General features: G+C 69.9%; 101 protein-coding genes, 5 tRNA genes, 3 pseudogenes and 1 riboswitch (2 of these 110 only partly in view). Of the genes and pseudogenes, 55 read left to right on the top strand and 54 right to left on the bottom strand.

The window, feature by feature from the left end:
* From tadA to AB0I94_RS17890, 7 genes are all read left to right on the top strand, one after another.
* A protein-coding gene (gene tadA, locus AB0I94_RS17920) for a tRNA adenosine(34) deaminase TadA (protein WP_363310584.1) crosses the window boundary here: on the top strand, positions 1–267 show its 3' portion. Its footprint begins 165 nt before the window's first position; only the last 267 of its 432 coding nucleotides appear in the window; its start codon lies beyond the left edge, outside the window; the stop codon is at positions 265–267.
* A 79-nt stretch (positions 268–346) separates the two neighbouring features.
* Positions 347–431, top strand: a tRNA-Ser gene (locus AB0I94_RS17915).
* A 467-nt stretch (positions 432–898) separates the two neighbouring features.
* Positions 899–1078 carry a hypothetical protein gene (locus AB0I94_RS17910; protein WP_160505981.1) on the top strand — a complete coding sequence of 60 codons (180 nt, stop codon included), beginning with the start codon at positions 899–901 and terminating at the stop codon, positions 1076–1078.
* A gap of 52 nt (positions 1079–1130) precedes the next feature.
* Positions 1131–1424: a Dabb family protein gene (locus tag AB0I94_RS17905; protein WP_363310514.1), complete on the top strand. Its 294-nt coding sequence runs from the start codon at positions 1131–1133 to the stop codon at positions 1422–1424.
* Positions 1425–1660: 236 nt separating this feature from the next.
* Positions 1661–2539, top strand: coding sequence for a SigB/SigF/SigG family RNA polymerase sigma factor (locus AB0I94_RS17900; RefSeq protein ID WP_363310513.1), 879 nt, complete (start codon positions 1661–1663; stop codon positions 2537–2539).
* A gap of 244 nt (positions 2540–2783) precedes the next feature.
* Positions 2784–3644 carry an RNA polymerase sigma factor SigF gene (locus AB0I94_RS17895; protein ID WP_363310512.1) on the top strand — a complete coding sequence of 287 codons (861 nt, stop codon included), beginning with the start codon at positions 2784–2786 and terminating at the stop codon, positions 3642–3644.
* A 90-nt stretch (positions 3645–3734) separates the two neighbouring features.
* The gene (locus AB0I94_RS17890) at positions 3735–4550 is read left to right on the top strand and encodes a hypothetical protein (RefSeq protein ID WP_363310511.1); all 816 of its coding nucleotides are present in this window, start codon (positions 3735–3737) and stop codon (positions 4548–4550) included.
* Between the two features lie 108 nt (positions 4551–4658).
* Here AB0I94_RS17890 and AB0I94_RS17885 read toward each other — a convergent pair whose 3' ends face one another.
* On the bottom strand, positions 4659–4862 hold the full coding sequence (locus tag AB0I94_RS17885) for a hypothetical protein (RefSeq protein WP_363310509.1): 204 nt from the start codon (positions 4860–4862) through the stop codon (positions 4659–4661).
* A 172-nt stretch (positions 4863–5034) separates the two neighbouring features.
* Between AB0I94_RS17885 and AB0I94_RS17880 the strand changes: the two genes are divergently transcribed.
* The 4 genes from AB0I94_RS17880 (at position 5035) to AB0I94_RS17865 (ending at position 9796) form a co-directional block, all read left to right on the top strand.
* Complete coding sequence (locus AB0I94_RS17880) at positions 5035–5514, top strand: MarR family transcriptional regulator (protein WP_363310508.1); 480 nt, start codon at positions 5035–5037, stop codon at positions 5512–5514.
* Between the two features lie 14 nt (positions 5515–5528).
* The gene (locus AB0I94_RS17875; RefSeq protein ID WP_363310507.1) at positions 5529–8048 is read left to right on the top strand and encodes a DHA2 family efflux MFS transporter permease subunit; all 2520 of its coding nucleotides are present in this window, start codon (positions 5529–5531) and stop codon (positions 8046–8048) included.
* Positions 8049–8222: 174 nt separating this feature from the next.
* Positions 8223–9050, top strand: coding sequence for a YceI family protein (locus AB0I94_RS17870; protein ID WP_363310505.1), 828 nt, complete (start codon positions 8223–8225; stop codon positions 9048–9050).
* Positions 9051–9334: 284 nt separating this feature from the next.
* Entirely contained in the window at positions 9335–9796 is a 462-nt protein-coding gene (locus AB0I94_RS17865; RefSeq protein WP_363310503.1) for a PPOX class F420-dependent oxidoreductase, read from the top strand.
* Positions 9797–9817: 21 nt separating this feature from the next.
* On the opposite strand, the gene AB0I94_RS17860 is transcribed toward AB0I94_RS17865, so the two are convergent.
* The 12 genes from AB0I94_RS17860 to AB0I94_RS17805 all read right to left on the bottom strand — a co-directional run bounded on the left by AB0I94_RS17860 (position 9818) and on the right by AB0I94_RS17805 (position 23402).
* The gene (locus AB0I94_RS17860; RefSeq protein WP_363310502.1) at positions 9818–10588 is read right to left on the bottom strand and encodes a TetR/AcrR family transcriptional regulator; all 771 of its coding nucleotides are present in this window, start codon (positions 10586–10588) and stop codon (positions 9818–9820) included.
* Positions 10589–10684: 96 nt separating this feature from the next.
* Positions 10685–12202, bottom strand: coding sequence for an MFS transporter (locus AB0I94_RS17855; protein ID WP_363310501.1), 1518 nt, complete (start codon positions 12200–12202; stop codon positions 10685–10687).
* A gap of 147 nt (positions 12203–12349) precedes the next feature.
* Positions 12350–14563, bottom strand: a complete 2214-nt coding sequence (locus AB0I94_RS17850; RefSeq protein ID WP_363310500.1) for a glycosyltransferase family 39 protein — start codon at positions 14561–14563, stop codon at positions 12350–12352.
* The gene (locus tag AB0I94_RS17845) at positions 14560–15882 is read right to left on the bottom strand and encodes a bifunctional glycosyltransferase family 2/GtrA family protein (protein ID WP_363310499.1); all 1323 of its coding nucleotides are present in this window, start codon (positions 15880–15882) and stop codon (positions 14560–14562) included. Before AB0I94_RS17845 ends, AB0I94_RS17850 begins: the two co-directional genes overlap by 4 nt.
* A gap of 26 nt (positions 15883–15908) precedes the next feature.
* Positions 15909–17483 (bottom strand): HAMP domain-containing sensor histidine kinase, encoded by a 1575-nt coding sequence (locus AB0I94_RS17840; protein ID WP_363310498.1) that lies wholly within the window; start codon positions 17481–17483, stop codon positions 15909–15911.
* A 4-nt stretch (positions 17484–17487) separates the two neighbouring features.
* On the bottom strand, positions 17488–18249 hold the full coding sequence (locus AB0I94_RS17835) for a response regulator transcription factor (protein ID WP_363310497.1): 762 nt from the start codon (positions 18247–18249) through the stop codon (positions 17488–17490).
* A 237-nt stretch (positions 18250–18486) separates the two neighbouring features.
* Positions 18487–18846, bottom strand: a complete 360-nt coding sequence (locus AB0I94_RS17830) for an antibiotic biosynthesis monooxygenase (RefSeq protein WP_363310496.1) — start codon at positions 18844–18846, stop codon at positions 18487–18489.
* Between the two features lie 361 nt (positions 18847–19207).
* Entirely contained in the window at positions 19208–20083 is an 876-nt protein-coding gene (locus AB0I94_RS17825) for a DUF2797 domain-containing protein (RefSeq protein WP_363310495.1), read from the bottom strand.
* Positions 20084–20123: 40 nt separating this feature from the next.
* A complete protein-coding gene (locus AB0I94_RS17820; RefSeq protein ID WP_363310494.1) occupies positions 20124–20750 on the bottom strand; it encodes a hypothetical protein in 627 nt (208 codons plus the stop codon).
* Positions 20747–22138, bottom strand: coding sequence for a hypothetical protein (locus AB0I94_RS17815; protein WP_363310493.1), 1392 nt, complete (start codon positions 22136–22138; stop codon positions 20747–20749). Before AB0I94_RS17815 ends, AB0I94_RS17820 begins: the two co-directional genes overlap by 4 nt.
* Positions 22138–22947, bottom strand: a complete 810-nt coding sequence (locus AB0I94_RS17810; protein WP_363310492.1) for an ATP-binding cassette domain-containing protein — start codon at positions 22945–22947, stop codon at positions 22138–22140. Before AB0I94_RS17810 ends, AB0I94_RS17815 begins: the two co-directional genes overlap by 1 nt.
* Before the next feature lie 32 nt (positions 22948–22979).
* Complete coding sequence (locus tag AB0I94_RS17805; protein ID WP_363310491.1) at positions 22980–23402, bottom strand: hypothetical protein; 423 nt, start codon at positions 23400–23402, stop codon at positions 22980–22982.
* A gap of 149 nt (positions 23403–23551) precedes the next feature.
* On the opposite strand from AB0I94_RS17805, the gene sigJ reads away from it, so the two are divergent.
* Positions 23552–24496, top strand: a complete 945-nt coding sequence (gene sigJ, locus AB0I94_RS17800; RefSeq protein ID WP_363310490.1) for an RNA polymerase sigma factor SigJ — start codon at positions 23552–23554, stop codon at positions 24494–24496.
* Positions 24497–24688: 192 nt separating this feature from the next.
* On the top strand, positions 24689–25894 hold the full coding sequence (locus AB0I94_RS17795) for an FAD-dependent oxidoreductase (RefSeq protein WP_363310489.1): 1206 nt from the start codon (positions 24689–24691) through the stop codon (positions 25892–25894).
* Positions 25895–26215: 321 nt separating this feature from the next.
* Here the strand turns inward: AB0I94_RS17795 and AB0I94_RS17790 are convergent, their stop codons facing one another.
* Entirely contained in the window at positions 26216–26764 is a 549-nt protein-coding gene (locus AB0I94_RS17790) for a GNAT family N-acetyltransferase (RefSeq protein WP_363310488.1), read from the bottom strand.
* Positions 26765–26812: 48 nt separating this feature from the next.
* Positions 26813–28066 carry a helix-turn-helix domain-containing protein gene (locus AB0I94_RS17785; protein WP_363310487.1) on the bottom strand — a complete coding sequence of 418 codons (1254 nt, stop codon included), beginning with the start codon at positions 28064–28066 and terminating at the stop codon, positions 26813–26815.
* Between the two features lie 201 nt (positions 28067–28267).
* On the opposite strand from AB0I94_RS17785, the gene AB0I94_RS17780 reads away from it, so the two are divergent.
* The 3 genes from AB0I94_RS17780 to AB0I94_RS17770 all read left to right on the top strand — a co-directional run bounded on the left by AB0I94_RS17780 (position 28268) and on the right by AB0I94_RS17770 (position 29749).
* On the top strand, positions 28268–28639 hold the full coding sequence (locus AB0I94_RS17780) for a hypothetical protein (protein ID WP_363310486.1): 372 nt from the start codon (positions 28268–28270) through the stop codon (positions 28637–28639).
* On the top strand, positions 28636–28899 hold the full coding sequence (locus AB0I94_RS17775) for a hypothetical protein (protein WP_363310485.1): 264 nt from the start codon (positions 28636–28638) through the stop codon (positions 28897–28899). The genes AB0I94_RS17780 and AB0I94_RS17775 overlap by 4 nt, the downstream gene beginning before the upstream one ends.
* 283 nt (positions 28900–29182) lie before the next feature.
* Positions 29183–29749 (top strand): site-specific integrase, encoded by a 567-nt coding sequence (locus AB0I94_RS17770; RefSeq protein ID WP_363310484.1) that lies wholly within the window; start codon positions 29183–29185, stop codon positions 29747–29749.
* Positions 29750–31817: 2068 nt separating this feature from the next.
* Here AB0I94_RS17770 and AB0I94_RS17765 read toward each other — a convergent pair.
* A complete protein-coding gene (locus tag AB0I94_RS17765; RefSeq protein ID WP_363310587.1) occupies positions 31818–31964 on the bottom strand; it encodes a hypothetical protein in 147 nt (48 codons plus the stop codon).
* Here AB0I94_RS17765 and AB0I94_RS17760 point away from each other — a divergent pair.
* Complete coding sequence (locus AB0I94_RS17760) at positions 31950–32054, top strand: helix-turn-helix domain-containing protein (RefSeq protein WP_363310583.1); 105 nt, start codon at positions 31950–31952, stop codon at positions 32052–32054. The two genes, AB0I94_RS17765 and AB0I94_RS17760, sit on opposite strands and share 15 nt — an antisense overlap.
* Positions 32055–32124: 70 nt before the next feature.
* Complete coding sequence (locus AB0I94_RS17755; RefSeq protein WP_363310483.1) at positions 32125–32862, top strand: helix-turn-helix transcriptional regulator; 738 nt, start codon at positions 32125–32127, stop codon at positions 32860–32862.
* Positions 32863–32940: 78 nt separating this feature from the next.
* On the opposite strand, the gene AB0I94_RS17750 is transcribed toward AB0I94_RS17755, so the two are convergent.
* Positions 32941–33013: transfer RNA gene (locus AB0I94_RS17750), tRNA-Arg, on the bottom strand.
* A gap of 191 nt (positions 33014–33204) precedes the next feature.
* Positions 33205–33295: transfer RNA gene (locus tag AB0I94_RS17745), tRNA-Ser, on the bottom strand.
* Positions 33296–33468: 173 nt separating this feature from the next.
* Here AB0I94_RS17745 and AB0I94_RS17740 point away from each other — a divergent pair.
* Together AB0I94_RS17740 and AB0I94_RS17735 are read left to right on the top strand one after the other, a co-directional pair.
* The gene (locus tag AB0I94_RS17740; protein WP_363310482.1) at positions 33469–33960 is read left to right on the top strand and encodes an SSI family serine proteinase inhibitor; all 492 of its coding nucleotides are present in this window, start codon (positions 33469–33471) and stop codon (positions 33958–33960) included.
* 327 nt (positions 33961–34287) lie between these two features.
* On the top strand, positions 34288–38916 hold the full coding sequence (locus tag AB0I94_RS17735) for a PAS domain-containing protein (protein WP_363310481.1): 4629 nt from the start codon (positions 34288–34290) through the stop codon (positions 38914–38916).
* A gap of 75 nt (positions 38917–38991) precedes the next feature.
* Here the strand turns inward: AB0I94_RS17735 and AB0I94_RS17730 are convergent, their stop codons facing one another.
* The 9 genes and pseudogenes from AB0I94_RS17730 to AB0I94_RS17690 form a co-directional block, all read right to left on the bottom strand.
* A complete protein-coding gene (locus tag AB0I94_RS17730; RefSeq protein ID WP_363310480.1) occupies positions 38992–40641 on the bottom strand; it encodes a long-chain fatty acid--CoA ligase in 1650 nt (549 codons plus the stop codon).
* Between the two features lie 214 nt (positions 40642–40855).
* Positions 40856–41419, bottom strand: coding sequence for a SigE family RNA polymerase sigma factor (locus tag AB0I94_RS17725; protein WP_363310479.1), 564 nt, complete (start codon positions 41417–41419; stop codon positions 40856–40858).
* Between the two features lie 184 nt (positions 41420–41603).
* The gene (locus AB0I94_RS17720) at positions 41604–42470 is read right to left on the bottom strand and encodes a DUF1906 domain-containing protein (protein ID WP_363310478.1); all 867 of its coding nucleotides are present in this window, start codon (positions 42468–42470) and stop codon (positions 41604–41606) included.
* A gap of 52 nt (positions 42471–42522) precedes the next feature.
* A complete protein-coding gene (locus AB0I94_RS17715) occupies positions 42523–43689 on the bottom strand; it encodes a lipid-transfer protein (RefSeq protein WP_363310477.1) in 1167 nt (388 codons plus the stop codon).
* Complete coding sequence (locus AB0I94_RS17710) at positions 43686–44153, bottom strand: MaoC family dehydratase (protein WP_363310582.1); 468 nt, start codon at positions 44151–44153, stop codon at positions 43686–43688. Before AB0I94_RS17710 ends, AB0I94_RS17715 begins: the two co-directional genes overlap by 4 nt.
* Positions 44154–44303: 150 nt before the next feature.
* Positions 44304–45401, bottom strand: a pseudogene (locus AB0I94_RS17705) (acyl-CoA dehydrogenase family protein); the annotation flags it as partial.
* Position 45402: 1 nt separating this feature from the next.
* Positions 45403–46311: an OB-fold domain-containing protein gene (locus tag AB0I94_RS17700; protein ID WP_363310581.1), complete on the bottom strand. Its 909-nt coding sequence runs from the start codon at positions 46309–46311 to the stop codon at positions 45403–45405.
* A 41-nt stretch (positions 46312–46352) separates the two neighbouring features.
* Entirely contained in the window at positions 46353–47579 is a 1227-nt protein-coding gene (locus AB0I94_RS17695) for an acyl-CoA dehydrogenase family protein (RefSeq protein ID WP_363310476.1), read from the bottom strand.
* A 224-nt stretch (positions 47580–47803) separates the two neighbouring features.
* Complete coding sequence (locus AB0I94_RS17690; protein ID WP_363310475.1) at positions 47804–48115, bottom strand: hypothetical protein; 312 nt, start codon at positions 48113–48115, stop codon at positions 47804–47806.
* Between the two features lie 371 nt (positions 48116–48486).
* Between AB0I94_RS17690 and AB0I94_RS17685 the strand changes: the two genes are divergently transcribed.
* The gene (locus AB0I94_RS17685) at positions 48487–49359 is read left to right on the top strand and encodes a bifunctional DNA primase/polymerase (protein WP_363310474.1); all 873 of its coding nucleotides are present in this window, start codon (positions 48487–48489) and stop codon (positions 49357–49359) included.
* A gap of 87 nt (positions 49360–49446) precedes the next feature.
* Here AB0I94_RS17685 and AB0I94_RS17680 read toward each other — a convergent pair whose 3' ends face one another.
* The 3 genes from AB0I94_RS17680 to AB0I94_RS17670 form a co-directional block, all read right to left on the bottom strand.
* Positions 49447–50175, bottom strand: coding sequence for a sensor domain-containing protein (locus AB0I94_RS17680; protein WP_363310473.1), 729 nt, complete (start codon positions 50173–50175; stop codon positions 49447–49449).
* A gap of 215 nt (positions 50176–50390) precedes the next feature.
* Positions 50391–50475: transfer RNA gene (locus AB0I94_RS17675), tRNA-Ser, on the bottom strand.
* A gap of 42 nt (positions 50476–50517) precedes the next feature.
* The gene (locus AB0I94_RS17670) at positions 50518–51909 is read right to left on the bottom strand and encodes a trypsin-like peptidase domain-containing protein (RefSeq protein ID WP_363310472.1); all 1392 of its coding nucleotides are present in this window, start codon (positions 51907–51909) and stop codon (positions 50518–50520) included.
* 183 nt (positions 51910–52092) lie between these two features.
* On the opposite strand from AB0I94_RS17670, the gene AB0I94_RS17665 reads away from it, so the two are divergent.
* From AB0I94_RS17665 to AB0I94_RS17655, 3 genes are all read left to right on the top strand, one after another.
* Positions 52093–52905, top strand: coding sequence for a glycerophosphodiester phosphodiesterase (locus AB0I94_RS17665; protein ID WP_363310471.1), 813 nt, complete (start codon positions 52093–52095; stop codon positions 52903–52905).
* 62 nt (positions 52906–52967) lie between these two features.
* Positions 52968–53588, top strand: a complete 621-nt coding sequence (locus tag AB0I94_RS17660; protein ID WP_363310470.1) for an ATP-binding protein — start codon at positions 52968–52970, stop codon at positions 53586–53588.
* 170 nt (positions 53589–53758) lie between these two features.
* Complete coding sequence (locus tag AB0I94_RS17655; protein ID WP_363310469.1) at positions 53759–54724, top strand: DUF5926 family protein; 966 nt, start codon at positions 53759–53761, stop codon at positions 54722–54724.
* Between the two features lie 213 nt (positions 54725–54937).
* On the opposite strand, the gene AB0I94_RS17650 is transcribed toward AB0I94_RS17655, so the two are convergent.
* A complete protein-coding gene (locus tag AB0I94_RS17650; protein ID WP_363310468.1) occupies positions 54938–55585 on the bottom strand; it encodes a hypothetical protein in 648 nt (215 codons plus the stop codon).
* 57 nt (positions 55586–55642) lie between these two features.
* Positions 55643–56320 carry a bifunctional DNA primase/polymerase gene (locus AB0I94_RS17645; protein ID WP_363310467.1) on the bottom strand — a complete coding sequence of 226 codons (678 nt, stop codon included), beginning with the start codon at positions 56318–56320 and terminating at the stop codon, positions 55643–55645.
* Positions 56321–56912: 592 nt separating this feature from the next.
* On the opposite strand from AB0I94_RS17645, the gene AB0I94_RS17640 reads away from it, so the two are divergent.
* Together AB0I94_RS17640 and AB0I94_RS17635 are read left to right on the top strand one after the other, a co-directional pair.
* Complete coding sequence (locus AB0I94_RS17640) at positions 56913–58292, top strand: PP2C family protein-serine/threonine phosphatase (RefSeq protein WP_363310466.1); 1380 nt, start codon at positions 56913–56915, stop codon at positions 58290–58292.
* Positions 58293–58410: 118 nt separating this feature from the next.
* Entirely contained in the window at positions 58411–59907 is a 1497-nt protein-coding gene (locus AB0I94_RS17635) for an aminopeptidase P family protein (protein WP_363310465.1), read from the top strand.
* Between the two features lie 165 nt (positions 59908–60072).
* Here the strand turns inward: AB0I94_RS17635 and AB0I94_RS17630 are convergent, their stop codons facing one another.
* Entirely contained in the window at positions 60073–60519 is a 447-nt protein-coding gene (locus AB0I94_RS17630) for a carboxymuconolactone decarboxylase family protein (RefSeq protein ID WP_363310580.1), read from the bottom strand.
* 146 nt (positions 60520–60665) lie between these two features.
* Between AB0I94_RS17630 and AB0I94_RS17625 the strand changes: the two genes are divergently transcribed.
* Positions 60666–62177 carry a PLP-dependent aminotransferase family protein gene (locus AB0I94_RS17625; RefSeq protein WP_363310464.1) on the top strand — a complete coding sequence of 504 codons (1512 nt, stop codon included), beginning with the start codon at positions 60666–60668 and terminating at the stop codon, positions 62175–62177.
* A gap of 33 nt (positions 62178–62210) precedes the next feature.
* On the opposite strand, the gene AB0I94_RS17620 is transcribed toward AB0I94_RS17625, so the two are convergent.
* The gene (locus tag AB0I94_RS17620) at positions 62211–62657 is read right to left on the bottom strand and encodes an ATP-binding protein (protein WP_363310463.1); all 447 of its coding nucleotides are present in this window, start codon (positions 62655–62657) and stop codon (positions 62211–62213) included.
* A 268-nt stretch (positions 62658–62925) separates the two neighbouring features.
* Between AB0I94_RS17620 and AB0I94_RS17615 the strand changes: the two genes are divergently transcribed.
* The 9 genes from AB0I94_RS17615 to AB0I94_RS17575 all read left to right on the top strand — a co-directional run bounded on the left by AB0I94_RS17615 (position 62926) and on the right by AB0I94_RS17575 (position 72841).
* Complete coding sequence (locus AB0I94_RS17615) at positions 62926–63747, top strand: hypothetical protein (RefSeq protein WP_363310462.1); 822 nt, start codon at positions 62926–62928, stop codon at positions 63745–63747.
* 192 nt (positions 63748–63939) lie between these two features.
* The gene (locus tag AB0I94_RS17610; protein ID WP_363310579.1) at positions 63940–64668 is read left to right on the top strand and encodes a YcnI family protein; all 729 of its coding nucleotides are present in this window, start codon (positions 63940–63942) and stop codon (positions 64666–64668) included.
* Positions 64669–64748: 80 nt separating this feature from the next.
* Positions 64749–65408 carry an SCO family protein gene (locus AB0I94_RS17605; RefSeq protein WP_363310461.1) on the top strand — a complete coding sequence of 220 codons (660 nt, stop codon included), beginning with the start codon at positions 64749–64751 and terminating at the stop codon, positions 65406–65408.
* Positions 65405–65884: a copper chaperone PCu(A)C gene (locus AB0I94_RS17600; protein ID WP_363310460.1), complete on the top strand. Its 480-nt coding sequence runs from the start codon at positions 65405–65407 to the stop codon at positions 65882–65884. The genes AB0I94_RS17605 and AB0I94_RS17600 overlap by 4 nt, the downstream gene beginning before the upstream one ends.
* Positions 65885–65898: 14 nt before the next feature.
* Entirely contained in the window at positions 65899–67866 is a 1968-nt protein-coding gene (locus tag AB0I94_RS17595; protein ID WP_363310459.1) for a copper resistance protein CopC, read from the top strand.
* 11 nt (positions 67867–67877) lie between these two features.
* Complete coding sequence (gene efeB / locus AB0I94_RS17590) at positions 67878–69110, top strand: iron uptake transporter deferrochelatase/peroxidase subunit (RefSeq protein WP_363310458.1); 1233 nt, start codon at positions 67878–67880, stop codon at positions 69108–69110.
* A gap of 93 nt (positions 69111–69203) precedes the next feature.
* Complete coding sequence (gene pheA, locus AB0I94_RS17585; RefSeq protein WP_363310457.1) at positions 69204–70139, top strand: prephenate dehydratase; 936 nt, start codon at positions 69204–69206, stop codon at positions 70137–70139.
* 569 nt (positions 70140–70708) lie between these two features.
* On the top strand, positions 70709–71992 hold the full coding sequence (gene serS, locus AB0I94_RS17580; protein WP_363310456.1) for a serine--tRNA ligase: 1284 nt from the start codon (positions 70709–70711) through the stop codon (positions 71990–71992).
* 24 nt (positions 71993–72016) lie between these two features.
* Positions 72017–72841, top strand: a complete 825-nt coding sequence (locus AB0I94_RS17575; protein ID WP_363310455.1) for an HAD family hydrolase — start codon at positions 72017–72019, stop codon at positions 72839–72841.
* A 30-nt stretch (positions 72842–72871) separates the two neighbouring features.
* Here AB0I94_RS17575 and AB0I94_RS17570 read toward each other — a convergent pair.
* From AB0I94_RS17570 to AB0I94_RS17550, 5 genes are all read right to left on the bottom strand, one after another.
* Positions 72872–72958 (bottom strand) — tRNA-Ser (locus AB0I94_RS17570).
* Positions 72959–73197: 239 nt separating this feature from the next.
* Positions 73198–73917 (bottom strand): ABC transporter permease subunit, encoded by a 720-nt coding sequence (locus AB0I94_RS17565; RefSeq protein ID WP_363310454.1) that lies wholly within the window; start codon positions 73915–73917, stop codon positions 73198–73200.
* 11 nt (positions 73918–73928) lie between these two features.
* Positions 73929–74840, bottom strand: coding sequence for an ABC transporter ATP-binding protein (locus AB0I94_RS17560; protein ID WP_363310453.1), 912 nt, complete (start codon positions 74838–74840; stop codon positions 73929–73931).
* A complete protein-coding gene (locus AB0I94_RS17555; protein ID WP_363310452.1) occupies positions 74837–75742 on the bottom strand; it encodes an ABC transporter permease in 906 nt (301 codons plus the stop codon). The genes AB0I94_RS17560 and AB0I94_RS17555 overlap by 4 nt, the downstream gene beginning before the upstream one ends.
* Complete coding sequence (locus AB0I94_RS17550; protein WP_363310578.1) at positions 75732–76733, bottom strand: ABC transporter ATP-binding protein; 1002 nt, start codon at positions 76731–76733, stop codon at positions 75732–75734. Before AB0I94_RS17550 ends, AB0I94_RS17555 begins: the two co-directional genes overlap by 11 nt.
* Before the next feature lie 253 nt (positions 76734–76986).
* Between AB0I94_RS17550 and AB0I94_RS17545 the strand changes: the two genes are divergently transcribed.
* The 7 genes and pseudogenes from AB0I94_RS17545 (at position 76987) to AB0I94_RS17515 (ending at position 84364) form a co-directional block, all read left to right on the top strand.
* Positions 76987–77838 (top strand): M24 family metallopeptidase, encoded by an 852-nt coding sequence (locus AB0I94_RS17545; protein WP_363310451.1) that lies wholly within the window; start codon positions 76987–76989, stop codon positions 77836–77838.
* Positions 77835–79616, top strand: coding sequence for an SDR family oxidoreductase (locus AB0I94_RS17540; protein WP_363310450.1), 1782 nt, complete (start codon positions 77835–77837; stop codon positions 79614–79616). Before AB0I94_RS17545 ends, AB0I94_RS17540 begins: the two co-directional genes overlap by 4 nt.
* Positions 79613–80545, top strand: a complete 933-nt coding sequence (locus AB0I94_RS17535; RefSeq protein ID WP_363310449.1) for a metal-dependent hydrolase — start codon at positions 79613–79615, stop codon at positions 80543–80545. The genes AB0I94_RS17540 and AB0I94_RS17535 overlap by 4 nt, the downstream gene beginning before the upstream one ends.
* A gap of 89 nt (positions 80546–80634) precedes the next feature.
* Positions 80635–81591, top strand: a complete 957-nt coding sequence (locus tag AB0I94_RS17530) for a MerR family transcriptional regulator (protein ID WP_363310448.1) — start codon at positions 80635–80637, stop codon at positions 81589–81591.
* A 174-nt stretch (positions 81592–81765) separates the two neighbouring features.
* Positions 81766–82344: pseudogene (locus AB0I94_RS17525) on the top strand (RNA 2'-phosphotransferase).
* A gap of 147 nt (positions 82345–82491) precedes the next feature.
* The gene (locus AB0I94_RS17520) at positions 82492–83415 is read left to right on the top strand and encodes an LLM class flavin-dependent oxidoreductase (protein ID WP_363310447.1); all 924 of its coding nucleotides are present in this window, start codon (positions 82492–82494) and stop codon (positions 83413–83415) included.
* A 61-nt stretch (positions 83416–83476) separates the two neighbouring features.
* A complete protein-coding gene (locus AB0I94_RS17515) occupies positions 83477–84364 on the top strand; it encodes a Cof-type HAD-IIB family hydrolase (protein WP_363310446.1) in 888 nt (295 codons plus the stop codon).
* A 137-nt stretch (positions 84365–84501) separates the two neighbouring features.
* Here the strand turns inward: AB0I94_RS17515 and AB0I94_RS17510 are convergent, their stop codons facing one another.
* The 6 genes from AB0I94_RS17510 to hisC all read right to left on the bottom strand — a co-directional run bounded on the left by AB0I94_RS17510 (position 84502) and on the right by hisC (position 95203).
* Entirely contained in the window at positions 84502–85554 is a 1053-nt protein-coding gene (locus tag AB0I94_RS17510; RefSeq protein ID WP_363310445.1) for a peptidoglycan DD-metalloendopeptidase family protein, read from the bottom strand.
* 154 nt (positions 85555–85708) lie between these two features.
* Entirely contained in the window at positions 85709–87445 is a 1737-nt protein-coding gene (locus AB0I94_RS17505) for a GAF domain-containing protein (RefSeq protein ID WP_363310444.1), read from the bottom strand.
* Between the two features lie 169 nt (positions 87446–87614).
* The gene (gene cydD, locus AB0I94_RS17500; protein WP_363310443.1) at positions 87615–91244 is read right to left on the bottom strand and encodes a thiol reductant ABC exporter subunit CydD; all 3630 of its coding nucleotides are present in this window, start codon (positions 91242–91244) and stop codon (positions 87615–87617) included.
* A 75-nt stretch (positions 91245–91319) separates the two neighbouring features.
* The gene (cydB, locus tag AB0I94_RS17495) at positions 91320–92324 is read right to left on the bottom strand and encodes a cytochrome d ubiquinol oxidase subunit II (RefSeq protein WP_363310442.1); all 1005 of its coding nucleotides are present in this window, start codon (positions 92322–92324) and stop codon (positions 91320–91322) included.
* 14 nt (positions 92325–92338) lie between these two features.
* The gene (locus tag AB0I94_RS17490; protein WP_363310441.1) at positions 92339–93883 is read right to left on the bottom strand and encodes a cytochrome ubiquinol oxidase subunit I; all 1545 of its coding nucleotides are present in this window, start codon (positions 93881–93883) and stop codon (positions 92339–92341) included.
* Positions 93884–94105: 222 nt separating this feature from the next.
* Positions 94106–95203: a histidinol-phosphate transaminase gene (gene hisC, locus AB0I94_RS17485; protein WP_363310440.1), complete on the bottom strand. Its 1098-nt coding sequence runs from the start codon at positions 95201–95203 to the stop codon at positions 94106–94108.
* Positions 95204–95580: 377 nt separating this feature from the next.
* On the opposite strand from hisC, the gene AB0I94_RS17480 reads away from it, so the two are divergent.
* The 3 genes from AB0I94_RS17480 to AB0I94_RS17470 all read left to right on the top strand — a co-directional run bounded on the left by AB0I94_RS17480 (position 95581) and on the right by AB0I94_RS17470 (position 99139).
* Positions 95581–96702, top strand: coding sequence for a LacI family DNA-binding transcriptional regulator (locus AB0I94_RS17480; protein WP_249588937.1), 1122 nt, complete (start codon positions 95581–95583; stop codon positions 96700–96702).
* Between the two features lie 294 nt (positions 96703–96996).
* A complete protein-coding gene (locus AB0I94_RS17475; protein ID WP_363310439.1) occupies positions 96997–98082 on the top strand; it encodes a metallophosphoesterase in 1086 nt (361 codons plus the stop codon).
* A gap of 181 nt (positions 98083–98263) precedes the next feature.
* On the top strand, positions 98264–99139 hold the full coding sequence (locus AB0I94_RS17470) for a hypothetical protein (RefSeq protein WP_363310438.1): 876 nt from the start codon (positions 98264–98266) through the stop codon (positions 99137–99139).
* 62 nt (positions 99140–99201) lie between these two features.
* On the opposite strand, the gene thiC is transcribed toward AB0I94_RS17470, so the two are convergent.
* Entirely contained in the window at positions 99202–100992 is a 1791-nt protein-coding gene (thiC, locus tag AB0I94_RS17465) for a phosphomethylpyrimidine synthase ThiC (RefSeq protein ID WP_363310437.1), read from the bottom strand.
* A riboswitch (TPP riboswitch) is annotated at positions 100985–101140 on the bottom strand. It overlaps the preceding gene by 8 nt.
* 71 nt (positions 101141–101211) lie before the next feature.
* Here thiC and AB0I94_RS17460 point away from each other — a divergent pair.
* On the top strand, positions 101212–102636 hold the full coding sequence (locus AB0I94_RS17460) for a YibE/F family protein (RefSeq protein ID WP_363310436.1): 1425 nt from the start codon (positions 101212–101214) through the stop codon (positions 102634–102636).
* Positions 102637–102779: 143 nt separating this feature from the next.
* Here the strand turns inward: AB0I94_RS17460 and AB0I94_RS17455 are convergent, their stop codons facing one another.
* The 4 genes from AB0I94_RS17455 to AB0I94_RS17440 all read right to left on the bottom strand — a co-directional run bounded on the left by AB0I94_RS17455 (position 102780) and on the right by AB0I94_RS17440 (position 105066).
* Positions 102780–103217, bottom strand: a complete 438-nt coding sequence (locus AB0I94_RS17455; protein WP_363310435.1) for an SsgA family sporulation/cell division regulator — start codon at positions 103215–103217, stop codon at positions 102780–102782.
* A 103-nt stretch (positions 103218–103320) separates the two neighbouring features.
* Positions 103321–104046, bottom strand: a complete 726-nt coding sequence (locus tag AB0I94_RS17450; RefSeq protein WP_363310577.1) for an IclR family transcriptional regulator C-terminal domain-containing protein — start codon at positions 104044–104046, stop codon at positions 103321–103323.
* 289 nt (positions 104047–104335) lie between these two features.
* A complete protein-coding gene (locus AB0I94_RS17445) occupies positions 104336–104557 on the bottom strand; it encodes a DUF5326 family protein (RefSeq protein ID WP_160506068.1) in 222 nt (73 codons plus the stop codon).
* A gap of 191 nt (positions 104558–104748) precedes the next feature.
* Positions 104749–105066, bottom strand: coding sequence for a cupin domain-containing protein (locus AB0I94_RS17440; protein WP_160506069.1), 318 nt, complete (start codon positions 105064–105066; stop codon positions 104749–104751).
* Between the two features lie 71 nt (positions 105067–105137).
* Here AB0I94_RS17440 and AB0I94_RS17435 point away from each other — a divergent pair, with 71 nt between their 5' ends.
* The 5 genes and pseudogenes from AB0I94_RS17435 to AB0I94_RS17415 all read left to right on the top strand — a co-directional run bounded on the left by AB0I94_RS17435 (position 105138) and on the right by AB0I94_RS17415 (position 108664).
* Positions 105138–105518, top strand: a complete 381-nt coding sequence (locus tag AB0I94_RS17435) for a phage holin family protein (protein WP_363310434.1) — start codon at positions 105138–105140, stop codon at positions 105516–105518.
* Positions 105519–105545: 27 nt separating this feature from the next.
* Positions 105546–105800, top strand: a pseudogene (locus AB0I94_RS17430) (low molecular weight phosphotyrosine protein phosphatase); the annotation flags it as partial.
* A complete protein-coding gene (locus tag AB0I94_RS17425; RefSeq protein WP_363310433.1) occupies positions 105797–106990 on the top strand; it encodes a cystathionine gamma-lyase in 1194 nt (397 codons plus the stop codon). The pseudogene AB0I94_RS17430 and the gene AB0I94_RS17425, both read left to right, overlap by 4 nt.
* Positions 106991–107216: 226 nt before the next feature.
* A complete protein-coding gene (locus tag AB0I94_RS17420; protein WP_363310432.1) occupies positions 107217–108122 on the top strand; it encodes a LysR family transcriptional regulator in 906 nt (301 codons plus the stop codon).
* 59 nt (positions 108123–108181) lie between these two features.
* Positions 108182–108664, top strand: a complete 483-nt coding sequence (locus tag AB0I94_RS17415; RefSeq protein WP_363310431.1) for an NUDIX hydrolase — start codon at positions 108182–108184, stop codon at positions 108662–108664.
* Between the two features lie 66 nt (positions 108665–108730).
* Here the strand turns inward: AB0I94_RS17415 and AB0I94_RS17410 are convergent, their stop codons facing one another.
* A complete protein-coding gene (locus AB0I94_RS17410; RefSeq protein ID WP_363310430.1) occupies positions 108731–110338 on the bottom strand; it encodes a globin domain-containing protein in 1608 nt (535 codons plus the stop codon).
* Between the two features lie 391 nt (positions 110339–110729).
* Positions 110730–111362 (bottom strand): HAD-IB family phosphatase, encoded by a 633-nt coding sequence (locus AB0I94_RS17405; protein ID WP_363310429.1) that lies wholly within the window; start codon positions 111360–111362, stop codon positions 110730–110732.
* A 76-nt stretch (positions 111363–111438) separates the two neighbouring features.
* Here AB0I94_RS17405 and AB0I94_RS17400 point away from each other — a divergent pair, with 76 nt between their 5' ends.
* Together AB0I94_RS17400 and AB0I94_RS17395 are read left to right on the top strand one after the other, a co-directional pair.
* On the top strand, positions 111439–111990 hold the full coding sequence (locus tag AB0I94_RS17400; protein ID WP_363310576.1) for a DUF2269 domain-containing protein: 552 nt from the start codon (positions 111439–111441) through the stop codon (positions 111988–111990).
* A gap of 5 nt (positions 111991–111995) precedes the next feature.
* Positions 111996–112865, top strand: a complete 870-nt coding sequence (locus AB0I94_RS17395) for a GNAT family N-acetyltransferase (protein WP_363310428.1) — start codon at positions 111996–111998, stop codon at positions 112863–112865.
* A 110-nt stretch (positions 112866–112975) separates the two neighbouring features.
* Here the strand turns inward: AB0I94_RS17395 and AB0I94_RS17390 are convergent, their stop codons facing one another.
* Both AB0I94_RS17390 and AB0I94_RS17385 read right to left on the bottom strand, forming a co-directional pair.
* Complete coding sequence (locus AB0I94_RS17390) at positions 112976–113401, bottom strand: heme-binding protein (RefSeq protein ID WP_363310427.1); 426 nt, start codon at positions 113399–113401, stop codon at positions 112976–112978.
* A gap of 49 nt (positions 113402–113450) precedes the next feature.
* Positions 113451–114659 (bottom strand): MFS transporter, encoded by a 1209-nt coding sequence (locus tag AB0I94_RS17385; protein ID WP_363310426.1) that lies wholly within the window; start codon positions 114657–114659, stop codon positions 113451–113453.
* A gap of 140 nt (positions 114660–114799) precedes the next feature.
* Here AB0I94_RS17385 and AB0I94_RS17380 point away from each other — a divergent pair, with 140 nt between their 5' ends.
* A protein-coding gene (locus tag AB0I94_RS17380) for a MarR family transcriptional regulator (protein ID WP_363310425.1) crosses the window boundary here: on the top strand, positions 114800–114907 show its 5' end (the start). The gene runs 351 nt beyond the window's last position; 108 of the gene's 459 nt are visible here — the first part of the coding sequence; the start codon lies at positions 114800–114802; its stop codon lies off the right edge, out of view.

Raw genomic sequence — 114907 nt, 5'->3', positions numbered from 1 at the left:
CGGGCCGCGGCCGCGCTCGGGGAGTGGCGGCTCACCGGCTGCACGCTGGTGGTGACCCTGGAGCCGTGCACGATGTGCGCGGGGGCGCTCGTCCAGTCCCGGGTCGACCGGGTCGTCTACGGGGCGCGCGACGAGAAGGCGGGGGCCGCCGGTTCCGTCTGGGACGTCGTGCGGGACAGGAGGCTCAACCACCGCCCCGAGGTGATCGAGGGCGTACTCGCGGAAGAGACCGCGGGGGTGCTCACCCGCTTCTTCCGGGGGCGCTGAGCGGGTCTCCCACGGGCGGCGGGGGCCCTCGGACAAACCGATTTCTGACCACGGCCCACTTTGGGCTAGAGTTCCTCTCGGTAGCGTGTCCGAGCGGCCGAAGGAGCTCGCCTCGAAAGCGAGTGTGGGGAAACTCACCGTGGGTTCAAATCCCACCGCTACCGCTCTTGATACGAAGGCCCCGTCCGCGAGGACGGGGCCTTCGTCGTTTCCGGGGGGCGGGCCGAAAGGGCCGCGCACACACCGCCCGAGAAGACCTGCACGCGCGCGAGAGCCCCGGCACCACGAGGACACCGGGGCTCTCTGCTCTCTCCCGTCAGGACGGGGGGAACGGCATCGGGGGGACAAGCCGCTCCCCCCGATGAGGACTGGAACCCTCAAGCCGGCGCCGTCTTTCGGGGGGAAGCCGACGGCGCGCGGCCCCGCAGTGGGGCCAGTCCCTTGCCGGCGGATTCCTGCCAGATCCGCCGGGCACATCACCAATCCTGCGCTCGGCGCGTCTCGGAACGGCGCGGCAAAGGGCCTCCGCTGCGGGGCCGTTGGTCCTTAAAGACCTTGTGAGTACTGCCGGGTTAGACTCACCGCCGTCACAGGGGCCACAGAGCGCAGCGGGTAAGGGGAGGCCGAGAGCATGGCGGTGCAGTGGAAAAAGATCGGACTCTTCGCGCTCGTGGTCTTCATGCTCTACGTGATCATCACTGACCCCGCCAAGGCCGCGGACTACGTGCAGATAGGCTTCGAGGCGGTCTCGGACGCCGCTCAGAGCATCGGTGACTTCATGACGTGGGTCGCCAACGGAGGCAAGGACTGAGCGGGTCGGCCCGCCGTCCTCACCCTCCTCTCCCCGCTTCCCAGGAGTGCGCATGATCCGCCATCTGGTCCTCTTCAAGCTCAACGACGGTGTGGAGCGCGACGAGCCGCGCGTCGTCGCAGGCGTCAAGGCCTTCCGCGCGCTCGGCGAACAGATCCCGGAGCTGACGTTCTGGGAATGCGACTGGAACATCACCGACCGGCCCATCGCGTACGACTTCGCCATCAACTCGGCGGTCGAGGACACCGATGCGCTGAAGCGGTACATCGAGCACCCGGCCCACCAGGCGGGCGTCGCGCTGTGGCGCGAGTTCGCCACGTGGGTGATCGCCGACTACGAGTTCTGAGCCACCCGGCTCAGCCGCCCCGCCCCAAGCGGCCCCTCACCGGAACGGTGAGGGGCTTTTCTGCGCCTTATGGCCCAACTTGGCACCCAACACGTAGTTATCGGGTGCTTGCACACAGTGCACATGTCTTGTGATGCTATGACCGCTTTTGACGGATGAGTTGACCAAGGTCGACTGATCTTGACTGAGCTCGACAGGACTTGACTTGGCTTGACCGAGAAGGGGTGGCGTTGACCGTGCCGGCCAGTACTGCGCCTGAAGCACCACCCGTGACCCCGCAGACGAGCAACCCCGGACCACCGAGCGCGCCGGGCCCACAGGACGCGCAGACGGCCCCGAGCACCCCCAGCAGCAGAGGAGCCGACACCCGGGCCCTGACTCAGGTGCTCTTCGGCCAGCTCAAGGAGCTGGAGCCGGGCAGCCCCGAGCACGGCCGCGTCCGCGGCGCGCTCATCGAGGCCAATCTGCCCCTGGTGCGGTACGCCGCCGCACGCTTCCGCAGCCGTAACGAACCGATGGAGGACGTCGTCCAGGTCGGCACGATCGGTCTGATCAACGCCATCGACCGCTTCGATCCCGAGCGCGGCGTGCAGTTCCCGACCTTCGCGATGCCCACCGTGGTCGGCGAGATCAAGCGGTACTTCCGCGACAACGTACGAACGGTCCACGTGCCGCGCCGCCTTCACGAGCTGTGGGTGCAGGTGACCGGGGCGACCGAGGACCTCACCACGACCCACGGGCGCTCGCCCACGACCGCGGAGATCGCCGAGCGGCTGCGGATCACCGAGGAGGAGGTCCTGGCGTGCATCGAGGCCGGACGTTCCTACCACGCGACGTCGTTGGAGGCGGCCCAGGAGGGCGACGGTCTTCCCGGTCTGCTCGATCGGCTCGGCTATGAGGACCCGGCGCTCGACGGCGTCGAGCACCGCGATCTCGTCCGCCATCTTCTCGTCCAACTGCCCGAGCGCGAACAGCGCATCCTGCTGCTGCGCTACTACAGCAATCTGACGCAATCACAGATCAGCGCCGAATTGGGCGTTTCCCAGATGCATGTGTCAAGACTGTTGGCCAGAAGCTTCGCGCGACTTCGATCCGCAAACCGTATCGAGGCGTAACCGTAACGAGTGGTCTGTCTTCACGGCAGTTGCCGACGGTCTCGTGAGCAGAAAAGCCCCAGACCCCCTCTTTCCTGCATCGATGTCACCCTTCTTTGTCGACATGTAACTACAGCGTGTTGCCGACATGTGACATTCTGCTGGAACCGCGTTTGCCGCAGCCCCGCGTCCGGTATTCAGGTGGAGGCTGCGTTCCTCCGACGGGAGCGTCCGCCGTGACCGTCCGCGACCTCAAGGGGGTGGCATGTCCGCAGACCAGGGCAGCTCGAAGGTGCTCACGCTCACGAAGAGCGAATCGGCGCCCGACGCGCTTGTGAGTCCAGTAGTTTCCGGCGCTCCCGGAGCCATCGACACCCGCACCCTGTCCCGCTCCCTGTTCCTGCGGCTCGCCGCGCTCGACCAGGACAGCCCGGAACGTGTCTATGTGAGAGACACGCTGATCGAGCTCAACCTCCCCCTCGTCCGGTACGCGGCGGCGCGCTTCCGCAGTCGGAACGAACCGATGGAGGACATCGTCCAGGTCGGCACGATCGGCCTGATCAAGGCGATCGACCGATTCGACTGCGAACGAGGCGTGGAATTCCCGACGTTCGCGATGCCGACGGTCGTCGGTGAGATCAAGCGCTTCTTCCGCGACACCAGTTGGTCGGTGCGCGTTCCGCGACGCCTCCAGGAACTGCGGCTCGCGCTGACGAAGACGAGCGACGAGCTGGCGCAGAGGCTGGACCGCTCGCCGACCGTGCCCGAACTCGCCAAGGCGCTCGGGGTCTCCGAGGAGGACGTGGTCGACGGCCTGGCCGTCGGTAACGCGTACACCGCCTCCTCGCTCGACTCCCCGGCCCCCGAGGACGACGGCGGCGAGGGGTCCCTCGCGGACCGTCTGGGGTACGAGGACAGCGCGCTCGAAGGCGTCGAGTACCGCGAGTCGCTCAAGCCGCTGCTCGCCAAGCTCCCGCCGCGCGAGCGCCGCATCATCATGCTGCGCTTCTTCGCGAACATGACGCAGTCACAGATCGGCGAGGAGGTCGGCATCTCGCAGATGCACGTCTCGCGCCTGCTCACGCGGACGCTCTCGCAGCTCCGTGAAGGTCTCATCGCGGACTGACGGTGCTCCCCCTGTGGCCCAAGACGCCGCAGGGGGACAGGTGATGCTGACGGGGTTCCTAATTGACGACCCGTCAGCCACACTGACGCGATGCGACGTGGCATGCGGAACGTACTGAGTGCGTCCACGGCCGCCCTGTGCCTGGGTGGCCTCCTTGCTGCCTGCGGCAGCGCGGACGGTGACGGCTATGTGGCCTCGGGCCCAGCCGCCGCGGGGCCTCAGCGGGCCCCAGGTGCCGGCGTGGCCCCCACCGGGGACGTGCAGTTGGTGCCGCTGGACGGCGAGTCGTCTTCCGGAGCGGGCGGCGAGGGCGGCGAGGGCGGCAACGACAAGCCTGACGGCTCCGGGTCGCCGGAGCCCGGCTCCAGCGATTCCTCCGGCAAGTCAGCCGACGGCGAGGCTGGTTCGGACTCACCGGCCACCGCGGACAGCGGCGACTCCACGAGCAGCGGCGACTCCTCGACCGGTGACGTCAAGCCCGGTCGTACGGAGGGCAGTTCGGCAGGCGCCTCCGCAGGGAGCCCTGATGAGGGTGGCGCGAGCGGCAGCCCCTCCGCGCCCGACGGCGGCGCGAGCACCGGACCCAGCGATCCCAGCGGTCCCGCGAAGCTGAGCGTCAGCGCGCCGGAACGCAAGCCCGCCGACGACCGCTGGTGCGAGAAGGTGACCGTCACCTTCCGCAACTCCGGGGAATCACCGGTGCGTTCGGGCACGGTGACCTTCGCGACGCACATCATCGGTGCGCTCGGCGTCGACTGGGCGACGATCGAGTCGACCGAGAAGCTGCCCTCGCCCATCGGTGCGGGCAAGACGGTGAAGAAGACCTGGCCCGTGTGCGTCGAGGCTTGGCGGGTGCCGCTGGGGATGCATGTGGAGACGCAGGACGTCTCCGTGAAGTGGAAGTAGGGGAAAGGGAGTAGGCAGAGGGGCTTTCGCCTGCGGGTCCGCCGTGGCCGAGCACGCAGCCCCGCGCGCCCCTGCGGGCGCTCCCGGGAGCCCCTCGGCCCGGGAGGTCTACTTCAGCGCCAGCCAAGCCACCCCCGCGATCACCACGATCGCGAGTACGACGCCGATGATCAGGCCGACGCGCGGGCCCGCGGACGACGCCGCCGGCTGCTGCGCCCGGCCCTGCGGGGACTCGTCGACGAAGGCGCGGAACATCTGCGTGCTGCCGGCCGGGTCGGGGGTGTTCTGGGGGCCCTGGGGGTTGTGTGCCATAGCGCAGGACCCTAGCGAACCAACCGGGGTCGGCCCAACCCCCGCTGACCACGGACTTTACGAGCCGGGCCCCAGAGCTTTACCGACTCTTTAGGGCGTTGGTCCGGTTTTAATTTGCCTGCGGCAACCAACTGTCCTTATCGTTGCCCTAAGCAACAACACAGGAGGTGCCGTGGCCGCGCAGCGTCATTACGAGGAGCTGGCCCGACAGCTCAGCGCCATCGGCGCCGTGAAACGTGGTCTCGGAAGAGGTCTGCCGCACGACTGCCCGGCAGGGTCCGCCGCCGTACTCGTCCTGATCGACCGGCACGGAGAGATGCGGATGAGCAGGCTCGCCGAGCTGCTCGCCGTCGACATGTCGGTGACCAGCCGGCACGTGGCCCATGTCGCCGAGAAGGAGTGGATCCTGCGGGATCCCGACCCGGCCGACAAGCGTTCCCGGATCCTGCGCCTCACGCCCACGGGCAAGGCGAAGGTCAATGAGCTGTCCGACCTGTCCATCAGGACACTCACCCACTACTTGCATGACTGGTCAGACGACGAGGTCGTCCAGCTCAGCACGCTGCTCGCGCGACTGCGCGACAGCTTCGGGGACTGCCGTGCGGCTTCGGCCCGGCTCCCTTTCGAAGAGACCACCCGTACACCCGCGTAACGAAGAGGAAGCCCATGGCAACAACCACACCATCCGGTGTGCGGGGCAGCCACGCCAAGCACGGAGCGTCGCACGACGGAAACGCTCCGATGACTCACCGCCAGATCATGGAGGCCCTCTCCGGCCTGCTGCTCGGCATGTTCGTCGCGATCCTGTCGTCGACGATCGTCTCCAACGCCCTGCCTGAAATCATCGGCGACCTGGGCGGCGGCCAGTCCGCCTACACCTGGGTCGTCACCGCGTCGCTCCTGGCGATGACGGCGACCACGCCCCTGTGGGGCAAGCTGTCGGACCTCTTCAGCAAGAAGGCCCTGGTCCAGATAGCACTGATCATCTACGTCGGCGGTTCCGTCGTCGCCGGTCTCTCGCAGAGCGCCGAGATGCTGATCGCCTGCCGTGTCGTGCAGGGCATCGGCGTGGGCGGTCTCTCCGCCCTGGCGCAGATCGTGATGGCCGCGATGATCTCCCCGCGCGAGCGCGGCCGCTACTCCGGCTACCTCGGCGCGACCTTCGCCGTCGCCACCGTCGGCGGCCCGCTGCTCGGCGGCGTCATCACCGACACGTCGTGGCTCGGCTGGCGCTGGTGCTTCTACGTCGGCGTGCCCTTCGCGATCATCGCCCTGATCGTCCTGCAGAAGACCCTGAAGCTGCCCGTCGTGAAGCGGGACGTCAAGGTCGACTGGGGCGGCGCCTTCTTCATCACGGCGGCCGTCTGCCTGCTCCTGGTCTGGGTGACCTTCGCGGGTGACAAGTACGACTGGATGTCCTGGCAGACCGGCGTCATGGTCGGCGGTTCGATCGTCCTCGGCCTGCTCTTCCTGCTCGTCGAGTCCAAGGCGAGTGAGCCGATCATCCCGCTGCGGCTCTTCCGCAACCGCACCATCACCCTCGCCTCCCTCGCCTCGCTCTTCGTGGGCGTCGGCATGTTCGCGGGCACGGTGTTCTTCAGCCAGTACTTCCAGCTGGCGCGCGACAAGTCGCCGACGATGTCCGGTGTCATGACGATCCCGATGATCGGGGGTCTGTTCATCTCCTCGACGGTGTCGGGCCAGATCATCACCAAGACCGGCAAGTGGAAGGCCTGGCTGGTCTCCGGCGGTGCGCTCCTGACCGCGGGTCTGGGCCTGCTCGGCACGATGCGGTACGACACCGAGTACTGGCACATCGCGATCTACATGGCGCTGATGGGTCTCGGCATCGGCATGATGATGCAGAACCTGGTGCTCGCCACGCAGAACCAGGTCCCGCCCGAGGACCTCGGCTCCGCGAGCTCCGTCGTCACCTTCTTCCGTTCCCTCGGTGGCGCCATCGGCGTCTCGGCGCTCGGCGCCGTGATGTCGACCCGCATCACCCACTACGTGGAGGACGGCCTGGCCGACCTCGGCCCGAAGGCCCAGCAGATGGGCCACGGCGGCACCGGCGGCGGCGCCATCCCGGACCTGGACAAGCTCCCCGTTCCGTTCCGCACCGTCATGGAGAGCGCCTACGGGCACGGCATCGCCGACGTCTTCCTGATCGCCGCCCCGCTGGCCTTCCTCGCTTTCCTGATCACGATCTTCATCAAGGAGGTTCCGTTGCGTACGTCGGGTGCGCTGTCGCAGGCCAACGAGGCGTCGAAGACTCCGGATGCCTCTCCCGCCGAGACCACGGCTGCCGACGAGCAGCCGGTCCTCGCCTCCGTCGCGGCCCACGCCGAGACGGGCCCCGAGGGCACGCAGCGGCTGGCCGCGGTGGCGTCGTCCGCCACCGGGGAGGCCCTCCCGCCGACCGTCGGCGGCACTCCGGTCCACGGCTTCGTCCGTGGCGCGGAGAGCACTCCGGTCCCGCGGGCCGCGGTCACGCTGATCTCCCTCGGGGGTCGGCAGCTGGGCCGTGCGGTCGCGCAGGGCGACGGGTCCTACTCGGTCGACGCCCCCGGCGCGGGCTCCTACGTACTGATCGCGTCGGCCGACGGCTTCCAGCCGCAGGCCTCCACGATCGTCGTCTCCGACGAGGCCCTGGCGTACGACATCCTGCTGAGCGGCACGAGCGGCCTCAGCGGTGTGGTGCGGGCCTCCGACGGCAAGCTGCCGGTCGCCGGCGCGATGGTCATCGTGACCGACGTACGCGGCGACGTGCTGGCCACCGGGCTCACCGGTGAGCAGGGCGAGTTCACCTTCGCCGAGCTGGTGCCCGGCCAGGTCACCATCGCGGTGAACGCCGCGGGGCACCGTCCGATGGCGCTGCCCGTCGAGGTCGGCGCGGTCGGTGTCACCCGGGTCGAGGTCGAGCTCAACTCCGGTGCGCAGGTGCTCGGCACGGTGCGTGCGGCGGGCGGTCCGCTGAACGACGCGCGGGTCACGCTGGTGGACGCGGCGGGCAACGTCGTCGCCACCGCGACCACCGGGTCGGACGGCGCATACGCCTTCACCGACCTGGACAGCGGCGAGTACACGGTCATCGCGACCGGTTACCCGCCGGTGGCGACCGGCCTGACCGTCTCCGGTGAAGGTGTCGGCGACCACGACATCGAACTCGCCCACCCCGGCGAGTAATCGACCCCGGCCCGTGCGCGCGCTCTGAGCGGATGCGTGCTCACGGGCCGGTTGTGGGAAGGGCCCCCGGGCTGGTGGTGACGTACACGGCAGGGGACGGCCGTGTCACCACCGCCGGGGGCCGCACTCTTTTTGAGCTTTTGAGCTTTCTGGCTTTGGCAAGGAGAAAACGGGATGGGACTCAGCGCTCGGATTCGGACGCGCGACGGGTGGGCGGTGTCGCACGCCGTCGTCACCCTGACGGACATGACCGGTACGCAGGTTCTGCGGGCGGCGGCGGACGGAGAGGGTGCCGTGCGCGACGCGACGGAGCTCCCTCCGGGTCCGTACACCGTCATCGTCACCGCGGTCGGCTACGCGCCCGTGGCCTCGACCGCGCTCGTCACGGCGAGCGGCCGTGCCGAGGTGGGCAACATCGTGCTGGCCCGGCAGGGCGGCACGGAGCTGCCGCCGCCCGGCCCGTGGACCATCGACCCGGCGCACTCGACCGTGGGCGCGGTCGCCCAGCACCTGGGGATCACCAGTGTGCACGGCCGGTTCACCGAGTTCGGGGGCCGCGTGGAGATCGCCGGGGCCGACGGGGGCATCGAGAAGTCGCGCGTCGAGGCGGTCATCAGGTCCGCGTCCATCGACACCGGCAACGGCATGCGGGACGGGCACCTGAAGTCTCCCGACTTCCTGGACGTCGAGCGGTACCCGGAGCTGGTCTACCGCTCGACGGGCCTCACGCCCGCCGGTGCGGACCGCTGGACGGTGCAGGGTGATCTCCAGATGCACGGTGTCGTACGTCCGGTCGAACTGGACCTCAGCTATCTCGGCACGGGCGCCGACCCCTGGGGCGGGACCCGGGCTGCCTTCCGGGCCACGGCTGAGCTGCGGCGTGAGGACTTCGCCATGAACTACAACCAGGTGGTGCAGGCGGGCATCTCCGCCATCGGGACCACCTTGCGGGTGGAGCTGGACATCCAGGCTGTGCAGGGGGATGCGTTGCCGCAGGTCTAGGCGGGGGCCGGGTGCCTGCCGGGCGCCGGACGCCGGGTGTCGGGTGCGGTTCTGCTCCGGTTGTGGGGCGGGGCCGCGCCGGTATGTCCGTCCTCGCTATCGTCCGGTGGCCGCGCCGCTGCTTCGGCACCGGAGCGCCGCGAACCGTGCTCCGGGCAGACATACCGGCACGTTCCCTCCCGTGCGCTGCCGACTGCGGCGAATAGCTCGTCGCTGCGGGCCGATGGGGTGGGTCGGCGGGCGAGGCACGTCCCCCGCGCCGCCCCCGGCGTAAGGTGCGCGGCATGGCTCCGAACATTGCTACCAACACCACCGTCTCCCTTGCGGAGTTGCTGGACTTCGTTCGCCCGCGGCACCGTGCCATCCTGCTCACCGCCCGCAACGACGGCTCCCCACAGGGCTCCCCCCTGACCTGCGGGGTCGATGACGGCGGGCGGATCGTGGTGTCCACCTACCCGGAGCGGGCCAAGACGCGCAACGCCAAGCGGAATCCGCGGGTCAGCATCATCGTGCTGAGCGACGAGTGGAACGGGCCGTGGGTGCAGATCGACGGCACGGCCGAGGTCATCGACTCCCCGGAGTCGGTGGTGCCCCTCGTCGAGTACTTCCGGAACATCTCCGGCGAGCACCCGGACTGGGACGAGTACCGCGAGGCCATGGTCAAGCAGGGCAAGTCCATCATCCGGATCACCCCGGAGCGCTGGGGCCCGGTGGCCACCGGGGGTTTCCCGGCGGCCAAGGCCTAGCGAGCATGGCCCGGGAGTCCGCTACAGGGTCGCCTCGATGCCCGCGACAAGGAGGTCGAGCGCGACCTTGAAGTCCAGCTCCCACATCTCCTCGACCGTGGACCCGCCCCGCGCCTTCATCATGTCGGCGGAGCTGTGCAGGGTCTCCTCAAGCGCCGGATGGGCCTTGACCGCGCCCATGGCCTCCTCGAAGTACTCCTCCGGGGTGAGCCCCGCGGCAGTGCACCGCGCGATGTAGTGACCCTGCACGGTGCCGAATCCGTACACGAACTGGAAGACCGCGGCGATCGCGCCGGCCTGCTTCTCCGTCGGCAGGCCGGTCTTGCGCACCACTTCCTGCACGGCGAGGGCGAACTTGATCCAGTTCGGCCCGATGTTCAGGAAGCTGCCGACCAGCGGCGACACCCAGGCGTGCCTGACCAGCAGACGCCGGTACTCCTCGGCCAGTTCCCGCAGCGCCTCGCGCCACCGCTCGGGCGTGGCCGACTCCGGGTCCGGCAGGACCATCTCCCCGGCGGCCGAGTCCAGGGCCAACTCGAGGAGGTCGTCCTTGGTGTCGACGTACCAGTACACGGACATCGCCGTGACGTTCAGGTCCGCCGCCAGGCGGCGCATGGAGAACTTGGCAAGGCCCTCCTCGTCCAGAAGGCGGACCGTGGCCTCGGTGATGCGCTCCCGGTCCAGGCCCGACGGCTGATCACTCCTGCGGCCCGCGCCGTTCCGGAGGGCCTTGCCCTCCAGCCAGACGCTGGTACGCGCGGGGCGCTTCGCGCGGTCGGCTGCCTTCGCCATGGCGCACCTTCCTGGTCCTGAGCTCTTGTACTGGTACCGGTGGTCGGAGGCGGGCGACAGACCGGAATCAGCCAGTCCGTCGCCCGTTCATCGATGCTATGCGGACGCCGCAGCCGGGTCCGTCTTCGCAGAGTCTGCCCTCTCCGCACGCTTCAGCAACGCGGCTGCCAGCATGCCGCCGAGGAACACGGCTACCGCGCCCACCAGCTGACTGGTCTCCAGGCCGGAGGAGAACGCGTCGGCGATTTCCGCGCGTTCGGCGTCCGACCCCGCGGCGGCAAGCGCGGCGGGCAGCGAGACCGCGGAGACGGTGACGAGCGAGGCGAAGCGAGAGTTCAGGACAGCGCCGAGCACGGCCACGCCGAGACCGTTGCCGAACTCCGCGAGCGTGCCGTTGACGCCCGCGCCCACACCCGCCTTCTCCGGCGGTATGGCGCTCATGATCGCGTTGGCCATGGCGGGCATGGCAAGGGCGATGCCCGCGCCCATCACGATCAGACCGGTCAGCATCCCGGCGTAGTTGTCGCCGCCGAGCACGGCGATCGCGGCGAGACCCGCGGAGAGCAGGCTCATGCCGATGGCGATCGTCGCGGGGGTGCTCGTCCGCTTCAGGAGCCGCGCGCCGAGGCCGGTGAGGTTGAGTGCGACGACGGTCACCGCGAGCGGCGCCGTACGCAGGCCCGCCTCCAACGGCTCGTAACCGAGCACGAACTGGAGGTGCTGGGTGAGCAGGAAGAGCGAGCCGCCCATGCCGAAGGCGACCAGGATGGCGCCCGCGACGGCCCCGATGAAGCGCTGGTTGCGGAAGAAGTGCATGTCCAGCATCGGGTACGGGATGCGCAGCTCCCAGACGACGAAGACGCCGAGGACCACGACGCCCACCGCGGCCGCCAGCAGGACCTGCGCGGACGTCCAGCCGTGCTCGGGGCCGGAGATGATCGCGTACACGACCGAGGTCATGCCGATGGTGGAGAGCAGCGCGCCGAGCAGGTCGGGGCGGTCGCCCCGCGGGTTCTTGGACTCGGGGACCAGCTTCACGACGGCGGCGAGCGCGACGATCACGACGGGGATGTTGATCAGGAAGATCGCGCCCCACCAGAAGTGGTTGAGCATGACCCCGCCCATCAGCGGACCGACGGCGAAGCCGAGGGAGTTGACGGTCGACCAGAGGCCGATCGCCTTCATCCGCTCGGTGTCGTCGAAGATCTGCACGATCACGGCGAGCGTGGTGGTGATCAGGAGCGCGCCGCCGATGCCCATCCCGGCCCGCGCGGCGATGAGCTGCGTCGAGGACTGGGCGAGCCCCGCGACCAGCGAGCCGATACCGAAGAGGGCGAGGCCCGCGGTGAGCATCTTCTTGCGGCCGTAGCGATCGGCCGCGCTGCCCGCGGTGAGGAGGAGGCCGGACTGGACGAGCGAGTAGGCGTTGATCATCCACTGGATGTCGGCCGTGGACGCGTCCAGCTCCTCGGTGAGGGAGGGGATGGCGACGTTCAGGACGGTGTTGTCCAGGAGGACGGTGAGCTGGGCGAGGCAGATGACGCCGAGGATCAGCCAGCGTTGGGGGTGGCCCTGGGGGGCGGTGGGGGTCTCGGCGGTCGTCGTTGCCGTCATGCCCTCTCCTTCTGCTTATACGGTGTACGTGTGGGGTGCGGTGTACACCGTAAGGCATCTCCCGTACGGCGTACAAGACGGTTTCCGGCGGACATGACGGCGGGGCCGGCCGCGGTGTGCGGTCGGCCCCGGTCCAGGCGGGTGTCGTCAGCTCTTCGGCTGCGTCAGGTCGTAGAAGGTCGCGCTGCCGACCGTGACCTTCTCGAAGGTGTCCGCCACCCAGGAGCTGATCTTGGAGGAGGTGCCGCTGTCGCCGGCCATGCCGCCGCCCATGCCACCGCCCGAGATGAAGTAGTGGACCTTGCCGTCCTCGACGTACTGCTTGAACTGGGCCAGGGTCGGCGACGGATCGCTGCCGTTGAAGCCGCCGATGGCCATCACCGGATCACCGGTGGCCAGTTGGTAGCTCGCGGCGTTCTGCGAGCCGATGGCCGCCGCCGCCCAGGTGTACTCCTCGGCGTCCGTCTCCAGGAGCTTCTTCGCCTTGGCGCTGACCTGGGCGCCGTCGAGCAGGCCTCCCATGCCGCCGCCTCCGCCGCCCATGCCGCCGCGCTCGGCGGTGCGGCCGCCGGGCAGGGCGCCCTGCTGGCCCTGCTGGCCCTGCTGGCCCTGCTGGCTGCCCTGGCCCGGGGGCCGGCCCGTGCCGCCGCCGTTCTGGCCGCCGGTGGGGGGCTGCTGACCGTTCTGTGCCTGCCCGTTCTGTGCCTGTCCGTTCTGGCCGGGCGGCTGCACCCCACCAGGGCCGCCCCCACCAGGGCCGCCGCCCATCCCACCCGCCGAGGCCGGGCCCGCGGTCACGATCGACCCGGTGTGCGCGCTGTTGACGGTGGAGAGGGTGTACGCCACCGGGCCCGCCATCGAGGCGGCGAGGCTCAGCACGACCGCGGCGAGGGCGAGTTGACGCCCGAGCCTGGCCACGAGCAGCAGGCCCAGCGCGCCCACGAGGCCGCCGACGAGCACCGCCCAGCGCAGCCACGGCAGGTAGTCGGGGGTGCGGCCGAGCAGGACGTACCCCCACCACGCCGTTCCCGCGACGGCCACGCCGAGCAGCGCGCTCGCCCACCACTTGGCGCGCTCCTCCCACAGGACCGTGGCGCCCATGCCGATCAGCGCCGCGATGTAGGGGGCGAGGGCGACCGTGTAGTACTGGTGGAAGATCCCCGCCATGAAGCTGAAGACGGCCGCCGTCATCAGCAGGGCGCTGCCCCACGCCACGAACGCCGAGCGCACGGTGTCGGTCCTACGGCCCTTCCAGGTGTGGAGGGTGCCGCCGACGAGCAGGATCAGCGCGGCGGGGAGCAGCCAGGAGATCTGGCTGCCGACCTCGGAGTTGAACATCCGCCCGAGCCCGGTCTCGCCCCACTGCATGCCACCACCACCGCCGCCGCCACCACCACCACCGACGCTGCCGGTCTCCTCGCCGTTGATGCGGCCGAGGCCGTTGTAGCCGAAGGTCAGCTCAAGGAAGGAGTTGTTCTGCGAGCCGCCGATGTACGGGCGTGAGGACGCGGGCCACAGCTCCACGATCGCGACCCACCAGCCGCCCGCGACGATCACCGCGAGCCCGGAGAGGGCGAGCTGGCCGAAGCGCTTGCGCAGCCGTACGGGCGCGCACACCGCGTACAGGACGGCCAGCGGCGGCAGGATGAGGAAGGCCTGCAGCGTCTTGGCCAGGAAGGCGAGACCGACCGCGACGCCCGCCCACACCAGCCACTTGGTGCGGCCGTGCTCAAGGGCGCGCAGGACGCAGTACACGGTGACGGTCATCAGGAGCGCGAGCAGCGCGTCCGGGTTGTTGAACCGGAACATCAGCGCGGCGACGGGTGTCAGCGCGAGCACCGCGCCCGCGATCAGCCCGGCCGCCGGGCTGAAGCGGCGGCGCACCGCGGCGTGCAGGACACCGACCGTCGCGACGCCCATCAGCACCTGGGGGGCGAGCACCGCCCAGGAGTTGAGCCCGAAGAGGCGTACGGACAGGGCCATCGGCCAGAGCGCGGCCGGGGGCTTGTCGACGGTGATGGCGTTGCCCGCGTCGAGCGAGCCGAAGAACATCGCCTTCCAGCTCTGGCTGCCCGCCTGGACGGCCGCGGAGTAGAAGGAGTTGGCGTAGCCGGACGCGCTGAGGTTCCACAGGTAGAGGACCGCGGTCGCGAGCAGCAGCCCCAGGAAGGCGGGGCGCGCCCAGCGCGGGTCGTCCGGGCGCCCGCGCCAGAGCCGCGCGGGCAGGGTGCGCGTGCCCCGGTGGGCTCGCTCACCCGGAGCCGTGTGCGACGGCGCGGGCGGTGGTGCGGGCGTCGGCCCGGGCGGTGGTGCGGACGGTAGCGCGGGTGATGGCACGGGCGCGTGGGGATTCGTCGTCATCGTGCGTTCCTCGGGTCGTGTGCGTAGGTGAGCTCGTACGAGGTGTCCGGCGGCGCCGCGGCGTCCCTTCGCTCCGGGAAGACCCAGGCCCGCAGCAGCAGGAACCGCAGGACGGTCGCCGCGAGGTTGGCGGCTATCAGGACGGCGAGTTCCGTGGAGTGGGACGGGTTGCCCGACGCCGCGCCGAGTGCGGCCAGCGAGCCGCTGGTCAGGGCGAGGCCGATCGCGAACACCACCAGGCCCTGCGCCTGGTGGCGCATCGCCCGGTCACGACCGCGCACCCCGAAGGTCAGCCGCCGGTTGGCCGCCGTGTTGGCGACGGCCGACACCAGCAGGGCGAGCGCGTTGGCCACCTGCGAGCCCGAGAACGTACGGAAGCCGGAGTACAGGAGCAGGTAGAAGAGCGTGGAGAGCGCGCCGACCACGCAGAAGCCGACCAACTGGCGGGCGAGGCCCCCCGGCACACCGGACAGTCTCCGGTCGCGCGGATCGTCCCCGAAGGGGCGCGCGAGGCGGTCGAGTGGGAGCGCGCCGACCGCGAGGGCGCGCCCGACCCGCCACACTCCCTTGAGGTCGTCCGTGGCGGTCTTCACCAGATGGACAGTCGAGTTCGGGTCGTCGACCCAGTCGACCGGCACCTCGTGGATGCGAAGCCCCGCGCGCTCGGCGAGCACCAGCATCTCCGTGTCGAAGAACCACCCGGTGTCCTCGACCAGCGGAAGCAGCACCCCCGCCACATCACCCCTGATCGCCTTGAACCCGCACTGGGCGTCCGAGAACCGGGCGTGCAGGGAGCCGCGCAGGATGAGGTTGTACGTACGCGAGATGAACTCCCGCTTGGGGCCGCGCACGACCCGCGAGCTGCGCGCGAGCCGGGAGCCGATCGCCAGGTCGGAGTGCCCGGAGATCAGCGGCGCCACCAGCGGGAGCAGCGCGTTGAGGTCGGTGGACAGATCCACGTCCATGTAGGCGAGGACGGGGGCGTCCGAGGCGGACCACACGGCGCGCAGGGCCCGCCCACGCCCCTTCTGCTCGAGGCGCGTGTAGCGGACCTCTCCGCTGGACGCCGCGAGCCGCGCCGCCACCTCGGGGGTGCGGTCCGTGGACGCGTTGTCCGCGATGGTGATGCGGAAGGGGTAGGGGAAGGTGCGGACGAGGTGGTCGTGCAGGCGCAGCACACACGGCCCCAGATCCTTCTCCTCGTTGTAGACGGGGATCACGATGTCCAGGACGGCCGCATCGCGCCGTCCGGCGGGGAGGTGGGCCCGTGCCGGCAGAGGGGCCGAGCAAGCGCCGCCCGGGGAAGAGTCGGTTTGCATGGCACCGACGTTCGCCAAGTGGTCTGTCAGGGCTGTGTGGTGAGGCTGTGGCCCGCCTGTGAGTCCCATGACACGCCGCTGACCTGCACGGATTCCGTAGGCAGCGTCACCGTGAACACCGTCCGCCCCGGCACGCTGTCCACCGTCACGCTGCCGCCGTGCGCCGCGACGATGGCCTGCACGAGGGCGAGGCCGAGCCCGGTGGACCCGGCGTTGCGGGAGCGCGAGGCGTCGCCGCGGGCGAAGCGTTCGAAGACGTGGGGGAGGAGGACGGGGGCGATGCCGGGGCCGTTGTCCTCGATCTCCAGGCGGACACCGGGGCCTGCCCGCCGCACGCGTGCGGTGACCTTGGTGCCCGGTGGCGTGTGCGTACGCGCGTTGGCCAGGAGATTGACGACGACCTGCTGGAGGCGGGCCGCGTCGGCGAGGACGAGCGCGGGCTCGTCCGGCAGCTCCAGGGACCAGATGTGGTCAGGTCCGGCGGCGCGCGCGTCGCTCACGGTGTCGACGACGAGCGGTGAGAGATCAGTGCTCTGATACGAGAGCGGCAGTCGGTCACCCGGGCCGTCGGTGTCCCCACCACCGCACCCCTCGTCGAGGCGGGCGAGCAGCAGCAGGTCCTCCACGAGCCCCGTCATCCGCTGCGCCTCGGACTCGATCCGCCCGAGCGCGTGCCGCGTATCCGGCCCGGTCGACTCCCCGCCCCTGCGCGTCAGTTCGGCATAGCCGCGGATCGAGGCCAGCGGCGTACGCAGCTCATGACTGGCGTCCGCGACGAACTGGCGTACCCGCGTCTCGCTCTCCTGGCGCGCGTGCAGCGCGGAGTGCACATGGTCCAGCATGCGGTTGAGCGCGGCGCCCACCTGCCCGACCTCGGTGTTCGGCGCCGCGTCGGGGACGCGTTCGTACAGCGTCACCTCGCCGCTGTGCAGCGGGAGTTCGGAGACCCGGGTCGCGGTCGCGGCGACGCGGCGCAGCGGGCGCAGCGCGACACCGACCATGGCGGCGCCGGCCAGCGAGGCGGCGACGAGGCCCGCGGCGGTGACGCTGACCTCGACGATGATCAAGGTGTTGAGGGTGTTCTCCACCTTGGTGGTGGGGACGCCGACGAGGAAGTCGCCGTGCGGGCCCGTCGTGTACTCCACGCGGTACTCGCCGAGACGGGGGATGTCGACGTTGTGGGCGTGCCCGTCACGCGGGACCGAGCCGAGCGCGGTCGACTGCCCCGCGTCGAGCCGCTCGGCCCGCGGGGCCACGTCGCCACTCTCGCTGTCCTTGCTGACCAGGGCCTGACCGACAGATCCGTCGTCCTCGACGACGGCTCCGATGGTGCCGATCTCCTGTGGCCCCTTGGAGACGAACCGCAGCGGATCGCCCGAATCCTCGGACAGGCCGCCGGGGATGTCCTCACCCGGCTTCGGAATCGGCCCCGACGCGCGCATCGCCACCGCGCCGAGCGAGCCGTCCAGTTGCTCGTACAGGTGCGAGCGCAGCGCGATGGTGGTCACCGTGCCGATCACCGCGCAGACGACGGCGATCAGCGCCACCGCCGAGACGACGAGCCGCGTCCGCAGCGACCGCGGCTGCCGCCGCCGCGTCATCGCTTCATGAGGCGGCGGCCACCTCGATCGAGGGCGCGGCCTTGATCAGGTATCCGGCACCGCGCCGCGTGTGGATCATCGGCTCACGTCCGGCGTCGATCTTCCTCCGGAGATACGAGATGTAGAGCTCGACGACGTTGGCCTGGCCCCCGAAGTCGTAGTTCCACACGCGGTCCAGGATCTGCGCCTTACTGAGAACGCGCCGCGGGTTGCGCATCAGGAAGCGAAGCAGCTCGAACTCGGTGGCGGTGAGATGGATGGAGTCCCCGCCCCGCGTCACCTCGTGGCTGTCCTCGTCGAGGGTCAGGTCCCCCACGGCGAGGACGGACTCACTGCGCCGGTCGGAGGCCCCCGCCCGGCGGATGAGCCCGCGCAACCGCGCGACGACCTCCTCCAGGCTGAAGGGCTTGGTCACGTAGTCGTCACCCCCGGCGGTGAGCCCGGCGATCCGGTCCTCGACGGCGTCCTTGGCCGTCAGGAACAGCACCGGTACCTCGGGCAGCTCACGCCGCAGCCGCCCGAGTACGGCGAGGCCGTCCATGTCGGGCAGCATCATGTCGAGCACGACGGCGTCGGGCCGGAAAGAACGGGCGACCCGCACCGCACCGGCTCCGTCACCCGCGCTGCGGATCTGCCAGCCCTCGTAACGCAGGGCCATGGAGAGCAGCTCGGTCAACGACACCTCGTCGTCGACGACGAGCACGCGGACGGGACTCCCATCCGCCCTGAGCAGTTCGGTACGCCCCTGGGGCGAGGTCGTAGTCATGGCAGACAGCCTGCGGCGCGGCCCTGAGAGAGCTCTTGCCGCAACCTGTGAATTCCCTGAGAAACGGCAGGCGTCAAGCCTCCGGGGACCCCTCGGACCGCTCGGCCACGAACGAGCCGAGGCCTCAGGTTGCGCTGAGACGGCGCCGTTACGGGGATTGCAGGAAAGTCCCGCTCGGCAGGCGCAAATGGGGCGCGCTGGCGGGACTTTCTTGCACTGGGCGTGACTACACGCCCACTACAGGCCCCGCTCGAAGCCGTAGCTCCGCTCCACCTTGGCGACGTGGACGGAGTACGTCTCGTACCACTCGCCGCGCCCCCGCTTCTGCGCCGTGCGGTGCTCGGCGTCGGCGCGCCACTGCTGGATCGCGTCCGCGTCGCGGAAGTACCCCACCGTGATGCCGAGCCCGCCGGGCGTACGCGCGGATTCCATGCCCAGGAAGCCGGGCACGGCGGCGACGAGCTCGTCCATGCGGGCGGCGGTCTCGTCGTAACCGTCGTCCTGGCCGTCCGCGGCTGCGGTCCTCACCGAGGTGAACACGACGGTGTAGTAGGGCGGTTCGAAAGGGGGGACAGGCGTGGCGGGCTGATCACTCATGTCCTCAGACTCGGCCGGGGCTCACTCGCCTGTCCAGCCTCTCCCCGCTCTCATTGCCGTACGGGCAGGAAGACTTGACCGTCCGGTCAGCTTCGACGGCAACCGGCGCAGGGGGCTCACCCCGGCTCATTGCCGTAGGTCAGCCGGGCTTGACGCGGCGCCAGCGTGAGCGGCGCCCAGCGTCACGCGAAAACCGAGACGGCACCCGGCGCCCCGCCACCCCGGCTGCCCCCAGCGCGCCCTGTCAGCCCGGCAGTCCCGCCACCCCCGGAAACCCCGCGCCCCCAGCAACCCCAGCGGTCGACGACCCCGGCCGCGCCCGCCACCCCCCAGCAAACCCACCACCCCGACAGCACAAACCTCAGAAAAGCCCACCCTGCACGACAGGCACCTCCCGCACAGGAGCAGTCGTACGCGCCGCCCCCTGCGCCGCACCGCCGCCCCCTGCCCCTTCAAGCCGCCACCCCCGCAGCAGGCGGCTGTCGAGCACGGTCAGGCGGCCGGCGTCATCGAGATAGACGTCGGGCCCGGCCACGGCGACGAGATCCCCCAGCACCACCCCGCCCTCGACCAGCTCGGTCACGGCGAAACCGCCGACACCCGCGAGCCGCTCCACCCCGAACGCCTCCCCGTGATCCACGATCCCCCCAGGCATCCGCTCAAGCGACTCGGGCCACCCGTCGAGCGCGAGGGCGAAGGCATGCAGACGTTCCAGTTCGTGCCGCCGCTCCTCCGCCCCCGGCAAGCTCGCCCTGACGGCCCGCTTCCTGGCGTACGAGATCCGGTCCGGCACCCCGAGGGCGACCCGCAGCAGTTCCTCCGTCCGGCGCGCGGCCATCAAGGGCCCCCGGCCCAGCCAGGCGAAGGCCACGGCTCCCTGTTCGAGCAGCCGGGCCGGGCCCCGCTCCTCGCGGGTGATCCCCACCTTCACCAGCCCCGCGCCGAACCACGCGAGGTAGACGCGGTAGGTACGGGGATCGTCGGCGATGGTGTCGGCGGCCACCGAGTGCGCCCGGTCGAGGCGTGCGCACTCGGCGCACCGGGCCTGAGTCCCGCGCGCCGGGACGGCGGCGGCCACCGGGCAGGGGTTACCCCGTGCCCCCACGCACTCCCGCCGGCCCAGCGCGCGGAAGCCCACGCGCCTCCCCACCACCAGCGGACTGATCTCCCCCCGCTCCCACACGAGCACGGGCCGCCCACTGTCCGCCCAGCTCAACCCCGCACTACGCCACTCCATGGGGCCAGTCTCGCGCAGCCTTCTCCTTCTCCTTTGCCTTCTACTGCTCCGCCCGCTCCGTCTGCCTGGGCCGCCCCGTCGCGGCCGCCACCGCGCCCGCCACCCACAGCGCCACGGCCACCACGGCGGCCGACGTGCTGGACGAGGCGTGCAGCGACCACGCCCACGGCTCCGGAGTGTTGTCGGCGGCCACGCCCAGCAGCAACGTGGGGCCGAACATGCCGAGCGGCAGCAGCCAGGCGAGCCCGCTGCCGAAGAGGCGGGCACTGATCATGGCGAGGCCGAGATACCCGACGACATTGCGGGCCGCGGAGCCGAACACCTCCGCGGTCGCGCCGGTGAGCAGCGGCAGCGCGGTCAGCCCGAGCGCCAGGGCGAGCAGCACCACCAGATAGCCGCCCCGCAGTCGGCTCATCGGCTGGGCCGCGGTCTGCTCCAGGTCCGCCATCGGCGAGAACAGCGTGGTGGCGAGGACCACCGCGTGGGCCACCGGCACGACTTCGGCCACCGGCACGCTGAAGTCGACCAGGTAGCGGAACTCGGGCACCGCGACGCGCTGCCCGGCGAACGCGGTCGCCACCAGGGCGATCAGCAGCGCGACGCCGGCGGCCCGGGGCAGGCCACGGCAGCGTACGAAGGCGAAGGCGACGACGGCGGCGACGCTCACCGCTGCGGCTCCCGCTCCGGCTTCGGCTCCCGCTCCCTCTTCGGCTCCGAACCCTTCGCGGGCCCAGCGGGCCCAGCGGGCCCAGCGGGCCCAGCGGTCTCCGGAACGGGGCGGCAGGCGCGGATGTTGTCGGCCGCCGCCTCGATCCACGCGTCCTGCTTCGCTGCCGGGGCCCCGGTGACCCGGGCGAGCACGCGGCCGAACTTCTCGCCGTAGTACTCGCTGGGCGCCCCGGCACGGGCACGGATGACGGCCTCGAAGAGGAACGTGTCGGGGTAACCGCCGGTCGCCTTGAGCAAGTGGGGCTCGCAGTCGGAGGACTTGGGCTGGGGAAGCGCCGCCGCGAACAGCGCGTCGGTCAGGTCCGCCTCGGTCTCCGCGGGCGTCATCAGGGACAGCTCGGCGACGGCGCCCGATGGCCGCTTCAGGCCGCTCGCGTAGAAGGCGTGGTTGAGCCCCTTCAGGCCGCCGAGTGAGGCATCGACCGTCTTCACCGCGGCGCGGGCCTTCGGCAGCAGATGGCGGTCCTCCGGCCACAGGCACACCTTCGTGCGGCCACTGGTGGCACAGAGCGGCTGCGCCGGCTGGGCCTTGCGCACCGCCCAGTACGAGTCGGGCGTCGGCGTACGGAACGCCACAAGCGCCCCGCCCGCGACGACGGCCGCCACGACGAGCGCCCCGAGGGCGAGGGGCCGCGGGGCGAGCGCCGCACGGCGCCGCAGCGTGGGCAGCGCGGTGAGGAGCAGGCCGAGGGCCAGACACCAGGCGAAGGCGATCAGCATGCGCCCGGTGTTGGGCTCGAACTCCGAGCTCCAGAACTCGTCTATCGCCGGGAACAGCTTGTCCAGCGGGGTGCCGGGGACGAACGCGACGAAGACGAAGAGCCCGTACCAGAAGATCCCCGCGAAGGGCGCGACCACCCGGGACGGCAGCGCCGAACCGATCGCGACCCCCACGGCGATCTCCAGGCCCATCATCCCGGCCCCGAGCAGCAGTGGCGTCCAGGCGGGCTCGCTGACGTCGCTGACCCCCGCGGTCCGCGAGAACGCGACGGCCACGAGCACGGCGTACGCGAGCAGGGCCCACAGCCACACCGCGAGCCACAGCAGCAGGGCCTGCGCCCAGCCGCCCCGCGCCGCGGTGTCCGCCCAGACCCTGGTCCGGTGCCGGAAGGCGCGGCCCGCTCCCCAGGCGGCCGCGGCGCTCATCACCGAGCCCATCACGATCACCGAGTAGAGCTGGACCTGGAGGCTGGTCTGGGTCCACCAGCCGATCCAGTCGCTCTCGTCCGGGCTTTCGGCGGTGAAGTAGTACACGCCGATCGCGCCCATGAGCGCGGCGGCCCACTTGGCCTCGCCGCGCCGCATCTCGGTAAGGAGCACACGCATCAGGTCGCCACCGCTTCCGTCCCGGCCAGATGCAGATAACCGGCTTCCACGGCTCCCCCGTCGACTTCCTTGCCGTCCGAGCCGGGTCCGTCCCCGTCCGGCAGCGCGCACAGCTCGGCGACCGTCCCGGTGAAGCGGACCGAACCTTCGAGGAGGACGGCGACCCGGTCGCACACGTGGGCGACGTCCTCGGCGAGGTGGGTACTCATCACCACGGCGGACCGCTCGCCCAACTCCTGGATCAGAGCCCGGAATCCGACGCGCTGGGCCGGGTCGAGGCCCACGGTCGGTTCGTCGAGGAGCACCAGGGCCGGTTCGTTGACCATGGCCTGGGCGATTCCGACGCGGCGCAGCATGCCGCCGGACAGGGCACCCATCTTCCGGTCCGCGTGCTTCTCCATCTGTACGAGGCGCAGCGCGTCGCGGGCCCGCTCGCGCCGCTGGGCCGCGGGCACCTTGCGCAGCCAGGCCGCGTACTCGGTGAACTCCAGGACGGTGAAACGGGGATAGAACCCGAAGGACTGCGGGAGCACCCCGATCCGCTGCCGGATCCGCTGCACCCGCGCACGCCCGGGCGCCTCGTCACCGAGGAGGGTGACCGCCCCGGACTTGGGTCTGCGCGCCGTGCTCAGGAGCGACAACAGGGTGCTCTTCCCCGCCCCGTTGGGGCCGAGGAGGCCGGTGACGCCGGAGGGGAATTCGAGGGATACGTCGTCGAGGGCGACCGTGGAGCCGTACTGGACGGTCACGGCCGCGACCGCCGCGACCGGCTGGGAGCCGGTCGCGGCGGTGCTGTTGCTGGTGGTCACGTGATTCCTGATCAGTTCTGGGCGTTCACGAATCAGTTCTGGGCGTTCACGTAACCGTAGGCCCGGCTGCCGGGGATCCCGGCCCAGGTGGCCTTGGTGTAGTACTTGCTGGTCGTGCTGGTGCCCTTGTACGCACCGCAGCCGTACGCCTGCCGGTAACTGCGGGACGTGCTGGCTATCTTCGGGTCGGGGCGGAGGCTCCTGTCCTGGTAGATGTACGCGCTGAACGTCCTGGTGTCGCTCACCGGCACATCGCCACAGGCCTTGGCGTGACCGCTGCTCTTGCCCTTCCAGCGGTCACCGTCCTCCTTGCTCCCCGCGGTGGCTATGGAGAAGGGAAGTCTGCTTCCACTGATCTCCGCCGCGACCGCCCCCACGGCCGGTACGCCGACGGCGATCGCCGTCAGCGTCCCGACGACAGCGAGCTTGCGCTTCCCCGTGTACAACTTGCGCATCAATCCTCCAATAAAGCAGGACTTGCTTGGTCGTTGATCACGCTATGTGCGGAATCCGTGACTCCGGTGAAAATCGGCCAAGCTGTGCCCGTGATCACATCGGTGATCACATCGGCGTCCGTCTCGGGGCGCGGGCTAGGATCCGGAGCATGGCGCTGACCGTGAACGACGTGGACCGGTTCGAGGCCGCGAGGCCACGCCTGGAGGCCATCGCCTACCGCCTCCTCGGCTCCGCGAGCGACGCCGAGGACGCCGTGCAGGACACCTTCCTGCGCTGGCAGGCGGCCGACGTCGAGCACGTCGAAGTGCCCGAGGCCTGGCTGACGAAGGTCCTCACCAACCTGTGCCTCAACCAGCTCACCTCGGCGCGCGCCCGCCGCGAGACCTACGTGGGCCAGTGGCTGCCCGAGCCCCTGCTCGCCGGTGACCCGATGCTCGGCCCGGCCGACACCGCCGAGCAGCGCGAGTCCGTCTCGTACGCGGTCCTCGCCCTCATGGAGCGCCTCTCACCCAACGAGCGGGTGGTGTACGTGCTGCGCGAGGCCTTCGGCTACTCGCACCGGGAGATCGCGGAGATCCTCGACATCACCGAGTCCGCGGGCCAGCAGATCTTCCACCGCGCCAAGAAGCACGTCGCGGCCGGCAAGGCCCGCACCGAGATCGACGAGGCCACCGCCCAGCGCATCGTCGAAGAGTTCCTCGCGGCCGCCACCAGTGGTCGGACCGAGCCGCTCGTGCGGCTGCTCACGCAGGACGCCATCTCCATCGGCGACGGCGGCGGCAAGGTCCCCGCCCGCGCCAAGGCGTTCGAGGGCGCCATCGCCGTCGCGAAGTTCATGCGGGGCCTGTTCAAGCCCAGCGAGGCCAAGCGCGCCTACGTCGGCGGCTCGCCCGACATCTGGACGGCGACCGCGAACGGCGGCCCCGCCCTGGTGGCGACCGTCGACGGCCGGGTCGTCGGCGTCATGTGCCTGGAGATCACCGCCGAGGGCATCGTGGCGTTCCGCAACCAGGTCAACCCCGACAAGCTCGAACGTGCGACGCGCCAATGGGCGGCGACGGAACACGGGGACCCCTTGCTCAAGGCCTTCTGACGCCCCGGACGCTTCTGACTCCTGCCTCGTCCGAGCCCTCCTGCCACCCCCGATCCCACCTCTGCCCCCGCCCCTGCCCCCTGCCCCCGCCTCCGATGTGAGCTGCTTCACATCAAGCGCCTGTCAGGAAACGCGGGGCTGTCCGGTTCAAGTGGCGAAACCCGCTGAAGAGCTGATGACAGGAGCAGGAAAATGCAGCAGCACCGCATCGTCGTCATCGGAGCCGGATACGCCGGAGCCACCGCCGCCGGACGTGTCGCCAGGCGGCTGCGCCGCGAGGACGTCGCCGTCACTCTCGTGAACCCGGAGCCCGACTTCGTCGAGCGCGTCCGGATGCACCAGCTGACGGCCGGCCAGGACCTCAGGCCCCGGCCCTTCAGCGAGATGTTCGCGGACACCGGCGTCGAGCTGAGGCTCGCCAAGGTCACCGCCGTCGACGTCGACCGCAAGACCGTCACCATCAGCGACGCGCAGGGCGCCACGGAAGAGGAACTGGAGTACGACACCCTCGTCTACGCCATCGGCAGCGGCTGGAACGCCCAGGGCGTCCCCGGCGCCGCCGAACACGCCCACCAGATCGCGAGCCGTCCCGGAGCGCTCCGGCTGCGCGAGCGCCTGGCCGAACTGAAGGCCGGAGAGAGCGTGGTCGTCGTCGGCGGTGGACTCACCGGCCTGGAGGCCGCGACCGAGATCGCGGAGGCCCGCCCGGACCTCGACGTCGCCCTCGCCGCCCGCGCCGGTCTCGGCGACTGGCTCTCGCCCAAGGGACGCGCACACGTACGGAAGGTCTTCGCCGAACTCGGCATCACCGCGCACGAGCAGGCCGCCGTCACCGGCGTACAGGCCGACCACGTCACCACCGCCGACGGCGGGGCCATCCCGGCCGCGGTCACCGTGTGGACCACCGGCTTCGCGGTTCACCCGATCGCGGCGGCCACGGCCCTGGAGGTCACCGACACCGGCCAGATCGTGGTCGACCGGACCATGCGCTCGGTCTCGCACCCGGACGTGTACGCGGTCGGCGACGCGGCCATGGCGATGGGCCCCGGCGACAAGCCGCTGCGGATGTCGTGCGCCACGGGCACCCCCATGGCCTGGCAGGCCGCCGACGCCATCGCGGCCCGCCTGACCGGCGGAAAGATCCCGAAGACGCCGATGCGCTACTTCAACCAGTGCGTCTCGCTGGGCCGCAAGGAAGGTCTGATCCAGTACGTCACCGCCGACGACCGCTCGGTCAACGCGGCCCTGACGGGACGCCTCGCCGCCCTCTACAAGGAACTGATCTGCAAGGGCGCGGCCTGGGGCGTCGCCCACCCCCTGCTCGGAATGCCGGCCCGCCGCCGCCCCATGCTCCAGCAGCCCACCCGCCCGAACGCCCCCGCCAAGGCCACGCCCTGACCCGCCGCTGCCCCCGCGAACCACGGGGGCAGCTCGGCGCACGACGGGGCCACCCCAGGACAACACGGAGGCCGGCCGGACAACGCGAAAGGCCCCCGGATCATCCGGGGGCCTTTCGACTCTGTGCACTCGGCAGGATTCGAACCTGCAACCTTCTGATCCGTAGGTTGGGGCGGTGGCCTGGGAGAAGACCCGATTGCCTCCTGGGCTGGGCGCCTACGTTCGCGCTCACGAGCCTGTGGGTGCTGTCGTTGCCGTCAGGGTTGCCGTCAATCCCCGTCATCATTTGGTCAGCGTCATGCCCCGAGGAAACGGCCTAGCTCAACCGGACGGCATGACCGAGGACCACTCGCCGAACCACTGCTCGGCGCCGAACTCCTCGAACCGCTCCACCTCGATGAACCCCAGCTTCTCTGCGAGGCGCATCGAGCGATCGTTGGCGGTCTGCGTGCAGAGCACCACCGTCTCGCCGGGGAGTGCGTCGGCGAACCAGTCGAGTGCTGCTACGCATGCCTCGGCGGCGTACCCGCGTCCCCACACTTCCGGCAGGAACATGTAACCGAGCTCGGCCTCCCCGGCTTCCGGACGGAGGTGGCCCGGACGCTCTGCATCGCGCCGATCGAGCGTGATCGTGCCGATCATCGCTCCGTTGAGATCGATCACGAAGAGGCCAGGGCGCCGCCCGGGTATCTCAGGCACGACGCGTTCGAGCTCATCGCGCGGTCGAGGGCCACCGAGGTGGGTTCGCACTTCTGGCGATGCGAACAGTTCGATGAACGCCTCACGGTCTCGGGCCTCGGACTCGCGGAGCACGAGCCTCTCGGTCCTGATCGGGGCCGGTGGCCAGGCGACTGGTCCGAGTTCAGCCATGGCGGGCAACCTATCTCACGCCCGTGAGAGTGATCCGAAAGAGGAGGCCTAGTCGTACTCGCGTAGGGCAGCAACCAACTCTGAGCCTTCCTTCACTCCCCGTCGCTTCAGCACGGCGGCCGTGGTGTGCAGCTCGTTCCACGAATGCGGACGCCCGATGGCGGCAGCGTCTGGGACGCTCGCCACAGCCACTGACACGGCTTGCGCAGACTCACCGGCCCCGGCGAGTGCGTGCGCGAGGCACACGCGGTACCAGGTCTTGTCGCGTCGATACTCGTCCGGGAGCGAGGCGAGCCCGACCGTGATCTGATCCACGGCTTCCCGCCAGTCGCGCAAGTGCAGTGCCGCCATGCCGCGTTGCAGGGTGAACCACGTCTCGTCGTAGAAGTACATCCAGACCGGCTCGTCCTCGGGGTGCTCGGAGGCCCGGTGGATAAGTCCTTGTGCTTCATCGAGCAGACGGTGCGCTTCGTCGGCCTCGCCTTCGAGTGCGTGCCCCCTGGCTGCCATCTGTGCGGCCATGCCCTGCACTCCGAGCGACGTGCCCGGTGCGGACCAGCGGGCGGCCTCTGCGAGGTGGACACACCTCGTTCCGCGGCCACCGGACCACGCCATGTGTGCCTTCATGCTGAGCGTCGTGGCCGCCATGTTGGCGTCCCCCGCCTCCAACGCCCACTCGTGCGAACGGTCGTACCAGGCCAAGGCTGCAGCGGTCTGCGCCTGGTCCTGGGACATCCACGCGAGGAACTGCGCGTGTTCGGAGGCGAGTCGTACGACCCGGTCTGCGAGCGGACCGCGAGCGCCCGCGTACAGGTCGACGACGGTACGGAGTTGCTGGCGCATCACGTCGACGAGCGGTCGTGACCCGATGTGGTCCTCTGCACGGCGGTGCTCGGCGAGCAGTCGGTCAAGCCAATCGAGAGTGGCTGCGTCGACTCGGTGGGATGAGTCGACCACGCTCGTCACGCGGGTCAACAGATCCTCGTCCGGCGTTGCCCCCGGAAGCGAAAGCCTCGGAACCGGATTCTCTGCCGGGTCTGCCGCTGCCGTTCCGGCCTGGAGGGCGGCCGGAATACCGAGCCCTGCCACGATCCGTTGCCGCACCTCGACAGAGGTGATTCGGCGGCGCTCCCGCTCGATGTCGGACACGTCGGGCTGGGCGAGACCGACTCGTTCCCCGAGCTTCGTCTGGCTCAAGCCGGTGAGCTTGCGATACGTGCGAAAGACGGCGCCCCAGTCCTCGCTGGTGACCGCCGTTGCTAGCTGCGGGTGAGACCACAGGTTCTCGGGAGTGTCTCCCATATCTCCAATATAGGACGGGTCTATAGGGCCGTGGGATGGGATCAACAGGTGTTCAGCGCAAGGGTCTTGCTGAAGAAGGACCCCCGCGGCCGTGGTGGACGGCCCGGGGGCGTGGCCATCAACCCAGGAGGTTGACGACATGACTCAAGCTACCGCCAGACTCCGAGCGCCGATTCTGCCGCAAGGTACGGAGGTGATGGCGTGACGATCACGACGCACTCGGCACGGCTGCTTCCTTGGTCGACTCCCGAAGGCAAGCCGTGTTACCTGTCCAGCGACGGCAACGGCTACTTGGCCCGCGTGGCGGACAACATCGAGTCCGTGCAGCTCGGCATGGCGGGTGACCTGCTCGACCACGTTGCCGAGTTGCTCAACGACGGTAAGGCCACTGCCGATCAGCTCCGGTTCGCGCTGGCCTGCATGAGCCAGGCACTGCGCGACACGAAGCGGATCGCAGATAGCAGGGGCACACGCCTGCCCGGACCGGATGAAGGTCCCGGCCCGGACGACGCGGAGGAGGACGATCCCGACGACGGGGGTGGTCCACAGCTTCCGGCTGAGGCATTCGGATGAGAGCGGGGCGACCCTCGCGCGGCGTCTATCGCTTTGCCGAGTGGACGCTGAAAGCCGACCAGGGCACGACCATGCGCTACGTCGGCAAGTGCCTCACCTGCTCAGAGCGATACGTCGACACGGCCACCGCAGAGCACGCCCAACTGTGGTGTCTCAAGCACGCCGGGATCACCGGGCACGACAGCTACGAACTGTCGGCGTTCCAGTACTTCACCGCAAGCATGGCCGACCCCGCGGCAACTCCCATTCCGAACTCTTGACCTGCTCGTTTCTCTGCGCCTCGGCCTGAGTGGAGGCGCGCCGACCCACGTGGCCGGCACTCGCGGCTTTGGCCGGTGTCCTGCCTGGATTGGGGTCGGGCATGGTCAGGGGGCCGTACGCTTCCCGGCAACTCGGGCAGGCTTTGCACCTGCCCGGAATTTGACCGAGTGGCCCCCTGGCCTTGCCCGACGCGGGCCCCGATCCGGGGAGGTGGCTAAAGCCGTGAGGGCCTGCCACCCCCAGCCACAGGGAGCGGCGGGACGCTGAGACTCAGGTCCGCCGTTGCTTACAAGGCAAGGCGTCTCGGTACACGGGCGGTTCTCCGACCGGGCGGGACCGGCCGAAGGCCGCACGCCCGGCCGAGGCTGCGAGCTGTCGCTGTCCGCCACGAAGACTCGCCGCTCCGCCCGTCGGCTCGCGCTGCCAGAGGAGTGCAGGACGGCATTACGAGCTCGGCGCGCTCAGCAGAGGGCCGACCGGCTGGCGGCCGGTGATAAGTGGACGGCATCGGGTCTCGTGTTCACCACGCGCAACGGGACCCCGATCGAGCCCCGGAACCTGAACCGCGCCTTCGAGGCGCTAAGCAACCGGGCGGGCATCCGTCAGGTCCGCTTCCACGATCTTCGGCACACCTGCGCCTCGCTCCTGCACGAGCAGGGCGCCGATGCCCGGACGATCATGGAAATCCTCGGGCACAGCTCCATCCGCGTGACCATGGACATCTACACCTTCGTGCGGCTCGACACCCAGCGGGCGGCCTTCGATCGCGTGGGCGACGCCCTGGCGGCGGATGACGGCAACGGGCCGGATGGCGATGACGGCCTAGCCGGGTCACCTGTCGCGATCTAGGACGGTTGCCGTCAACGACTGCCGTCAACGCAAAAGCCAGAGGCCCTAGCGGTTACCCGCTAGGGCCTCTGGTCTGCTGTGCACTCGGCAGGATTCGAACCTGCAACCTTCTGATCCGTAGCTCTATGTGGAGCGGTCAGAGAGGTGCGGACTGGCCCTCGCGCGGCTGCCCTTGGGTACTGTCGGACGGGTTCGGTTGGTGCGGTTGCGGTACTTCACTGCTGTACCGCGGGCTGTCGACGCAGGACGATCCGTTCGTAGAACCGGCCTGCTCACTGCCGATGACCATCCCTCCCAGGAGGGCGAGGGCGCCCACGGTGAACAGAGCCGTACTCACGGTCATGTTCACACTCAGCAGCCTGGGCCGCTGTTCCTTCTTGGTTCGCTGTCCCATAATGGGGGCGGCTCCCATCTTTACGGTGTCGGGGCCTCGGCCACCCGCGGTAGGCGACAACCACGCGGGTGGCCTCAGGAATTAGTGGTCACGCGACAACTCGTGTCGCGCAGCTACAATTACACCTCTCCGGCTCGGTGGCCTATGCACCGACCTCGCCCCTTACCCTCAAGGGGATCACGGTGATCATTCAGTTAGCGGAGCATGGCGGAAGTCGCGTCGCCGAAAGCAACTGGCGCTTGATGGCTCTCGATCACAACCACTCTTGAAGCTGAGCCGGCAGCCCCTCTTCGGTTACCCGGGTCGCATCCATCTCAATGGCTCGATGGCTTGATGGATCAAGAGCTGGATGGCTCGATGGCTTGATGGCTTGATGGCCAGCTTGCTCGCGAGCTAGAGCTTGCTTGCAGGCCAGCTAGCTCGCAGACCGGTGGCACGGATACAGGACTCAAGTTTCCACTACGAACCGTCATTCAAAGTGGGACTCAAGTTTCCACTACGAATCATCATTCAAAGTGGGACTCAAAGTTCGGGGAACCATCATTCAAAGTGGGACTCAAAGCTCCACTACGAACCGTCATTCAAAGTGGGACTCAAGTTTCCACTACGAATCATCATTCAAAGTGGGACTCAAAGTTCGGGGAACCATCTTTCACAGTGGGACTCAAAGCTCCAGTACGAATCATCATTCAAAGTGGGACTCAAAATTCGGGTACCAACTCAACCGTTCTTTACAAATCTGGTTTCTCTGTAGATGAGTGCGGGAGACTACGGACGGGGCATCACGCGGTCGGTGGAGCGGCTTTGGGCGGGAGCTGCCATGGGGCGAGTGATCATGGCCCCGTAAGCTCATGGCGAGTCGGGCAGTCTGTGGACCTGCCCGTTAAAGCACGACGTTGGGGCCATGATCTTCGAGGCTCGCCCCATGGTGGCTGCCTAAAGCCGTGGAGCCGACCGCCCCAGCCACGGGGCAACGGCCCAGGTAGAGGGTTTGCCCGCCGGGTACCGCCGCCGCGATCCGGCCTTATCGGTAACACAAAGCTCTCTGTGGCCTGCTGTGCGGCAATCCCCTGTGCCCTATGGCTCCGTGCTTGGTTTTGGCCGCTGCCGGGGCGACGGACGGACGGCGCGCGCAGCTGGTGGCGGAGACATGGAAGCGGCGGGCGGCGGCCGGCCGGCGCCCCCGCGCTGTGCGCGGCCCCTCGGTCCTTGGATCGATCCCGACTTTCGTTGGGTGGCGCGTGCCTGGTGGTCTTGATGGGGGTGTTCTTCGGCGTGCGCTTCTCGGGCCTACGGATGCTGCTGGTTCTTCTTCCCTCCCTAGGTCGGATCGCGGCGGCGGTACCCGGCGGGCTTCTCCCGCCTCACCAGGGACGGAAGACCCAGGCAAGGGGTGGTTGAAGCTCGCGGCTGACTCTGGCGGCCGCGAGCGCAGCGAGCCTTGATTAAGTAGGGAAACTCTGTCCGCGCAGCTTCCCTTGCAGCGTGCTACCTGGCCTATGCCCCCATGACCTGCTGGTTTGGCTCCGTCCCGAACTGGCATATGCGAGTCCTGCAAGACAGGTTGTCTCATGCGAGACGAATCGGGACTATGGAGCCATGTCCACTCGGCGAACTCGCAGTCGCAGCAAGGGTGTTCAGCAGCGCCAACCTCGTGTAGTCACCGCGCCCTCTTCAGATGTTCCGGAAGGGACCCCTGAAGATGCTCGCGCCAAGGCCGTGCGGGAACTGATGACTCCTGGCGAGCAGCGTCTGCGGCTCGTAGCTGAGCTGGACCGCCTGGACACTGCTCTGCGCCCCCTCGTCGTGCAGGCCGTCCATGCTGGCGTCCCTTACCGACGCATTGCTGAGCTCACGAACATCTCCCGCGCGACTGTCGCCCGCTGGGGCAAGCACGACCCTGAGGCCTGACGGGCGGGAAACAAGAGGGCCGCGCCCGATTTGAGCGGACGCGGCCTGACCGATTCGAAGGAGTCGAGCCATGTCGAATCGATCCCCTTCAACCCTGGCACAAGATCAAGGGCTCGCGAACGAGCGTCTGCGAGCGGCGATGGTCGCTGCCAACGTCACTACGGAAGGACTGGCAGACCACTTGGGGATAGACCCGAAGAGCGTGGATCGATGGATCACAACAACGCGCATCCCTCACGCACGAAATGCGCACGCGGTGGCCAAGGTGCTCCGCATCGACCCGTACTACTTGTGGCCCATGCTCGACGAGCGGCATCGTTCCAGTGTGAGCCCTCGTGACGAGCTGATGGCCTGCTACCCGAGCCGCGGCGCCGTTCCACACGGCCTGTGGCGTGGAACGCTGCTCGAAGCAACCAGCGTGATCGACCTCGCGATCTCCAACCCGATCTTCTTGACCAACGCAGTCTTCGACCTGCACGCGATGCTCGTTGCGAAGACCGAGGCCGGGGTACGGGTTCGCATCGCCGCTCCCGCCGCCGGCCAAGACGTGACCTTGATGGAAGTCTTCCCCTCGCTGGCAGACGTCCCTGGGATCAAGCTCGTAACCCACCCTGGGCTTCGGGCAGACCTCTACCGCGCCGATGACGAACTCCTGGTCACCACTCCCGTGGACGGCCTCACCCCTGCCCTGTCTCCGGTGCTCCACCTACGCCGCGTCGGCCCGGCGCCTCTGACGGCGGGATATCTGACCGCGCTGGATCACATCTTCGAGACGGCCACCCCCGTGGAGTCGGCAGGCACTCGCTGACCCAGTGTTGCTGTACTTCGCTGCTGTACGGGCAACGCAAGAGGCCCCCGGATGATCTCCGGGGGCCTCTTACCTGTGTGCACTCGGCAGGATTCGAACCTGCAACCTTCTGATCCGTAGTCAGATGCTCTATCCGTTAAGCTACGAGTGCTTGTTTTTTCCTTTTTCTGTCTTCGCTCCCCGGCCTTTCGGCCCGTTCGCGGCGACAGGAAGAACATTACATGACCGCCGCCGCCATGTGAAATCCGTTTGCCGCACCCCTTGCGACCTGCGGAAACGTCCCCTGCGAGGGGGAAGCGCCGAAGCCCCGGTCCATCAGGACCGGGGCTTCGGATCTTGCAGCGGAGGCGGAGGGATTTGAACCCTCGATGGGATTTAAGTCCCAAACCGCATTAGCAGTGCGGCGCCATAGACCGGACTAGGCGACGCCTCCAGCTTGCACTCCGAGCGCGAGCGCGAGGGGTGCGTGCAGATGATGACACAGCCTGGCGGCGTGTCACCAATCGCGGCTTCCACGGTACTAGTCGGGCGGCCCGCAGGGCAAAGCGTCTTTCCGTGCCCGCAACGTCACGGCGTCAACGGCGTTAGACGCGGTAGAGCCCGTACGTGTTCGCGTACCCGGTACCCCGCACCCAGTGGAGCCCCGTCATGCTGCGCCGTCTCGTCCTCACCGCCGCCGCGTCCGTCGCCGCGCTGTCCGTCGCCCCCGTCGTCGCCCACGCCGACATGGGGCCCCTGCCCCTGCCCCTGCCGATGCCGTTGACCGAGTCGACGCCCGACCGGCTCACGGTGGAGGTCGACAACGCCGGGGACGGCCGGACCGGGACGTTCGAGCTGGAGTGCCACCCGGCGGGCGGCACGCACCCGCGGGCGAAGGAGGCGTGCGCGAAGCTCGACCAGGGGACGTGGGGCACCGACACGTTCGCGGCCACGCCGGCCGACGCGAACTGCACCATGCAGTACGGCGGCCCCGCCACCGCTCGCATCACCGGAACCTGGAACGGCCGGCCCGTCGACGCGACGTACAACCGCAGCAACGGATGCGAGATCTCCCGGTGGGACGCGCTCGTCCCGGTGCTGCCCGGCGTCCCCACCTGACTCCGAACGTGACCGCCGACCTGACCGCGAACCTGGTTCCGAACCCGACTCCGACTTCAGCGAAACCGCCGTTGCCCGACAACGGCCGAGCTGTTTTCGGCCACCTACGAGTCCGGTTCCCGGCCACGGCCGGATCCGCCCCGCCGCAACCCCGTCGTGACCAGGGGGTACGGAAGCCTCACATCTTCTGCGTGCGACCTCCCTCTCATCCGGCGTCGCGCGCACAACCACTCCCCGTAGACTCCCTCCCGTGACACGCCGCGGGCCGCGGGGCAAGATGGCCTGGGCGAGTCGGCAAGCAGCAGTAACCAGGGAGGAAGCGTCGTCGTGAGCAGCAGGCCATCCCGAGGCGCTGCTCGCCTCGCAGCCATACTCGACGCGCTCCCGGACGCGCTGATCCTCGTGAACGCGAACGGGACCGTCGTGAACGCGAACGCGATCGCGCTGGAGGCGTTCGAGACACCGGGCACCGCCCTCGTGGGACGCGGGCTTCTCGATCTGTTGCCGGAGTTCGACTCCCGGCTCATTCCCGGATCGATGCGCAGGCCCGAGTCCATCGACGAGCGCGGGCGGACGAAGCCGACGCGGATGACCGCGCGCCGCACCGACGGCAGCGAGTTCCCCGTGGAGGTCACCAGCTCGAACCTCGAGGACATCCGGGACGCGTACGACAATTACGGCTACACCGGCGACGAGTTGCTCATGCTCGTCGTACGCGACCTTTCGGGCGCCGTGGACACCGAGGCCGAACTCGCGCGCTCGCAGCGGCAGACCGAGATGATCCTGCGCGCCGCCGCCGAAGGTGTCGTCGGGACGGACACCGAGGGACGCGTCGTCCTCGTCAATCCGGCCGCCGCGCAGATACTGGGTTTCCGGGCCAGCGATCTGGGCGGGCAGGAACTGCACCACCTGGTGCTCCACTCGCGCGCCGACGGTGAGCCCTTCCCCTACGAGGAGTCCCCGCTCGCGGACACGCTCCGCTCCGGGCGCAAGCACCGGGTGCGGGGGCAGGTCCTGTGGTCCAAGAGCGGTGACCGTGTCGCCGTCGACCTGACGACTGCGCCGGTGCGGGACGGGGACCAGCTCGTCGGCGCGGTCATGACCTTCACCGACCGGCGGCCCTACGACGCGCTGGCCGAGGAGCACGAGGCCGCGATCGCGCAGCACGCGGCGGAGATGCAGGCCGCGACCGAGCGGCGCACCGAAGAGCTGCGGGCGGCGACCGAGCGGCACACGGCGGAACTCGCCGCCGCCGCCGAGCAGCGCGCCGAGGAGATCGCGGCCGAGCAGGAGCGCTACGCGGCGCTCGCCGAGCGCGAGAAGGACCGGTTCGAGGAGCTCGCCGAGCGGGAGAAGGCGCGGTACGACGCTCTGGCCGCCCGGCACGAGCAGTTGCTCGCCGTGCTCGGTTCCTCGCTGCGGGGTCCGCTCGACGAGCTGCGTCGCGAGCTGTCGGCCCTCGCGTCGGACGACGCGGGCCAGTTGTGGCCCGAGGCGAATCAGGTCCTTCATCATCTTTCGGCCGGATACGCGCGCATCACCACCCTTGTCGACAATGTGCTGAGCTTCCAGTCGCTCGACTCGGGCGCTGACCAGTTGTCGTGCGTGAAGGTCATGCTCGATGCCGTCGTCGCGAGCGGCGTGGAGGGCGCGGTCGAGCTGATCGGGCCGGGCCGCGCGCAGTTCGCGGTGCACGCGCCGCCGATCGAGGTCGAAGTGGACCCGGGGCGGCTCGCCACGGCGCTCGCCCACCTGGTCGCCGACGTGGCGGGGATCGACGCCACGGGCAACGCGCGCGCCGGTGCGGCTCCTTCGGCCGTGGCCGCCGGTGGGTACGTGGACTCGACGGTGGTCGTGGCCGCGGCTCAGCGCGGCGAGGTCGTCCGCATCGAGGTGCGGGGTCCGTACGCCGGCGGAGACCCGGTGCACGAGCCGATCGTCCGGGGCATCGTCCGGGCGCACGGCGGTGTGCTGCAGACGCATGAGGTGCCGGGGATGAGCGGCAATGCGTACGTTCTCGAAGTGCCGATCGGTGCGGGTGGCGGCGCGGTCTCCGCGGCCCCTGAGGTTGCCCGCGAAGTTGCTCCCGAGGTGGCCCGCGACGTTGCCCCGGAGGTTGCTCCTGCGGTGGCGGGCGGCTCCGTCGGCTCCTCGGTCGTGGTGCCGGCGCAGGCTTCGCCCGCCACGGGTGGCGGTCGACGACGGGCCCGGCGGGCTGCCGCCCCCTCGGTCGACTCGTTCCTGGAGAGTTCGGTTTCCGACGGTTCCGACGGTTCCGGCGTTTCCGGTGTTTCCGGCGTTTCCGGTGTTTCCGACGGCGGGACTTCGGGGGGTGCTGTCGCTGGTGGCGCCGGGCCCGAGGGTTCGCCCAGCGGGACCGGTCGTCGGCGCGGGCGGCGTGCGGCGGAGGCCGACGCGACGCAGGGCGCGGAGAGGCAGGCCGCGGAGACGCAGGGCACGGCCGCTCAGACCGCGGCGGCTCAGGTCGCCGAAGCCGCCGCGTCGGTTGCCCCGGAGGCGCCCTCGCTGGGCGAAGGTGTGCGGGTTTCCGGTGGGACCGGGCGCCGACGCGGCCGGCCCAGCGCCGCCGAGCGGGCCATGGCTTCCCCGGAGACCGGGGGCGCGGTCGGCTCCGGAGGCGCTGTGGGCTCCGTCGGCTCCGTGGTGACGGCTGCCGAGCATGCTGCCGGGTCCGCGGCTCTGGGGGAGACGGTGCCGCCGCAGGGCGTGCCGGTTCCCGCGGGGGCGGTGGCCCCTGCCGCTTCCGGGCAGCGGGCTCGACGGAACGACGACCAGTTGGCGTTGCCGCCCGCTCTGCCTTCGGGCGGTGGTGGGCAGGAGGGTGCTGCCGCCGGGGGTTCCGGGGCCGGGACGGCTGTGGCTGTCGCCGGGCCGGGCGCCGTCGCCGGTGACGCGGGCCAGGGTTCGCCCCGTCCGACGGGGCGGCGTCGCCGTGCGCTGGCCGCCGCCAAGGAGCGGGCAGCCGCCGAGGAGGCACCCAGTGGGCGCGTCTTCGCGCTCCCGCCCGCGTCCGCGGACCAGGACGACACGGGGCAGCACGAAGCCGCCCTGCACCACCCGGGCAACGACCACACCCCGCCGCAGCCGCACCCCCCGGAGGCGCCGACGGGCCGCCGCCGGTCACGTCCGGCACAGGAACAGGGTCAGGACCAGAGCCAGGGTCCGGGTCAGGGTCAGAGCCAGGGTCAAGGACAGGGACACGGGCCGCAGCAGGGGCAGGGGACTGCTTCCGCTTCCGCCGCGCCGAGGGCGCCTGCCGCTCCTGCGGCGCCCGCGACCGCCGGTCCTGCGGGGGGCGCGCAGGCTACGCCGCCCGCCGGTGTTCCCTCGCAGCCCACGACGTACGCCGAAGGCACTCCGGCACGGGGCGTCCACACGCCGGGCAGGGGCGTCGCGCTCCCGCCCGAGCGCGGGACCCAGGCGAGGGCCGCGCAGCCGCTGCCCGCCGAGGCCGCGCCCGGTGACCCCAACTCGACGCAGGGGCGCGCGTTCAGCGTGCGCACGCTCGGGCAAGGGGTGCCGTTCGGCCAGCAGATCGCCGAGCAGCAGCAGCGCCGTCTCGGGCTGCGGCAGCAGGGCCAGGCGCCGGCCGCGCCTGGTGCTCCGAGTGCGACCACCGCGCCTGGTGCGCCTGGTGCGCCGGGCGCTCCGGCGACAGCTCCGCAGCCTCCGCACCCCGCGCAGTCTTCCCCGGCCCAACAGGCTCGCCCCACCCAGCAGCCCCCTCAGGCCCCTCAGGCCCCTCAGCCGCAGCAGGCGTCTCAGGCACCGCCCGCCCCTCAGGTACCGCCCCAGGGGCAGCCCCAGCCCGCCGCCCCGGCCCCTGCCCCGGCCGCACCGCAGCGGCCCACCGCGGGACCCCTGCCCGAGCCGGCGCCTGTGCCTGCGCAGCCCGCGGCTCCGGGGCAGCCGCAGTCCCACTCCCTCGGCGGCTCCCTCGGTGGCTCCGTCGGAGGCTCGGGGCGCCGCCGCAGGCTGTCCACTCCGCCCGCCCCCGCAGGCGATGACCGCCCCGAGGCCGCGGCACGCCCGCACCCCCAGGCGCAGGGCCACCCGCAGTCCCGGATCGCGTCCTCCAGCGAGGGCACAGGCCGGGCGTACGCGATCGGCGCCCCTGACGAGGACGCCGACGAGGGCCCGGAGCCGCTGGACGGCCCCGGCGGCGCCGTCGAGGTCGCCAACCGGCCCCAGCCGCAGCCCATGGACGACGAGCTGCCGCCCGAGCCGCTGGACAACCCGCGGCGCCTCCTGGTCTGGCCCGCGCCCGACGTGACCACGCAGCAGGCGCTGAGCGACCGCGGGTACCGTCCCGTCATCGTGAACTCCCGCGAGGAGGTCGACGCCCAGATCGCGGCGTTCCCCGCGGCGCTGTTCGTGGACCCGCTGACCGGACCGATCACGCGTACGGCTCTGCAGTCGCTGCGCACCGCCGCCGTCGCCGCCGAGGTTCCCGTGCTCGTCACGGCGGGACTCGGCCAGGCGACGCGCGAGGCGGCGTACGGAGCCGACCCCGCCGTACTCCTGAAGGCCCTCGCGCCCCGCGACAGCGAGCAGCACCCGCCGCGCGTCCTGCTCATCGAGGAACACGAGGAGATCGCGCTCGCCCTGACCGCGACGCTCGAACGGCGTGGCATGCAGGTCGCGCACGCCGAGAGCGACGCGGACGCGGTGACGCTCGCGGCGCAGATGCGGCCGAACCTGGTGGTGATGGACCTGATGCAGGTGCGTCGCCGCAGGGCCGGGATCATCGACTGGCTGCGCGCGAACGGCCAGTTGAACCGCACGCCGCTCGTCGTCTACACCGCCGCCGTCGACGAGACGGAGCTGCCGCGGCTCGCGGCGGGGGAGACGGTGCTCTTCCTCGCGGAGCGGTCCACGAGCAGCGAGGTGCAGGGCCGCATCGTGGACCTGCTGGCGAAGATCGGCACGAACTAGGGCACTGGGTCCCTGCCCTCATCAGGACATGGCGTCGCGCCGCTCCCGCGGGGGAGCGGCGCGACGCGTTTGCCGTCAGAGCTTCGTGACGTCCAGTTCCCCGGCCGCGTACTGCCTGCGGAGCACCTTCTTGTCGAACTTGCCGACGCTCGTCTTGGGCACCGCCGGCACGATCGCCCAGCGCTCGGGGAGCTGCCACTTGGCGATGGTGCCCGCGAGGAAGTCGCGCAGGGCGGCGTATTCGAGGCTCGCGCCCTCCTTCAACACGACCGTGGCGAGCGGGCGTTCGCCCCACTTGTCGTCGGGGACGGCGACGACCGCCGCCTCCGCGACATCCGGGTGGGCCATGATCGCGTTCTCCAGCTCGACGCTGGAGATCCACTCGCCGCCCGACTTGATGACGTCCTTCGCACGGTCGGTGAGCGTCAGGAAGCCGTCGGAGCTGATCACACCGACGTCGCCGGTCTTCAGCCAGCCGTCCGCGCTGAACTTGTCCTCGGGCTTGAGCTCCTCGCCGCCCGCGCCGCCGTAGTAGGCGCCCGCGATCCACGGCCCGCGCACCTCCAGCTCGCCCGCGGACTCGCCGTCCCAGGGCAGGTGCTCGCCGCCGGGGCCGACCAGGCGGGCCTCGACGCCGGTCGGGAAGCGGCCCTGGGTGAGGCGGTAGGCGAACTCGTCGTCGGTGCCGATGGACTTGGCCGGCGGCCGGGCGACCGTGCCCAGCGGGGAGGTCTCCGTCATGCCCCAGGCGTGGCAGACCCGCATGCCCAGCTTGTCGAACGCCTCCATCAGCGAGGGTGGGCAGGCCGAGCCGCCGATGGTGACCTGGCCGAGCGAGCTGACGTCACGCGGCTTCGCGGAGAGCTCGGCGAGCAGCCCCTGCCAGATGGTGGGGACGGCGGCCGCGTGCGTGGGCCTCTCCGTCTCGATCATCTCGGCGAGCGGGGCGGGCTGCAGGAAACGGTCCGGCATCAGCATGTTCACGCCGGTCATCAGCGTCGCGTGTGGCAGGCCCCAGGCGTTGACGTGGAACTGCGGGACGACCACGAGGGTGGTGTCCGCGTCCGTCAGGCCCATGGACTCGCTCATGTTGACCTGCATCGAGTGCAGGTAGATGGAGCGGTGGGAGTAGACGACGCCCTTGGGGTCGCCGGTGGTGCCGGAGGTGTAGCACATGGCGGCGGCGGTGCGCTCGTCGAGATCGGGCCAGTCGTACGTCGTGGGCTTGGCGGCGATCAGGTCCTCGTACTCGTGCACCCGCGCCTGGATTCCGGCCAGCGGCGAGCGGTCGCCCGGGCCCGAGACCACCAGGTGCTCGACGGTCGGGAGCTGCGGAAGGAGGGGCGCGAGCAGCGGGATGAGGGAGCCGTTGACGAGGATGACCCGGTCGGCCGCGTGGTTCACGATCCAGGTCAACTGGTCGGCGGGAAGCCGGAGATTGAGGGTGTGCAGGACGGCGCCCATACAGGGGACCGCGAAGTAGGCCTCGACGTGTTCCGCGTTGTTCCACATGAACGTCGCGACACGCTCGTCGCCGTCGACCCCGAGGTCCTCGCGCAGCGCGTGCGCCAGCTGGGCCGAGCGTTCACCGATCTCGCGGAAGCTGCGGCGCTGCGGGCCGGACTCGCCGGTCCACGTGGTGACCTGCGACGACCCGTGCACGGTCGTCCCGTGCCGGAGGATGCGGGTGACGGTCAATGGTACGTCCTGCATCGTGCTCAGCACGGCGTCCTCCCGGTGGGCGCGCGGCATTCATCCGGGGCGGCTCCCGAATGACCTACCTGGCAGTAGGGCTCGCCAGATTGTTGCCGCATACCGCACGGTATGTCACTAGGTCGGGAGAAGAAAGGTCCGGCGGAGCCGCGACGATCATCGGGGCGGGGCCACCGGTCGACAACCCTCGATCGACCACCGAGGGCACCGATCGTCCGCTGACGGCTCAGCGGACCGGCGTGAGCTCCGGGTCCTCGCGGAGCTTGCCGAGCGCACGCGACACCGCGCTCTTCACGGTGCCGATGGACACCCCGAGCACCTCGGCCGTCTGGGCCTCGCTGAGATCCTCGTAGTACCGCAGGACGACCATCGCCCGCTGCCGCGCCGGCAGCTTCATGATCGCGCGCCACATCGCGTCCCTCAGCACCTGCTGCTCGGCCGGGTCCGCGACCGGCGTCACCTCGCGCTCGGGCAGCTCGTCACAGGCGAACTCGTCGACCTTGCGCTTGCGCCACTGCGAGGTCCGGGTGTTCAGGAGGGCCCGGCGCACATAGCCGTCGAGCGCCCGATGGTCCTCGATCCGGTCCCACGCGACATAGGTCTTGGTGAGGGCGGTCTGCAGCAGATCCTCGGCATCGCTGGGATTCGCGGTCAGCGAGCGCGCGGTGCGCAGCAACACGGGCTGACGTGCCCGGACGTACGACGCGAACGACGGATACGCCGAAGGACTCGCTGTCCGCGTCGCGGCCTTCGATGCGCTGGTGCACATGGGCACCATGGATACGGTCATGGCTCCACGCTAGAAGCGCCCCCTACTTCAGCGGATCGGCCGCAGGTCCCTAAGCCGTGTCCGCCTCAGGTTGTACGCGGGGTGGTAGCTCCACCTCCTGAAGGTGGAGGAGGCGGAGCACACCCCTGAGGGTTCACCCCCGAGAGTGCCGCGCTTCCGGCCCCTCGGCAGGCGTCGCGGGGGCCTAGCCGATTCGCGCCACCGGTGCGTGCACGAGGTTCCGGTCGATCTTGAGCGTACGTCCGCCGTGGCGCTCCGTCACGTTCCCCGCGTACTGGTGAATGCGCCGCTCAGGGTGCCACGCGTCGCGCCGCAGCACCGGCTCGCGGTACAGGTGCGGCCGCGTGTGCCAGCGCGCGAACCACATCACCGACGGCAGGTCACGCACCCCTGCCCGCCGCGCCGTCTCCATGTGCCGAACGCCGGAGTTCGCACTGCTGTAGAACCCCGGGACGTACCCTTGCCTGCGCACCTCGCGGTTCCAGGCGCGCACGAAGGCGAGGGTGCCGTGCGCGCACCACTTCTGCCGGTAGGCGTACGCCTCCATGTCCAGATAGAGCGGGCTGAGCCGCCGCATCCCGAGTGCCTTCGCCTCGCGTACCGCGTCACGCCCCTCCCTCATCCCCTGCCGCACGGGGTAGCGCCCCATGCGTACGCCCTTCTTGTGCTTCGCGTAGACGCAGGGCGACTGCGACCCGACGTACACCGGCAGCACCTTCCACCCCTGCGCCCGCACCTTGCGCATCCAGCCGGGCGTCAGCTGCGGCTGGCGCTTGCAGGCCCGGCCGCGGCCCCCGTAGTAGATGCCGATCGCTCCGTAGGCGGAGGCCTTCCAGCGGCGCATCGTGTCGGCGGACGGCGCGAGGCAGGTGTCGAAGGCCCGTCCGCGGAAGGTCGACACCCCGGCCGGCCACCCGGCCGCTCCCTCCGCTCCGGCCGCACGCTCCTTGGCCTCGGCTCTGCTCACGGCGCCGCTCGGCGGCACGCCCACGACCAGAGTGGTGAGCGCGACGGCGAGGACAAGTCCCATCATCAGCTTTTGGCAACGCATACGCCGAGTGAAGGGCCCGGGGCCGCTTCCGCGGCGGTGACACGCTCCGCGTTCAGCCGTCCGCCGCCAAAATCAACCCCGATGTCGGGACACCGGTGCCCGCGGTGACCAGCGTGCGCGCCGCGCCCGGTATCTGGTTCACGGACGTGCCGCGCACCTGCCGGACCGCCTCCGCTATGCCGTTCATCCCATGCAGATACGCCTCTCCGAGCTGCCCTCCGTGCGTGTTCAGCGGCAGCGTCTCCTCGGCCACGAAGTCCGCCGCCTCGCCCGGCCCGCAGAAACCGAACTCCTCCAGTTGCATCAACACGAACGGAGTGAAGTGGTCGTAGAGGATGCCCACGTCGATGTCGCCGGGCGCGAGTCCGGAGCCGCGCCACAACTGCCGCGCCACCACGCTCATCTCCGGCAGCCCGCTCAGGTCGTCGCGGTAGAAGCTGGTCATCTGCTCCTGCGCCCGGCCCGCCCCCTGAGCCGCCGCCGTGATCACTGCCGGTGGTTTCGGCAGGTCGCGGGCCCGCTCCACACTCGTCACGACGATCGCCTGGCCGCCGTCGGTCTCCTGGCAGCAGTCCAGGAGGCGCAGCGGTTCGACGATCCAGCGTGAGGCGGCGTGGTCCGCGAGGGTGATCGGCTTCCCGTGGAAGTAGGCCGCCGGGTTGGTCGCCGCGTACTTCCGGTCGGTGACCGCGACATGTCCGAAGGCGTCGGGCGTCAGGCCGTACGTGTGCAGATAGCGCTGGGCCGCCATCGCCACCCAGGACGCGGGCGTCAGCAGCCCGAAGGGGAGCGCCCAGCCGAGCGCCGCGCCCTCCGCCGACGGCTCCCGGTGCTGCACGCCCGAACCGAAGCGGCGCCCCGAACGCTCGTTGAACGCGCGGTAGCAGACGACGACTTCGGCCACTCCGCTCGCCACGGCGAGCGCCGCCTGCTGGACGGTCGCGCAGGCCGCGCCTCCGCCGTAGTGGACGCGGGAGAAGAACGACAGCTCCCCGATCCCGGCCGCCTGCGCGACGGTGATCTCCGGGTTGGTGTCCATGGTGAACGTGACCATGCCGTCCACGTCGGCGGGGCTGAGCCCGGCGTCGGCGAGCGCGAGGCCCACCGCCTCCACGGCGAGCCTGAGCTCACTGCGCCCCGAGTCCTTGGAGAACTCGGTGGCCCCGATCCCGACCACGGCGGCCCTCCCGCCGAGGACGTCGCGTCTGCGTACGCTCATGCCGCGCCCCCCGCCGATGTCCTGCCGGGTGCCTCGCCTCGTGGTCTGCCTGGTGGACCGCCTCGCGCCTCGCCTCGTGCCCCGCCCGGGACGGTGACCGTGACGGTGCCGGTGACGTGCTTGCCTGTGCCGTTGGCCCCGACCACCTTCACCGTGGCCGTGTCACCCTCGACCTGAGCCACGGAACCGCTCAACACCATCGTGTCACCGGGATAGTTGGGCGCTCCCAGCCTGATCGCCACCTTGCGCAGGATCGCCCCGGAACCGAAGTGGTCGGTGATGTACCGGCCGACCAGGCCGTTCGTGGTGAGGATGTTCATGAAGATGTCGGGGGAGCCCTTCTCCTGTGCCGCCGCGGCGTCGTGGTGCACGTCCTGGTAGTCCCGCGAGGCGATCGCGCCGGAGACGATCAGCGTCCGGGTGACCGGGATGGTGAGCTCCGGCAACTCGTCCCCGACCCGCATACCGCCGCCTCCTTCAACTCCTTCAGCCGCTCCCGCTCCTCCAGTTTCTCCAGCCCCTCCAGCCCCGTAGGCCTGCTGTCTCCCGGTCATGTCGTCTCGTCCCCCATCACGTCGTCCCCCCCTGCCCTCCGTACCCCGAGCTGTCAAGTCGCCCATCTCAGCCAGGACTTCGCTGCCGCACCCCAGGTACGCGTCCAACTGCCGTCCCCACAGGAAGTGCCGGTGTACGGGATGGTCGAGGTCGGCCCCCGTGCCGCCGTGCAGATGCTGGCCCGCGTGCACCACGCGCTTGCCGCCCTCCGATGCCCACCACGCGGCGGTCAAGGCGTGGGTGCCGTACGCCAGACCCGCGTCGCGCCGCCAGGCCGCCTCGTACGCCGTGACCCGTATCGCCTCGGTGTCCATGTGGGCGTCCGCCGCCCGGAGTTGCACCCCCTGCTTGGCCGCCAGGGGGCGCCCGAACTGCTGCCGCTCGTTCGTGTGGGCCACCGCGCGCGCCAACGACCCCGCGCACACCCCGGCCTGCAATCCCGCGAAGGCTGTCCGCGCGCTCGCCAGGACGTCCTCGTACGCCCCTTCCCCTCCGATGCGCTCCCCGGGAGTCCGGTCCAGGACCAGCCGCCCCGCCGCCCACGGTGCGGTCAATTCCACCGGCTCGGTCTGCGCATCGGCCACCCGTACTCTCCACAGGCTGTGGCCACCCGGAGGACCGCCCTGCGGCGCCGGGTCGCGCACCGCCACCAGGACCTCCGTGGCATCCCGCAGCCACGGCACCCACGGCACCACCCCGGTCAATCTTCCGGTCGGTCCCGCCTGCGCTCCGGGATCAGCGCCGTACCCCGCATCGGCCGAAGCTCCCTCCGCGGCGACAGCCACGCCACCCCGCGCCGGGAAAGCCCCCGTCGCGACCGCCGTACCGTCCCGCAGTCCCGGCAGCAGCCGATCCCGCTGCTCCACCGTGCCGTGTGCGGCCACCGCGAGCAGCCCGTAGACACAGCTCGCCGCGAAGGGCACCTGTGCCGTCGTCCTCCCCTGCTCCTCGAGCAGCAGCACGAGGCCGAGCAACCCGACGTCCTCCACCGCTCCCGGCAGCCCCGCCGCGCACAACGCCTTCCACAGCTCGGCGTCCGAACCCGAACCCGACCCCGAACCCGCCGCCGCGAGCCGCTCGGGGGTGGACAGATCCCCGAAGATCTCCGCGGCGAGATCCCGTGCCGCGGCCTGCTCCTCCGTGGGTGTGAAGTCCATGTCAGACCCCGCCCCCCGCCATGCTCTCGGCGGCCCGGAACACCGGCAGATCCAACTCCTTGTCCACCCGCTGGAACTCGAGCCGCACCGGTTGCCCGATCCGCACCTTGTCACCGGGCACGCCCACCACGTTGCTCACCATGCGCACGCCCTCCGCCAGGTCGATGAGACCGACGGCGTACGGCGGATCGAAGGCGGGGAAGGGCGGGTGATGCATGACGACGTACGAGTAGACCGTGCCCTCGCCGCTCGCCTCGACCGTGTCCCAGTCGAGCGACCCGCAGGCGTTGCAGCCGGGCAACCAGGGAAAACGCAGCGTCTGGCAGCCGCCGCAGCGCTGGATCAGGAGCTGGTGGCGGGCCACGCCTTCCCAGAATCCCGCGTTGTCGCGGTTGATCACCGGGCGGGGCCGCTTGCCCTGGGGTTTCCTCCGCGCGGGCGCGTACTTGAGGATGCGGAAGCGGTGGGTCCCCGCCAGTTCTCCTCCGGCCCTGACGTCCATGCGGGTCGTGACGAAATGGCCCGTGCCCAGCTTGGTCGTCTTGCGCTCCGACACCGACTCGATGACCGCGTCGAAGGTGATCTCGTCCCCCGGCCGCAGCGGCCGCAGGTACTCCTGCTCGCAGTCCGTCGCGACGACAGAGGTGTAGCCCGCGCCGTCCAGGAGCGCGAACAGTTCGTCGTACGCGGCCGAACGCCCCTGATGCCCGGAGAGTCCGCCCATCGTCCAGGCCTGGAGCATCGTCGGCGGCGCGACCGGATCTGTCCCCGCGTAGGCCGGGTTCCTGTCGCCCATGGCCTCGCACCAGTGCCGGATCATCGGTTCGTTGACCGGGTCCTTGCCCTCGCCCGACGTGGCGGCGGCCCGCCCCTCGAAGGCCGCCAGCGCCTCGTACGAAAGATCGGTCATCGCCAGGCCGGGCATCGCCGGATCGGACGTCGCCGGATCGGTCATCGCCGTCCCCTCCGCATCCCGAGGCGCATCGTCGCCACGATCTCCCGCTGCACCTCGCTCACCCCGCCCCCGAACGTATTGATCTGCGCGGCCCTGTTCATCCGCTCCAGCTCCCCCTCACCGGCCGTGCCGAGCGTCAGGGAGCCGGGCGAGCCGGCCCGGACCAGACCCGCCTGGCCCGTGACTTCCTGACATATGCGGTACACCTCCACCGCCGATTCGGTTCCCGCGAACTTCACGCCGCTCGCGTCTCCCGGCGCCAGCGCACCCGCCCCGACATCGCCCACCAGACGCCAGTTGAGCAGGCGCGTCGCCGCCAGCCGCGCCTGCGCTTCCGCCAGCCTGGAACGGACCCACGGAGCGTCGATCCGGCGTTCGCCCGTCACGGGATCGGGTGTACGGGCGAAGGCGAGGGCCGCGGCGTAGAAGTCCTCGGCCTGCATGCCGATCGCGGCGAGCGCCACCCGCTCGTGGTTGAGCTGGTTGGTGATGAGCCCCCAGCCGCCGTTCTCCTCGCCGACGAGGTTCCCGGCGGGCACGCGTATTCCGTCGTAGTACGTCGCCGTCGTCGTCAGACCGCCCACCGTCTCGATCGGCGTCCACGAGAACCCGGGAGCGTCGGTCGGCACGAGAATGATCGAGATGCCTTGGTGCTTGGGGGCTTCCGGGTCGGTGCGGCAGGCCAGCCAGATCCAGTCGGCGTTCTGGGCGTTCGACGTGAAGATCTTCTGCCCGTCGATGACCCACGTGCCCTCGGGGTCGGCCGGGTCGGCTGGGCCGGCCGGGTCGGCTGGGCCCTCGATCTCGCGCACCGCCCGCGTGCGGAGCGAGGCCAGGTCCGTGCCCGCCGACGGCTCGCTGTACCCGATCGCGAAGACGACGTCACCGCTGAGGATGCGCGGCAGGAAAGCGGCCTTCTGTTCCTCGGTGCCGTACTTCATGAGGGTCGGCCCGACTGTGTTCAGGGTGACCATCGATACGGGGGCACCCGCGCGGTAGGCCTCGTCGAAGAAGACGAACTGCTCGTCGGGCCCGCGCCCCTGCCCGCCGTACTCGACCGGCCAGCCGAGGCCGAGCATCCCGTCGGCCCCGATGCGCCGCAGCAGTCGGCGCTGGCCCGCCAGGTCGCCGCCTTCGGGCGGCCCGTCCGGCATCAGAGCGCGGAAGTAGGCGCGCAGTTCGGTGCGCAGCCGCTGTTGGCGTTCGGTGGGGGCGAGGTGCACGGCGGCGGCCTCTCCTTCGCGTAAGGGCGTCGCACCGACAGTGGTTTCTGACTGTCCGTCAGAAACTGTCGCGGTGTCAAGAGATCACCCCGGATACGAGAGGCGGGCTACGCGCGGCCCCACACACCGCGCACACGACTGCGCGGCGGTGCAGATGCACCGCCGCGCAGAACGCCACTCACCCCTGCGAGCACACCCGGGGCGCCACCCCGGGCGCCGTCACCTCACCAGAGGTGGGTGAAGTTGACGGCGATGTTCTCGTTCGACTGGTCGATCGCCGTGAACGCCGAGCCGTCCACCTGGGCGGTGTTGTTCTGGTTCAAGGCGCCCGTACCGACAGCCTGCTGCTGCGACGTGGACGAGTTGCCGTTGTTGTTGCCGCCGACGCCGCTGCCGTTGACAGTCGCCACGCCCGCGTTCGATCCGTCGTTCGCGAAGGAGCCGTTGTCGGCCGTCGCGACACCCGTGAAGAGTGCGGCAGCCAGGGGCAGGGCCGCGGCTGCAGCGATGACGCGGGCGGTGCGGATGCTTGCCATGTCAGTTTCCTCCGTTATGGGGGCACGCACCGGTGATGTACCGGGCGCACCTGAAGTGCTGCCTGTTCCAAAGCAGTTGGCCGACCGCCTTGGGGGTTCTGCACGACGTCGCGAGTCCAGAGTTGCCCACCGAATCCCCGGCGAACCACCCCGGAAGCCCCAATTCCCCCGCAAGCGTGAGTACAAGTCGATAAACGTGCTCCGCTCCCCCAACGACCCAGTTCAGGTGCGAAGAGCTGGCTCAAACCCAGGCGCCGCACGGGCTGAAGCGTTCCGTCACAACCGGAAGATCGGCGTGCGCACGCGCGTTTCGTCCGCGCGCCGCGCCCCGCCCCCTTTCTTTCTTCGAACGCCTGTACGAAAATGAGGTCATGGCCACCATCGACCGCCATGCCACCGCACTCGTACTCGCCCACGCGCTGTCCGCCGCCGAGCGCGGCCTCGCCGTCATCCCGCTCTCGCGCACGAAGCTGCCGGCGCTCCGCTCCCCCCATCACGAGCAACCCGAAGCGACCCCCTGTCACGGCGAATGCGGCCGCCCCGGACACGGCGTGTACGACGCGTCGACCGACCCGTGGCGTATCCGCGAACTCTTCGCCGCCGCCCCCTGGGCCACCGGCTACGGCATCGCGTGCGGTCTGCCCCCACACCACCTGATCGGCGTCGACCTGGACACCAAGTCCGGTACGGACGCCCCGGCGGCCCTGCGTGAACTGGCACTGCGCCACCTCTTCACGATCCCGGCCACGGTCGTCGTGGCGACCCCCAGCGGCGGCCGTCACATCTGGCTCGCGGGCCCGCCCGACGCCGTCGTCCCCAACTCCGCGGGGCGCCTCGCCCCCGGCATCGACATCAGGGGCGCCGGCGGCTATCTCGTGGGTCCCGGCTCGCGCACCGAACACGGCGTCTACAGCGCCGTGGCCGGCACCGCCCACCTCCCTCCGGCGAAGTGCCCGCCCGCCCTGCTGCGCCTGCTCACGCCCCCGCCCCGCGCCTACCACCCCACGCTCCCGCACATGCCCGCCCCGGCCCTACGGGGGCAGGGCCTGGTCCAGTTCGTGCTCGCCGCGCACGAGGGCCAGCGCAACACCCGCCTGTTCTGGGCCGCCTGCCGCGCCTATGAGAACGGCATCGGCGAGCCCCTGGTCGCCGATCTCATCGCCGCCGCGCTGCAGGTCGGCCTCACGGAACGCGAGGCCCGCTCGACGATCGCGTCGGCGGCGCGGCTGACCGGGAACGCGTGACGGGTTAGCCGTGACAGCTGGCCGACCAGTGACGCGGTAAGGGGCGCCCGCAATGGCGGACGCCCCTTACCGCGCTCTCCGACACGCCTACCGTCGCGGCTGCCCGAGCATCGAACGCACCGCCGCACGGTCGATGTTCGTCAGGGCACGGACCAGCTTCGGGGTGAGGAAGACGATGACGAGGCCGACCAGGGATGCCCCGGCGATCTGCACCGGCGACTCCAGGTAGAACTCATGGCGCTCGCCACCGGAGGTGTACTCGAACAGCCGGTAGCCGGGCCAGTCGACGTACCGCGGGAACACCCAGGAGTACGCCGGGAGGAGGGCGACCACCCAGCCGGTGACCAGGAACGTCACGCTGAGGACGAAGGACACGACCCGCGAGGGGAACGTCACCACCTGGAAGAGCAGCGCCCGCCAGCCCGCACCGTCCGAGAGCCGCGCCCGCATCCCCGCCCACACACCGGCCTCCCGCGGCCTCTCCACGGCAGCGGGCCCGGCGACATCGAGCCCGAGCTGCACCCGGGCCCGCCCCCGCTCGGCCGCCCCGAGCCCCCGTGCCCCCGCCAACGCCGCCGCGAGGACCGGCAGTCCGAGCACGGTGACGAAGAGACCCACACCGAGCGAGAACATCGTCACGGCGAACGTGAAGCCCACGATGGCGATGGGCAGCGACACCACGGTGTAGCCGATCTCCCGGTACGTCGAGGCGGCGAACGGCGCCCGCCAGAAGCCCGGTGCCCCCGGAGCGCGCTCGGCGGAGGAGGCGGAAGGAGCAGCGGGAGCGGGTGCGTACGGCAATGTGCTGGTGCTCATGAGGGGCCTCGAATCTTCGCGGCGGGGAGGTGCCGGGGACGTACCGTGCTGACGTCCTCAAGACTCGCGAATCCAAGCGCCCCGGGACATACGGCGACCCGGCCTCTCCAAGGTGTTGCTGGCACCACCCTCGAGCGTCCGAAGCGCCCTTGCGTACCGCCTGAAAAAACGAGAGCCCCCGACCGATTCCGCTGGTCAGAGGCTCTCAAGAAACGCGGTGGGTGTGGGATTTGAACCCACGGTGACTCTCGCCACGACGGTTTTCAAGACCGTTCCCTTAGGCCGCTCGGGCAACCCACCCCGCGCCGCCGTTCACGGCGGTGCGGGGACAAGAGTAGCGGGTCAGCTCTCGCCCTTGCGCTCGCCCAGGACCACGTCGACCTTGTGCTCCTTGCCGTCGCGCTTGTACGTGATCTCGACGGTGTCGCCCGGCTTGTGGGTCCAGATCTGGCCGATCAGGGTCGGGCCGCTGTCGATCACCGAGCCGTCCAGCTTCGTGATGACGTCACCGGGCTTGAGGCCCGCCTTGTCCGCCGGGCCGTTCGGGGTGACCGCCTGCGTACCGCTCGCGCCTTCACGGGAGATCGTGGCACCGCCCGAGCTCTCCTGCAGGGAGACCGAGGCGCCGATGACGGGGTAGACCGCCTGGCCGGTCTTGATCAGTTGCTGGGCGACGTACTTGGCCTGGTTGACCGGGATCGCGAAGCCCAGGCCGATGGAGCCGGACTGGCCGCCTCCGCCGAGGCCGCCTCCGCTCTCCGCGGGCTTGATAGCGGAGTTGATGCCGATGACCGCGCCGCCGGCGTCGAGCAGCGGACCACCGGAGTTGCCGGGGTTGATGGAGGCGTCGGTCTGCAGGGCGCTCATGTACGAGCTCTTGCTGCTCGCGCCGTCGCTGGAGGTCACCGGGCGGTCCTTGGCGCTGACGATGCCGGTGGTGACCGTGTTCGAGAGGCCGAAGGGGGCGCCGATGGCGATCGTGGAGTCGCCGACGGCCACCTTGTCGGAGTTGCCGAGGGGGAGCGGCTTCAGGTTCGACGGCGGGTTCTTGAGCTTCAGGACCGCCACGTCGTAGCCCTCGGCGCGGCCGACCACCTCGGCGTCGTACTTCTTGCCGTCCGAGAACGTGGCCGCGAGCTTTCCGCCGTCGGCCGCGGAGGCCACGACGTGGTTGTTCGTCAGGATGTGGCCCTGCGTGTCGTAGACGAAGCCGGTGCCCGTGCCGCCCTCGCCGTTGCCGCCCTGGGCCTCGATGGTCACGACGCTGGGCAGCGCCTTGCCCGCGATGTCGGCGACCGTGCCGGGGTCGCGCTTGAGGTCGGCCGGCGTGTTCGACGCGGACACCGTGGTCGAGCCCGTGCTGTTGTCGTTCCGGTCGGCCGCCCAGAAGCCGACGCCACCGCCGACGCCACCGGCGACGAGGGCGGCCACGAGCACCGCGGCGATCAGACCTCCGCGGCGGCCCGCGGGCTTGGATCCCTCCGGGTGCTGCGCTTCGTACGAGGCGCCCCATCCGGAGCCCGACCCTCCACCTTGGGCGTACGAAGGAACGGCGGGCGGCGGCGGAGGCGGCCACGCTCCGGCACCGGAAGCGTGCGAGGGAGCGTCCGCGGCGGGGCCGGGCGCCCCGGGGGCGTGCGTCGCGGCGTCGGCGGAAGCAGCGGGAGACTCCACCGGCGCAGGGGGCGCTGACGGGGCCGGGGGTACCTCGTTGCCCTCGTTCTCGGTGCTCACAGCTCTTCTCCTCGGTCCACGCTGTCGTTCTCGGTCACGGCCTGGCTGTGCCCTACTGTGCATCTGTCTGCTGTCAGCTTTTCCCATGGGCTGTCAGGGCACCATAAGCCGATCCTGTGGATCCGGCTCTGTGTACGCCCCTGGGGCAAGCCTTTGAGTACCCCGTGATGGCACCATGACGCGGTGACCTTCGCACGACAGCAACAGATCCAGGTGGTCGCCCACCGCGGAGCCTCCGAAGACGCCCCCGAGCACACGCTGGCCGCGTACAAGAAGGCGGTCGAGGACGGGGCCGACGCTCTCGAATGCGATGTACGCCTCACTGCGGACGGGCATCTCGTCTGCGTCCACGACCGTCGTGTGAACCGGACGTCGAACGGCCGGGGTGCCGTGTCGGCCCTGGAGCTCGCCGATCTGGCCACCCTCGACTTCGGCTCCTGGAAGAACAACCACGGTGAGGCCGACGAGCTGCCCGACTGGGAGGACACCTCCGTCCTCACCCTGGAGCGGCTCCTTGAGCTGGTGGCCGAAAGCAATGCGTCGGGGCGCGACGTCCAGCTGGCCATCGAGACCAAGCACCCCACCCGCTGGGCGGGTCAGGTCGAGGAAAGGCTGCTTCTTCTACTGAAGCGCTTCGGTCTGGACTCCCCACCCGCCGAGGGCCCCTCGCCCGTACGCGTCATGAGCTTCTCGGCGCGCTCCCTGCAGCGCGTGCGGGCCGCGTCCCCCACCCTGCCGACGGTCTACCTGATGCAGTTCGTCTCACCGCGCCACCGCGACGGCCGCCTTCCCGCGGGGGTCCGGATCGCCGGTCCCGGCATGCGGATCGTCCGCAACCACCCGGCCTACGTCGCCAGACTCAAACGTGCGGGACACCAGGTGCACGTGTGGACCGTGAACGAACCCGAGGACGTGGAGCTCTGCGCCGAACTCGGCGTCGACGCCATCATCACCAATCGCCCCAAGCAGGTGCTGTCCCAGTTGGGCCGCCGCTAACCGCAATCCCGTCGGTTACGGGGAGTGCACCGGCGCGTTCGGTCCGTATTCGATCGTTACGAGTGCGTCACCACACAAGGATTGGCCGGTTTCCGGTCCAGTCCATTGGGGCATTCACACCGTGGCGTGGGGCGAAGGAGGTCTCGGGGGTGGCGTTGGTGGTGGCACGGGAGGTGCCCGCGTCGTCGAGCATGGCCGTACCCCATGGCCCGGCGGGCGTGGGGGAAGCAAGGCACCGGATGCGTGATCAACTGCGCGGGAACGGGGTGCCGGAATCGGTCATCGACGATGCCGTACTGATCCTTTCGGAATTGCTCAGCAACGCCTGTCGGCACGGCAGGCCGCTGGGCGAGGGAATGGTGGGCGACGGTGATGTCCGGGCCGCCTGGCGCGTGGACGCGACGGGCAGGCTGACGGTCGAGGTGACGGACGGCGGTGGCCCGACCCGCCCCGTTCCGGCCACGCCCTCGGTCACCGCGCACGGCGGGCGCGGGCTCAACATCATCACGGCCCTCGCCGAGACATGGGGCGTGCGTGACGACATCCACGGCGAGGTCACGGTGTGGGTCGTCGTACAAGCCGGGCACTGTCACGAGGATTTCGCTACGCGCGTCGCCGCCCCCGCGGGCTCGGCGATACCGGACCTCGCGTACGCGGACCCCTTCGACGACCGCGAGCGGTGACTCCGACCGTCGACTCCTGGGTGACGACTCCTGCTGACGACTCCCCCTGACGACTCCGTCCGACCGAGGCTGAAACCCGACGCCCCAAGGGTGAGCGGCTAGGCTCGCGCCCGTACGCCCAAGACGTACGAAGAGCCACGCTGGAAAGCCGCATCCGGGAGACACCCAAGATGGCCAAGAAGCGCCCTCAGACCAAGGGCAAGCAGCCGCAGCTGACGGACGGGCAGGTCCCTGTCGTCGGTGCCCGCGAACCCTGCCCCTGCGGTTCGGGCCGCCGTTACAAGGCCTGTCACGGCCGGGCCGCCGCTCACGCGGTGACCGAGCTGGTGCACCGCCCCTTCGAAGGCCTGCCCGGCGAGGGCGACTGGGTGGCTCTGCGCGAGCTCGTCCCGGCGGCGACCGTCGAACTGCCCCTCAAGGACGGGCTGCCGGACGGCGTTCCCTCCGTCTTTCTGGCGACCGTCCTGCCGATGGCCTGGCCCGCGCTGCGCCGCGACGACGGCTCGGTCCTGCTCGGCCTGCAGAACGACACCGCGTCCGGCGACATCAGCCGCGACCTCGCCGACACCCTCCAGCGCGCCCTGACCGCCGAGCCCGGCTCTCCGGTCCAGGCCCGCCGCGCCCCCGCGGACGGACCGCGCCTGCAGGACCTCCTCGACCCCGAGGGCACATTCGAGCCGATCGTGCACGCGGGCTTCGAGTTCTGGGTGCCGGACTCGGAGAACGCCTCGCCGGAGGTTTCCGCGTCCCTGGAGCGGGCGAACGCCGCCGCCATCCCGACCGTGAAGCTCTCCGGAGTAGACTCCGCGTACTGGTGCGAGACCCCGGAGAAGAACCACCTGCGATGGGTCATGCCGCACCCCGAGGAGCAGCTCCTCGACGCGCTCGCCCGGCTGCACGCCGCCGGCACGTCGAGCCTCGGCGAAGGCACCCGTCTGGTCGGATCCTTCCGGGCGCACGGCCTGACGGTCCCGGTGTGGGACCTGCCGACCGGCATGGGCGCCGAGGACATCGAGAAGCCCGCCGCCGAGTTCGCCGAACGGCTCGCCACGGCGCTGGGCAGCGAGGCCCCGCTCACGCCGGAGGAGCGCCGGGCGCGCGGCGGTCTCACCAACCGCCAGGTGACGTTGAGCTGACCCACCAGTCAGTCGGAAGGGAGTGGGTGACTCCTGTCACAACTCCCTGTCGCCGCAGGTAAATCCCTGTCCGGATATCCGAGATCGAATTTGCCAAGAGCCGATCTCTTGTTACCGTTCAGGTAGCCCGGTTGCTGGTGCATCCCCCGTCGCCAGCAACCGGGCGCTTCCATGTCCGGCCCACTGTCCGCCTGACCTGTCGAGTCAACTGACTTATGGCCGCGCGGAGTTGCTTCCGGAGCGCAGGAGCAACGGTCCGCCACTCCTGTCAGCGAACTCCACCACCGCCGAATACGCCGCGGAATTCCCCGTCGTACGCTCCCGAGGCGTCTCGCACGTCTCCGGCTCGTCCGCGGCGGCGACCGTGCAATGCACCTGCACGGTGCGTCCGCCCGGCGCCATGACGCTCAGTACGGCGCTCAGCTCATCGCCGGTCGTGTTGCGGTAGTACGTGCGCCCCCAGGTGTCGTGCCCCTGGGTCAGGACGCACGTCTGGGCTTCGATGCCCTTGGGCGAGGTGAGTTCGGGGCCGCACTGTGCGGCACTGTCGAAGCCGAGCCCCGTGAGGAGCGAGGAGTCGTCCGAAGGACGGTCGTCCGAAGGCCGCTCTTCTGAAGGCCGGTCGCCCGAAGCCGCGCCCTCCGTAGAGGAGCGTTGCGAAGTCCACTCCTCCGTAGAGGGCTGTTTCTTCTCCGTAGAGGGCTGTTTCGCGTCGGAATCCGGCGCCGCGTCCGCCGGCCGCTCCGCCGACTGCCTGGCTTCCGCGTCGCCGTCACTCACAGGCCCCGCGGACGCGCCGGCGAGCGGCAGGAGAACCGTAATGGCCACGACGCCGATGAGCGCGATCAGGCGGGGGTTCATGAGGCCTGACATTAACGACGTTTGCCGGGCGCCCGGCTCCGCGCGCGCCCGTTTCCCCTACAACTCGGGCGCGCTCACACCCGTACGAGTGAGCGCGTCGACCACCGCGTCCACCACGGCCTCGACATCGGGCACCCACGGCGCCGCCGAGCCGGGCAGCGGAGCCCGCTCCCAGCGCACCGGCCCCTGGCCCGTCTCGGAGGGCGGCAACGCGAGATATCCGCCCTCTCCGTGGAAGCGCAGTGAGCCCGGTACGTAGTCCTTGGCGTACAGCAGGTCGCCCAACTGCTCCATGGAGTACGGCGCGACGAGCAGGAAAAGGCGGGCCGGGGTGGCGACGACCGGGCCGAGCCTGATGCCCATCTCGTCGAGCGCGGTCAGGGCGCGCGCTCCGGCGATCGCGGGCAGGCTGACGGCGCACGGGGCGCCGGCGCCGGTGGCGAGCACGATGGGCGCGTCCGGGCGGTTCGTCCACCACCAGCGCACCATGCGCTCGTCGGTCGTCGCGGCCAGCAGGCCGGGGTCGAGGGGGTGGGCTCCTGGCACCGTGCAGTCGGGGTCGGCGCAGGCGCAGCGGGTGCCGTCTCGCCGGTCGAGTCCGACGCCGGGGACCACGGGCCACTTCCATGCCGTGGCAGAGGTCAGGGCCGCGCCGATCAGACCGGGACTCTGGTCAGACTTCCTGCCGATGAGCCTGGCCAGGAACCTGCTTCGCCTTCCGAGGATCTCGCGCATGAGCGCTCGTTCCTTTCCGTTTACACGCCGAGGAACACGGCGGGCCACATCACACCATGTGTGGATCACTTCGCTGTGCGTAGAACTGGCGCATCACACCCCAGCCTGCGGCATGGGGAACCCGTTAGGGCCGAGCGTTAGCGTGGCGTGGGGTGGCGGCGCCTGGCGTTTGCTGTCCCGCGTACTTCTTCGCCGCCTCCCCCACGGGAGGATGGGGCACGGTCGTCGTGAGTTAAGACGCCCGGGTCCGTCACCAGGTTCCGGGCGGATCTCAACTGCCCCTGGTCATCACCGAGTACGTACCCATCACGGCCGCTGTGACGCGCCTCCCATGCCTGAGGGCTTGGGAGTACCCCTTGTCGAACAATCCCAGTCGATCGCAATAGGCCGTCGCCTCAGGCACTTTTAAGCCAAGTTCCCAAGATCGTTATACGCCACAGAATTCCCACGGACACCAGGAATCCCAGCTGGACAATGCTGGACATCCCCTAACCAGTGCGTGTAGATGTGGAGAACATTGCTAGCGGCGCAGAATGACATGGGGGTTTGCGATGCTATTGAGCAATACGCACCGGCCGGAAAGCCGTCAGCCATGAACGCTCCGCACCTCCCGAAAGTGGCCGGAATCGATTCCACTGTTCCGCCACCAGCCCACACTGTCGCGCCCGCCCCACAGGCACCGGCGGCACCGACCCTCCTGATCCAGGACCGGCTCGCGGGCTGGGTCTCCGATCTGACCACGTTGCAGGAGCTCACCGAGCGCCTGGCCCGCACGGCCACCCTCGACGCGGCCCGGCACGAACTGCTGCGCGCCGGAGCCGCCCTCGTCGGCGCGGGCCGCGGCCTGCTCGTCCTCGAGCCGGCCGACGGGCTCGGCCCCGACACCACCGTCGGCCTCGGCCTCACCCGCGCCGACCTCGGCCACATCGAGACGGTCCCCCGCGCCGCCACCGCCTTCGGGCGGCTCCTCGACGCACCGCCCACGCCCCCGGGCGCCGAGACCGGGATCGTCGACGCCGATCTGCCCGCCGACAGCAGCCTCGACCCCCGCCACCGCGAAGTGGCCGCCCGGCTCGGCTACGCCGCGAGTTACGCGCTGCCCCTGTCCACCGAGGCGGCGGGCCGGATCGGCGCCGCCGTCTGGCTGTACGACGAGCCCGCGGAGCCGGGCGAACGCCAGCGGCACCTCGTCGGGCTCTACGCCCGCCAGGCCGCCGAACACCTGGCGCGACTGATCGAACTGGACCGGGCCCGCACCACGGAGGCCACCTTGCGCGAGGAGCTGCTGCCCTCGCGTCTGCCGCGGGTCGCCGGGGTGCAGCTCGCGGCGCGGCACCGCACTTCCGCGCTCGGCGGGGGCGACTGGTTCGACGCGTTGCCGCTGCCCGACGCCGCGCTCGGCCTCGCGGCCGGGTCCGTCACCGGGTCCGGGCCGAGCGCCGTCGCCGCGATGGGGCGCCTGCGGGCCTCCTTGCGGGCGTACGCCGTGATGGAGGGCGAGGACCCCGTCGCCGTACTGTCCGATCTGGAGCTGCTGCTGCGGCTCACCGAGCCCGCGCGGTCCGCGACGGCCCTCTTCGCGTACTGCGAGCCGGCGCTGCGCAAGATCGTCCTGGCGGGAGCGGGCCACAGCCCGCCCCTGGTGATCGGCGAGCGGCGCACGGAGTACGTGGAGACCTCGCTCTCGGCACCCCTGGGGATGCTCGCCTGCTGGGAGGCGCCGAGCGTGGAGTTCCAGACGGCACCGGGGGAAACGGTGCTCCTCTATACGGACGGCCTTCTGCACCGTACCGGTGACCCGATGGACCGGGCCTTCGCGCGGCTGCACGCGGCGGCCGCGAGCGTGCCGAAGCCGGTGCGCGACGACCCGGACGCGCTCCTCGACCACGTCCTGCGCGCGGTGCTGCCGGACGGGCTCGACACGGTCGAGAGCCAGGAGGACGTGGTTCTCCTCGCGGCCCGTTTCGAGTGACATCCGAAATTCCGAGTGACACCCGCAATACGGCATGTAATGGGTCTTCCGCCTCTGGGCCCCCTTCCGTACGCCCGTACGATGGAGGGGGCCCAGTGTCGTACATAGGAGGCAGATCGTGTCGGAGGAGCTCATTCCGGAGAACCCGGAGACCCCGGAAGACCTGGAGACCGAGTCCGAGGAAGAGCCGATCAAGCAGCGCAAGAACGGCCTGTACCCGGGCGTCTCCGACGAGCTCGCCGAGAACATGAAGTCCGGCTGGGCCGACACGGAGCTGCACGACCTGCGGCCGATCGCCCAGGCCGAGCACACCGCCGCCCGCCGTGCCGCGCTCTCCGCGCGCTTCCCCGGCGAGCGCCTCGTGATCCCCGCGGGCAATCTCAAGACCCGCTCGAACGACACGGAGTACGCCTTCCGCGCCTCCGTCGAGTACGCCTACCTGACCGGCAACCAGACGGAGGACGGCGTCCTCGTCCTGGAGCCGACCGACTTCGCGGACGGCACGAACGGCCACGAGGCCACCATCTACCTGCTGCCGCGTTCCAACCGTGAGAACGGCGAGTTCTGGCTGGACGGCCAGGGCGAGCTCTGGGTCGGCCGCCGGCACTCCCTCACCGAGGCCGAGACGCTGTACGGCATCCCGGCGTCCGACGTGCGCGAGCTCCCCCAGCAGCTGCGCGAGGCGACCGGTTCCGTCCGGGTCGTCCGTGGGTACGACGCGGGCATCGAGGCCGCGCTGACCGACAAGGTCACCGCCGAGCGCGACGAGGAGCTGCGCGTCTTCCTCTCCGAGGCCCGTCTGGTCAAGGACGAGTTCGAGGTCGGCGAACTGCAGAAGGCGTGCGACTCGACGGCCCGCGGCTTCGAGGACGTCGTGCGTGTCCTGGACAAGGCCGAGGCGACCAGCGAGCGCTACATCGAGGGCACGTTCTTCCTGCGCGCCCGCGTCGACGGCAACGACATCGGCTACGGCTCGATCTGCGCCGCGGGCCCGCACGCCACGACGCTGCACTGGGTGCGCAACGACGGCGCCGTGCGCGCGGGGGAGCTGCTGCTGCTCGACGCCGGTGTGGAGACGCACACGTACTACACCGCCGACGTGACGCGGACGCTGCCGATCAACGGCCGCTTCGACGAGCTGCAGCGGAAGATCTACGACGCCGTGTACGAGGCCCAGGAGGCCGGCATCGCGGCGGTGCGGCCCGGTGCCAAGTACCGCGACTTCCACGACGCCGCGCAGCGCGTGCTCGCCGAGAAGCTCGTGGAGTGGGGCCTCGTCGAGGGCCCGGTCGAGCGCGTCCTGGAGCTGGGCCTCCAGCGTCGCTGGACCCTGCACGGCACCGGTCACATGCTCGGCATGGACGTCCACGACTGCGCCGCCGCGCGCCGTGAGACGTACGCCGACGGTGTCCTGGAGCCCGGCATGTGTCTGACCGTCGAGCCCGGCCTGTACTTCCAGGAGGACGACCTGACGGTGCCGGCGGAGTACCGCGGCATCGGCGTGCGGATCGAGGACGACATCCTCGTGACGGCCGACGGCAACAAGAACCTGTCGGCCGCGCTGCCGCGCCGTGCCGACGACGTCGAGGCGTGGATGGCTGAGCTCAAGGGCTGAGCTCAAGGGTTGAGCTCACGGGTTGAGCTCAAGGGTTGAGCTCAAGGGTTGAGCCTCCTGCCGGACCGGGTCTCTTCCTTGAGCCGGACCGGGTCCCTTCCTTGAGAACCGGGTCCCTTCTTTAAGAAGGGGCCCGGTTCTGCGTTCCGCAGCCGCGTACCGGGCCTAGCGTTCATCCTCGCCCGCCACCTTGGCGGTGCTCAGGGCGATGCGGTTCCAGGTGTTGATGGTGAAGATCAGGGCCAGGACGTGGCCCAGCTCCGTCTCGTCGAAGTGCGCCGCCGCGCGGGCGTAGACGTCGTCCGGGACACCGCCCTGGTGGACGAGCGTGACGGCCTCGGTCAGGTCGAGAGCCGCCTGCTCCTTCTCCGTGAAGAAGTTCCTTGCCTCACGCCAGACGCCCACCATGTGCAGCCGAGCCTCGTCCTCGCCCGCCTTACGCGCGTCGGACGTGTGCATGTGGAGGCAGTAGGCGCAGCCGTTGAGCAGCGAGGCGCGGATCTGGATCAGCTCGACCAGGGCCGGGTCGAGGCCGTCGCGGGCGGCGGCGTCGAGTCCGATCACGGCCTTGAAGGCCTTGGGCGCGGCCTTGGCGAAATTGAGGCGGGGCATGGGCGTGCCAGCCCGGCCGACCGTCTTGGCGGCGGTGTTGGCGGCGGTGTTGGCGGCGGTCTGCGTGGAGGTCCGCGTGGCGTTCGCGTTGTTCGTCATGACCATGAATCTACGGCGGGAATAGACCTCGGATAGGGTGCATTCTCATGGCGGAATCATGGGTCAATCTGGCCGAGCGCATCGGAAGCGACCTGCACCTGGAGCTCTCCGGAGCGGGTGGCCGCCGGGCCGTTCTCATCCGTGCGCTGCGGGACGCCGTGCGCGAGGGCCGGCTCGCTCCGGGGACGCGGCTTCCGCCCTACCGCTCCCTCGCCGCCGATCTGGGCATCGCCCGCAACACCGCCGCCGACGCCTACGCCGAGCTGGTCGCCGAGGGCTGGCTCACCGCACGGCAGGGATCGGGCACCCGCGTGGCCGACCGGGCGGCGCCTCCCGCGCGCACCCGCGTCCCCAAGCGGGCGCCCACCCGGCCCGCGAAACCCGCCCCGCCCGCGTACGACCTGCGCCAGGGCCAGCCGGACGCGGCCTCCTTCCCGCGCACCGCCTGGCTCGCCGCGGCCCGGCGCGCCCTCAACTCCGCGCCGAACGAGGCCTTCGGGCCGGGCGACCCGCAGGGGCGCGTCGAACTGCGCCGGGCGCTCGCCGGTTACCTGGGGCGGGCCCGCGGGGTGCGCACCGATCCGGAGCGCATCGTGGTGTGCTCCGGCTTCGCGCACGCCCTGCGGCTGCTGTTCGGGAGCGGGGGAGGCGGGGTGCTGAGCGGGCCTTCCCCGAGCTCTCGCCCTTCCCCGAGCTCGCGCCCTTCCCCGAGCTCTCGGCATCGTTCGAGCAAGGGATATCCCCTCGCCGTGGAGTCGTACGGCCTCGGCTTCCATCGGTCGATCCTCGCGACCGCGGGCGTACGGACGGTCCCGCTCGGCCTGGACGAAAAGGGCGCCCGGGTTGAGGAGTTGACCGACAGTCAGCACATCGGGGGTGTGTTGCTCACGCCCGCACACCAGTTCCCTACGGGCGGCCCCCTGCACCCGGCCCGGCGCGCGGCGGTGATCGACTGGGCACGCACCCGCGACGCTCTCGTCCTGGAGGACGACTACGACGGCGAGTTCCGCTACGACCGGGAGCCGGTGGGCGCCGTACAGGGCCTGGACCCCGAACACGTCGTCTACATGGGCTCGGTCAGCAAAAGCCTCTCTCCGGGGGTGCGCATCGGGTGGCTTGTTCTGCCCGAACACCTCATCGACGGGGTGCTCGCGGCAAAAGGCGAGCGGGAGGCGTGGGTGAGCGTGATCGACCAGCTCACGCTCGCCGATCTGATCGACTCGGGCCATTACGACCGGCACATCCGCCGTATGCGCCAGCGCTACCGCCACCGCCGCGACCAACTCGTCGCCGCTCTCGCCACGCACGCCCCGCACATCAGCCCGACCGGAGTCGCCGCGGGCCTGCACGCCGTCCTGCGGCTGCCGCCCGGCACCGAACAGTCCACAGCGAAGGCGGCCGCCTGGCAGGGCCTCGCACTGGAGGGCCTCGCCGACTTCCGCCATCCGGAGGCCACGATGCCCGCGCCCGACGGCCTGGTCGTCGGCTACTCCACGCCGCCGGAGCACGCCTACGGTGCCGCGCTGGAGGCTCTGTGCAGGGCGCTGCCGCCCGGCTGAGCCGCCAGGAGCCACCGGTGGGCGGGCCGCTCCTCAGGCGGTGACGAGCGGCGTGTCCTCGCGCCACTTGAGGATCTTGTCGAAGCTGATCACCGTGCCGCCCCTGCCCCCGGGCTTGTCGCCGAAGTGCACGTGGTCGGCGAGCTCCTGGATGAGGTACAGACCGCGTCCGTGCTCAGCGGTGTCGGATGCGGGCTGCGCGACGGGGACGAATCCCGGGCCCGAATCGGTCACTTCGATGTGGCACTTCTCGCCGTCCAGATACGCCGTCACCCGATAGGCCCCCGCCGCCCCCTCGGGGGGCACCGCGTCGCCACCGTGCTCCACCGCGTTGGCGCAGGCCTCGCTGAGAGCCACCGACAGGTCGTACGAGACGTCAGGGTCCACCCCCGCGGTCTCCATCGTCCCCATCAGCAACCGGCGGGCCAATGGCACGCTCGCAGCTTCGCGCCGCAAATGGAGAGACCACCACATGCTCATGCTCCAGCCTCCTGGCCGCGGCTCGACATACCGATACGTATTGCCGCAAGCGCCCGTGTATAAGCGCGCAGTTGACGTGATGCCGCCCATACGGCCGACGCGCGAATGGCCCGGCACGGTGTAGACACGCCTCCCACGCACCTCTTTCGAGCCTGACAAAGGCGCCCATTCGGCACCTATGGGCATCGATCGGCACTCATCGGCATCCAGGGGAGCTTGCGGACCTGCCGTGTGCGGCGGTTGGGCCCAGTGCAATGATGTTCCGGCCATGACTGCCCCCCACCAGCGCGAAGCGCGCGCCGGAGTCGATCTCCGGCTGCTGAGAGCCGCGGTGTTCGCCGTGCTCTGCGTCGTGCTGTCCGCCGGGGGCCATGTGCTCGCTTCCTGCGCCGCCGTCCCGCTGTGGACGCTGGGCGTCGGGTTCGTCGCCGTTTTCGCCGTGGCGGCACCGCTCGCCGGGCGTGAGCGCTCGCTGCCGGGCATCGCCGCCGTGCTCGCTGCCGGGCAGGTGGGCCTGCACGCGCTCTTCGGAGTCGGCCAGCACGGCGGCACGGCGGTGACGTCCGCCGAGCCCTCCCTGGTGGAGCGGGCCGCCCGTCTGGTGTGCGGGGCCGGCACCGCCGGCATCAGCCCCGCCCAGGCCCACCGGATCCTGACGACGGCGGGTGTGGAGCCGGGCGGCGGGGCCGTGGGCCACGCCCCGCACCACAGCACCTCGGCCACCGCGGCGGACACCGCGATGGACTCGATGTCGTTGCTCCCGTCGCTTCCGATGCTCCTGGGGCACGTACTCGCCGCCGTCGCCGCCGGGTGGCTGCTGCGCCGCGGCGACATCGCGCTGCTCCGCCTTGTGCGGCTCTCGGCGCATGGGGCGTACGGAGTCGCCGAGGGGGCGCTCGTCCGTTCTCTGCGCGCGGCGCTCGCTCTCGTGCGCGCACTCCGAGCCGGGCTCCCCGGCGCTCCCGGCGCCGCCCTCCGAGCGCCTCGTACCGCCTTCGTCGGACCTCCGAAGCCGCACACCACCGCGCTCCAGCACACGGTGATCAGGCGAGGGCCGCCGGCCACCGCCGCACTCGCACTCGCTGCCTGACGCGACGCACTCCTACCGCAGCACTACGGAGAGGTGCCTCACGGCCGGCGGCGTCCACGCGCGCGTGCCCGCTCGGTTCGCCGCCGCGCGCACTCTCCCCTGATCACCGCTGCCGACCCGGTCGGCACTGCTGGTCATCACCGCTGAAAGTGGAGTGTTCTCACCATGTCTGTTCTGTCTGCGCTGTCCACCGTGAAGGCCTCTCGCGCCTCCGTCGTCGGTGGCGTCGCCGCCTCCGCCGTCCTGCTGCTCTCCGTGCCGGCCTTCGCGCACGTCAGCGTCTCGGCCGAGGGCGAGGCCGCCAAGGGCGGCTACGCCACGGTCAACTTCAAGGTGCCGAACGAGATGGACGACGCCTCGACCAACAAGCTCGAGGTCTCCTTCCCCGAGGACCACCCGCTTGCCTCCGTCATGACGCAGGACGTCCCCGGGTGGACCGCCAAGGTCACCAGGACGAAGCTCGACAAGCCCCTCGAGATGCACGGCGAGAAGATCGACGAGGCCGTCTCCAAGGTCACCTGGACCGCTGACGGCAAGGGAGTCCGACCGGGCTCCTTCCAGAAGTTCCCGCTGTCCATCGGCGCGCTGCCCGAGGACGCCGACGAGCTCGTCTTCAAGGCCGTCCAGACGTACGACAACAAGGAAGTCGTCCGCTGGATCGAGCCGCAGCAGAAGGGCCAGGAGGAGCCGGAGCACCCGGCGCCGGCCCTCCCGCTGACCGCCGCCTCCGAGGACGGCCACGGCGCCGCCGCCTCGCACGACGACGACAAGTCGGACGACAAGGACGACAAGAGCGAGTCCGCCGCCTCCTCCGACAGCAGCGACTCCACCGCCCGCGTTCTCGGCGTCGTCGGCATCGTCGTCGGCGCGGCCGGCGTGGCGTTCGGCGTGCTCGCCGGACGTCGGCGCGTCAACGGCTGAGCCCCCCTTCGGGCCGCGCCGGGGGCGTTTCACCTGCCCCCGGTGCGCCCGGGCCCCCCTCACATCTGGGACATTTTCGTATGCGCAAGAAGAACAACAAGAAGCTGCTGGCCGCCGCCGTGCTGGCCGCGGCCGCCCTCACCCTGTCCGCCTGCGGCGGCGGTGACGACGGCAAGAAGCCCGTCGCGGACGTCTCCGTCGAGTCCAACGGCGACAAGGCCGCGACCATCCTCGACAAGCCCTTCGAAAAGCCGGACCTCGTCCTCACGGACACGCACGGCAAGAAGTACGACCTGCGCGCGCGGACCAAGGGCAAGCCGACGCTCGTCTACTTCGGCTACACCAACTGCCCGGACGTCTGCCCCCTGACGATGAGCAACATCGCCGTCGCCAAGAAGCAGCTGCCCAAGGCGGAACAGGACGATCTCCAGGTCGTCTTCGTCACCACCGACCCCGAGCGCGACACCCCCGAGGCCCTCGGCAAGTGGCTCAAGGCCCAGGACACCGACTTCATCGGTCTGACCGGTGACTTCGACACCATCCAGGGCAGCGCCCGCACCCTCGGCATCAGCATCGAGCCCTCCAAGAAGGAGAAGGGCAAGGTCGTCTCGATGCACGGCACACAGGTCATCGCGTTCTCGCCGAAGACCGATGCCGGGTACGTCCTGTACGGCGAGGACACCACCGTGGACGACTACACCAAGGACCTCCCCAAGATCGTCAAGGGAGCGACTCCGTGAACCGCCGCCTCCTCCTCGGCGGCGCCCTGGCCCTGACCGCGGGGCTCGCCCTCGCGGGCTGCTCGGACGCGTCCGCCGACAAGGCATCCGACAAGCCCGAGCTGAAGGTCGCCGGTGCCTTCATGCCGGAGCCCGCCATGGACACCATGGCCTCCGGGTTCTTCACCGTCACGAACCAGGGCGGCGCCGACAAGCTCACCTCGGTGACCAGCTCCATCGCCCAGAAGGTGACGCTGCACAGCACCAAGGGCAACGCGATGAAGGAGCAGAAGTCGTTCGACGTACCCGCGAACGGCGAGCTCGACTTCGCGCGGGGCGGCAATCACCTCATGTTCGAGGAACTCAAGCAGAAGCCGAAGCAGGGCGACAAGGTCGCGGTGACGCTGCACTTCGAGAAGTCGGACCCCATCGACGTTGAGGTTCCGGTGAAGGCCGCCACGTACAACCCCAAGCCCGGCAAGCACGCGTCACACTGAGGGACTGATCGCTGATGCAGACCATCGCTCCCCGCTGTGGAGCTCGCTCCGGGGCCGCCGCACGACTCGGGACATCCCCGGGCGTCGGACGGCTCCTGCTCGTCGTCGCCGTCTTCCTCGGCGCCCTGCTGGCCACGGCGGCTCCCGCCTCCGCCCATGCCGCGCTGACGGGAAGCGACCCCAAGCAGGGGGCGGTGGTCGACCAGGCGCCCACCAGCGTGTCGCTGACCTTCTCCGAGAAGGTCGCCATGTCCGACGGCTCCGTACGGGTGCTCGACCCGGCCGGCAAGCGCGTCGACACCGGCAAGACCAGTGACCTCGGGTCCAACACGTACGGCGTGAAGCTGCACAAGGGGGTGCCCGACGGCACCTTCACCGTGGCCTACCAAGTCGTGTCCGCCGACAGCCACCCCATCTCGGGGGCTTTCACCTTCTCCGTGGGCGCGCCCTCCGACACGAAGGTCGCGCTGCCGGACCAGGAGGTGGGCGGCGGATTCGTCGGCGGGCTCTACGGCTTCGCGCGCTACCTCTCGTACGCCGGATTCATCCTCGTCGTCGGCGGTGCGGCCTTCGTGCTCGGCTGCTGGCCACGCGGCGCGGGCGTACGCCCCGTGCAGCGCCTCGTGGTGTCCGGCTGGGTCACGCTCACCGCGTCCACCCTCGTGATGCTGCTGCTCCGCGCGCCCTACACGGGTTCCGGGAAGATCGCCGACGCCTTCGACATGGCCAAGCTCGGCGACGTGCTGCAGACGAAGACGGGCGCCGCGCTGGTCTCACGGCTGCTGCTGCTCGCCGCGGCCGCGCTCTTCATCGCGGTGCTCTTCGGTGCGTACGAGAAGCGGACCGACCCGAAGGAACGCAAGGACCTCACCTTCGGGCTCGCGATCGGCGGAGGCGTCGTCGCCGTCGGGCTCGGCGCGACCTGGGCCATGGCCGAACACGCCTCCACCGGCATCCAGGCCGGGATCGCGATGCCCGTGGACGTCGTGCACCTGCTCGCCGTCGCCGCCTGGCTCGGCGGGCTCGCGGCGCTCGTCGTCGCCCTCTACTTCGCGCCGTCGGTCGAGGCGGGGGCTGTGCGGCGCTTCTCGCGCGTGGCGTTCTGCAGCGTCGTAGCCTTGGCCGCGACCGGGCTCTACCAGTCGTGGCGGCAGGTCGGCTCGTGGTCGGCGCTCACCGGTACGTGGTACGGACAGCTGCTCCTCATCAAGGTCGGCCTGGTGGTCGTCCTCGTCGGCATCGCGTGGATCTCCCGGCGCTGGACGGCACGGATCGCCGGCCAGGCGGGCGACACGGCGCCGGAGGCCACCGCGGCGGCCGTCGTCGAGCAGCAGGCCGAGAAGCACGCGACGGCCGAGCGGGTGGAGAAGAAGCCGGTGACGGTGCCCGCCGGGGGCGCCGGAGCCGACTCCAAGCGTGCCGCCCAACTCGCCCGCCAGCAGGCCGCCGTGACCACCGCCCGCGAGAAGCGGATACGCGACGCGGACCCGAACCGGTCCGGCCTGCGGCGCTCGGTGCTCGCCGAGGCGGGCGTCGCCGTCGTCCTGCTCGCCGTCACCACGGTCCTCACGTCGACCGAGCCGGGACGCACCGAGGAGGAAGCGGCGGCTTCGAAGACGGCCGCCGCCGCACAACGGTCCGGCCCGCTCACCCTCAAGATCCCCTTCGACACGGGCTCCGAGGACGGCAAGGGCACCGTGCAGCTCGACCTCGACCCGGGCCGCACCGGCAGCAACGAGATGCACATCTTCGTGAAGCGGCCGAACGGCAGCGCCTTCGACATCCCCGAGGTGAAGGTCTCCTTCACCCTCAAGTCGAAGGACGTCGGCCCGCTGCCCGTCGCCCCGGACCACATCGCCACCGGACACTGGAGCTCCAGCGGGGTCCAGATTCCGATGGCGGGCAACTGGAAGGTCGCGGTGACCGTGCGCACCTCCGACATCGATCAAGTGACCGTGAACAAGAACGCGCAGATCGGCTGAACGGAACCACCATGGCGGACAACGGGATTTCGAGGCGGCGGCTGCTCGGCACCGCCGGCGCCACCGGCCTCGCGCTCGGCGCGGCGGGCGGTGCGGCCGGGTATGCCGCGGCGCCCTCGGACGCCCCCGAGAAGGCGGCGTCGCTGACGTCCCTTGGCGCGGACACGGTCATGTTTCACGGGAAACATCAGCCCGGCATCACCACGCCCGTCCAGTCCCGCGGCCATCTGATCGCCTTCGACCTGAGGGCGGGCGCGGGCCGCAAGGAAGCGGCAGCCCTGCTGCGCCGCTGGTCGGCGACGGCCGAGCGGCTGATGGCGGGCAAGGCGCCGGCGGGTGCGGACACGGATGTCGCCCGTGACGCCGGCCCGTCGTCGCTGACCGTCACCTTCGGTTTCGGGCACAGCTTCTTCGGGCGCACCGGCCTGGAGAAGCAACGCCCGTCGGCGCTCGATCCGCTGCCGGACTTCTCCTCCGACCGCCTCGACAAGGCGCGCAGCGACGGTGACCTGTGGGTGCAGATCGGCGCGAACGACCCGCTCGTCGCCTTCCACGCCCTGCGCGCGCTCCAGAAGGAGGCGGGTGACGCGGCGCGGGTGCGCTGGCAGATGAACGGCTTCAACCGCTCGCCCGGCGCGACCGCGCAGCCGATGACGACCCGCAATCTGATGGGCCAGATCGACGGTACGAACAACCCGAAGCCGTCGGAGGACGACTTCGACCGACGGATCTACGTGCCCGCCACGGGGGATCCGTCCTGGATGGCCGGCGGCTCCTACGTCGTCGTACGCCGCATCCGGATGCTCCTCGACGACTGGGAGAAGCTCGCCCTCAAGGACCAGGAGGCGGTCATCGGGCGCCACAAGTCGGACGGCTCGCCCCTGACCGGTGGCACGGAGACCACCGAGCCGAAGCTGGAGAAGGCGGGCGCGGACGGCGAGTACGTCATCGCCCTCAACGCCCATGCCCGCATCACCCGGCCCGACCAGAACGGCGGCTCCGCGATGCTGCGCCGCCCGTTCTCGTTCCACGACGGCTTCGACAAGGGCGGGGAGCCGGACGCGGGCCTGCTCTTCGTGTGCTGGCAGGCCGACCCGCTGCGCGGCTTCGTGCCGGTGCAGCGCAAGCTCGACCGCGGGGACGCGCTGTCCAAGTTCATCCGGCACGAGGCGAGCGGGCTCTTCGCGGTGCCGGGTGGGGCCGCGAAGGGCGAGTACGTGGGGCAGCGGCTGCTGGAGGGGTAGGGCTGCGCTCCTCTGGGCTCCCGCGTTCCTGGGGCGGGCGCCGCTTCCTGAGACGCGTGGGCCGTGCCGCGGGCAGGCCATTAGGGTGACGGTATGTCGGCGATGCGCTACACCTATCTCGGCCCCGAGGGCACCTTCACCGAGGCCGCCCTCCGTACGCTCCCGGAAGCGGCCACCAGGGAGCTCGTCCCGATGGTGTCCGTGCCGGCCGCGCTGGACGCCGTCCGGAGCGGCGACGCGGCGGCAGCGCTGGTGCCGATCGAGAACTCCGTCGAGGGCGGCGTCACCACCACCGTCGACGAACTCGCCAAGGGCGAGCCCTTGATGATCTACCGCGAGGTCGTCCTGCCGATCGCCTTCGCGCTGCTCGTGCGTCCCGGCACGCAGCTCAAGGACATCAAGACGGTGACCGGCCACCCGGTGGCCCAGCCCCAGGTCCGCAACTGGCTCGCCGCGAACCTGCCGGACGCCCTGTGGGAGTCGGCGGCCTCGAACGCGGACGGCGCGCGCCTGGTCCAGGAGGGCCGCTTCGACGCGGCCTTCGCGGGTGAGTTCGCTGCGGCGACGTACGGCCTTCAGCCGCTGGTCAGCGAGATCCACGACGCGGCGACCGCCGAGACCCGCTTCGTCCTGGTCGGCCGCCCGGCCCGCCCCGCGGCGCCGACCGGCGCGGACAAGACCTCGGTGGTCATCTGGCTCGGTGACGACCACCCCGGCGCCCTGCTCGAACTGCTCCAGGAGTTCGCCGTGCGCGGCGTCAACCTGATGCGGATCGAATCGCGGCCCACCGGCCAGCGCATCGGCAACTACTGCTTCTCCGTGGACGCCGAGGGCCACATCACGGACCGCCGCGTGGGCGAGGCCCTGATGGGCCTCAAGCGGATCTGCCCCCAGGTGCGCTTCCTGGGGTCGTACCCGCGTGCGGGAGTGTCGCCCGCTGATCTGCGGCCCCCGCGGCCGGGGACCACCGACGGTGAGTTCCTCGCGGCGTCGGACTGGCTGACCCAGTGCCAGGACGGCCGGTTCTGAGCGGGCGGACGCGTCGGGCGAGCGGTCTTACCTGCTGATTTACGTTGTCCACAAAGTTATCCACAGGGTCCGTTCTCGACCTGGGGACAAGTCGACAACGAAGCGCGACATGGTCGACAAATCGGCCTACAACCCACAAGTCCGTCCACAGTCGCGCACGTCACCCCTCGTCCACCCTTTTCCATTGATCAACTCTTTGGAGCGAACCATTTCCACTCGAAAGTGGGCGTGCGGGTGGTTTGACGCGAGAATCCTTCGTCGCGCATGCGGCTTTCGGAACGATCTCTTCCGGCATCCACAGATCTTTCGCACAGCCTGTGGATAACTTTCCGGCAGGGGATATCCCTGTGGACAACCGGGCCCAAGTCCCGCTCCCCGCAAGGGGTTCGAGTCAAGGAGGCGAGTCCCCTCTGCCCCATTTCGGGGAATGGGACCCTTTTCCTTGACCTGGAACCCGGCAGTCACAAGGCAGGCCGAAACAGGAATTCCCATTCCGGCATAACGGTCATAACGCTATGGGGTGGGATATCGAGTCGAGAGCCGGAACCGCTCGACGGTAGCCTGGTGGGGTGATTGACCTTCGCCTGCTCCGTGAGGACCCCGACCGTGTTCGCGCCTCCCAGCGCGCCCGTGGAGAGGACGTCGCGCTCGTCGACGCCCTGCTCTCCGCCGACGAGCGGCGCAGGTCGTCCGGGCTCCGCTTCGACGAGCTCCGTTCCGAGCAGAAGGCGCTCGGCAAGCTCATCCCCAAGGCCTCGGGTGACGAGAAGGCCGAGCTCCTGAAGAAGGCGGGCGAGCTCTCCGCCGCCGTCAAGGCGGCCAACTCCGCGCAGGACGAGGCCGACGAGGAGACCAGGCGCCTCCTCGGCCAGCTGGGCAACCTCGTCCACCCGGACGTCCCGGTCGGCGGTGAGGAGGACTTCGTCGTCCTCGACACGATCGGCACCCCGCGCGACTTCGCGGCCGAGGGCTTTACGCCCAAGGACCACCTGGAGCTCGGCGAGATGCTCGGCGCCATCGACGTCGAGCGCGGCGCGAAGGTCTCCGGTTCGCGCTTCTACTACCTGACCGGTGTCGGCGCCCTGCTCGAACTGGCCCTGGTGAACGCGGCGATCGCGCAGGCGACGGAGGCCGGGTTCATCCCGATGCTGACGCCCGCGCTGGTCCGCCCGCGCGCCATGGAGGGCACGGGCTTCCTGGGCCAGGCCGCCGAGAACGTCTACCACCTGGAGAAGGACGACTACTACCTGGTCGGCACCTCCGAGGTCGCGCTCGCCGGTTACCACATGGACGAGATTATCGACGCCGACAAGCTGCCCCTGCGGTACGCGGGCTTCTCGCCCTGCTTCCGCCGTGAGGCCGGCACGTACGGCAAGGACACCCGCGGCATCTTCCGCGTGCACCAGTTCGACAAGGTCGAGATGTTCTCGTACGTCGACCCGGCGGACGCGGAGAACGAGCACCAGCGCCTCCTGGAGTGGGAGAAGCAGTGGCTGTCCGGCCTCGGCCTGCCCTTCCAGGTGATCGACGTGGCCACGGGTGACCTGGGCTCATCGGCCTCGCGCAAGTTCGACTGCGAGGCGTGGATCCCGACGCAGGGCAAGTACCGCGAGCTGACCTCCGCGTCGAACTGCGACACCTTCCAGTCCCGCCGCCTTTCGATCCGGATGCGCGACAGCAGCGACGGCAAGAAGGTCATGCAGCCGCTCGCGACGCTGAACGGCACGCTCTGCGCCGTCCCGCGCACGATCGTCGCCCTCCTGGAGAATCACCAGCAGGCCGACGGCTCCGTGTGGGTGCCCGAGGTACTGCGTCCGTACCTGGGGGGACGAGCCACTCTTGAACCAAAATAAATGCAGTTTGGAGCCCATCAACAAGTGAGCCACCCCGCTCCCGCCACGCCGTCCTTCCCGTACAAGCTCGTCGCGACCGACCTCGACGGAACGCTCCTGCGCTCCGACGACACGGTCTCGGCGCGTACGCGCGACGCGCTCACCGCGGCCACCGCTGCGGGCGCCGCGCACATCATCGTCACCGGTCGTGCCGTGCCGTGGACCCGGCACATCCTCGACGATCTGGGCTACGACGGCCTGGCGGTGTGCGGGCAGGGCGCGCAGGTCTACCACGCGGGCGAGCACCGGCTGCTCACGTCGGTCACGCTCGACCGGCAGCTGGCCGGTATCGCCCTCGCCAAGATAGAGGCGGAGATCGGCCCGCTGGCGCTGGCCGCGAGCCGTGACGGCCTCGACGGCGAGGTGATCGTCGGCCCTGGGTACGTGGTGCAGGACGGCCCGCTGCCCGCCGTCCCGTTCACGGATGTCGCCGAGCTGTGGGCGGCTCCGCTGAACAAGGTGTACGTCCAGCATCCGGGCCTGAGCGACGACGCGCTGGCCGCGGTGGCGCGTGAGGTGGCGGGTGGCCTGGTGGGCGTGACGATGGCCGGTGAGGGCATCGTCGAGCTGCTCCCCCTCGGCCTCTCCAAGGCGACGGGCCTTTCCCTCGCGGCTCGCCGCCTGGGCGCGAAGGCCGCGGACACGATCGCCTTCGGGGACATGCCCAACGACATCCCGATGTTCGGCTGGGCGGCACATGGCGTGGCGATGGCCAACGCCCACGCGGAGCTCAAGACAGTCGCCGACGAGGTGACGGCGTCGAACGAGGACGACGGCATCGCGGCGGTGCTGGAGCGGTTCCTGGTCTGAGGATCTGCTCAAGCCCAGCTCAACGTCTTGCGGAGGATGCGCGGATCGAACGCGCGCGGGGCGTGAACCCCGACGACGGCTTAGCAAGCCGCTGCCTTACCACTCGGCCAATCCTCCGGGTGGGCGGCCCGCGCAGCGAGATGCGCGCTCGAAGCGGCCGCCCCGGGCAACTCCCCCGTGGGCGGGGCTCTACGGAGTGAGTGACTACTCCGAAGCCTGCCGCGGGCTGCCCTGCTGGGAACTCGACGGACTACTGATGGACACGTCGGCTCCTCTCCCAGTAGGCGGGCGCCGGATGCGTGGCGCGGTGACACAACTACTGTGCCCGCGCTCCGAATCGCCCGCCACCGAATTGATTACTCCTCCCCGGCCAACGTCAGCGACCGCAGCTTCTGTCCCGCGTACCAGGTGGCGAGCACCGTGACGCCGACCAGGAGCACCGTGGCGACCGGCAGTCCGACGTCCGAGGTGACCAGGTCGCCGCCCGCCGTCTTCTGGGCGATGGCGAGCGACCACTGCTGGACGCTGAGCGTGCGCGCCCCGGGGACCAACGACCCGAAGAGGGCCTCCCACACGAGGGCGTAGACGAGCCCGAAGACCACCGCGTGCCGGGTGATGGTGCCGAGGAGCAGGAAGAGCGCCGCGTACGCGATGGAGGCGACCAGGGCGGCGATCGTGTAGGCGACGGCGATCTGCTGTCCGTTGCCGTTCAGGATCATGCCGGCGATGAACGTCGGGACCGCCGAGAAGGCCATGGTGACGGCGATGGCGACGGTGAGCTTGGTGATGATGATCGTGGGCCGCTTGACCGGCTTGGAGAGGAGATAGACGACGGAGCCGTCGTCGATCTCCGGGCCGATGGCGCCGGTGCCCGCGATGACGCCGATGATCGGCACCATCGTCGCGAGCGCGAAGCCGCCGAGCAGGTCGACGGCGACCTGGTCGTCGGCGCCGCTGAATCCGCGGACCGCGGCGGCGATGACGATCAGCAGGACGGGCAGGGCGAAGAGGATCAGCGCCCGGCGGCGGCCGAGCAGGGCCCGGTAGGTGAGCCGGGCGACAGTGGGGTCGTACACGATGGCTCCCTTCAGGCCGCGACGAGATAGGAGAAGACCGACTCGAGGGACTCGTCCGAGGGCGAGACCGTGAGGAGCCGGATGCCCTGATCGCGGGCAATGCGTGGCAACAGGGCGGTGAAGCGGGGAAAGTCGATGGCTTGGATGCGCAGGGCGCCTTCCTTGAGGTCGACTTCGATACCTGCCGTCGACGAGTCCGCGATCAGCGCGGCGGCCAGGGCGCGGTCGTCGCTGGAACGCACCAGGTAGCGGTGCGGGCGGTCGGTCATCAGGCGTCGGATCTTGCGGAAGTCGCCGCTCGCCGCGTGCCGGCCGGCCACGATCACCTCGATGTGCGAGGCCAGTTGCTCGACTTCTTCGAGAATGTGCGAGGAGAACAGGACCGTGCGGCCCTCGTCTCCCATGCGCCGCAGCAGGTCCATCAGCTGCATGCGCTGGCGGGGGTCCATGCCGTTGAACGGCTCGTCGAGCAGGAGCACGGAGGGGTCGTGCACGAGGGCAGACGCCATCTTCACGCGCTGGCGCATGCCCTTGCTGTACGTCGAGATCTTTCGGTCCTGCGCGTACTCCATCTCGACCGTGGCGAGGGCCTTGTGTGCGGCCCGCTCGTCCAGGCCGTGCAACTCGGCGTTGGCGACGACGAATTCGCGCCCGGTGAGGAAGTCGTACATCCCCTCGCGCTCCGGGACGATGCCGATGTCCTTGTAGATCTGTTCGTTGCGCCAGATCGGCTTGGCGTCGAGGGTGACGCTGCCGGTGGAGGGAGCGAGGAAGCCGCCCATCATGTTGATGAGAGTGGACTTCCCCGCGCCGTTCGGGCCTAGGAGGCCGGTGACGCCTGGGCCGACGTTCATCGTGATGTCGTTGACCGCCACCACGTTGCCGAACCAGCGTGAGATGTGGTCGATGTTGATGGTCGTCACAGCCCGACCTTTCGGTAGCGGCGCATCATGGCGCCATAGCAGCCCGCGATGAGGGCGAGGACGACGATCACGTAGACCACGCCCGTGCCGGACGAGGGGCCTTCCCCTCCGGGGAAGGCCGAGGCCGCGCCGAGGAAGGCGGTCTGCACACCGTCGATGAGCGTGATCGGCGAGAAGAGGCCGAGCCAGGCGATGGCGCCGGTGCTGCCTTGTTCGTAGGCGATGGCCTGGACCGTGGACACCGCTCCGTAGCTGATGGTCAGTACGGCGATGACGGCGGCGATCCCGAAGCCCCGGCGGGGTGTGATCGCGGAGATGACGAGGGCGAGGCCGGAGAAGAGGAGCGAGAGCAGCGCCACGGAGACGAGTCCTTGGCCGAAGCCCTTGGTCTGGTCCGCGAAGTCGAGCTCGGCGAGCAGCGCCCCTACGTAGAGGACGAGCAGCGGTGCGGCCGTGAGGGCGAAGAGTGCCGAGGCCATCGCCGCGAACTTGGCGCGTACGTAGTCACTGTGCTCGATGGGGCGGGAGAAGTAGAGAGGGACGGTCTTGAAGCGCAGGTCGCGGGAGACGGTCTGGGGGGCCTGGGCGGCGAGATAGAGACTGATGACGGCCTGCAGCAGGATCGCGTATCGGGTGTAGTCGACGGGGAGTTGGTTGGCCTTGGTGGTCACGGCGACCGCCACCATGATCGCGGCGGGGACACACATCACCGCGAAGAGGATCATGGGAAGGACCTTGGACTTGGCTGAGCGGCCGAGTCCGTACGCCCCGCGCAGGCTCTGAGAGAAGAGGGAGCGGCGGGCGTAGGCGCGGCCCAGGCGCGGGCCGTCGTAGTTGCGATAGCCGATGTTGTGGATCTGGGTCTGTTCGCCGGCGTGTGCCGGGGGCTGCTCAACCGCCATGGCGGACCGCCTCCTTCCGCGCTTCCGTCTGGTCGGGCTGGTCGGGGTGCTCGGATCGTCCGGTTTGTTCGGTCTGGAAGACCTCTGCGATGTGGTGCCTGCGCTGTTCCATCCGGACCAGGCCGAGGCCGAGGTCGGCGACGAGGTCACGCACCAGGTCGTACGTCTCCTCGCCGACCGCTTCGAGCAGCACGGTGTGCCCGGCGCCGGGCAGGCCGCTTCCCTCGTGGGTGGCGACCCCCCGGCCCTGCAGCGCGTCGCGGAGCACCTTGGTGCCGTCCGGGTGCTCGTCGGTGTCCGTGACCTCGACGGCCAGTGTCGTGGTGGTCTGGGTGAAGTCGGTGGTGGAGCTGGACCGCAGGAGTTTGCCGCCGTCGATGACGACGACGTGGTCGCAGGTGCGCTCCAGTTCGCCGAGCAGGTGCGAGGTGACCAGGACGGAGATGCCGAAGTCGGTGTGGATGCGGCGGATGAGGCCGAGCATCTCGTCGCGGCCCACGGGGTCGAGGCCGTTGGTCGGTTCGTCGAGGAATACCAGGTCAGGGTCGTGGACGAGGGCTTGCGCGAGTTTCACGCGCTGCTTCATGCCCGTCGAATAGCCGCCGATGGGGCGGTAGCGCTCCTCGTAGAGGCCGACGTGCCGCAGCGTGTCCGCGGTGCGCTCACGGGCCGCCGTGGGTGGCAGCCCCGACATGCGCGCCATGTGGACGACGAACTCGGTGGCCGAGACGTCGGGCGGCAGGCAGTCGTGCTCGGGCATGTAGCCGACACGCTCGCGGATCTGGCCGCCACTGGTGGCGACGTCGAGGCCGAGCACAGCGGCGGTGCCCTCCGTGGCGGGGGACAGACCCAGCAGGATCTTGATCAGAGTGGACTTGCCGGCTCCGTTGGCTCCGACGAGTCCGGTTACACCGGGCCCGATATCCATGGAGAGCCGGTCAAGCGCGGTCACCCTCGGGAACCGCTTGCTCAGGCTTTCGGTCGCGATCACAGTCACGATTCGAAGGTAGTGGCGCAGGCCACATCAGGCGTCAGACCAGGGTCTTGTCCTCGCGTCACTCTCGGGTATTACGGGCCCGTAAGGGTCGTCCGGAGGTCGCCCCCTGGGGGATACCCCGCGGATTGCCCTGGGGCCGGGGCCAGCTCGTGCGCGGCTCTTGACGTAGCCGCCGAGCATTGTCACATTCATCAGTGTCAAGTTACGGACGCGTACTGCGATGGACCGGACACGGACGGACGGTGGCATGACCTCAGCAGTGGCAGGTGAACTCTCCGCGGAGCTGCGGGGGTTCAGGGAAGTGCAGACCCTCGCGTATGAATGCGCGGAAGCCGTCGCGGCGCAGCTCAAGCCGGGGGTGACCGAGCGCGAGGCGGCTCGGATGCAGCGTGAGTGGCTGCGTGAGCGGGGGGTGCGGGACTGGTTCCACCTGCCCTTCGCCTGGTTCGGGGACCGCACGGCGTTCGTGAACTTCCGGATACCGCTGCAGTTCTTCCCCACCAACCGCCGCCTTGAGCCGGGGATGCCCTTCATCCTCGACATGGCCCCGGTCTACAAGGGGTATACGGCGGACATCGGCTACTCGGGCTGTCTGGGTCTCAATCCCGTGCACGACAAGTTGCTCGCGGACCTGGAGGCACACCGCGAGCTGCTCCTGCGCGAAGTGCGTGAGCGCCGCCCGTTGCGCGAGATCTATGAGGACGTGGACCGGCTCATGGTCCGTCAGGGCTATGCCAACCGCCATCGCGCGTATCCCTTCGGCGTCATCGCGCACAAGGTCGACCGGGTCAAGGAGCGCCGGCTGTCTCCGAACGTCTTCGGGTTCGGCACGCAGTCCCTGAAGGGCCTTGCGAGCGACGCGATCCGTGGCCACCGGGATGGCTGGTCGCCGCTCTGGTCGCCGTACAAATTCTCCGACCACCCACCCCGCAAGGGTCTCTGGGCGGTCGAACCGCACCTCGGTTTCAGGGGTACGGGCGCGAAGTTCGAGGAGATCCTGGTCGTCACCGACTCCAAGGACCCCGAGCAGAGCGCGTTCTGGCTGGATGACGATCTGCCGCATGTGCGGCGCTGGGCTGAGGAGAGGGCCGCCGCATGACCACGGGAGGAATCGCCAAGGGGATCAAGGACGCCCGCGAGCGCTGGGTGCGTACGGGCGGGGTGGAGCTGTGCGTGGCCGAGCTCGGCGACCCGACGCAGCCCACGGTGCTGCTCGTGCACGGTTATCCGGACTCCAAGGAGGTCTGGTCCGAGGTGGCCGAGCGTCTCGCCGACCGCTTCCACGTCGTGCTGTACGACGTGCGTGGCCACGGCAGGTCGACGGCTCCGCAGCCACTGCGCGGCGGCTTCACGCTGGAGAAACTGACCGATGACTTCGTGGCCGTCGCCGATGCCGTGAGCCCGGACAAGCCGGTGCATCTGGTCGGCCACGACTGGGGTTCGGTGCAGGCCTGGGAGTTCGTCACGGTCAAGCGCACCGAGGGGCGCATCGCGTCCTTCACCTCGATGTCGGGGCCCTCGCTCGATCACTTCGGGCACTGGATCAAGAAGCGGATGACCCGGCCCACGCCCCGCAAGGTCGGCCAGCTCCTCGGCCAGGGCGCCAAGTCCTGGTACGTGTACATGCTCCACACGCCGGTGCTCCCCGAGCTCGCCTGGCGTGGGCCGCTCGGCAAGCGGTGGCCCAAGATCCTGGAGCGCGTGGAGAAGGTGCCGTCGGGCGACTACCCGACGTCGTCGCTGCCGTCGGACGCCGCGCACGGAGCATGGCTCTATCGCGACAACGTCCGCGCGCGGCTGCGCAGGCCCCGCGCCGACGCGTACGCACACGCCCCCGTGCAGCTCATCACGCCGTCCGGCGACATGTTCCTGTCGGAGCGGCTCTACGACGGACTGGAGCTGTGGGCTCCGGAGCTGGTGCGCCGCAGCATTCCGGCCAAGCACTGGGTGCCCCGCACCCGGCCCGACCAACTCGCCGCTTGGATCACCGACTTCGTCACATCGAACGAAGACGGCGTGCCCGTGAACGACAGTGTGGCCAAGGGCAAGCACGCCGATCGCTTCGGCGGTCAGCTGGTCCTGGTCACGGGCGCGGGCAGCGGCATCGGCCGCGCCACCGCCTTCGCGTTCGCCGAGGCGGGCGCCCGCGTGGTGGCCGTCGACCGGGACGCGGAGAGCGCGGCACGCACAGCGGAGATGTCCCGTCTGATCGGCGCCCCCGAGGCCTGGGCCGAGACGGTCGACGTCTCCGACGAGCAGGCCATGGAGAAGCTCGCCGAGAAGGTCGCCGGGGAGTACGGCATCGTCGACGTCCTGGTGAACAACGCGGGGATCGGCCTCTCCGGCTCGTTCCTCGACACGAGCTCCGAGGACTGGAAGAAGGTCCTCGACGTCAATTTGTGGGGCGTGATCCACGGCTGCAGGCTCTTCGGCAAGCAGATGGCCGAGCGAGGCCAGGGCGGCCACATCGTCACCACCGCGTCCGCGGCGGCGTATCAGCCGTCCAAGGCTCTGCCCGCCTACAGCACCTCCAAGGCCGCGGTCCTGATGCTCAGCGAGTGCCTGCGTGCGGAGCTGGCCGGCCAGGGCATCGGGGTCTCCGCGATATGCCCGGGCTTCGTGAACACGAACATCACGACGACCGCGCACTTCGCCGGCGTCGACGCCGAGGAGGAGAAGCGCCGCCAGAAGAAGACCTCGCGCCTGTACGGCCTGCGGAACTACCCGCCGGAGAAGGTCGCCGACGCGATCCTGCGTGCGGTCGTCAAGAACCAGGCCGTGGTCCCGGTGACCCCGGAGGCCCGCGGCGCCTACCTCATGTCCCGCTTCACACCCAAGGCCCTGCGTGCGATAGCCCGATTGGAGCCACCGCTGTGAGCACGGAGAAGAGCACCGAAACGAACACCGAGGAGCACTACGCGATCGTTCCGCGCCGGGTCTCGTTCGACTGGGAGCAGACCCCGCTGCACTGGATACCGGACGAGCCCACCGCCACCCACGTGATCAACGTGCTACATCTGCTCCTCCCCGCGGGGGAGCGGTGGTTCGTGAAGGTCTTCAAAGAGGGCCTGCCCCTGGTCACCGATCCAGTGCTCCTGAAGGACGTCAAGGGGTTCATGGGCCAGGAGGCGACGCACAGCGTTCAGCACGCCCACGTGCTCGACCACCTGGCGGCACAGCGGCTCGACACCGCCGCGTTCACCAAGTACGTCGACTTCCTCTTCGAAAAACTCCTCGGCGAACAGCCACCGTTGGGGGCTCCGATACCGACGCAGGAGTGGCTGCGTTTCCGTCTCGCGGTCGTCGCGGCGATCGAGCAGTTCACGGCGGTCCTGGGGAACTGGGTGCTGCACGCGGACGGCCTGGACCGCGCGGACGCCGACGAGGTCATGCTCGACCTGCTGCGCTGGCACGGCGCGGAGGAGGTCGAGCACCGCTCGGTCGCCTTCGACATGTATCAGCACTGCGGTGGCGAGGGCCTGCCCCGCTATGCCCGCCGCATCGCGGGCATGACGGTCACGGCGCCCGTGATGCTGTACCTGTGGGTCTGGGGCACCGCCTACCTGATGCGCCGGGACCCCCGGCTCGCGGGGCGCCTTCGCTACTCCCTGGCCGAGCACAACAAGGCCGTCAGGAAGGGCCTGCTTCCCACATGGCGGGAGCTCGGTGCGGCCATACCCCGCTATCTGCGGCGGTCGTACCATCCCTCGCAGGAAGGTTCGCTGCGCAAGGCCGTCGAATATCTGACGGAGTCACCCGCAGCACGGGCCGCGGCCGCTGCGGTCGGCCGAGCGGCCATCGCCTAGCACGAGGGTTTACGGAGGCGGGGAGCGTGGACGAGCAGTCGGACGCCGGGCAGGGGCCGGTGGATCGCCCTGCGGCCGGACAGAGACCGGTGGATCGCTCTGCCGCCGGGCAGCGGCCGGGGGACCACGGCACCGGGCACAGGTCGGCGGAGTACCGCATCGAGGACCTGGCGCACCACAGCGGCGCCACGGTCCGCACGATCCGCGCCTACCAGGACCGTGGTCTGCTCCCCCGGCCCGAGCGGCGCGGCCGGGCCAATGTGTACGGCGACGCACACCTGGCCCGGTTGAGACAAATAGCCGACCTGCTCGACAGGGGCTACACCCTGGCCTCCATCAAGGAGCTGCTCGAAGCCTGGGACGCGGGCCGCGGGCTCGGCGGCGTCCTGGGCCTTGCCGCCGAGGTGGGCGGTCCGTGGACGGACGAGAAGGCCGACCGGATGACCAGGGCGGAGCTGGATGCCGCGTTCGGCGGAGAGCCGGACGAGGCCGCGGTGGCCGACGCGATCGCGCTGGGCGTGCTCGAGCCCATGCCGGGCCGTGAGGATGAATTCCTGGTGCCGAGCCCTCAAGAGCTCGCTGTGGCCGTGGAGTTGCACGCCGCAGGAGTTCCGCTGTCTGCGATAGCGGGCCATCTGAGGGAGTTGAGGGGGCAGGTGGAGCACATAGCCGCCCGTTTCCTGGAGTTCACCACTGAACACGTATTTGCGCGCTATCTCGGCCCGCACCCGCCGAGCGAGGCGGACACGGCGGAGGCGGCCGCTCTCGTCCGGCGCCTGAGACCGCTCGCGCAGCAGTCCGTCGACGCCGAACTGGCGCGGGCCATGCGCCTGTTCGCCACGCGTCACCTCCAGTACCACCTTGCCTCGGGCCAGACGGCCGAGCGGACGGAGGAGCCGCTGCCAGTGGCACTTCCGGCGACGACAATGCGTGCTGTAGAGGCGCTGGTTGGCCGCGAGAACGCCGCCACGTTCGTCGCCGCGGCGACTGAACGGGAGGTACAGGCAAGGACATTGGACTCATTGGCGGCAAGTCGTGGCGAGTAGCCCCTTATTGGTCAAACGGCCTAAATTACTTGGGCGTTATCCACAGAATCGCCAATTACCCTGTGGATAACCGGACTTGGCTGTGGATCAAACCTGTGGACGAAAAGTGGCGGATGAAAAGTCGGTGGACGAAAATCAAGTGCGGGGAGAACGCTTCGGAGCGAGGCTGAATGGATGAATAGAGAAGCCCCCTCCGCCGACGCGGCGGGCGAGCGACGCACCGTGAAGGTGTCGAAATACCTGTCCAAACACCTGCGCCATCAGCCGGAGAGAATCGGTCTGACGCTCGACTAGAGCGGCTGGGTGGAGATCGACGCCCTTGTCGCGGCCGCCGCCGCCCACGGTTTCCGCTTCACCCGCGCCGAGCTCGAGCATGTGGTGGCCGTGAACGACAAACAGCGCTTCGCCGTGGAGGACGGCCGGATCCGCGCCAGTCAGGGCCACTCCGTCGACGTCGACCTCAATCTGCCTCCGGCGACCCCGCCCGCGTATCTGTTCCACGGCACGGTGGCCCGCAGTATCGCCGCGATCCGCACCGAAGGCCTGCGGCCCATGAACCGCCATGCCGTGCACCTCTCGCCCGACCGCGAGACCGCCACCCGTGTCGGCGCCCGTCGCGGGCGGCCCGTCGTGCTCTCGGTGGACGCGGGCGCCATGCAGCACGACGGACATGTCTTCCAGGTCAGCGCCAACGGCGTCTGGCTCACCGCCGCCGTGCCCCCTGGATATCTACGCTTCCCGGACAAGCACTGACCTGAACGGCGCGAACTGGCGGGGCGAGCTCAAGGGGCGAGCTGACAGGGGGGGAGCACAAGAGGCGAGCTCAAGGGACGTGCTGAAGGGACGTGCTGAAGGGACGTGCTGAAGGGGCCCGGCGTTCTCCGGCATACGCTCTGATACATGAGTTTGCGTCTGAGCACCGTGATCCTGCCCGTCCGCCGCTGGCACGAGGGGGGCAAGGAGCGCTGGCAGCGGGCGGAGGAGCTGGGCTTCCACACCGCGTACACCTATGACCACCTCTCCTGGCGGACCTTCCGCGACGGGCCCTGGTTCGGCGCGGTGCCGACCCTGACCGCCGCCGCGGCCGCCACCGACCGGCTGCGCCTGGGCACCCTGGTCACCTCGCCGAACTTCCGGCACCCCGTGACCCTCGCCAAGGACCTGATCACGCTGGACGACGTGTCCGACGGCCGGATCACCCTCGGCATCGGCGCTGGCGGCAACGGCTTCGACGCCACCGCGCTGCTCAAGGCCGGCGAGGAGCCCTGGACTCCGCGCGCCCGGGCCGATCACTTCGGCGAGTTTCTGCCGCTGCTCGACCGTCTTCTTACCGAAGACGTCGTCTCGTACGAGGGCGAGTACTACTCGGCGTCAGAGGTACGGAACATCCCAGGCTGTGTGCAGCGCCCCCGGCTTCCGTTCGCGGTCGCCGCCACCGGGCCGCGCGGCCTGAAGCTCGCCGCGCGCCACGGGCAGGCATGGGTGACCACGGGCGACCCGAAACTCTCTGAGAACGGCACCCCGGAGCAGTCACTTCAAGCCATCCGGCAGCAGGCCGACAAGCTGGCCGCGGCCTGCGACGCGATGGGCCGGGACGTCACCGAACTCGACAAGATCCTGCTCACCGGGTTCACCCCGGACCGCCCCCTGGACTCCTTCGATGCCTTCGTCGACTTCGCGGGCAACCACGCTGAGCTGGGCTTCAACGAGATCGTGCTGCACTGGCCGCTGCCGGGAACGGACTTCGCGGCCGACGAGAAGGTCTTCGAGCGGATCGCCACGGAGGCGCTGCTCCAGCTGGGAGACAGCTCAGCAGAGGGATAGAGGCACTCAGATGTGCGCCCCAGCGCACGCCCGTGCACGCAGGTGCGGGACAATCGATGGCGTGACCTCAGCTACCCCACGGCCCAAGACCTTGCCCGCCACAGCCCCCCACCGGCCCAAGGCCCGGCTGATCGCCACGGACCTGGACGGAACCCTCCTTCGGGACGACAAGTCCGTGTCCGTCCGCACCGTCGCCGCACTCGCCGCCGCCGAGCGGGCCGGGATCGAGGTCTTCTTCGTGACCGGCCGCCCGGCACGCTGGATGGACGTCGTCAGCGCTCACGTGCACGGCCACGGCCTCGCCATCTGCGGCAACGGCGCCGCCGTGGTCGACCTGCACGACGGATCGGGCGGCCATCGCTTCGTGAAGGTGCGGGAGCTGCTGCGCGAGGACGCCCTCGACGTCGTCCGGCTGCTGCGTGCGGCGGCCCCCGGCACGTCGTTCGCGGTCGAGCGGACCGGCGGACTGCACCACGAGCCGACCTACCCGCCCCTGCACCTGGAGCCCGGCGAGAGCATCGCCCCTGCCGAGAAGCTCCTCGCCGAGGACTCCGAGAACGCGACGCAGCCCATTTTGAAGGTCCTCGCCTTCCACGCCGAGATCGCCCCCGACGAGTTCCTGGCCGTGGCCCGCGAGGCCGTGCGCGGCCAGGTCGAGATCACCCGGTCGAGCCCGAGCGCCCTGCTCGAGATCAGCGGTCCCGGCGTCTCCAAGGCCAGCACGCTGGAGCTGTGCTGCGCCGAGCGCGGCATCACGCCCGCGGAGGTCGTCGCCTTCGGGGACATGCCGAACGACATCGAGATGCTCACCTGGGCGGGCACATCGTTCGCGATGGGCAACGCGCACCCGGACGTACTCGCCGCCGCTTCGGGGCGCACGGTCGCCAACAACGAGGACGGCGTCGCGGTCATCATCGAACAGCTGCTGAGTGAGCAGCGGGGCCAGTAGCAGGGCCAGCGGCAACACCCCGGCGGCAGGCTCCTCCTCGCGCGCGAGGGACGGGCGGGTCGGAAGAGCCCCGTAGGACGGGAGGGGCTGGCAACCGGAGAGACACACCGGACCGGAGAGACGAGCGGCACGGACCCTCAGAGCCGCACCCCCCGCTCCTCCAGCCACTCGACGGGGTCCACGCCGGACCCGAGATGCGGCGTGAGCCGCACCTCGAAGTGCAGGTGCGGCCCCGTCGAGTTGCCGGTGGTCCCCGCCTGCCCGACCCACTGCCCGGGGTCCACGCGTTCCCCCTGATCGACGGTGACGGCGGCCAGGTGCGCGTACTGCGTGAAGTAGCCGCCCTCGTGCTCCACCACGACCTCGATGCCGAAGGCGCCCCCGCACGACACGGACACCACCCGGCCCGCGCCGACCGCCCGCACCGGCGCCCCGATGCCGACCGCGAAGTCCTGCCCCGTGTGCCGGTGCGACCAGCGCGCACCGGCGCTGTCGAAGCCCGCCGACAGCTCGTACGACTCCACGGGCGTCGTCCACGCGCGCGTGGAGTCCGTTTCCGGCTGTTCCAGGCGTACGGCGCCCCTGCACTGCCCGGCCGCGACCGACCGGTCAGCCTCGCTCTGCAGGGTCCACTGGGCCGACTCCAGCTTGCTCTCGATACCGCGCCTCAGCTTCGCGAGCCGGGCGTTTCGGCGGTCGAGGGCGCGTTCCGCGCGGTCCGCGGCGCGCTTGGCGTCCCCGATCCTGGCGGCGGCCCGCTGGGTCTTGCCGACGGCGTTGGTGACGACGAGATCCGCCTGCCCGATGAGCCGCTGACCGCGCATCAGCTCTTCCGGGCTGTCGGCGAGCAGGAGTTGGGCGGCCTGGGGAAGGCCATCGCCGCTGCGGTACTGGGCGCTGGCCATCCTGCCGAGGTCCGCGTGCAGCTCATCGGTCGCGTGCCGCTCCTTCGTGAGGAGCCGGTTGAGTCTGCGTACCTTCTTGCGCTGCGCCTCGGCCGCCTGCTGTCCCTCTTCGTAGCGCGCGGTCGCGGCGGAAGCCTCCTCGTAGAGGCGTACCACTTCGGCGCTCGCGTCCGGCCCCTCGGAGGCACCGGCGGGCGCCGGGCACACGGCCGGGCACACAAGCGCGCACAGCAGCACCGTTACGGCGACGAGCGGATGACGGGTACCGCGATGACTCAAGCGCATGTCAGGGATCGTTGCCGCGCCGCCATCGCCGGGATCCGCCCCATGCGTACACACGGGGCATCCGATGCCCCGAACGGCCCATCTCCGTACGGCCGAACAGGGCCCCCGCCCCTCCTCGCACAAGGGCCCCTCCTCGAACAGGGCCCCGCCCCTCCTAGTGCGGCGCCTGCCACACGACGGCGGTGCCCCCGCCCTCCTCGCCGATGCCGGGCCCGTACCAGCTGTCCCCGCCGAGCGACTCCGCGCGCCTCTTGAGGTTTTTCAGGCCGCTGCGGCGGCCGCCCTCCGCGATGCCCACCCCGTCGTCCGAGACCGTCAGACGTACGCCCTGCTGCCCGTCGGGGAGGGTCACCGTCGCGTCGACGACGACATCGATGCGATCCGCCCGCGCGTGCCGGAACGCGTTGGACAGTGCCTCACGCAGGGCCGCGATGAGGTTCTTGCCGGTGAGCTCGCCGACCACGGTGTCGACGGGTCCCACGAAGTGGTGCGAGGGCTTGAAGCCGAGCGGCACCGCGGCCATGTTGATCTCGCGAAGGACCCGCGTGCGCAGTCCGGAGGGGGCCTCGGCCGGGCCCTGCCGCAAGGCGAAGATCGCCGTCCGGATCTCCTGGATCGTCACGTCCAGCTCGTCGACGGCCTTGCCCACGCCCGTCTGCACCTCGGGCACGACGGACCTGCGCTGGGCGCTCTCCAGCATCATCCCGGTGGCGAACAGGCGCTGGATCACGAGGTCGTGCAGGTCCCTGGCGATCCGGTCGCGGTCCTCGTACACCGCGAGGCGTTCACGGTCGCGCTGCGCCTCGGCCATCATCAGCGCGAGCGCGGCCTGCGAGGCGAACTGGGTGGCGAGGGTCCGCTCGATCTCGCTGAACGGCCGTGCGCCACGCACGCGTGGTGTGACGAGCGTCCCCATGACGCGGCCGTCGCTCTGCAGCGGCAGCATCATGACGGGGCCGTAGCCGCGGGCGAGGTCGGTCATGACGCGTGGGTCCGTGGCCGCGTCGTCCAGGAACACGGACTCACCGGCGAGCAGATCGGTGATGATCCGGCTCTCCGGTGGGACGGCCATGCCGAGCGCCCCGGAGGGTTCGTCGGAGGAGACGGCGACGATCTCCATGCCGCCCTCGTCGTCGGGCAGCAGCACGATCCCGGCGGCCGAGTCGGCGAGGTGGCGCGCCTGCTCGGCGACGACGGAGAGCGCCTCCTCCGCGTCGCTGCCGGAGAGCAGCGCCGTGGTGACCGCCACGGAGCCGTCGATCCAGCGCTCGCGCTGCGTGGCGGCTTCGTAAAGGCGGGCGTTGCCGATGGCGATGCCTGCCTCCGTCGCGAGCACGCGGACCATGTGCACGTCGTACTCGTTGAAGTCGGCGCCGCTGCGCTTCTCGGTCAGATAGAGGTTGCCGAAGATCTCGCCCTGCACGCGGATGGGGACGCCGAGGAAGGACCGCATCGGCGGATGGTGGGCCGGGAAGCCGCACGAGCGCGGGTCGGCGGAGAGGTCCGCGAGGCGCAGGGTCTCCGGCTGGTGGATGAGGGCGCCGAGCAGCCCCTTGTGCCCGTCGGGCAGCCGTCCGATCCGCTCGGCCACCTCCTCGCCCATACCGACGTGGACGAAGTCGGAGAGCCCCTTGCCGTCTTCGGAGACGACGCCGATCGCCGCGTAGTGGGCGTCCGCGAGTTCGGCCGCCGTCTCGCAGATGCGGTTCAACGTGGTGTGCAGTTCGAGACCGGCGCCGACGGAGCGCATCGCCTCAAGGAGCTGCGGCACGCGCGAGGTGAGCTCGGGGGAGAGCCCCTGAAGGCTGCGGGTCGCCTTCTTCGCAACCTCTATCGGGTCCGATGAGCCGTCGGGTTGCGGAGAGGCGGCGGAGTCCGAGGGGGCTGACATGCCTTTGAGCGTAGTTAGTCCTATTTGGTGAGGAAAGTCGAGCTTTGCTCTGGGCAGGGCGCGCGCACCTCCCTGCCGGAAGCAGGCCCCGCGGAGACGGGTCCGCGGGGAGGGGTCCGCGGGGAGGGCACCCACGGGGAGCACGCCAGCGGAGAGCAGGCCCGCACTCCTACCCGGCGGCCGTCACCAGCAGGTCAGCCGCCCTCTCCCGTTCCAGCATGCGCCGCAGCGGCCCGTCCGCCCGTACGAGGTCCGCGTACGCACCGCGCTGCACCACCTGACCCGCGTCCAGGACGATCACCTCGTCCACCGCGTCGAGCCCTGCGAGCCGGTGCGTGATGAGCAGCGTCGTACGGCCCTCGGTGGCGGCGAGGAGGTCTTCGGTGAGGGCGTCGGCGGTCGGCAGGTCGAGATGTTCGGCCGGCTCGTCGAGGACGAGGACGGGGAAGTCGGCGAGCAGCGCCCGGGCCAGGGCGATGCGCTGTCGCTGGCCTCCGGAGAGACGGGCCCCGTGCTCGCCGACCAGGGTGTCGAGCCCGTCGGGGAGCGAGTCGGTCCACTCCCGCAGCCGGGCCCGCTCGAGGGCGCCGCGCAGTTCGTCGTCAGTGGCAGCCTTCCGCGCGATGAGCAGGTTCTCGCGTACGGAGCTGTCGAAGATGTGCGCGTCCTGCGCGCAGAGCCCGACGATCTCGCGCACGGTGTCGCCGTCGAGGGCGGACGCGTCCGTGCCGCCGAGGCTGTACGTCCCCTCGCTCGCGCCCATGAAGCGCAGCAGCACCTGGGCGAGCGTCGTCTTGCCGGAACCCGAGGGACCGACCACCGCGATGCGCCGTCCCCGCTCCAGGGTCAGGCCGACGCCCGCGAGCGCGTCCCGGTCCTGCCCCTCGTACCGGGCGTGCAGCCCCTGGACACGGAGCGGGAAGGGCGTCTGCGGGCGCTGTGCGGGCACGGCGGGCTCGGATACGGGTTCGGGGGCGTCGAGGACCTCGTAGACACGCTCAGCGCTCTTCCTGACGCGCTGGCGGTACTGCACGGCGAGCGGCAGACCCAGGACCGCCTCGAAGGCGGCGAGCGGGGTGAGGATGACGACGGCGAGCGCGACGCCGCTGAGCCGGCCGTCATGCAGCGCCTGTACGCCGACGAGGGCGGCGGCGGCCACGGTGAGACCGGTGGCGAGCGCACCGAGCCCGTCGCCGAGCGCGGTGGCCGTGGCGGTCCGTGACGCGATCCGGGTCAGCTCGGCATCGGCTTCTTTCGCCTTGGCCGTACGCCGGGTCAGCGCGCCCGCGACCGTCAACTCGGCGGTGCCGGTGAGCAGATCGGCCACGCGGGTGGCCAGCATCCCGCGCGCGGGGGCGAGCTTGCGTTCGGCTCGGCGGGCGACAGCTCCGGAGAGCAGCGGTACGCCCACTCCGGCGAGGAGCAGGCCGACGGCGAGTACCGCGCCGGCCTCGGGCAGCAGCCAGGCGGTGAAGCCGACGGCTCCGGCGCCCACGGCAGCGGCGGCCGACGCGGGCAGGAGCCAGCGCAGCCAGTAGTCCTGCAGGGCGTCCACGTCGGCGACCAGGCGGGAGAGCAGGTCGCCGCGCCGGGTCTTCCTGAGCCCGGCCGGGGCGAGGCGCTCCAGGCGCCGGTAGACGGCCACGCGGGTGTCGGCCAGCATGCGCAGGACGGCGTCGTGCGAGACGAGGCGCTCCGCGTAGCGGAAGACGGCACGGCCCATGCCGAAGGCGCGGGTCGCCGTCACGGCGATCATCAGGTACATCACCGGCGGCTCCTCCGACGCCCGGCTGATGAGCCACCCGGAAGTGGCCATCAGCCCTACGGAGCTGCCGATCGCGAGGGCTCCGAGGAGCAGGGCGAGCGCGAGCTTGCCCTTGCGCGCCTGTGCGGCACTCCGCACCCGGGCAAGGACCTCGCCCGTGGGCCGAGGGCTCTCCCACGCGTCCACCGGGGCGGCCGACGCCTGCGGTTGGCCCAGGGAAGCGTCATCCACGGCAGCCCGCGAGAGCGCCGAGCCGTTCAACCCGTCCCACTCGTTCGCCCCGGACCGCCGGGCCACGTCACCGGAGGCGGCAGAGGCGCCAGAAGCATCAGAAGCGTCGGAAACGACAGGGGCGTCAGAAGCACCAGAAGCCCCGAGCCGTATCACCCGGTCCGCCACCGCCAGCAACGCCGGCCGGTGCACGACGAGCAGCACGGTCCGCCCCACGGCCAGCCGCCGCACCGCCTCGACGACCCCGGCCTCGGTCTCCCCGTCCAGAGCGGCCGTCGGCTCGTCCAGCAGCACCACCGGACGGTCGGCCAGGAACGCCCGCGCAAGAGCGAGCCGCTGCCGCTGCCCGGCGGAAAGACCCGAACCGTCCTCCCCCAGCCGCGTCTGGACACCACCCGGCAGCGCGGACACGAACTCCCAGGCACCCGCCGCCTCCAACGCGCCGCGCACGGAAGCGTCGTCCGCCTCCGGCCGCGCCAGGCGTACGTTCTCCGCGATGGTCCCGGCGTACAAGTGCGGCCGCTGCGGAACCCAGGCGATCCGCTCCCGCCACAGCTCCGGCGCGACCTCGGCCAGGTTGACGCCCCCGACACACACACGCCCCTCGGCAGGCTCTACGAACCCGAGGATCACGTCGAGCAGCGTCGACTTGCCCACCCCGCTGGGTCCGACCAGAGCCACGGTCTCGCCGGGCTCCACCGCGAACGACACCCCGGACACCGCGTCCGAAGCCCGCCCCGGATACCGGACCGTCACGCCCTCCACGCTCAACGTCCCCGAAGGCGCCGCGCCCTCCCCGGTCTGCCGTACCGGAGCCTCCAGGACCTCGAAGATCTCCTCGGCGGCGGAGAGCCCCTCCGCCGCAGCGTGGTACTGCGCTCCGACCTGGCGCAGCGGCAGATAGGCCTCGGGCGCGAGGATGAGGATCACCAGACCCACGTACAGATCCATGTCACCGTGGACGAGCCGCATCCCGATCGTCACCGCGACCAGCGCCACCGACAGTGTCGCGAGGAGTTCGAGCGCGAACGACGACAGGAAGGCGATGCGCAACGTACGCATCGTCGCCTGCCGGTACTCGCCCGTGATCTGCCGGATCGACTCGGCCTGTGCCTTCGCGCGCCCGAACACCTTCAGGGTCGGCAGCCCCGCCACCACGTCCAGGAAGTGGCCCGACAGACGGGAGAGGAGCCGCCACTGACGGTCCATCCGGTTCTGGGTGGCCATGCCGATCAAGATCATGAAGATCGGGATCAGTGGCAGCGTCACGACGATGATCGCCGCCGACACCCAGTCCTCGGTGACGATCCGCGCGAGCACCGCCACCGGAACCACCACCGCGAGCCCCAACTGCGGCAGATAGCGCGAGAAGTAGTCGTCGAGTGCGTCCACTCCCCGCGTGGCGAGCGACACCAGCGAACCCGTCCGCTGCCCTTCCCCAAGCTCTCGGCTTCGCTCGAGCAGGGGATACCCCATCTGCCAGCCGGGGCCCAACTGCCCCGCCCGGTCGAGGAGCCGCCCCCGCAGCTCCGACTTCACCGCGGCGCTCGCCCGATGGGCGGCGAGCTCGGTCAGCCAGGCGACAAGCGCCCGCCCCGTCGCGACAACCACGAGCAGGACGAGCGGCGTCACCAGGTCACCGAGGGCCAGCCCCTTCTGGAAGGCGCCGACCACGATCTCGGCGATGAGCATCGCCTGGGCGACGACCAGGCCCGCCCCGGCGATACCGAGGACCACCACCGCGGCAAGGAAGAACCGGGTGGCGCGGGCGTACCGGAGCAGACGCGGGTCGATTGGTTTCACGTGAAACACACTCTCCGAGGGACCGGATGAAGACTGCCGAGGAACGTGCGGACTCAGGCGCCCGCGAAGGAGAACTCAGTGTGCGGAATCAGCGATGTGCTGTGTGCCGATCCGCTTGCGGAACACCCAGTAGGTCCACGACTGGTAGAGCAGCACGATCGGCGTCGCGATGCCCGCGCACCAGGTCATGATCTTCAAGGTGTAAGGGCTCGACGAGGCGTTGGTGACCGTGAGGTTCCACTCGTCGTTCAGCGACGACGGCATGACGTTCGGGAAGAGCGTCAGGAAGAGCATCGCGAAGGCGGCCGCGATCGTGATGCCCGACAGCGCGAACGACCAGCCCTCGCGCCCCATCTTGATCGCCACCACGGCACCGACCAGCGCCACCACGGCCACGACCATCGCGACCAGGCTCTTGCCGTCGCCCTTGTCCGCCTGCGTCCAGAGCAGGAACCCGAGCGCCAGGACAGCGGTCACCAGGCCGAGCCCGAGCGCCAGCTTCCGCGCCCGCACCCGGATGTCCCCCACCGTCTTCAGCGAGGCGAAGACCGCGCCGTGGAACGTGAACAGCGTCAGGGTGACCAGGCCGCCCAGGATCGCGTACGGGTTCAGCAGGTCCCAGAAGCCGCCCACGTACTCCTTGTGGGCGTCGATCTTCACGCCGCGCGTGATGTTGGCGAAGGCCACGCCCCACATCACCGCCGGGATCAGCGAGGTCCAGAAGATGGCCTGCTCCCAGTTGCGCTGCCACTTCTCCTCGGGCCGCTTCGCCCGGTACTCGAAGGCGACACCGCGCACGATCAGGCAGAGCAGGATGATCAACAGCGGCAGATAGAAGCCTGAGAACAGCGTCGCGTACCACTCGGGGAAGGCGGCGAAGGTCGCGCCGCCCGCCGTGAGCAGCCACACCTCGTTGCCGTCCCAGACAGGACCGATGGTGTTGATGAGCACACGCTTCTCGGTCCGGTCACGGGCGAGGAGCTTGGTGAGGATGCCGATCCCGAAGTCGAAGCCCTCCAGGAAGAAGTAGCCGATCCACAGGACTGCGATCAGCACGAACCAGACGTCGTGAAGTTCCATGTCGATCAACTCCCTCAGTACGAGAAGGCCATGGGCCGGTCGGCGTCGGCGTCGGTGTCGTCATCGGAACCCGAGCCGGAGCCGGCACCGCCGATCTTGGTGGGCGGGTTGAGGTCGGCCTCGGTGAGCTCGGGCGGGCCCGCCTTGATGTACTTGAGCAGCAGCTTCACCTCGATCACTGCGAGGATCGCGTAGATCGCGGTGAACACGACCAGCGAGGTGATCACCTCGCCCTGCGAAACCCCCGGCGAGACCCCGTCCCTGGTCTTCAGGACCCCGTAGACCACCCAGGGCTGGCGCCCGGTCTCTGTGAAGATCCAGCCCCAGGCGGTACCTATGAGGGGGAAGATCAGCGTCCACTGGGACAGCCGCCACCACCAGTTGCCCAGCTTCGGCGTCAGCTCCTTGTTCTTGGTGAGCATCAGCTTCGGCACGTCGTCCGCGCCCGTGCGGTGCTCCGGAGCGAGCCAGAACTTCTTCCGCGTGAGCCAGAGGCCGGCGGTGCACAGGACCATCGAGACCCCGCCGAAGCCGATCATCCAGCGGTAGGACCAGTAGGCGGTGGGGATGTTGGGCCGGTAGTCGCCCGGCCCGTACTTCTCCTGCGCCTCCCTGTTGAGGTCGTTGATGCCGGGTATCTCGGCGCTGAAGTTGTTCTTGGCGAGGAAGGACAGCACCCCGGGCACCTCGATGGCGACCTTGTTGTGCCCCTCGGACACATCGCCGTACGCGAAGAGCGAGAACGGCGCCGGCTTCTCCGTCTCCCACAGGGCCTCGGCGGCCGACATCTTCATCGGCTGCTGCTCGTACATGACCTTGCCGAGGGTGTCGGCGCTGACCACGGTGAGCAGGGTGCCGACGAACGCGGTGACCAGGCCGAGCCGCATCGACATCCGCATGGTGCGGATGTGCTTCTTCTTGCGCAGGTGGAAGATCGCGATGCCGGTCATGAAGGCGCCGCCGACCAGGATGGCCGCCGATATGACGTGGAAGAAGTTGACCAGCGCCGTCTCCTGGAAGAGCACCTTCGAGAAGTCCGTGAGCTCCGCGCGCTTGGTGCCGTCCCGCTCCGCGATCTTGTAGCCGACCGGGTGCTGCATGAAGGCGTTGGCGGCGATGATGAAGTACGCGGACAGGATGGTCCCGACGGAGACGATCCAGATCGTGGCGCAGTGCAGCTTCTTCGGGAGCTTGTCCCAGCCGAAGATCCACAGGCCGATGAAGGTCGACTCGAAGAAGAACGCGATGAGGGCCTCGAAGGCGAGCGGCGCCCCGAAGACGTCACCGACGAAGCGCGAGTAGTCGGACCAGTTCATGCCGAACTGGAACTCCTGGACGATGCCGGTGACGACGCCCATCGCGATGTTGATCAGGAACAGCTTTCCCCAGAACTTGGTCGCCCTGAGGTAGTGCTCCTTGCCCGTGCGCACCCAGGCCGTCTCCAGGATCGCCGTGAGGGCTGCCAGGGAGATCGTCAGTGGAACGAACAGGAAGTGGTAGACGGTGGTGATGCCGAACTGCCATCGCGCCAGGGTCTCCGGCGCCAGAGCCAGATCCACGTCGACTTCTCCTTACGGCCGTGATCACAGCGGCGGTTCGCCCCTTTAATCCCTCCGATCTTCGGAGGAACCGGGACGCGCTTGTGAACGCGTTCACATTCACAAGCAATTATGACCTACTGCTTGTCGGACCGAGGAGGGGGGTCCCCTTACTCGGGGGAAAAGGGAGGAGGCCCCGGGGGGCGAACGTCCCAAGGCCTCCTCATCCGCAACAGCCGGCGGCTACAGCTCCTTGCGGAACGCCTCCGCGGCCTGCAGGAAGATGTCGTTGGCCTCGGTCTCCCCGATCGTGGCCCGCATCCCCTCGCCCGCGAACGGACGCACGACCACGCCGGCCTTCTCGCACGCCGCCGCGAAGTCGGTCGTACGCTCCCCGAGCCGCAGCCACACGAAGTTCGCCTGCGTCTCGGGCACCGTCCAGCCCTGCCCCCGCAGCGCCTCGACCACCCGCGTTCGCTCGCAGACCAACGAGCCGACGCGGCCCATCAGCTCGTCCTCGGCCCGGAGCGAGGCCACCGCCGCGTCCTGCGCGAGCTGGCTCACCCCGAAGGGCACCGCCGTCTTGCGCAGGGCTGCGGCCACCGGCTCATGGGCGACCGCGAAGCCGACGCGCAGGCCCGCGAGGCCGTACGCCTTGGAGAACGTGCGCAGTACGGCGACATTCGGACGGTCACGGTAGATCTCCACGCCGTCCGGCACCTCGGGGTCCCGGATGAACTCGCGGTAGGCCTCGTCGAGCACCACAAGGACATCGCTCGGCACCCGGTCGAGGAACCGTTCCAGCTCGGCCCTGCGCACCACGGTGCCGGTCGGGTTGTTCGGGTTGCAGACGAAGATCAGCCGCGTCCGGTCGGTGATGGCGGCGGCCATCGCGTCCAGGTCGTGGACGTCCCCCGGCGTCAGCGGCACCTTCACCGACGTGGCCCCGCTCACCTGCGTGATGATCGGGTACGCCTCGAAGGACCGCCAGGCGTAGATGACCTCGTCGCCCGGACCCGACGTGGCCTGGACCAGCTGCTGCGCGACGCCGACGGAACCGGTGCCCGTCGCCACGTGGGACACCGGCACCCCGAAGCGCTCGGCGAGTTCGCTCATCAGGTTCGTGCACGCCATGTCGGGGTAGCGGTTGAACGCACCCGCGGCGGCGAGCACGCTCTCCATGACACCCGGCAGGGGCGGGTAGGGGTTCTCGTTCGAGGACAGCTTGTAGGCCACCGGACCATCGGCCGCGGCGGCAGCCGCTGATGAGATGCTGCGCCCCGGCTTGTAGGTGGGGATACCCTCCAGCTCGGCACGCAGCCTCGGGCTCGTCTCGCTCACCGCAGTCCTCCTCTTGAACACCTGAACACCCTGACTTCAATGCTCCTCACCTTATGAGGATTCAGCTCTGCTGCGAATGGGTCAGCGGTATCCGCTCCGCCGGGCGCACAACGAGGGGGGAGCGCTCCCTTCTCCAGCGCGCGCCCGTGGCTCACTCCGTGGCGCGCATCACCCGTGAAGGTGAGTTGAGACCTCTTCGAGACATCGCTCATTCAGCAGGCCCGTGCGCGGCATCAAGGGAGCGTCCACCTCAAGAGACGCCAACTCCCCTACAATCCAAGGCCGTTGCCCTACTTCGACCATGCAGAAACGTGCCTGTCAACGAGTGAATATGCGTCCGCACTACCCACCCCCATGAGCCCTACTATCGGCTCGCCATGACAGCAGCAGGGAACCACCAGGTGAGCCGAGCGGAGACCGCCCGCCGGGGCAACCGGCAGAGCCGAGCGGGCATCAGAGACGTCGCCGCCGCAGCCGGTGTCTCCATCACGACTGTCTCCGATGCTCTTAACGGCAAGGGCCGGCTCCCGGACGCCACCCGACGCCATGTCCGCGAGGTCGCCGAACGGCTGGGCTATCGCCCTTCCGCGGCGGCCCGAACGCTCCGTACCGGCAAGTCGGGCCTCATCGGCCTGACCGTGACGACCTACGGGGATGAACCTTTCACTTTCACCGAATTCGCGTACTTCGCGGAGATGGCCAGAGCCGCGACCTCGGCCGCGCTGGCCCGCGGCTACGCCCTTGTCATCCTGCCCGCCACCTCCCGGCGCAGCCCGGTCGACGTGTGGTCGAACGTCGCGCTCGACGGCACCGTCGTCGTCGATCCGTCCGACCACGACCCCGTCGTCAGCGAACTGGTGCGCCAGGGACTACCCGTCGTGTCCGACGGCCGTCCTGCCGGGTCCCTCCCGGTCACCGCCTGGGTCGACAACGACCACGAGGCGGCGGTTCTCGAGATCCTCGACCACCTCGCGGCGGCCGGAGCCCGCCGCATCGGGCTGCTCACCGGGACCACCACGGACACGTACACCCATCTGTCCACCACCGCCTATCTGCGCTGGTGCGAGCGCGTCGGCCAGGACCCGGTCTACGAGTCCTACCCGGCCCACGACCCGTGTGCCGGCGCGGTCGCGGCCGACCGGCTGCTCGCCCGGCCCGACCGGCCCGACGCCGTCTACGGCCTCTTCGACCCGAACGGCACCGATCTCCTCGCGGCCGCCCGCCGGTACGGACTGCGCGTCCCGGACGACCTGCTGCTGGTGTGCTGCAGCGAGTCCACGGTCTACGCCACCACCGAACCGCCCATCACCACCCTCTCGCTCAAACCGCGGCGCATCGGCACGGCCGTCGTCCAGCTGCTCATCGACGCCATCGAAGGCCTGGATTCTGGCCGGCCGGTCGAGCAGGTGATACCGACGGAGCTGATCGTGCGCACCTCGTCCGAGCGACGTCCACCGCGTACGACGGTCAGCCCACCCCGCTCACCCGAACCCGGTTGAGCGGCCCGCCCCCCGGGGAGAACCCCGTCAACAGGTCGTCAACCGGCTGCCAACCGGTTGCCCACCGGCCTTCGACCAGCACTACCGGACACGTCCCGGTCGTGACCTGGGGGGAAACCCCTACCCAATTCGGGAGAAAACCTCGGTGAACTGGGGTTCAGCACTGATTCACCACCCCTGGTGCACCACACAGTGCGAGCCGCATTCCTATGATGGGCGGACGACACCGAGGGCCGCTGCGACCAGGCAGTCCGATCTCGGTGCAGATGCGGCGCAATGGTGGTGGAGGGGTCGATGACTCAGGGGGCCGGTCAGGGACCCGATGTGCGGACGGCGACGTTGCGCGACTTCCGCGTTCCGGCGTACGTCCATGAGACCGGTCCGGTCCAGGGGGACCCGGCGGGCGCAGCGGTTCCGGGCGCCCCCGGGCAGGCCCCCGGGACGCTGGACGACGGCTATACCCCCACTCAGCGCGACCTGCCCGTCATCAACCGCGGCGACACCGTGCAAGTGGAGGTGCAGGCCATGCCCGAGCCTCCACAGGCGCCGGCGACCGACGAACACGGTCCGCTGTACGTGGTGGGTGATGTGCACGGCTATCTGGACGAGCTGCTCGCGGCCCTCCAGGAGCAGGGCCTCATCGACGCCGAAGGCGACTGGTCCGCGGGCAACGCGCGCCTGTGGTTCCTCGGCGACTTCACCGACCGCGGCCCGGACGGCATCGGCGTCATCGACCTCGTGATGCGCCTGTCCGCCCAGGCGGCGGCCGCGGGCGGCTACTGCAAGGCGCTGATGGGCAACCACGAGCTGCTCCTGCTCGGCGCGAAGCGGTTCGGCGACACCCCGGTCAACTCGGGAGCCGGTACGGCCACCTTCCAGGCCGCCTGGCTCCTGAACGGCGGCCAGAAGACCGACATGGAGCGCCTGGAGGACCACCATCTGCAGTGGATGGCCCGTCTCGACGCGATCGAGGCGGAGGACGGGCATCTCCTGATGCACTCCGACACGACCGCCTATCTGGATTACGGCGACTCGATCGAAGCCGTGAACGACACGGTCCGCGAGACCCTCACGCGCAATGACGCCGACGAGTGCTGGGACCTCTTCCGGAAGTTCACCAAGCGTTTCGCCTTCCGCGACGAGTCGGGCCCCCAGGCCGTACGCGAACTCCTCGACATGTACGGCGGCCATCGCGTCGTGCATGGCCACAGCCCCATCCCGTATCTGCTCGGCGATGTCGGCTCCGAGGACGACTCGGACGGCGGCGGTCCCGTCATCGAGGGCCCGCACATCTACGCAGGCGGCCTGGCCATCGCCATGGACGGCGGCGTGACCATGGCCGGAAAGCTGCTGGTCTGCCAACTTCCCTTGGATAACTGAGCGTTCGCGGGGCAGGCGCACCAATACAGGATCACGCTGGCCAGGGGGTCTATTTCTGGAAACCCCCTGTCACCGCGTGCCTTCACGGCTCTACCATCGGCTTATCCGTAGCAGGCTCCCCTCCGTTTCTGCCCGACGGCTCGCACCCATGCGAGCCCCAAGCCCTACGGAGCATCGGGGGATGCACATGAACAGCGCTCCACACCTGCTCAATGAGGACCGCCCCGAGTACGAGCGGATCCTCGATGAGGCGCTGCGCACGGCACCGACTCGTCCTGATCTCGCCGCGGTGGGCGAGCGGCTCAATCCCGAGCAGCTGCGCACCATGGCCCTGAACGCCACTGCGCTGATCACTGCCGCCGCCACGACCGAATACACGCACTATGTGAAGGTCCGCGAAGAACTGCGCGAAAGCGGATCTGCCGCACCATCCATCCGGGAGCGGAGCACCGAGGGTCCGGCGGAAGCCGGCTCCGGCGGCATCGGTCTCGCCACCACGATGGGGGAGGTCACCACCCAGGCTTCAGGGGCGGGGGCCATCGCCGTCGTCGCGGTGCTCGCACCGGTTCTCGCCGGGGCGGCCGCCGCGATCTTCCTGCTCGTGGGCTACATCCTGAAGATGCTCAACCCCGAGCCCGCCTTCGCGGAAACCCTGCTCACGGCAGGGTGGCTGTTCGGCGCGCTCACCGCAGGGGCCATCCTGATCGCCGCGATCGGCCTGCTCCTGACCGCCCTGCGCAACGGCGCCACGTCGCTCCAGGCCGGTCCGTACGGAGAACGGAACGAGGAGGTGGTTCGCGCCAGGGAAGCCTGGAGCGAGGCACTCATGGAGCGCGGCATCCTGCCGTTCCTGCGGGAGGCGCTCGCGGACCCGGGGACGGCGCACGCCGCTCGTACACCGTCGCCGGGCCCAGGCAACCGCATGCCGCAACTCGGCTACAACAGGCCGGGGTTCAGCAGCCCGGAGGGCGGCCCGGCGGCGGGACCGCGCCCGAGTTTCTCGAGCCCGGACTTCTCGAGCCCGGACTTCGGCGGTCCCGACCACAAGCCGGAGTAGTACGCGACGCTGCTTCGGGCGGGCGTGCTGCCCGCCCGAAGCACGGCGCGTGCCGGTATCGGTCAGTCGGCGATGGGCAGGTACACGCGGTTTCCGGCTGCCGCGAACTCCTTGGACTTCTGCTCCATGCCCGCCTCGATCTCGCCCCGCGTACCGCCGTGTTCACGCCGGATGTCGTGCGAGATCTTCATGCTGCAGAACTTCGGCCCGCACATCGAGCAGAAGTGTGCTGTCTTCGCGGGCTCCGCCGGCAGCGTCTCGTCGTGGAACTCCCGTGCCGTGACGGGGTCCAGGGCCAGGTTGAACTGGTCCTCCCAGCGGAACTCGAAGCGTGCGTCCGAGAGCGCGTCGTCCCAGTCCTGGGCGCCCGGGTGCCCCTTGGCGAGGTCCGCCGCGTGCGCCGCGATCTTGTACGTGATGACTCCGGTCTTCACGTCATCACGGTTGGGCAGGCCCAGGTGCTCCTTGGGCGTGACGTAGCAGAGCATCGCCGTGCCCCACCAGCCGATCATCGCGGCGCCGATGCCGGAGGTGATGTGGTCGTACGCGGGCGCGATGTCGGTGGTCAGCGGGCCGAGGGTGTAGAACGGCGCCTCCTCGCAGATCTCCTGCTGAAGGTCGATGTTCTCCTTGATCTTGTGCATCGGGACGTGACCCGGGCCCTCGATCATGGTCTGTACGTTATGACGCTTGGCGATCGTGTTGAGTTCCCCGAGGGTGCGCAGCTCGGCGAACTGCGCCTCGTCGTTGGCGTCCGCGATCGAACCGGGGCGCAGACCGTCGCCGAGCGAGTACGTCACGTCGTACGAGGCGAGGATCTCGCAGAGCTCCTCGAAGTTCTCGTAGAGGAAGCTCTCCTTGTGGTGCGCGAGACACCAGGCCGCCATGATCGAGCCACCGCGCGAGACGATGCCGGTCTTGCGGTTGGCGGTCAGCGGGACGTACGGAAGGCGCACGCCCGCGTGCACCGTCATGTAGTCCACGCCCTGTTCGGCCTGCTCGATGACCGTGTCCTTGTAGATCTCCCAGGTCAGCGCCTCGGCCTGGCCATCGACCTTCTCCAGGGCCTGGTAGAGCGGCACGGTCCCGATGGGGACGGGGGAGTTGCGCAGGACCCACTCGCGGGTGGTGTGGATGTTGCGCCCGGTGGACAGGTCCATGACCGTGTCGGCGCCCCACTTGGTCGCCCAGGTCATCTTGTCCACCTCCTCCTCGATGGAGGAGGTGACCGCGGAGTTGCCGATGTTGGCGTTGACCTTCACCAGGAACTTCTTGCCGATGATCATCGGCTCGATCTCCGGGTGGTTGACGTTGGCGGGGATCACCGCCCGGCCCGCGGCGACCTCGGCGCGCACGACCTCGGGGTCGAGGTTCTCGCGGATCCCGATGAACTCCATCTCGGGCGTGATCTCGCCACGGCGGGCGTACGCGAGCTGTGACACCGCCTGGCCCCCGCGGCCCCGGCGCGGCTGGCGCGGACGGCCGGGGAAGACCGCGTCGAGGTTCTTCAGGCCTCCGCGCGGCGAGGTGTGCTTGATCCCGTCGTCCTCGGGGCGGGGCGGGCGGCCCACGTACTCCTCGGTGTCGCCGCGGGCGATGATCCAGTTCTCGCGCAGCGGCGCGAGGCCCCTGCGGACGTCGGTGTCGATGGACTCGTCGGTGTACGGCCCCGAAGTGTCGTACAGGGTCACGGCCTTGCCGTTGGTGAGGTGCACCTGGCGGACCGGCACCCGCAGGTCGGGGCGCGAGCCCTCGACGTACGCCTTGTGCCAGCCGATGGACTTCCCGGCCTCCGCCTCGACGGTGTTCTCGTCGCTGCTGGAGGCAGGCGTGCGTGCGTCCGATGTGGTCATGAGACCTACTCCCTACGCCGGCATTACCCGGTAACAGGTTCGGCGGTCGACGCAGCGGATTCCGTACGGCTCGTGCACTTTTTGTGCCGCTTCGTACGGAGTTCAGCGCCCTCTCAGCCCGGTGCTCCGAGCTCCCGCGATTGCAAAGGTGACACCACGCTAGCGTCATGTCGGGCGCGCTGAACAGAGGGCCCCCTCCGTTCTTGCGATGATCGGTCAGTGACCACCACACAGCCGCCGTCCCAGCCGCCCGTCCCGAACCGTCCCCCGGACCCGCACGGGCACTCCCACAGCCACGGTCCTGCCGCGCCGGTATCGAAGCATCTGCGCAAGGTCATCGCCGCCGTGCTGATTCCTTTCGCCACGGCGGTGGTCGTGGGCCTCGCGGTGCTCTGGCCCGGCGGCGCGCCCGGCCATGAGCGCACCGGAGTCGGCTTCGACCGCCAGACCCAGTCGGCCGACGTGACGAAGGTGCAGGAGCTCCCCTGCAAGGACGTGAACGCCTCACAGACCCCGCCCAACGGTGACACCTCCACCGCCGAAGGGCAGTCCGCGGAGTCCCGCGCGAAGGGCATCTGCAAGAAGGCGACGATCGAGGTGACCAGCGGCAAGGACAAGGGCCGCACCTTCACCGAGATCGTCCAGCCGGACTCACCGCGGCAGTTGCGCCAGGGCCAGCAGGTGGTGGTCGCCTACGAGCCCACGGCCCCCGAGGCGCTGCAGTACGCGGTCACCGACGTGAACCGCAAGTTCCCCATGGCGCTGCTCGCCGGGATCTTCGCGCTCGCCGTCGTCGTGGTGGGACGGCTGCGCGGCGTCATGGCCCTGGTCGCCCTGGCGTTGAGCTTCCTGGTCCTGACGTTCTTCATCCTGCCGGCGATCCTGCAGGGCTCGAACCCGCTGGTCGTGGCGGTGATCGGGGCCAGCGCCATCATGCTGATCGCGCTCTACCTGTGCCACGGCCTCACAGCGCGTACGTCGGTCGCGGTCCTCGGCACGCTGATCTCACTGCTCCTCATCGGACTGCTCGGTTCGCTCTTCATCGGCTGGGCCTCGCTGACCGGCAACACGGACGACAACACCGGCCTGATCCACGGCCTGTACCCGTCCATCGACATGAGCGGCCTGTTGCTCGCCGGCGTCATCATCGGCTCCCTCGGCGTGCTCGACGACGTGACGGTGACGCAGACGTCCGCGGTCTGGGAACTGCACCAGGCCAACCCCACGATGGGGTGGCGCGGTCTGTACGGCGCCGCCATCCGCATCGGCCGCGACCACATCGCCTCGGTCGTCAACACCCTGGTGCTTGCCTACGCGGGCGCCGCGCTGCCCCTGCTGCTGCTCTTCTCCATCGCCCAGAGCAGCGTGGGCACCGTGGCCAACAGCGAGCTGGTGGCCGAGGAGATCGTGCGCACGCTGGTCGGCTCGATCGGCCTGGTCGCCTCTGTGCCGGTGACGACAGCGCTCGCGGCCCTGGTGGTCTCGGCTGACCGTTCGGCCGCCACAGCCCGGCCAGCGGGCGCGAACCACCCGGGAGGCACGAACCCCCCGGGCGCCACCGACGCGCACGGAGACGGTGCCACCCGCACGACTCCCGCCCCCAAGCAGAGCCGCGGCGGAAAGGGCCGCCGCCGCAAGGCCTGAACGGAAGAGGTGCCGCCGGAAGGCCAGGGCGTGCGGAAGGGACGCCGCCGCAAGGCCAGACCGGCCGATGCCGCAAGGCCAGAGCGGCCGATGCCACGAAATGCAGCAATCTGCCGTACGGCTGCGCCACTTGTCCTCCGGAGTCAGCCCGCGCTCTGCTCCTCGGCGAGGATCCGGTCCAGCGCCTCGTCCAGGTGTGTATCGAAGTCGGCGAGCGCCCGCTCCTGCCCCAGCGGAACCAGCTTGTCCGTACGGTCCAGGAAGGCGAGCAGCGGCGGAATCCCCACCCGGAACAGCGCCTGGTCCGTGGCGACCTGGAGCCGGATGAGCACCTCGTCCAGCAGCTCCGGGTCGGTGGGGGCGATGTGCACGTCCCCGTCACCGCACGCCCCGCCCACCCCGTCGACCAACAGCTCGCGACCGAAGGCCCAGGTCACCGGCGCGTCTCCGGGGAGGTGAAAGGTCAGCCGGACGGCGTAGGGATCGTCGGTTTCATATCGCAGCTCCACCGGGATGCGAAACGACAACTCCTCGGAAACGAGGAAGCTCATCATGACCTCTGCCTGGACCGACTCGCGCATCGCCCGCCTACCCCGTCGCTAAAGCTCGACTGGCCAGGAACCAACTCCCTGACACTCATGGCATCTTGCTTAACGTACACATCAGATCACAAGGAGTGAGTTTTCAGATGCTGATAGAGAAAGCAAGTGTCCTTAACAGTCTTCCGATCTCGCCCTGCAAACGCTCGGCGGCGGGGAGCAGTCGGTCCGCCTGAGAGACCGGGACGGAAATCGCCATCGTGGCAGCCGTGTTACCCACAGTGATCGGAATCGCCGCGCAAACCGTCCCCAATGCGTACTCCTGCCGCTCCACCACGGGCTGCATCCGGCCCATCGCGTCGAGGCGGCGGATGAGAGTGCGGTCGTCACGGACCGAGTAGCGGGTGACCGACTGCACCGGATAGCGGGAGAGGTGGTCCTGCCGCTGTTCGTCGTCGAGTTGGGAGAGCAGACATTGCCCGATCGCATGGGCGTGTCCGGTCTCGCGGAAGTCGGCCCATTCCTCCACCGCCGGATTCCCCGGCGTGTCGGCGACGGCAACGACCTCGATCTCGCCCTCGCGATAGACGGCGAAGTACACCGGCACGCCGATCGCGTCCCGCCAGTGCTCCAGGGCCTCACCGATCATGCCGCGACGATTCTGCTGTGCCCCGCTCGCACTCAGCCGCTCGGCCGCCTCGCCGAGCACGAACAGGCCCTTCTCCCGGCTCAGGTAGCCCTCGTGCGTCAGCGTCCGCAGCAGGTGATACGCCGTGGGCAGTGCGAGCCCGGCCTCCCGGGCCAACTGCTTGGCCGGCGCCCCCTCCTGGTGCGCGGAAGCGGCTTCCAGCAGACGCATCGCCCGCTGCACCGAGCCAATGAGAGTGGGCGCGGTGGCAGTTGAGGTCGACACGGCCGACGTCGCCGCGTACGCGGGGTCGTTGGACGAGATATCGGCGGGTGTGGCGTCAACCGTGGCCAAGGTTCACTCCCGAAAACGCGTGGGGGTCCCGCCCGTGCCCGGGGCTACACGGGTGGAAGCGTGATGCGCCCGCACGCGGGGCTCACCCCGCGTCGGTTTTCGGACTCTAACCGCTGGCCGCCGGCCCAAGGCGCCGCAGCAGAAAACTTCCCCCACCCGAGCGAACTGTTGCGAGAAGTCACCAATCGCTGCGCGAAGAGGTCGAGCCGGATATGAACTTCCGTACGACGTAGATGAGTCCACCCACCAAGGCGACGAAAATCAGTGCCTTGAACAGCAGGCCGACCACGAAACCGACGACGGTCGCTATCAAGCCGCCGAACACGACCAGGGCGATGACTGGCACCGCGATCCACTTCACCCACCACGGCAATCCCGAAAAGATCTCCTGCGCGGCCATCGTCCATACCTCTCTTTGCGTCCGTCCTGCTTCTTACATTCGATGCTAGGGCGGCAAAGGGCCCGACGGGGGCCTCGCATCCCTTGTCCTCCCCTGATCCGCCCCCTAGAGAACCCCGAGGTCGCAGCCCCGAGAAGTCAGCCCTGCGGCGTAGAGGATCAGCTCTCCAAAGAGCTGCCGACAGCGGAGGGTCAGCCCTCCGGCGGCGAGAAGACGACGAGCACCCGCAGGTCCTCGCTGATGTGATGGAACTTGTGGGCCACCCCGGCCGGCACGTACACCACGCTGCCGCGCGCTACTTGGGTGGTCTCCATGCCGACCGTGATCGACGCCCGACCACTGACGATCATGTACACCTCGTCCTGCTGGTGAGGCTGCTGCGGGTCGGACTCCCCGGCGTCCAGCGCGTACAGCCCGACCGACATGTTCCGCTCACGCAGAAACTGCAGATACGCGCCGTCGTTCGCGGCGCGCTCCGTCTCCAGTTCATCCAGCCGGAATGCCTTCATCGTCCTCGTACGCCCCTTGCCCCAGCTAGCGAGCCGACCGCTCTGGCCGTCCGTCTGCAACGATCAGACACATGAAGAATTTCGTAGTCAAGACGATCGCCAACGCGGCGGCCCTGGCCGTCGCCGTGTGGCTCCTCGACAAGATCACGCTGACCGGTGACAGCACGGGCAAGAAGACGCTCACGCTGATCGTCGTCGCTCTGCTCTTCGGCCTGGTGAACTTCCTGGTCAAGCCGGTCGTGAAGGTGCTCACCTTCCCCCTGTTCATCCTGACCCTCGGCCTGATCACACTCGCGGTCAACGCACTGATGCTGCTGCTCACCTCGTGGCTGGCCGACAAGCTCGACGTGAGCTTCCACGTCGAAGGGTTCTGGACCGCCGTCCTGGGCGGCCTGATCATCTCGATCGTGTCCTGGGCGATGAACGTCGTCCTGCCCGACGACAAGGACTGATCCCGTCCCATCGACCTCTCCCGTCCCATCGACCTCGTGATCACCCTGGACTCCGGCCACCACCGGACGCTGCGCCGCCTCGCGCTCACACCGGCCGACGCGGACAGGATGCGGCTGCTGCGCTCGTACGATCCCGTCGCCACCGGACTCGGTGAGCTGGATGTCCCTGACCCGTACTACGGGCAGGACGACGGGTTCGACACGTGCCTGAGAATGGTGGAGGCGGCGAGCGACGGTCTGCTCGACGCCGTACGCGAAGCAAGGGAAGGACGGGCGGCATGACGGACTCCGCAGCGACAGCCACAGGTGACGGCGCGGGAGCGCGCACCGGAACGGGTGACGGCACGAGAGCGGTGCGGGCCGGTCTTCCCGAGCCGGTGAAGTACGAGCCCACCCTCCCGGGGCCGGTGTTCGCCGCGCACTTCCACCTGCCGGGCGACCCCACCGGGCCGTACACCTACGGCCGGGACGACAACCCGACCTGGACGCTTCTCGAACAGGCCATCGGTGAGCTCGAGACGCCGGATCAGGGCGGCGACGAGGCCGCCGGCCCGGGCGTCGAGACCCTGGTCTTCGCCTCCGGGATGGCCGCCATATCGGCGGTGCTCTTCTCGCAACTGCGCGCCGGTGACGCGGTGGTCCTGCCGGACGACGGCTATCAGGCGCTGCCCCTCGTCAGGGAGCAGCTGACCGCGTACGGCATCGAGGTGCGCACCGCCCCGACCGGTGGCGACGCCCAGCTCGAGGTCCTGGACGGCGCCAAGCTGCTGTGGATCGAGACGCCGTCGAACCCGGGCCTCGACGTGTGCGACGTACGGCGTCTCGCCGACGCGGCACACGCGCGTGGAGCCCTCGTGGCGGTCGACAACACCCTGGCCACGCCGCTCGGCCAGCGCCCCCTCGAACTGGGCGCGGACTTCTCCGTGGCCAGCGGCACCAAGATGCTCACCGGCCACGGCGACATCCTCCTTGGGTACGTCGCCTGCCGGGACACGGAGTTGACCGCCTCTGTACGGCGCTGGCGCAAGATCGTCGGGGCCATCCCGGGTCCGATGGAGGCCTGGCTGGCGCATCGCTCGCTCGCCACGCTTCAGCTGCGCGCCGAGCGCCAGAACGCCAATGCCATGGCCCTGGCCGAGGCGCTGCGCGCCCGCGACGAGGTGACCGGGCTCCGCTACCCGGGACTACCCGACGACCCCTCGCACAAAATCGCCTCGCAGCAGATGCGGCGCTTCGGGTGCGTGGTCTCCTTCACGCTGCCCTCGCGCGAGCGGGCCGATCGATTTCTGGACGCGCTGCGTCTGGTCGACGACGCGACGAGCTTCGGCGGCGTGCGTTCGACCGCGGAGCGGCGTGGCCGCTGGGGCGGGGACGCCGTCGCGGAGGGGTTCATCCGTCTCTCCGCCGGTTCCGAGGACGCCGATGACCTGGTCGCGGACGTGCTGCGCGCGCTGGACGAGACCGCGGGCTGAGCGCTCCGCGTGCCCGCGGAGCGCTCCCGGCTAGTACCGGGCTACGCACAACGAACGGTCCGAGCCTCCCCCCTCGTGGCTCGGACCGTCCCGGTCCCGTGCGCTAAGAACCGCGCGCACAAGGCTAGTTGACTCTGTGTCAGTGTCCAATCACAGTAGCGACAGAGACCTATCGACATATTTATAGTTGGGCGCGGCCCAAGGGCCGGGAGGGGAGGGCATCGCCGTGGATCTGGCCCTGCTGCGCACGTTCGTGACCGTGCACCGGGCCGGTTCCTTCACGCGTGCCGCCGCCCTGCTCGGCCTGTCCCAGCCCGCCGTCACCTCGCAGATACGGACCCTTGAGCGACAGCTCGGCCGCCCCCTGTTCCTGCGCCAGGCGCGCGGCGTGACCCCCACGACCATCGGGGACGAGCTCGCACACAAAGCCGCGCCGCATCTGGACGCCCTGGTGGAGATCGCGGAGACGGGACTCGAAGAGGACTCTTCGGTCCGTACGCTCCACCTCGCGGGGCCTTTGGAGTTCACCGCGGCCCGCGCGTTACCCGCTCTCACCGCGCTGACCGGGCAGGACGGGCAGGGCTTCGCTCTGCGGGCCTCGTTCGGGAACGCGGAGGAGGTCCTCGAAGGACTCTCCGCCGGTCACCACGACCTGGCCATCACCACCGTCAGGCCGCGCGGCGCCCTGCTCACCGCGACACCGCTGTGCGACGAGGAGCACGTCCTGGTCGCGAGCCCGCACCTGGCGGCCCGCGTCGGCCCCGGCAAGCTGCGCCGCAAGGGCGCGTCGGTGCTGGAGAACCTGCCCGTGGTGGAGGTGCACGAGTCGCTGCCGCTGGTCGCCCGCTACTGGGCCGCTGTCTTCGACACCCGTCCGGCCGCATCGGGAGCCGTCATTGTGCCGGACTTACGGGCGGTGCTCGCCTGCGTCTCCACCGGGGCGGGGCTCGCCGTACTGCCGCGCTATCTCTGTGCGCCCGCTCTGAAGAGTGGCGAGGTCGTGGCCCTGCTGGACCCGGCGGTGCCGCCCCTGCGCACGTATTTCCTCGCCGTACGCACCGGCACGCTCGCGATGACGCACATCGCGCGGGCGCACGAGTGGCTGCTGCGTGCTGCCGTCGACTGGGCTTGAGCAGGACTCCGGCTGGTTCACGATGTTTCACGTGGAACAGTCCGGGCCACATTCCTCCCATGACCGTCCGACCCGTGGTCAAGCGCACCGCCCGCGCCGTCCTGCTCGACGGCGACTACCTGATCCTGATCAAGCGGACCAAGCCCGGCGTCGATCCCTACTGGGTCACCCCTGGTGGCGGCGTGGAGCCGGAGGACGCGACCGTCGTCGACGCGCTCCATCGTGAGGTGCACGAGGAGCTCGGCGCCAAGATCTCCGACGTAGTGCCCTGCTTCGTGGACACCGTCGAGCACATCGGCGATGACGGTGGCGCGACCGGCGTCAAGGTCCAGCACTTCTTCGTCTGCCGCCTGGAATCCATGGACACCTCGCTGCGCCACGGCCCGGAGATGGAGGAGCCGTGCGGCGAGTACGAGATCGTCCACGTGCCCTTCACCCGGGTCGGGATCGCCTCGGTCCATCTCGTGCCGCTGTCCCTGCGGCACTACCTGGACGGCAACATCGAGGGCGTGCGCGCGATGCACGCCCCCGATCTGGGCTAGCTCCCGATCCCTAGCGCCGCGTCCCGGCCCGGATCAGACGCACGCGGCTGATCCGTCAGACGGGCCCTAGTCGCCTGCGGCCACGAGTTCCTCCACGGAGTCATGGCGGATGCGCCCGGCTGGGATGCCGATGTCCCGCAGCGCGTCCACCCCACTGCGGATCATGCCGGGCGGGCCCGAGAGGTAGGCGTCGTACTCGTTCCAGGGGCCGTACTCGCGCACGGCGTCCGGGAAGTGGGCGTGACCGTCGACGACCGGACGGACCGAGAGCCAGGGATGGGTCTGCTGGAGTCGCAGCATCGTATCGATGTCGTACAGGTCGTGGTCGCTGCGGGCGCCGTAGAAGACCTCCACCGGGCGCCGTTCGCCGTGCTCGGCGACGTCCTCGACGAGCGCCTTGATGGGGGCGATGCCTGTGCCCCCGCCCAGACAGAGCAAGCCGCTGTCGGTGGTGTGGTCGACGGTCATCGAACCGGCGGGCGCGCCGAGCCGCAAGACATCGCCGGGGCGCGCGTGGTGCACCAGGGCGTTGGAGACCCAGCCCGCGGGGACGGCCTTCACATGGAACGAGAGCAGGCCGTCCGAGCGCGGAGCCGACGCGAACGAGTAATGCCGCCAGATCCGCGGCCACCAAGGCGTCTCCAGGCTCGTGTACTGGCCTGCCAGGAAGGGGTAGGGCTGGTCGGGCCGGACGGTGACGACAGCGATGTCGGGCGTCCTGAGGTCGTGCGAGACCACCTCCGCCAGCCACCAGGCGGGGGCGCGCAGTTCATCCGCGGCAGCCGCGTCGATCATGATCTGGGAGATCGTCGTGTACGTCCGGACCCAGGCGGCCTCGGTCTCCTCGTCCCAGACGGCGCTCGCGTACCGGCTGAGCGAGCCGATCAGACACTCACCGACGGCCGGGTAGTGCTCGGGCCGCGTGCCGTACTTGCGGTGTCCGCGCCCGAGGTTCTTCAGATACGCGGTGAGGACGTCGGGGTGGTCGATGTGCTCGGCCGCGGTCAGCAGCGCTTTGAGCAGCCGGTCGCGCTGGGTGTCCATCGCGGCGGGGAACAGGGGGCGCAGGTCGGGGTGCCGGGTGAAGAGCAGCGCGTAGAAGTACGAGGTCACTTTGTCGGATATGGGGGCTATTTCGGCCATCGTGCGCTGGACGCGGACCGCGTCGGGGGACCCCGAGGGGGAGGAGGGCCTCCGGGGCTCCGGTATGCGCTCGGAGCGCGGCTCGGGGTGAGGTGCCGGGGCCTGAGATATGCCGCGCGGCGCGGCCGGAGCGGGCGCCGCTGCCGCTGCCGCGTTTCGGGCTGCCGATATTCGTTCCTCGGCTACGCGCTCCGGTGCGTCAGCTTGCTTGGGTGCGGTCGCGGTCTCGGGTGCGGTCGTGCGCTCGGATGGGTCAGCTTGCTCGGGTGCGTCGGCCTGTTCGGGCGCGGTCGCGCGCTCGGGTCCGGGCGCGGGCCTGGCTTCCGTGTCGGGCACCCCGGGCCTGCCCACCGGACGTATGGCGGACACCCGGCGCCCCTCGGTCGCCTCGGGCTCACCGCCCTCGGGCCGTGTCGGCTGCTCGCCGCCCTCCGACGGCTTGGGCGCCTTCCGTGGGGTGAACCAGCCGCCTCCACCGCCGCTGTCGCCGGAAGTACCGTCGCCCGCCGACGTGGTGGTCGGAGCGTCCATTCTGTGCCTCGCCTCGAACATCTCTCAGTCGGTCCGTGCACTTCCCTGAGGAAGCCGCTTGCTTTCCCCGCTCTGCCTCGGCGGCCCATGTGGCCACATTGAACCTCGGATTACCGGACCCTACGGACAAGTAGGCAGTAAATGTGACATTGCCCGCAGCGACCTCACCGCAGCGTCCCATCCCTTGCCGGCACGTCGGCCGCGTAACGGAAAATTCAGGTCTTCGATCTCTTCGTCCCGTTAGGCTGCGTTGACCTCCGCCCGCGCCCCAGGGGTGCGCTGAGATGCACCCGGCCCGAACCGGACTCGACCATACCGGCAGCCGTCCGCCGCACAAGTCCCGCCGGCCCGCACAGGGAATTCAACGACCGGCGGCCGCCAATTGCTCCAATTACCGAGCGCCGCGCACCAATTCATACGCCTTACGCAGATCGCGACCGACATAAGAGTGGGTGGCGAGCCCGACGAGCCGATGATCCGCATTGACAGCGACCGAAACAGGCACTGCTGCGAACAGCTCCAGGTCCGAGAGCGAGTCTCCATAAGCGATGCAATCGGACCGCCCCACCCCGAACTCTTCACACAGCCGGTTCGCGATCTTCACCTTGGCCGTGGCATTGAGAATGCCTGTCGGATTCACCGGCTCGGTGAATGGCACGGAGGGGAAAGACGACCCGTGCGCGGCATGCGCGCCCCAGCCGAGCAGCCGCTCCACGAAGAACGACGGCGAAAGCGAGATCACCGCGCAGTAGTCGCCGCCCTCCCGGATCTCGGCCCAGGTTTCCCGGATCCCCGCCAGCCACGGCGCCCCCTCGAAGGCGGCGGTGACCTGCGCGTCCGTGAGGTCCGCCCAGAGGGCGTGCACCCGGGTCGCGTACTGGGGCGAGTCGATCCGCTGCGCCACGAAGTCCCGTTCCAGCGCAGCGATCTCCGCGTCCAGGCCGAGCTGGCGAGAGATCTCCACGGGAGCCGCCGTGCCGTGCAGCAGCGTTCCGTCCAGGTCGAAGAGATGAAGGCGTGCCATGTACGCCGAGGCTAGTACCCGCGGTTACTCCCGCTGTCAGACGCCTTCGGCCACCGCTCGCGGCACCGTGTTTCACGTGAAACTAAGCCGCCCCGCTCGCCGGGCCACCCTCGTCGTCCATGTCATCGCCGCCGCAGGCTGGCTCGGGCTCACGCTCGGCCTGCTCGCGCTTGCCTCCGCGGCCATCACCACGGATTCCGCCTCGGTCACCGAGGCCGCCGCCCGCTCCATGAAGATCTTCGCGGACTGGCTGGTGCTGCCGCTCGCGCTGCTCACGCTGCTGAGCGGTCTGCTGCTGTCCCTCGGAACTCCTTGGGGACTCGCCAGGCACCGTTGGGTCTACACGAAGTTCTGGCTGACCTTGGCCACCACCGCCGCGTCAGCGTTCGCGCTGCGTCCGGGCATCAACGACACGGTTGCCACCGTTTCCGCGGGTGCCCCACTGACCGATCCGACCGGTCTGATCGCCGGCCCCATCGTCTCTCTGAGTGCCTATCTCTTCATGACCGTCATCTCGGTGCTCAAACCCTGGGGCCTGACCCGCCGTGGCCAGAAGCGACGTGGCCAAATTCCACGTGCTTCTGCCCACAAACCGGTGGACGCCAAGGTCATGCGTCAGACAGCCTGAGCCGAGTGTCGACACCTACGCTCTCCGCTCTGCCCATCCGCCGGCTGACCCTCCGTGATCTCACCGCCTGCGCCGACCTTGCCCAGGATCGCGGCTGGCCACGCGAGGACCACAAATGGGGGCTGCTGCTCTCGGCCGGTACCGGTTACGGCATCGACGACCCCGACGGTGACGGCCTCACCGCCGCCTGTGTAGTGACCGAATACGGACCACAGGAGCGCCCGGGCCTCGGAGCGATCGGCATGGTCCTCGTCGCCGAGCGGCACGCCCGCAAGGGCCTCGGCCGCCGCCTGATGCGATACGTCGTCGAGGGCGCGGGCACCACTCCGCTCACCCTCCACTCGACGCCGAACGGCCAACCCCTCTATGAGCAGCTCGGATTCAAGACCATCGGCCGTGCCGAGATGGTCAGCGGCCGATTCACCCCTGGTGGTCCACTGCCGGATGTCGCCACCCGTCCGGCGACCGCGGAGGACCTGCCCGCGATCATCAGGCTCGACACCGAGGTCTTCGGCCTCGACCGCACGCACGTACTCACCCGGCTCCCGGCCTTCGTCGACCAACTGCGGGTCGCGGAGACGGACGGCATGATCACGGGCTACGCGGGTGCCTGGCCGAACATGGAGACCCATGTCGTCGGCCCATTGATCGCGCCGGACACGGAGACCGCGAAGGCTTTGATCTCATCGCTTGCCGAAGGCTCGGACCGGCCGCTGCGCACCGACATCGACGTACGCCATGAAGAGCTGCTCGCCTGGGTGAAGGAACGCGGCCTCGAACCGATCGCCTTCAATGCCGTGATGACGTACGGCATCCCCGGGCTGCCCGGTGACTGGACCCGTCGCTTCGCGCCGCTGACGGTCGCGGCCGGCTGACCGCACACAGAGGCCCGCCCCCGGACACCGAACGTTTCGGTGCTTGGGGCCGGGCCTTCGTCCTGCTCTCGCGGCGGTGTCGTAATGCCGCGTCGTACTCCGGTGTCGTACTACGCGAGGGACTCCACGGCCGCCGTGGCGAACCCGTGGTCCTGTTCGGGCGCTCCGCCGCCGACTCCGATGGATCCGATCAGACGGCCGTCCCGGTGCACCGGGACGCCACCGGCGATGAAGAGAAGCGGCCGGTCGAGCGCGGTCGGCAGGGTGTGGAAGGGGCCGTCCGGCTTGACCAGGTCGACGAGGTCGGCGGTCGGGGCATTGAGCTGAAGTGCCGTGTACGCCTTACGGGTGCTGGTCTCACCGGAGATCAGCACGGCCCGGTCGTCGCGCCGGAAGGCGAGCAGATGGCCGCCCGCGTCGAGAACGGTGACGCTGATCGTGACATCGGCGGCCTCTGCCGCGCGGTGGGCGGCAGTGACGAGTGCCTCGGCGTCCTGCGTGGTCAGCGGGGCGGTGGCAGGGGTCGTGGTGCTCATGGAGTTGCTCCTTGTGCGGTGGTGCGTACTGATGGGGGGCTGGAGGGGGTCAGTGGTGAACGGGCGTGGCCTGCTCGACGGGGGCCGCGCCCGCCACGACCAGGCTGGGAGCGGCCGAGCGGCGCTCGAGCGTGGCCGAGACGACTGCCAGGAGGAGCGCGGAGGCCGCGAGTACCGCGCCCACCCAGTTCGGGGCGGTGTAGCCGAGGCCGGCGGAGATCACGAGGCCGCCGAGCCAGGCCGAGAGCGCGTTGCCGAGGTTGAAGGCGCCGATGTTCATGGCCGAGGCGAGCGTGGGCGCGCCGGAGGCCTGGTCGAGCACCCGCTTCTGCAGCGGCGGCACGGTGGCGAAGCCCAGGGCGCCGATGAGCGTGATGGTGACGGCTGCCGCGATCTTGTGGTGCGCGGTGAGGGTGAAGAGGGCGAGCACGACTGCCAGCGAGCTGAGCGAGATGTAGAGCAACGGCATCAGCGCGCGGTCCGCGAACTTTCCGCCGATCAGGTTGCCCGCGACCATGCCGAGCCCGAAGAGGACGAGAAGCCAGGTCACGGAGGAGTCCGCGTATCCGGTGACGTCTGTCATCATCGGCGCGAGATAGGTGACGGCCGCGAAGACTCCGCCGAAACCGAGGATCGTCATCGCCATGGCGAGCAGCACCTGGACGTTGCGGAAGGCGGCCAGCTCGTGGCGCAGCCGTACGCCCTCGGGCTTGGGCAGATCGGGTACGAGCTTCGCGATACCGGCCAGGCCGATGACACCGAGCCCCGCGACGACGGCGAAGGTGATGCGCCAGCCGAGGGTCTGCCCGACGAGCGTGCCGAGCGGCACACCGACCACGTTGGCCACGGTCAGGCCCGTGAACATCATGGCGATGGCTCCGGCCTTCTTCTCTGGTGCGACCAGTTCTGCCGCGACGACCGAGCCGATGCCGAAGAAGGCTCCGTGGGCGAGCGAGGCGACCACGCGGCCCGCCAGCATGACGCCGAAGACCGGGGCCACGGCGGAGAGCAGGTTGCCCGCGATGAACAGGACCATGAGCAGCATCAGCATGCGCTTGCGCGAGATGCGGGTGCCGAGGACTGTCATCAGGGGAGCGCCCAGTACGACGCCGAGTGCGTAGCCCGTCACGAGGAGCCCGGCCGTGGGGATGGAGACGCCGAAGTCACCCGCGACCTCTGGGAGAAGTCCCATGATCACGAACTCTGTGGTCCCGATTCCGAAGGCCCCGATCGCGAGGGCCAGTAGCGCGAGAGGCATGGTTCTACCTTCCAAGGCGATTGCAGGTGCGCTTAGCTTGCGCCCACAATAGTTGCAGACGCGGGTTACTTGCAACCGCTGGATATTGCGTTGGTGGACTATCCTGGTTCCAGCAGCTCCGGGACGGAGGAACAAGAGCCATGACAGCGACGGACCCCGCACTGACCGCCCTTGCGCAGGGCTGGTGCGCGCTCTCCCTGCTCCACGGGAAGATCGAGACTCACATCGAGCGCGCCCTGCAGGCCAAG

The organism is Streptomyces sp. NPDC050147, from assembly GCF_040660195.1.
In the GTDB taxonomy this organism is placed as follows: Bacteria; Actinomycetota; Actinomycetes; order Streptomycetales; family Streptomycetaceae; genus Streptomyces.
The sequence above is the reverse complement of the archived record's forward strand: the minus strand, read 5'-3'. Positions and strand labels throughout refer to the sequence as shown.

Coding starts and splice junctions, on each gene's coding strand:
- AB0I94_RS17425 (WP_363310433.1), top strand. CDS start 105,797: ATGACGGACTCCGCAGCGACAGCCACAGGTGACGGCGCGGGAGCGCGC.
- AB0I94_RS17790 (WP_363310488.1), bottom strand. CDS start 26,764: ATGGCTGAACTCGGACCAGTCGCCTGGCCACCGGCCCCGATCAGGACC.
- AB0I94_RS17890 (WP_363310511.1), top strand. CDS start 3,735: ATGCGACGTGGCATGCGGAACGTACTGAGTGCGTCCACGGCCGCCCTG.
- AB0I94_RS17390 (WP_363310427.1), bottom strand. CDS start 113,401: ATGAGCACCACGACCCCTGCCACCGCCCCGCTGACCACGCAGGACGCC.
- AB0I94_RS17445 (WP_160506068.1), bottom strand. CDS start 104,557: ATGGCCGCGCAGGAGATCTTTTCGGGATTGCCGTGGTGGGTGAAGTGG.
- AB0I94_RS17845 (WP_363310499.1), bottom strand. CDS start 15,882: ATGCAAACCGACTCTTCCCCGGGCGGCGCTTGCTCGGCCCCTCTGCCG.
- AB0I94_RS17470 (WP_363310438.1), top strand. CDS start 98,264: ATGCACATGAACAGCGCTCCACACCTGCTCAATGAGGACCGCCCCGAG.
- AB0I94_RS17785 (WP_363310487.1), bottom strand. CDS start 28,066: ATGGGAGACACTCCCGAGAACCTGTGGTCTCACCCGCAGCTAGCAACG.
- AB0I94_RS17645 (WP_363310467.1), bottom strand. CDS start 56,320: ATGCGCGAGATCCTCGGAAGGCGAAGCAGGTTCCTGGCCAGGCTCATC.
- AB0I94_RS17440 (WP_160506069.1), bottom strand. CDS start 105,066: ATGAAGGCATTCCGGCTGGATGAACTGGAGACGGAGCGCGCCGCGAAC.
- AB0I94_RS17710 (WP_363310582.1), bottom strand. CDS start 44,153: ATGCGGGTCGGGGACGAGTTGCCGGAGCTCACCATCCCGGTCACCCGG.
- thiC (WP_363310437.1), bottom strand. CDS start 100,992: ATGACCACATCGGACGCACGCACGCCTGCCTCCAGCAGCGACGAGAAC.
- AB0I94_RS17855 (WP_363310501.1), bottom strand. CDS start 12,202: ATGACGGCAACGACGACCGCCGAGACCCCCACCGCCCCCCAGGGCCAC.
- AB0I94_RS17385 (WP_363310426.1), bottom strand. CDS start 114,659: ATGCCTCTCGCGCTACTGGCCCTCGCGATCGGGGCCTTCGGAATCGGG.
- AB0I94_RS17455 (WP_363310435.1), bottom strand. CDS start 103,217: ATGCGCGAGTCGGTCCAGGCAGAGGTCATGATGAGCTTCCTCGTTTCC.
- AB0I94_RS17410 (WP_363310430.1), bottom strand. CDS start 110,338: ATGGACGCTCCGACCACCACGTCGGCGGGCGACGGTACTTCCGGCGAC.
- AB0I94_RS17640 (WP_363310466.1), top strand. CDS start 56,913: ATGAACGCTCCGCACCTCCCGAAAGTGGCCGGAATCGATTCCACTGTT.
- AB0I94_RS17875 (WP_363310507.1), top strand. CDS start 5,529: ATGGCAACAACCACACCATCCGGTGTGCGGGGCAGCCACGCCAAGCAC.
- AB0I94_RS17630 (WP_363310580.1), bottom strand. CDS start 60,519: ATGCCCCGCCTCAATTTCGCCAAGGCCGCGCCCAAGGCCTTCAAGGCC.
- pheA (WP_363310457.1), top strand. CDS start 69,204: ATGTCGGCGATGCGCTACACCTATCTCGGCCCCGAGGGCACCTTCACC.
- AB0I94_RS17895 (WP_363310512.1), top strand. CDS start 2,784: ATGTCCGCAGACCAGGGCAGCTCGAAGGTGCTCACGCTCACGAAGAGC.
- AB0I94_RS17910 (WP_160505981.1), top strand. CDS start 899: ATGGCGGTGCAGTGGAAAAAGATCGGACTCTTCGCGCTCGTGGTCTTC.
- AB0I94_RS17510 (WP_363310445.1), bottom strand. CDS start 85,554: ATGCGCTTGAGTCATCGCGGTACCCGTCATCCGCTCGTCGCCGTAACG.
- AB0I94_RS17700 (WP_363310581.1), bottom strand. CDS start 46,311: ATGACCGATCTTTCGTACGAGGCGCTGGCGGCCTTCGAGGGGCGGGCC.
- sigJ (WP_363310490.1), top strand. CDS start 23,552: ATGGCGCTGACCGTGAACGACGTGGACCGGTTCGAGGCCGCGAGGCCA.
- AB0I94_RS17655 (WP_363310469.1), top strand. CDS start 53,759: ATGGCCAAGAAGCGCCCTCAGACCAAGGGCAAGCAGCCGCAGCTGACG.
- AB0I94_RS17805 (WP_363310491.1), bottom strand. CDS start 23,402: ATGCGCAAGTTGTACACGGGGAAGCGCAAGCTCGCTGTCGTCGGGACG.
- AB0I94_RS17620 (WP_363310463.1), bottom strand. CDS start 62,657: ATGAGCATGTGGTGGTCTCTCCATTTGCGGCGCGAAGCTGCGAGCGTG.
- AB0I94_RS17595 (WP_363310459.1), top strand. CDS start 65,899: ATGCAGACCATCGCTCCCCGCTGTGGAGCTCGCTCCGGGGCCGCCGCA.
- cydB (WP_363310442.1), bottom strand. CDS start 92,324: ATGGAACTTCACGACGTCTGGTTCGTGCTGATCGCAGTCCTGTGGATC.
- AB0I94_RS17680 (WP_363310473.1), bottom strand. CDS start 50,175: ATGAGCACCAGCACATTGCCGTACGCACCCGCTCCCGCTGCTCCTTCC.
- AB0I94_RS17860 (WP_363310502.1), bottom strand. CDS start 10,588: ATGGCGAAGGCAGCCGACCGCGCGAAGCGCCCCGCGCGTACCAGCGTC.
- AB0I94_RS17715 (WP_363310477.1), bottom strand. CDS start 43,689: ATGAGCGTACGCAGACGCGACGTCCTCGGCGGGAGGGCCGCCGTGGTC.
- AB0I94_RS17870 (WP_363310505.1), top strand. CDS start 8,223: ATGGGACTCAGCGCTCGGATTCGGACGCGCGACGGGTGGGCGGTGTCG.
- AB0I94_RS17775 (WP_363310485.1), top strand. CDS start 28,636: ATGAGAGCGGGGCGACCCTCGCGCGGCGTCTATCGCTTTGCCGAGTGG.
- AB0I94_RS17795 (WP_363310489.1), top strand. CDS start 24,689: ATGCAGCAGCACCGCATCGTCGTCATCGGAGCCGGATACGCCGGAGCC.
- AB0I94_RS17720 (WP_363310478.1), bottom strand. CDS start 42,470: ATGCGTTGCCAAAAGCTGATGATGGGACTTGTCCTCGCCGTCGCGCTC.
- AB0I94_RS17415 (WP_363310431.1), top strand. CDS start 108,182: ATGACCGTCCGACCCGTGGTCAAGCGCACCGCCCGCGCCGTCCTGCTC.
- AB0I94_RS17605 (WP_363310461.1), top strand. CDS start 64,749: ATGCGCAAGAAGAACAACAAGAAGCTGCTGGCCGCCGCCGTGCTGGCC.
- AB0I94_RS17850 (WP_363310500.1), bottom strand. CDS start 14,563: ATGACGACGAATCCCCACGCGCCCGTGCCATCACCCGCGCTACCGTCC.
- AB0I94_RS17885 (WP_363310509.1), bottom strand. CDS start 4,862: ATGGCACACAACCCCCAGGGCCCCCAGAACACCCCCGACCCGGCCGGC.
- AB0I94_RS17480 (WP_249588937.1), top strand. CDS start 95,581: ATGACAGCAGCAGGGAACCACCAGGTGAGCCGAGCGGAGACCGCCCGC.
- AB0I94_RS17650 (WP_363310468.1), bottom strand. CDS start 55,585: ATGAACCCCCGCCTGATCGCGCTCATCGGCGTCGTGGCCATTACGGTT.
- AB0I94_RS17865 (WP_363310503.1), top strand. CDS start 9,335: ATGGCTCCGAACATTGCTACCAACACCACCGTCTCCCTTGCGGAGTTG.
- AB0I94_RS17685 (WP_363310474.1), top strand. CDS start 48,487: ATGGCCACCATCGACCGCCATGCCACCGCACTCGTACTCGCCCACGCG.
- AB0I94_RS17540 (WP_363310450.1), top strand. CDS start 77,835: ATGACCACGGGAGGAATCGCCAAGGGGATCAAGGACGCCCGCGAGCGC.
- AB0I94_RS17830 (WP_363310496.1), bottom strand. CDS start 18,846: ATGAGTGATCAGCCCGCCACGCCTGTCCCCCCTTTCGAACCGCCCTAC.
- AB0I94_RS17765 (WP_363310587.1), bottom strand. CDS start 31,964: ATGGACGGCCTGCACGACGAGGGGGCGCAGAGCAGTGTCCAGGCGGTC.
- AB0I94_RS17505 (WP_363310444.1), bottom strand. CDS start 87,445: ATGTCAGCCCCCTCGGACTCCGCCGCCTCTCCGCAACCCGACGGCTCA.
- AB0I94_RS17545 (WP_363310451.1), top strand. CDS start 76,987: ATGACCTCAGCAGTGGCAGGTGAACTCTCCGCGGAGCTGCGGGGGTTC.
- AB0I94_RS17755 (WP_363310483.1), top strand. CDS start 32,125: ATGTCGAATCGATCCCCTTCAACCCTGGCACAAGATCAAGGGCTCGCG.
- AB0I94_RS17615 (WP_363310462.1), top strand. CDS start 62,926: ATGACTGCCCCCCACCAGCGCGAAGCGCGCGCCGGAGTCGATCTCCGG.
- AB0I94_RS17690 (WP_363310475.1), bottom strand. CDS start 48,115: ATGGCAAGCATCCGCACCGCCCGCGTCATCGCTGCAGCCGCGGCCCTG.
- AB0I94_RS17405 (WP_363310429.1), bottom strand. CDS start 111,362: ATGGCACGCCTTCATCTCTTCGACCTGGACGGAACGCTGCTGCACGGC.
- AB0I94_RS17555 (WP_363310452.1), bottom strand. CDS start 75,742: ATGGCGGTTGAGCAGCCCCCGGCACACGCCGGCGAACAGACCCAGATC.
- AB0I94_RS17520 (WP_363310447.1), top strand. CDS start 82,492: ATGAGTTTGCGTCTGAGCACCGTGATCCTGCCCGTCCGCCGCTGGCAC.
- AB0I94_RS17815 (WP_363310493.1), bottom strand. CDS start 22,138: ATGCGTGTGCTCCTTACCGAGATGCGGCGCGGCGAGGCCAAGTGGGCC.
- AB0I94_RS17905 (WP_363310514.1), top strand. CDS start 1,131: ATGATCCGCCATCTGGTCCTCTTCAAGCTCAACGACGGTGTGGAGCGC.
- AB0I94_RS17835 (WP_363310497.1), bottom strand. CDS start 18,249: ATGACTACGACCTCGCCCCAGGGGCGTACCGAACTGCTCAGGGCGGAT.
- AB0I94_RS17725 (WP_363310479.1), bottom strand. CDS start 41,419: ATGACCGTATCCATGGTGCCCATGTGCACCAGCGCATCGAAGGCCGCG.
- AB0I94_RS17435 (WP_363310434.1), top strand. CDS start 105,138: ATGAAGAATTTCGTAGTCAAGACGATCGCCAACGCGGCGGCCCTGGCC.
- AB0I94_RS17825 (WP_363310495.1), bottom strand. CDS start 20,083: ATGGAGTGGCGTAGTGCGGGGTTGAGCTGGGCGGACAGTGGGCGGCCC.
- AB0I94_RS17840 (WP_363310498.1), bottom strand. CDS start 17,483: ATGACGCGGCGGCGGCAGCCGCGGTCGCTGCGGACGCGGCTCGTCGTC.
- AB0I94_RS17625 (WP_363310464.1), top strand. CDS start 60,666: ATGGCGGAATCATGGGTCAATCTGGCCGAGCGCATCGGAAGCGACCTG.
- efeB (WP_363310458.1), top strand. CDS start 67,878: ATGGCGGACAACGGGATTTCGAGGCGGCGGCTGCTCGGCACCGCCGGC.
- AB0I94_RS17475 (WP_363310439.1), top strand. CDS start 96,997: ATGACTCAGGGGGCCGGTCAGGGACCCGATGTGCGGACGGCGACGTTG.